This is a genomic window from Allobosea thiooxidans (assembly GCF_900168195.1).
Lineage (GTDB): Bacteria > Pseudomonadota > Alphaproteobacteria > Rhizobiales > Beijerinckiaceae > Allobosea > Allobosea thiooxidans.
In genome coordinates, this window is record NZ_FUYX01000011.1 from 56,222 (window position 1) to 166,812 (window position 110,591).

The 110,591-nt window shown below is 67.8% G+C and carries 110 protein-coding genes, 2 tRNA genes and 1 pseudogene (2 of these 113 running past the window's edge); 64 read left to right on the forward strand and 49 right to left on the reverse strand.

What is annotated here, in order from left to right:
* A protein-coding gene (locus B5Y19_RS18485; RefSeq protein WP_055726289.1) for a DMT family transporter crosses the window boundary here: on the forward strand, positions 1-340 show its end. The gene continues 587 nt to the left of window position 1, outside the view; 340 of the gene's 927 nt are visible here — the last part of the coding sequence; its start codon lies off the left edge, out of view; its stop codon occupies positions 338-340.
* Positions 341-412: 72 nt separating this feature from the next.
* Here B5Y19_RS18485 and B5Y19_RS18490 read toward each other — a convergent pair whose 3' ends face one another.
* Entirely contained in the window at positions 413-907 is a 495-nt protein-coding gene (locus tag B5Y19_RS18490; protein WP_055726290.1) for an outer membrane protein assembly factor BamE, read from the reverse strand.
* Between the two features lie 134 nt (positions 908-1,041).
* On the opposite strand from B5Y19_RS18490, the gene B5Y19_RS18495 reads away from it, so the two are divergent.
* From B5Y19_RS18495 to sugE, 7 genes are all read left to right on the forward strand, one after another.
* A complete protein-coding gene (locus B5Y19_RS18495; protein WP_055726291.1) occupies positions 1,042-1,587 on the forward strand; it encodes a ubiquinol-cytochrome C chaperone family protein in 546 nt (181 codons plus the stop codon).
* A complete protein-coding gene (locus tag B5Y19_RS18500; RefSeq protein ID WP_079591905.1) occupies positions 1,577-2,134 on the forward strand; it encodes a YceD family protein in 558 nt (185 codons plus the stop codon). Before B5Y19_RS18495 ends, B5Y19_RS18500 begins: the two co-directional genes overlap by 11 nt.
* Positions 2,135-2,248: 114 nt before the next feature.
* Complete coding sequence (gene plsX / locus B5Y19_RS18505; RefSeq protein ID WP_079591906.1) at positions 2,249-3,307, forward strand: phosphate acyltransferase PlsX; 1,059 nt, start codon at positions 2,249-2,251, stop codon at positions 3,305-3,307.
* 12 nt (positions 3,308-3,319) lie between these two features.
* On the forward strand, positions 3,320-4,297 hold the full coding sequence (locus B5Y19_RS18510) for a beta-ketoacyl-ACP synthase III (RefSeq protein WP_079591907.1): 978 nt from the start codon (positions 3,320-3,322) through the stop codon (positions 4,295-4,297).
* Positions 4,298-4,484: 187 nt separating this feature from the next.
* A complete protein-coding gene (locus B5Y19_RS18515; protein WP_055726295.1) occupies positions 4,485-4,799 on the forward strand; it encodes an integration host factor subunit alpha in 315 nt (104 codons plus the stop codon).
* Positions 4,796-5,317, forward strand: a complete 522-nt coding sequence (locus B5Y19_RS18520) for a MerR family transcriptional regulator (RefSeq protein WP_411914162.1) — start codon at positions 4,796-4,798, stop codon at positions 5,315-5,317. Before B5Y19_RS18515 ends, B5Y19_RS18520 begins: the two co-directional genes overlap by 4 nt.
* Before the next feature lie 97 nt (positions 5,318-5,414).
* Positions 5,415-5,732: a quaternary ammonium compound efflux SMR transporter SugE gene (gene sugE / locus B5Y19_RS18525; protein WP_055726296.1), complete on the forward strand. Its 318-nt coding sequence runs from the start codon at positions 5,415-5,417 to the stop codon at positions 5,730-5,732.
* A 9-nt stretch (positions 5,733-5,741) separates the two neighbouring features.
* On the opposite strand, the gene B5Y19_RS26170 is transcribed toward sugE, so the two are convergent.
* The 3 genes from B5Y19_RS26170 to B5Y19_RS18535 are packed head-to-tail and all read right to left on the reverse strand — an operon-like array spanning position 5,742 to position 7,404.
* Positions 5,742-5,909 (reverse strand): hypothetical protein, encoded by a 168-nt coding sequence (locus B5Y19_RS26170; protein WP_176168659.1) that lies wholly within the window; start codon positions 5,907-5,909, stop codon positions 5,742-5,744.
* Positions 5,910-5,969: 60 nt separating this feature from the next.
* Complete coding sequence (locus B5Y19_RS18530; RefSeq protein WP_055726297.1) at positions 5,970-6,935, reverse strand: LysR family transcriptional regulator; 966 nt, start codon at positions 6,933-6,935, stop codon at positions 5,970-5,972.
* A gap of 43 nt (positions 6,936-6,978) precedes the next feature.
* Positions 6,979-7,404: a DoxX family protein gene (locus B5Y19_RS18535; RefSeq protein ID WP_079591908.1), complete on the reverse strand. Its 426-nt coding sequence runs from the start codon at positions 7,402-7,404 to the stop codon at positions 6,979-6,981.
* 202 nt (positions 7,405-7,606) lie between these two features.
* Here B5Y19_RS18535 and B5Y19_RS18540 point away from each other — a divergent pair, with 202 nt between their 5' ends.
* Together B5Y19_RS18540 and B5Y19_RS18545 are read left to right on the forward strand one after the other, a co-directional pair.
* Complete coding sequence (locus tag B5Y19_RS18540; protein ID WP_079591909.1) at positions 7,607-8,539, forward strand: ring-cleaving dioxygenase; 933 nt, start codon at positions 7,607-7,609, stop codon at positions 8,537-8,539.
* An 86-nt stretch (positions 8,540-8,625) separates the two neighbouring features.
* Positions 8,626-9,249 carry an alpha/beta hydrolase gene (locus tag B5Y19_RS18545; protein ID WP_055726300.1) on the forward strand — a complete coding sequence of 208 codons (624 nt, stop codon included), beginning with the start codon at positions 8,626-8,628 and terminating at the stop codon, positions 9,247-9,249.
* 331 nt (positions 9,250-9,580) lie between these two features.
* Here the strand turns inward: B5Y19_RS18545 and B5Y19_RS18550 are convergent, their stop codons facing one another.
* The 3 genes from B5Y19_RS18550 to B5Y19_RS18560 form a co-directional block, all read right to left on the reverse strand.
* Positions 9,581-9,811, reverse strand: coding sequence for a hypothetical protein (locus B5Y19_RS18550; protein WP_055726301.1), 231 nt, complete (start codon positions 9,809-9,811; stop codon positions 9,581-9,583).
* Between the two features lie 144 nt (positions 9,812-9,955).
* Positions 9,956-10,138, reverse strand: coding sequence for a hypothetical protein (locus B5Y19_RS25780; RefSeq protein ID WP_139384459.1), 183 nt, complete (start codon positions 10,136-10,138; stop codon positions 9,956-9,958).
* A 750-nt stretch (positions 10,139-10,888) separates the two neighbouring features.
* Positions 10,889-10,966: transfer RNA gene (locus tag B5Y19_RS18560), tRNA-Pro, on the reverse strand.
* Positions 10,967-11,156: 190 nt separating this feature from the next.
* Here B5Y19_RS18560 and B5Y19_RS18565 point away from each other — a divergent pair.
* The gene (locus B5Y19_RS18565) at positions 11,157-11,975 is read left to right on the forward strand and encodes a class I SAM-dependent methyltransferase (RefSeq protein ID WP_055726312.1); all 819 of its coding nucleotides are present in this window, start codon (positions 11,157-11,159) and stop codon (positions 11,973-11,975) included.
* Between the two features lie 6 nt (positions 11,976-11,981).
* On the opposite strand, the gene B5Y19_RS18570 is transcribed toward B5Y19_RS18565, so the two are convergent.
* The gene (locus tag B5Y19_RS18570; protein ID WP_055726313.1) at positions 11,982-13,220 is read right to left on the reverse strand and encodes an O-antigen ligase family protein; all 1,239 of its coding nucleotides are present in this window, start codon (positions 13,218-13,220) and stop codon (positions 11,982-11,984) included.
* Positions 13,217-14,770, reverse strand: a complete 1,554-nt coding sequence (locus B5Y19_RS18575) for an undecaprenyl-phosphate glucose phosphotransferase (RefSeq protein WP_055726314.1) — start codon at positions 14,768-14,770, stop codon at positions 13,217-13,219. Before B5Y19_RS18575 ends, B5Y19_RS18570 begins: the two co-directional genes overlap by 4 nt.
* Before the next feature lie 540 nt (positions 14,771-15,310).
* Between B5Y19_RS18575 and B5Y19_RS18580 the strand changes: the two genes are divergently transcribed.
* Both B5Y19_RS18580 and mdtI read left to right on the forward strand, forming a co-directional pair.
* Positions 15,311-15,664, forward strand: coding sequence for a DMT family transporter (locus B5Y19_RS18580; protein ID WP_079591911.1), 354 nt, complete (start codon positions 15,311-15,313; stop codon positions 15,662-15,664).
* Positions 15,661-15,996: a multidrug/spermidine efflux SMR transporter subunit MdtI gene (gene mdtI, locus B5Y19_RS18585; protein WP_244555638.1), complete on the forward strand. Its 336-nt coding sequence runs from the start codon at positions 15,661-15,663 to the stop codon at positions 15,994-15,996. Before B5Y19_RS18580 ends, mdtI begins: the two co-directional genes overlap by 4 nt.
* Before the next feature lie 4 nt (positions 15,997-16,000).
* Here mdtI and B5Y19_RS18590 read toward each other — a convergent pair whose 3' ends face one another.
* Both B5Y19_RS18590 and B5Y19_RS18595 read right to left on the reverse strand, forming a co-directional pair.
* The gene (locus B5Y19_RS18590) at positions 16,001-17,167 is read right to left on the reverse strand and encodes a glycosyltransferase (protein ID WP_055726316.1); all 1,167 of its coding nucleotides are present in this window, start codon (positions 17,165-17,167) and stop codon (positions 16,001-16,003) included.
* Between the two features lie 19 nt (positions 17,168-17,186).
* The gene (locus B5Y19_RS18595) at positions 17,187-17,747 is read right to left on the reverse strand and encodes a polysaccharide biosynthesis/export family protein (protein WP_055726317.1); all 561 of its coding nucleotides are present in this window, start codon (positions 17,745-17,747) and stop codon (positions 17,187-17,189) included.
* 323 nt (positions 17,748-18,070) lie between these two features.
* Between B5Y19_RS18595 and B5Y19_RS18600 the strand changes: the two genes are divergently transcribed.
* Complete coding sequence (locus tag B5Y19_RS18600; protein WP_055726318.1) at positions 18,071-20,236, forward strand: GumC family protein; 2,166 nt, start codon at positions 18,071-18,073, stop codon at positions 20,234-20,236.
* Between the two features lie 21 nt (positions 20,237-20,257).
* On the opposite strand, the gene B5Y19_RS18605 is transcribed toward B5Y19_RS18600, so the two are convergent.
* Positions 20,258-21,478 carry a GNAT family N-acetyltransferase gene (locus B5Y19_RS18605; protein WP_055726319.1) on the reverse strand — a complete coding sequence of 407 codons (1,221 nt, stop codon included), beginning with the start codon at positions 21,476-21,478 and terminating at the stop codon, positions 20,258-20,260.
* A gap of 129 nt (positions 21,479-21,607) precedes the next feature.
* Here B5Y19_RS18605 and B5Y19_RS18610 point away from each other — a divergent pair, with 129 nt between their 5' ends.
* Positions 21,608-22,660 (forward strand): polysaccharide deacetylase family protein, encoded by a 1,053-nt coding sequence (locus B5Y19_RS18610; RefSeq protein WP_055726320.1) that lies wholly within the window; start codon positions 21,608-21,610, stop codon positions 22,658-22,660.
* 6 nt (positions 22,661-22,666) lie between these two features.
* Here B5Y19_RS18610 and B5Y19_RS18615 read toward each other — a convergent pair whose 3' ends face one another.
* On the reverse strand, positions 22,667-22,876 hold the full coding sequence (locus B5Y19_RS18615) for a DUF2842 domain-containing protein (RefSeq protein ID WP_055726321.1): 210 nt from the start codon (positions 22,874-22,876) through the stop codon (positions 22,667-22,669).
* A 127-nt stretch (positions 22,877-23,003) separates the two neighbouring features.
* Here B5Y19_RS18615 and B5Y19_RS18620 point away from each other — a divergent pair, with 127 nt between their 5' ends.
* Positions 23,004-24,068 (forward strand): COX15/CtaA family protein, encoded by a 1,065-nt coding sequence (locus B5Y19_RS18620; protein ID WP_079591913.1) that lies wholly within the window; start codon positions 23,004-23,006, stop codon positions 24,066-24,068.
* Positions 24,069-24,181: 113 nt separating this feature from the next.
* Here the strand turns inward: B5Y19_RS18620 and B5Y19_RS18625 are convergent, their stop codons facing one another.
* From B5Y19_RS18625 to B5Y19_RS18635, 3 genes are all read right to left on the reverse strand, one after another.
* Positions 24,182-25,459 carry an O-acetylhomoserine aminocarboxypropyltransferase gene (locus B5Y19_RS18625; protein WP_055726323.1) on the reverse strand — a complete coding sequence of 426 codons (1,278 nt, stop codon included), beginning with the start codon at positions 25,457-25,459 and terminating at the stop codon, positions 24,182-24,184.
* Between the two features lie 71 nt (positions 25,460-25,530).
* A complete protein-coding gene (locus tag B5Y19_RS18630) occupies positions 25,531-26,754 on the reverse strand; it encodes an FAD-dependent oxidoreductase (protein ID WP_055726324.1) in 1,224 nt (407 codons plus the stop codon).
* A 90-nt stretch (positions 26,755-26,844) separates the two neighbouring features.
* On the reverse strand, positions 26,845-27,375 hold the full coding sequence (locus B5Y19_RS18635; RefSeq protein WP_055726325.1) for a CoA-binding protein: 531 nt from the start codon (positions 27,373-27,375) through the stop codon (positions 26,845-26,847).
* A gap of 149 nt (positions 27,376-27,524) precedes the next feature.
* On the opposite strand from B5Y19_RS18635, the gene B5Y19_RS18640 reads away from it, so the two are divergent.
* The gene (locus B5Y19_RS18640) at positions 27,525-27,968 is read left to right on the forward strand and encodes a hypothetical protein (RefSeq protein ID WP_055726326.1); all 444 of its coding nucleotides are present in this window, start codon (positions 27,525-27,527) and stop codon (positions 27,966-27,968) included.
* Positions 27,969-28,045: 77 nt separating this feature from the next.
* Here the strand turns inward: B5Y19_RS18640 and B5Y19_RS18645 are convergent, their stop codons facing one another.
* Entirely contained in the window at positions 28,046-28,858 is an 813-nt protein-coding gene (locus tag B5Y19_RS18645) for an enoyl-CoA hydratase (RefSeq protein ID WP_055726327.1), read from the reverse strand.
* Between the two features lie 124 nt (positions 28,859-28,982).
* Between B5Y19_RS18645 and B5Y19_RS18650 the strand changes: the two genes are divergently transcribed.
* The 8 genes from B5Y19_RS18650 to B5Y19_RS18685 all read left to right on the forward strand — a co-directional run bounded on the left by B5Y19_RS18650 (position 28,983) and on the right by B5Y19_RS18685 (position 35,509).
* The gene (locus B5Y19_RS18650; protein ID WP_055726328.1) at positions 28,983-29,411 is read left to right on the forward strand and encodes a PaaI family thioesterase; all 429 of its coding nucleotides are present in this window, start codon (positions 28,983-28,985) and stop codon (positions 29,409-29,411) included.
* A 326-nt stretch (positions 29,412-29,737) separates the two neighbouring features.
* A complete protein-coding gene (gene rplM / locus B5Y19_RS18655) occupies positions 29,738-30,199 on the forward strand; it encodes a 50S ribosomal protein L13 (protein ID WP_055726329.1) in 462 nt (153 codons plus the stop codon).
* 2 nt (positions 30,200-30,201) lie between these two features.
* Complete coding sequence (gene rpsI / locus B5Y19_RS18660; RefSeq protein WP_055726330.1) at positions 30,202-30,681, forward strand: 30S ribosomal protein S9; 480 nt, start codon at positions 30,202-30,204, stop codon at positions 30,679-30,681.
* A 104-nt stretch (positions 30,682-30,785) separates the two neighbouring features.
* The gene (locus B5Y19_RS18665; RefSeq protein WP_055726331.1) at positions 30,786-31,538 is read left to right on the forward strand and encodes an SDR family oxidoreductase; all 753 of its coding nucleotides are present in this window, start codon (positions 30,786-30,788) and stop codon (positions 31,536-31,538) included.
* Positions 31,539-31,728: 190 nt separating this feature from the next.
* On the forward strand, positions 31,729-32,007 hold the full coding sequence (locus tag B5Y19_RS18670; protein ID WP_055726332.1) for a hypothetical protein: 279 nt from the start codon (positions 31,729-31,731) through the stop codon (positions 32,005-32,007).
* 11 nt (positions 32,008-32,018) lie between these two features.
* Complete coding sequence (gene speB, locus B5Y19_RS18675; protein ID WP_055726333.1) at positions 32,019-32,975, forward strand: agmatinase; 957 nt, start codon at positions 32,019-32,021, stop codon at positions 32,973-32,975.
* A gap of 383 nt (positions 32,976-33,358) precedes the next feature.
* The gene (argC, locus tag B5Y19_RS18680) at positions 33,359-34,294 is read left to right on the forward strand and encodes an N-acetyl-gamma-glutamyl-phosphate reductase (protein ID WP_055726334.1); all 936 of its coding nucleotides are present in this window, start codon (positions 33,359-33,361) and stop codon (positions 34,292-34,294) included.
* A gap of 117 nt (positions 34,295-34,411) precedes the next feature.
* Positions 34,412-35,509 carry a helix-turn-helix transcriptional regulator gene (locus tag B5Y19_RS18685; RefSeq protein WP_079591914.1) on the forward strand — a complete coding sequence of 366 codons (1,098 nt, stop codon included), beginning with the start codon at positions 34,412-34,414 and terminating at the stop codon, positions 35,507-35,509.
* A 279-nt stretch (positions 35,510-35,788) separates the two neighbouring features.
* Here the strand turns inward: B5Y19_RS18685 and B5Y19_RS18690 are convergent, their stop codons facing one another.
* Entirely contained in the window at positions 35,789-36,637 is an 849-nt protein-coding gene (locus tag B5Y19_RS18690) for a fumarylacetoacetate hydrolase family protein (RefSeq protein ID WP_055726336.1), read from the reverse strand.
* A gap of 406 nt (positions 36,638-37,043) precedes the next feature.
* Here B5Y19_RS18690 and B5Y19_RS18695 point away from each other — a divergent pair, with 406 nt between their 5' ends.
* On the forward strand, positions 37,044-38,372 hold the full coding sequence (locus B5Y19_RS18695; RefSeq protein ID WP_176168660.1) for an OmpP1/FadL family transporter: 1,329 nt from the start codon (positions 37,044-37,046) through the stop codon (positions 38,370-38,372).
* A gap of 104 nt (positions 38,373-38,476) precedes the next feature.
* Entirely contained in the window at positions 38,477-38,953 is a 477-nt protein-coding gene (aac(6'), locus tag B5Y19_RS18700) for an aminoglycoside 6'-N-acetyltransferase (protein ID WP_055726338.1), read from the forward strand.
* Here the strand turns inward: aac(6') and B5Y19_RS18705 are convergent.
* Both B5Y19_RS18705 and phaC read right to left on the reverse strand, forming a co-directional pair.
* Positions 38,950-39,189, reverse strand: coding sequence for a hypothetical protein (locus tag B5Y19_RS18705; RefSeq protein WP_055726339.1), 240 nt, complete (start codon positions 39,187-39,189; stop codon positions 38,950-38,952). The two genes, aac(6') and B5Y19_RS18705, sit on opposite strands and share 4 nt — an antisense overlap.
* A gap of 121 nt (positions 39,190-39,310) precedes the next feature.
* Positions 39,311-41,134, reverse strand: coding sequence for a class I poly(R)-hydroxyalkanoic acid synthase (gene phaC, locus B5Y19_RS18710; protein ID WP_055726340.1), 1,824 nt, complete (start codon positions 41,132-41,134; stop codon positions 39,311-39,313).
* A 116-nt stretch (positions 41,135-41,250) separates the two neighbouring features.
* On the opposite strand from phaC, the gene B5Y19_RS18715 reads away from it, so the two are divergent.
* Entirely contained in the window at positions 41,251-41,616 is a 366-nt protein-coding gene (locus tag B5Y19_RS18715) for a hypothetical protein (RefSeq protein ID WP_055726341.1), read from the forward strand.
* A gap of 15 nt (positions 41,617-41,631) precedes the next feature.
* On the opposite strand, the gene B5Y19_RS18720 is transcribed toward B5Y19_RS18715, so the two are convergent.
* Complete coding sequence (locus B5Y19_RS18720) at positions 41,632-42,540, reverse strand: LysR family transcriptional regulator (protein WP_055726342.1); 909 nt, start codon at positions 42,538-42,540, stop codon at positions 41,632-41,634.
* 111 nt (positions 42,541-42,651) lie between these two features.
* On the opposite strand from B5Y19_RS18720, the gene B5Y19_RS18725 reads away from it, so the two are divergent.
* The 6 genes from B5Y19_RS18725 to glpX all read left to right on the forward strand — a co-directional run bounded on the left by B5Y19_RS18725 (position 42,652) and on the right by glpX (position 49,323).
* A complete protein-coding gene (locus B5Y19_RS18725; RefSeq protein ID WP_079591915.1) occupies positions 42,652-43,890 on the forward strand; it encodes an MFS transporter in 1,239 nt (412 codons plus the stop codon).
* Between the two features lie 148 nt (positions 43,891-44,038).
* Entirely contained in the window at positions 44,039-45,259 is a 1,221-nt protein-coding gene (locus B5Y19_RS18730) for an LL-diaminopimelate aminotransferase (RefSeq protein WP_055726486.1), read from the forward strand.
* A 186-nt stretch (positions 45,260-45,445) separates the two neighbouring features.
* The gene (locus B5Y19_RS18735) at positions 45,446-45,877 is read left to right on the forward strand and encodes a hypothetical protein (RefSeq protein WP_055726343.1); all 432 of its coding nucleotides are present in this window, start codon (positions 45,446-45,448) and stop codon (positions 45,875-45,877) included.
* Positions 45,878-46,042: 165 nt separating this feature from the next.
* Complete coding sequence (locus tag B5Y19_RS18740) at positions 46,043-46,855, forward strand: class I SAM-dependent methyltransferase (RefSeq protein ID WP_055726344.1); 813 nt, start codon at positions 46,043-46,045, stop codon at positions 46,853-46,855.
* A gap of 75 nt (positions 46,856-46,930) precedes the next feature.
* Positions 46,931-48,277: a homoserine dehydrogenase gene (locus B5Y19_RS18745; RefSeq protein WP_055726345.1), complete on the forward strand. Its 1,347-nt coding sequence runs from the start codon at positions 46,931-46,933 to the stop codon at positions 48,275-48,277.
* A gap of 47 nt (positions 48,278-48,324) precedes the next feature.
* Positions 48,325-49,323, forward strand: coding sequence for a class II fructose-bisphosphatase (gene glpX, locus B5Y19_RS18750; RefSeq protein ID WP_055726346.1), 999 nt, complete (start codon positions 48,325-48,327; stop codon positions 49,321-49,323).
* 181 nt (positions 49,324-49,504) lie between these two features.
* On the opposite strand, the gene B5Y19_RS18755 is transcribed toward glpX, so the two are convergent.
* Complete coding sequence (locus B5Y19_RS18755) at positions 49,505-51,157, reverse strand: FAD-binding dehydrogenase (protein WP_055726347.1); 1,653 nt, start codon at positions 51,155-51,157, stop codon at positions 49,505-49,507.
* Positions 51,158-51,276: 119 nt separating this feature from the next.
* On the opposite strand from B5Y19_RS18755, the gene recJ reads away from it, so the two are divergent.
* Positions 51,277-53,079 (forward strand): single-stranded-DNA-specific exonuclease RecJ, encoded by a 1,803-nt coding sequence (gene recJ, locus B5Y19_RS18760; RefSeq protein WP_139384460.1) that lies wholly within the window; start codon positions 51,277-51,279, stop codon positions 53,077-53,079.
* A 104-nt stretch (positions 53,080-53,183) separates the two neighbouring features.
* A tRNA-Glu gene (locus B5Y19_RS18765) sits at positions 53,184-53,258 on the forward strand.
* A gap of 24 nt (positions 53,259-53,282) precedes the next feature.
* On the opposite strand, the gene B5Y19_RS18770 is transcribed toward B5Y19_RS18765, so the two are convergent.
* Positions 53,283-53,660, reverse strand: coding sequence for a putative quinol monooxygenase (locus B5Y19_RS18770; RefSeq protein ID WP_244555639.1), 378 nt, complete (start codon positions 53,658-53,660; stop codon positions 53,283-53,285).
* A gap of 885 nt (positions 53,661-54,545) precedes the next feature.
* Here B5Y19_RS18770 and B5Y19_RS18780 point away from each other — a divergent pair.
* Positions 54,546-54,803 carry a hypothetical protein gene (locus tag B5Y19_RS18780; RefSeq protein WP_055726453.1) on the forward strand — a complete coding sequence of 86 codons (258 nt, stop codon included), beginning with the start codon at positions 54,546-54,548 and terminating at the stop codon, positions 54,801-54,803.
* Positions 54,804-54,878: 75 nt separating this feature from the next.
* Here the strand turns inward: B5Y19_RS18780 and B5Y19_RS18785 are convergent, their stop codons facing one another.
* Complete coding sequence (locus B5Y19_RS18785) at positions 54,879-55,091, reverse strand: hypothetical protein (protein ID WP_079591916.1); 213 nt, start codon at positions 55,089-55,091, stop codon at positions 54,879-54,881.
* 35 nt (positions 55,092-55,126) lie between these two features.
* Between B5Y19_RS18785 and B5Y19_RS18790 the strand changes: the two genes are divergently transcribed.
* Together B5Y19_RS18790 and B5Y19_RS18795 are read left to right on the forward strand one after the other, a co-directional pair.
* A complete protein-coding gene (locus tag B5Y19_RS18790; RefSeq protein WP_055726455.1) occupies positions 55,127-55,768 on the forward strand; it encodes a class I SAM-dependent methyltransferase in 642 nt (213 codons plus the stop codon).
* Between the two features lie 233 nt (positions 55,769-56,001).
* Positions 56,002-56,217, forward strand: coding sequence for a DUF1059 domain-containing protein (locus B5Y19_RS18795; RefSeq protein ID WP_055726456.1), 216 nt, complete (start codon positions 56,002-56,004; stop codon positions 56,215-56,217).
* An 81-nt stretch (positions 56,218-56,298) separates the two neighbouring features.
* On the opposite strand, the gene B5Y19_RS18800 is transcribed toward B5Y19_RS18795, so the two are convergent.
* The 6 genes and pseudogenes from B5Y19_RS18800 to B5Y19_RS18825 form a co-directional block, all read right to left on the reverse strand.
* Positions 56,299-57,264 (reverse strand): dihydrodipicolinate synthase family protein, encoded by a 966-nt coding sequence (locus B5Y19_RS18800; protein WP_055726457.1) that lies wholly within the window; start codon positions 57,262-57,264, stop codon positions 56,299-56,301.
* 125 nt (positions 57,265-57,389) lie between these two features.
* Positions 57,390-58,100 (reverse strand): GntR family transcriptional regulator, encoded by a 711-nt coding sequence (locus B5Y19_RS18805; protein ID WP_055726458.1) that lies wholly within the window; start codon positions 58,098-58,100, stop codon positions 57,390-57,392.
* A 78-nt stretch (positions 58,101-58,178) separates the two neighbouring features.
* Positions 58,179-58,715, reverse strand: coding sequence for a chromate transporter (locus tag B5Y19_RS18810; protein ID WP_055726459.1), 537 nt, complete (start codon positions 58,713-58,715; stop codon positions 58,179-58,181).
* Positions 58,716-58,725: 10 nt separating this feature from the next.
* On the reverse strand, positions 58,726-59,274 hold the full coding sequence (locus tag B5Y19_RS18815; RefSeq protein WP_079591917.1) for a chromate transporter: 549 nt from the start codon (positions 59,272-59,274) through the stop codon (positions 58,726-58,728).
* 338 nt (positions 59,275-59,612) lie between these two features.
* A pseudogene (locus tag B5Y19_RS18820) lies at positions 59,613-60,413 on the reverse strand (endonuclease/exonuclease/phosphatase family protein); the annotation flags it as partial.
* Between the two features lie 87 nt (positions 60,414-60,500).
* A complete protein-coding gene (locus B5Y19_RS18825; RefSeq protein ID WP_055726494.1) occupies positions 60,501-61,946 on the reverse strand; it encodes a phospholipase D-like domain-containing protein in 1,446 nt (481 codons plus the stop codon).
* Between the two features lie 280 nt (positions 61,947-62,226).
* Here B5Y19_RS18825 and B5Y19_RS18830 point away from each other — a divergent pair, with 280 nt between their 5' ends.
* The 6 genes from B5Y19_RS18830 to B5Y19_RS18855 all read left to right on the forward strand — a co-directional run bounded on the left by B5Y19_RS18830 (position 62,227) and on the right by B5Y19_RS18855 (position 71,674).
* Positions 62,227-63,114, forward strand: a complete 888-nt coding sequence (locus B5Y19_RS18830) for an ImuA family protein (RefSeq protein ID WP_210190120.1) — start codon at positions 62,227-62,229, stop codon at positions 63,112-63,114.
* Positions 63,020-64,564: a Y-family DNA polymerase gene (locus B5Y19_RS18835; RefSeq protein WP_079591919.1), complete on the forward strand. Its 1,545-nt coding sequence runs from the start codon at positions 63,020-63,022 to the stop codon at positions 64,562-64,564. The genes B5Y19_RS18830 and B5Y19_RS18835 overlap by 95 nt, the downstream gene beginning before the upstream one ends.
* Complete coding sequence (locus B5Y19_RS18840) at positions 64,561-67,977, forward strand: error-prone DNA polymerase (RefSeq protein ID WP_079591920.1); 3,417 nt, start codon at positions 64,561-64,563, stop codon at positions 67,975-67,977. The genes B5Y19_RS18835 and B5Y19_RS18840 overlap by 4 nt, the downstream gene beginning before the upstream one ends.
* A gap of 405 nt (positions 67,978-68,382) precedes the next feature.
* Positions 68,383-69,114 (forward strand): phosphoadenylyl-sulfate reductase, encoded by a 732-nt coding sequence (locus B5Y19_RS18845; RefSeq protein ID WP_055726497.1) that lies wholly within the window; start codon positions 68,383-68,385, stop codon positions 69,112-69,114.
* A complete protein-coding gene (cysD, locus tag B5Y19_RS18850; protein WP_055726462.1) occupies positions 69,111-70,013 on the forward strand; it encodes a sulfate adenylyltransferase subunit CysD in 903 nt (300 codons plus the stop codon). Before B5Y19_RS18845 ends, cysD begins: the two co-directional genes overlap by 4 nt.
* Positions 70,013-71,674, forward strand: a complete 1,662-nt coding sequence (locus tag B5Y19_RS18855; RefSeq protein ID WP_055726463.1) for a GTP-binding protein — start codon at positions 70,013-70,015, stop codon at positions 71,672-71,674. Before cysD ends, B5Y19_RS18855 begins: the two co-directional genes overlap by 1 nt.
* Positions 71,675-71,713: 39 nt before the next feature.
* Here B5Y19_RS18855 and B5Y19_RS18860 read toward each other — a convergent pair whose 3' ends face one another.
* From B5Y19_RS18860 to B5Y19_RS18885, 6 genes are all read right to left on the reverse strand, one after another.
* Positions 71,714-72,121 carry a RidA family protein gene (locus B5Y19_RS18860; RefSeq protein WP_055726464.1) on the reverse strand — a complete coding sequence of 136 codons (408 nt, stop codon included), beginning with the start codon at positions 72,119-72,121 and terminating at the stop codon, positions 71,714-71,716.
* Positions 72,122-72,321: 200 nt separating this feature from the next.
* Positions 72,322-73,962, reverse strand: a complete 1,641-nt coding sequence (locus B5Y19_RS18865; RefSeq protein ID WP_055726465.1) for a benzoate-CoA ligase family protein — start codon at positions 73,960-73,962, stop codon at positions 72,322-72,324.
* 66 nt (positions 73,963-74,028) lie between these two features.
* Positions 74,029-75,288, reverse strand: a complete 1,260-nt coding sequence (locus B5Y19_RS18870) for an acyl-CoA dehydrogenase family protein (protein ID WP_055726466.1) — start codon at positions 75,286-75,288, stop codon at positions 74,029-74,031.
* A gap of 1 nt (position 75,289) precedes the next feature.
* Complete coding sequence (locus B5Y19_RS18875) at positions 75,290-76,126, reverse strand: enoyl-CoA hydratase family protein (RefSeq protein WP_055726467.1); 837 nt, start codon at positions 76,124-76,126, stop codon at positions 75,290-75,292.
* A complete protein-coding gene (locus B5Y19_RS18880; protein ID WP_055726498.1) occupies positions 76,126-76,665 on the reverse strand; it encodes a MarR family winged helix-turn-helix transcriptional regulator in 540 nt (179 codons plus the stop codon). The genes B5Y19_RS18875 and B5Y19_RS18880 overlap by 1 nt, the downstream gene beginning before the upstream one ends.
* A gap of 7 nt (positions 76,666-76,672) precedes the next feature.
* Positions 76,673-77,428 (reverse strand): SDR family NAD(P)-dependent oxidoreductase, encoded by a 756-nt coding sequence (locus tag B5Y19_RS18885; RefSeq protein ID WP_055726468.1) that lies wholly within the window; start codon positions 77,426-77,428, stop codon positions 76,673-76,675.
* Between the two features lie 232 nt (positions 77,429-77,660).
* Between B5Y19_RS18885 and B5Y19_RS18890 the strand changes: the two genes are divergently transcribed.
* Positions 77,661-79,985 carry a bifunctional salicylyl-CoA 5-hydroxylase/oxidoreductase gene (locus B5Y19_RS18890; RefSeq protein ID WP_055726469.1) on the forward strand — a complete coding sequence of 775 codons (2,325 nt, stop codon included), beginning with the start codon at positions 77,661-77,663 and terminating at the stop codon, positions 79,983-79,985.
* An 83-nt stretch (positions 79,986-80,068) separates the two neighbouring features.
* On the opposite strand, the gene B5Y19_RS18895 is transcribed toward B5Y19_RS18890, so the two are convergent.
* Positions 80,069-81,325, reverse strand: a complete 1,257-nt coding sequence (locus B5Y19_RS18895; protein WP_176168661.1) for an MFS transporter — start codon at positions 81,323-81,325, stop codon at positions 80,069-80,071.
* Between the two features lie 456 nt (positions 81,326-81,781).
* Between B5Y19_RS18895 and B5Y19_RS18900 the strand changes: the two genes are divergently transcribed.
* Positions 81,782-82,867, forward strand: coding sequence for a tlde1 domain-containing protein (locus B5Y19_RS18900; protein ID WP_079591924.1), 1,086 nt, complete (start codon positions 81,782-81,784; stop codon positions 82,865-82,867).
* Positions 82,868-83,055: 188 nt separating this feature from the next.
* Here B5Y19_RS18900 and B5Y19_RS18905 read toward each other — a convergent pair whose 3' ends face one another.
* Both B5Y19_RS18905 and topA read right to left on the reverse strand, forming a co-directional pair.
* Complete coding sequence (locus tag B5Y19_RS18905) at positions 83,056-83,529, reverse strand: aminoacyl-tRNA deacylase (protein WP_055729324.1); 474 nt, start codon at positions 83,527-83,529, stop codon at positions 83,056-83,058.
* Between the two features lie 253 nt (positions 83,530-83,782).
* Positions 83,783-86,461 (reverse strand): type I DNA topoisomerase, encoded by a 2,679-nt coding sequence (gene topA / locus B5Y19_RS18910; RefSeq protein WP_055729325.1) that lies wholly within the window; start codon positions 86,459-86,461, stop codon positions 83,783-83,785.
* A 209-nt stretch (positions 86,462-86,670) separates the two neighbouring features.
* Here topA and panB point away from each other — a divergent pair, with 209 nt between their 5' ends.
* Positions 86,671-87,489: a 3-methyl-2-oxobutanoate hydroxymethyltransferase gene (panB, locus tag B5Y19_RS18915; RefSeq protein WP_055729326.1), complete on the forward strand. Its 819-nt coding sequence runs from the start codon at positions 86,671-86,673 to the stop codon at positions 87,487-87,489.
* A gap of 192 nt (positions 87,490-87,681) precedes the next feature.
* Here the strand turns inward: panB and B5Y19_RS18920 are convergent, their stop codons facing one another.
* Positions 87,682-88,818: a serine hydrolase domain-containing protein gene (locus B5Y19_RS18920; RefSeq protein WP_244555640.1), complete on the reverse strand. Its 1,137-nt coding sequence runs from the start codon at positions 88,816-88,818 to the stop codon at positions 87,682-87,684.
* Between the two features lie 164 nt (positions 88,819-88,982).
* On the opposite strand from B5Y19_RS18920, the gene B5Y19_RS18925 reads away from it, so the two are divergent.
* From B5Y19_RS18925 to dprA, 6 genes are all read left to right on the forward strand, one after another.
* Positions 88,983-89,438, forward strand: a complete 456-nt coding sequence (locus B5Y19_RS18925) for a MarR family winged helix-turn-helix transcriptional regulator (RefSeq protein WP_055729327.1) — start codon at positions 88,983-88,985, stop codon at positions 89,436-89,438.
* Positions 89,435-90,679, forward strand: coding sequence for a multidrug effflux MFS transporter (locus B5Y19_RS18930; protein ID WP_055729328.1), 1,245 nt, complete (start codon positions 89,435-89,437; stop codon positions 90,677-90,679). Before B5Y19_RS18925 ends, B5Y19_RS18930 begins: the two co-directional genes overlap by 4 nt.
* 66 nt (positions 90,680-90,745) lie before the next feature.
* Positions 90,746-91,690 carry an aspartate carbamoyltransferase catalytic subunit gene (locus B5Y19_RS18935; protein WP_055729329.1) on the forward strand — a complete coding sequence of 315 codons (945 nt, stop codon included), beginning with the start codon at positions 90,746-90,748 and terminating at the stop codon, positions 91,688-91,690.
* 17 nt (positions 91,691-91,707) lie between these two features.
* Positions 91,708-93,009, forward strand: coding sequence for a dihydroorotase (gene pyrC / locus B5Y19_RS18940; RefSeq protein ID WP_055729330.1), 1,302 nt, complete (start codon positions 91,708-91,710; stop codon positions 93,007-93,009).
* A 266-nt stretch (positions 93,010-93,275) separates the two neighbouring features.
* Positions 93,276-93,899 carry a glycerol-3-phosphate 1-O-acyltransferase PlsY gene (plsY, locus tag B5Y19_RS18945; RefSeq protein ID WP_055729331.1) on the forward strand — a complete coding sequence of 208 codons (624 nt, stop codon included), beginning with the start codon at positions 93,276-93,278 and terminating at the stop codon, positions 93,897-93,899.
* A 16-nt stretch (positions 93,900-93,915) separates the two neighbouring features.
* A complete protein-coding gene (gene dprA / locus B5Y19_RS18950; RefSeq protein ID WP_055729364.1) occupies positions 93,916-95,133 on the forward strand; it encodes a DNA-processing protein DprA in 1,218 nt (405 codons plus the stop codon).
* Between the two features lie 16 nt (positions 95,134-95,149).
* Here the strand turns inward: dprA and B5Y19_RS18955 are convergent, their stop codons facing one another.
* Positions 95,150-95,395 carry a hypothetical protein gene (locus B5Y19_RS18955; RefSeq protein WP_055729332.1) on the reverse strand — a complete coding sequence of 82 codons (246 nt, stop codon included), beginning with the start codon at positions 95,393-95,395 and terminating at the stop codon, positions 95,150-95,152.
* Positions 95,396-95,492: 97 nt separating this feature from the next.
* Positions 95,493-96,407 carry an AEC family transporter gene (locus B5Y19_RS18960; protein ID WP_055729333.1) on the reverse strand — a complete coding sequence of 305 codons (915 nt, stop codon included), beginning with the start codon at positions 96,405-96,407 and terminating at the stop codon, positions 95,493-95,495.
* A 234-nt stretch (positions 96,408-96,641) separates the two neighbouring features.
* On the opposite strand from B5Y19_RS18960, the gene B5Y19_RS18965 reads away from it, so the two are divergent.
* Positions 96,642-97,013: a hypothetical protein gene (locus B5Y19_RS18965; protein WP_055729334.1), complete on the forward strand. Its 372-nt coding sequence runs from the start codon at positions 96,642-96,644 to the stop codon at positions 97,011-97,013.
* A gap of 118 nt (positions 97,014-97,131) precedes the next feature.
* Positions 97,132-97,518, forward strand: coding sequence for a hypothetical protein (locus B5Y19_RS18970; RefSeq protein WP_055729335.1), 387 nt, complete (start codon positions 97,132-97,134; stop codon positions 97,516-97,518).
* A gap of 79 nt (positions 97,519-97,597) precedes the next feature.
* Here the strand turns inward: B5Y19_RS18970 and ruvX are convergent, their stop codons facing one another.
* Positions 97,598-98,101: a Holliday junction resolvase RuvX gene (ruvX, locus tag B5Y19_RS18975; protein WP_055729336.1), complete on the reverse strand. Its 504-nt coding sequence runs from the start codon at positions 98,099-98,101 to the stop codon at positions 97,598-97,600.
* Here ruvX and B5Y19_RS18980 point away from each other — a divergent pair.
* Positions 98,100-98,867 (forward strand): GNAT family N-acetyltransferase, encoded by a 768-nt coding sequence (locus B5Y19_RS18980; RefSeq protein WP_055729337.1) that lies wholly within the window; start codon positions 98,100-98,102, stop codon positions 98,865-98,867. The two genes, ruvX and B5Y19_RS18980, sit on opposite strands and share 2 nt — an antisense overlap.
* Positions 98,864-99,796 carry a hydroxyacid dehydrogenase gene (locus B5Y19_RS18985; protein WP_055729338.1) on the forward strand — a complete coding sequence of 311 codons (933 nt, stop codon included), beginning with the start codon at positions 98,864-98,866 and terminating at the stop codon, positions 99,794-99,796. The genes B5Y19_RS18980 and B5Y19_RS18985 overlap by 4 nt, the downstream gene beginning before the upstream one ends.
* Before the next feature lie 112 nt (positions 99,797-99,908).
* Here the strand turns inward: B5Y19_RS18985 and ade are convergent, their stop codons facing one another.
* A complete protein-coding gene (ade, locus tag B5Y19_RS18990) occupies positions 99,909-101,624 on the reverse strand; it encodes an adenine deaminase (protein ID WP_055729339.1) in 1,716 nt (571 codons plus the stop codon).
* Positions 101,625-101,746: 122 nt separating this feature from the next.
* On the opposite strand from ade, the gene B5Y19_RS18995 reads away from it, so the two are divergent.
* The 3 genes from B5Y19_RS18995 to gatA all read left to right on the forward strand — a co-directional run bounded on the left by B5Y19_RS18995 (position 101,747) and on the right by gatA (position 104,557).
* Positions 101,747-102,445: a metal-dependent hydrolase gene (locus B5Y19_RS18995; protein WP_079591925.1), complete on the forward strand. Its 699-nt coding sequence runs from the start codon at positions 101,747-101,749 to the stop codon at positions 102,443-102,445.
* A 169-nt stretch (positions 102,446-102,614) separates the two neighbouring features.
* Complete coding sequence (gatC, locus tag B5Y19_RS19000) at positions 102,615-102,902, forward strand: Asp-tRNA(Asn)/Glu-tRNA(Gln) amidotransferase subunit GatC (RefSeq protein ID WP_055729341.1); 288 nt, start codon at positions 102,615-102,617, stop codon at positions 102,900-102,902.
* A gap of 140 nt (positions 102,903-103,042) precedes the next feature.
* Entirely contained in the window at positions 103,043-104,557 is a 1,515-nt protein-coding gene (gene gatA / locus B5Y19_RS19005; protein WP_055729342.1) for an Asp-tRNA(Asn)/Glu-tRNA(Gln) amidotransferase subunit GatA, read from the forward strand.
* A gap of 161 nt (positions 104,558-104,718) precedes the next feature.
* Here the strand turns inward: gatA and ndk are convergent, their stop codons facing one another.
* Entirely contained in the window at positions 104,719-105,141 is a 423-nt protein-coding gene (gene ndk, locus B5Y19_RS19010) for a nucleoside-diphosphate kinase (RefSeq protein WP_055729343.1), read from the reverse strand.
* 166 nt (positions 105,142-105,307) lie between these two features.
* Between ndk and B5Y19_RS26620 the strand changes: the two genes are divergently transcribed.
* Both B5Y19_RS26620 and B5Y19_RS19015 read left to right on the forward strand, forming a co-directional pair.
* On the forward strand, positions 105,308-105,442 hold the full coding sequence (locus B5Y19_RS26620) for a hypothetical protein (RefSeq protein WP_280174388.1): 135 nt from the start codon (positions 105,308-105,310) through the stop codon (positions 105,440-105,442).
* A gap of 204 nt (positions 105,443-105,646) precedes the next feature.
* A complete protein-coding gene (locus B5Y19_RS19015; RefSeq protein ID WP_055729344.1) occupies positions 105,647-106,030 on the forward strand; it encodes a DUF2147 domain-containing protein in 384 nt (127 codons plus the stop codon).
* A 212-nt stretch (positions 106,031-106,242) separates the two neighbouring features.
* Here the strand turns inward: B5Y19_RS19015 and B5Y19_RS19020 are convergent, their stop codons facing one another.
* The 4 genes from B5Y19_RS19020 to gatB all read right to left on the reverse strand — a co-directional run bounded on the left by B5Y19_RS19020 (position 106,243) and on the right by gatB (position 109,696).
* The gene (locus B5Y19_RS19020; protein ID WP_055729345.1) at positions 106,243-106,950 is read right to left on the reverse strand and encodes a glutathione S-transferase N-terminal domain-containing protein; all 708 of its coding nucleotides are present in this window, start codon (positions 106,948-106,950) and stop codon (positions 106,243-106,245) included.
* A 120-nt stretch (positions 106,951-107,070) separates the two neighbouring features.
* A complete protein-coding gene (locus tag B5Y19_RS19025; protein WP_055729346.1) occupies positions 107,071-107,529 on the reverse strand; it encodes a GNAT family N-acetyltransferase in 459 nt (152 codons plus the stop codon).
* A 62-nt stretch (positions 107,530-107,591) separates the two neighbouring features.
* Positions 107,592-108,098 carry a GNAT family N-acetyltransferase gene (locus tag B5Y19_RS19030; RefSeq protein WP_055729347.1) on the reverse strand — a complete coding sequence of 169 codons (507 nt, stop codon included), beginning with the start codon at positions 108,096-108,098 and terminating at the stop codon, positions 107,592-107,594.
* Positions 108,099-108,214: 116 nt separating this feature from the next.
* Positions 108,215-109,696 (reverse strand): Asp-tRNA(Asn)/Glu-tRNA(Gln) amidotransferase subunit GatB, encoded by a 1,482-nt coding sequence (gene gatB, locus B5Y19_RS19035; RefSeq protein ID WP_055729348.1) that lies wholly within the window; start codon positions 109,694-109,696, stop codon positions 108,215-108,217.
* A gap of 277 nt (positions 109,697-109,973) precedes the next feature.
* Between gatB and B5Y19_RS19040 the strand changes: the two genes are divergently transcribed.
* Positions 109,974-110,591, forward strand: the 5' portion of a protein-coding gene (locus B5Y19_RS19040) for an efflux RND transporter periplasmic adaptor subunit (protein ID WP_055729349.1). The gene runs 537 nt beyond the window's last position; the window shows 618 of its 1,155 coding nt (coding positions 1-618); its start codon is at positions 109,974-109,976; its stop codon lies beyond the right edge, outside the window.

The following is a 110,591-nucleotide window of genomic DNA, read 5'->3' on the forward strand; positions in this document are numbered from 1 at the left end:
AGGCTCGATGCTCACCGGAACCGCGCTCCTGATCCCGGCCGCGCTGGTCGTCGACCGCCCCTGGACGCTTTCTCCCGCTGCGGATTCCCTGCTCGCGCTGCTGGCGCTCGCTGTCTTCTCGACGGCCCTGGCCTTCGCCATCTATTTCCGGCTGATCCGTACCCTCGGTTCGGTCGGCACGACGGCGGTGTCCTATCTGCGGGTGCCGATCGGCGTCGCGATCGGGCTCGTCTTCCTGGGCGAGCGTCTCGGCCCCACGGCCTGGATCGGCCTTGGCCTCGTCCTGCTCGGCGTCATGGCGATGACGCTGCCGGAGAAGTCGGCCGCTTCGCCGCGCTGAAGCGCCGATGCAGCAAAGAAAAGCCCCGTGGCCTTGCAGCCGCGGGGCTTTCGTGTCGAGCGGCGCCCGGCCTCAGCTGCCGAGCGGGTTGAACTTGGTGACGCCGCGGAAGAGGTTGCGCAGGAAGCTCTGCTCCTCGCCACCGGTCGGGGTGGTACGGCTGATGAAGTCGAAGATCACGCCGTCCTGCAGGCCGTAATGGGCGATGCGCTCGACCTTGAAGCTCTTGTTGAAATAGATCACCAGCACCTGCTGGTCGATCACCTGCGGGTCCTGGAACTGGAAGCGCCGGCGCGCCGTTTGGCTGATATAGTAGAAGGTGCGGTTGCCCACGGTCGAGGTCGTCGACGGCGTGCCGAGGATTTGCAGGACGGACTGCACGTCCATGCCGACCTTGATCTGCGCCACCAGCCCCTGGTCCATCACGAAACCACGGGTGAACTCCTCGTTCAGACCGGCGGAGGTCGGCAGCCTGAAGCCGCCCGAGTCGGGGCCGCAGCCGGCCAGCAGCAGGGAAGAAGTCGCGAGGGCCCCGAGCAGGGCCGTGCGGCGGGTGATGAGGCTCATACGGGCACGATCCAAGGCGAGCACGGCCAGGATGACCCAAGCCGCTTGTCAAAAGGGTAGGGGTTGGCGTAACGCCCGAGGATGGCTTTGGCAAGGCGAGGACGCCCGCAACCGCGGCGGGCGCAGGCAAACGCGTGATTTTCGGGTTGTTCGGCAAGCGCGCCAAGCGGCGTGCCACGGTGGATGCGCTGTTTGCACGCGTTGCCGAGGCTTCGCGACGGCCCGCGCTCTATATCGAAGGCGGGATTCCGGACAGCTTCGAGGGCCGTTTCGAATCGCTGACCATCCACGCCCTGCTGGTGCTGCGGCGCCTGCGCGAGTTGCCGCCGCCGGCTTCGGAGCTGGCGCAGGAGCTGGTCGATGCCTGCTTCGCCTATCTCGAGCTCGGATTCCGCAATGGCGGCGTCAGCGATGTCGCTGTGCCCAAGCGCATGAAGAAGATCGGCCAGATGTTCTATGGCCGCGTTCAGGCCTATGAGGCGGCGCTGGTCGCGCCCGGCCTCGAGGCTTTGGAGGAGGCGCTGCGGCGCAACGCCTGTTCGGCGGAGGGTGCCGGATGGCTCGCCGCCTATGTCCGCGAGGCGCAGGCCGCGCTCGCCACCTGCGATCTCGATGCGCTGCTGAGCCGGGAGACGCTGTTTCCGGCCTTTGCCGGTCAGGAGACCAAGCATGACATCTGATCACGCTCCGGCGCTGCCGTTGAGCCAGCCGATCCGCATCGAGGCGATCCGCCAGCGCGGCACCGAGGCCGTCGTCAAGGCGAGCGCCGAGCAACTGGCCCCGATCGCGGCCATGCTGGGGCTCGCCTCGCTGGAGGCGCTGGAGGCTCGCTACACCCTGTCGCGCAACGGGGAGCGAGTGAAACTCGAGGGGCGGATCACCACGAGCCTGCACCAGACATGCGTCGTCACGCTCGATCCCTTCCCGGTGAAGCTCGACGTCCCGGTGAAGCTGGATTTCGCGCCCGAGGACGAGGCCGGGGCGGCTGCGCGCCGCGGCGAGCGCGACGATGCCGAGATCGATATCGAGGTCCTGCTGAACGAGGACGATCCGCCCGAGCCGATCGTCGACGGCGTGATCGACCTGGGCGCGGTCACGCTCGAATTCCTCGCGCTGGCGCTCGACCCCTATCCGCGCAAGCCCGGCGTCAGCTTCGAGGCGCCAGCGGCCGAGGCCGGGGCGGAATCGCCTTTCGCGGCATTGGCGAAGCTGAAACGCGGTGATTGAAGTCTTCACCGGCTCTTGCGCGGCTTGCGACCTCCGTCCAAGTCGCTATTGTCCGGCCGGCCATGAGCCGTCCCGGATCGAAGGTCGGCCATTTCCGGGACATACCAGAACTCCATGACAAGACCGGTTACAATCGCGCTCGATGCGATGGGCGGGGATCACGGCCCCGCCGTCGTCATTCCCGGCGCAGCCCTGATGCTGGAACGTCGCCCGGATGCGCGCTTCGTCGTATTCGGTGACGAGAAACAGGTGCTGCCATTGCTCGACCAGCACCCGAAACTCAAGGCGGTGACGACCTTCCATCACACCGAGGTCTCGGTGAAGATGGACGACAAGCCCAGCCAGGCACTGCGCTACGGCCGTTACAAATCGTCGATGTGGCGCGCGATCGACGCGACCAAGACCGGCGAGGCCGACGTCACCGTCTCGGCCGGCAACACCGGCGCGCTGATGGCGATGTCGAAGTTCTGCCTGAAGTCGATGCCGCAGGTCGACCGCCCGGCGATCGCGGCGCTCTGGCCGACGCTGCGCGGCGAGAGCATCGTGCTCGACGTCGGCGCGACGATCGGTGCCGATGCCCGCCACCTCGTCGATCTCGCGGTGATGGGCGCGGCCATGGCCCGCGTCGTCTTCGATCTCGATCGTCCCACCGTCGGCCTGCTCAATGTCGGCGTCGAGGAGATCAAGGGTGTCGAGGCGGTCAAGGAGGCCGGCCGCATCCTGCGCGAGAGCGACCTGCCGCACCTCTCCTATCACGGCTTCGTCGAGGGCGACGACCTCGGCAAGGGCACGGTCGATGTCGTCGTGACCGAGGGCTTCACCGGCAATATCGCGCTGAAGACCGCGGAAGGCACGGCGCGCCAGATCTCCTCCTATCTTCGCTCTGCGATGAGTCGTTCCTTGATGGCCAAGATCGGGTATCTTTTTGCGCGTGGCGCCTTCGCCGCGCTCAGGGAGAAGCTCGACCCGCGCAAGTCCAATGGCGGCGTCTTTCTCGGGCTGGAAGGCATCGTCATCAAGAGCCACGGTGGCACGGATGCGATCGGCTTCGCCAGCGCCGCTGAACTGGGCTATGAAATGGCGCGGGAAGATCTGATGGCGAAGGTCCGCGAGATGGTCGCCGCAAGCACGCGCCCCGAGCTGCCCGTCGCGCAGCCGGCCGACGCCGAATAGGGAACGGTTTCCTTGTCCATTCTGCGCTCACAAGTCGTCGGTTGCGGCTCCTATCTGCCCGCCCGCATCGTTACCAATGCCGAACTCGCTCAGAAGGTCGACACCAGCGACGAGTGGATCGTCCAGCGCACCGGCATCCGCCAGCGCCACATCGCTGCCGATGATGAGCCGACCTCGATCGTCGGCCTCAAGGCGGCCCAGGCCGCGATCGCCGATGCCGGTATCGACCCCACCGAGATCGACCTGATCATCGTGGCGACGGCCACGCCGGACCACACCTTTCCCGCGACCGCGACGCAGATCCAGGCCGCGCTCGGCATCAATGGCGGCGCCGCCTTCGACGTGCAGGCGGTCTGCTCGGGCTTCGTCTTCGCGCTCGCGACCGCCGACAAGTTCCTGACCACCGGCTCCGCCAGGGCGGCGCTGGTGATCGGCGCCGAGACGTTCTCGCGCATCCTCGACTGGGAGGACCGCGCCACCTGCGTGCTGTTCGGCGACGGCGCCGGCGCCGTGGTGCTCAAGGCCGTTCCGGGGCAGGGGACGCTGGCCGACCGCGGCATCCTGACCACGCATATCCGCTCGGACGGGCGCTACAAGGACAAGCTCTATGTCGACGGCGGCGCGGGCTCGACCAAGACGGTCGGCTTCCTGCGCATGGAGGGCAAGGAGGTCTTCCGCCACGCCGTGAACAATCTCGCCGAGACGGTGCGGTACACCTTCGAGCAGACGGGGCTGTCCGGCGCCGATATCGACTGGTTCGTGCCGCATCAGGCGAACCGGCGCATCATCGACGCCACCGCCGACAAGCTCGGCATCAGCCATGATCGCGTCGTCGTCACCGTCGACCGCCATGGCAACACCTCGGCGGCCTCGATCCCGCTCGCGCTGGCGGAGGCCCATGCCGATGGCCGCATCAAGCGGGGCCAGCTCGTGCTGGTCGAGGCGATGGGCGGCGGCTTCACCTGGGGCTCGGCCTTGATCCGCTGGTGAGCCTGAGGCTAAAAGCCTCGAAAATTGTCACGATTCATCGTCATTTCGGGTTGATTCTGGCTCTGGCCGGCTGATCGGCCGCGCTGGAGGATTGACCCGCGCGACGGGGGCGCCTAGCGTCCGCCGTCCGTAATGGCGAAAGGGAGCGGTTTCCACCGCTGCCTGCAATACGCCTTGGAGGATATGAATGGCGGGGCAAACGGTCACTCGCGCGGACCTGTGCGAGGCTGTCTACCAGAAGATCGGCCTGTCGCGGACGGAATCGTCGAAGCTCGTCGAGGCGGTGCTCGACGAGATCTGTGACGCTGTCGCGCGCGGCGAGAATGTGAAGCTGTCCTCGTTCGGCTCGTTCGTCGTGCGAGACAAAGGCGAGCGAATCGGGCGTAATCCGAAAACGGGTGTTGAGGTGCCGATCGAGCCGCGTCGGGTGATGGTATTCAAGCCCTCGAACGTGATGAAGGCCCGCATCAACGGGCAGAGCGGCGAGGGTGAGACTGAGTGAATCTGGAGTTCCACGCCGGCGATACCGAGGCCGAATTGGACACCAAGAGCCCAGATGCCTTCCGAACCATCAGCGAGGTCGCCGAAGACCTCGACATCCCTCAGCATGTCCTGCGTTTCTGGGAGACGCGCTTCAGCCAGATCAAGCCGCTGAAGCGGGGCGGCGGGCGCCGCTATTATCGTCCTGACGACGTCGCCTTGCTCAAGGGCATCCGGCGCCTGCTCTACGGCGAAGGCTATACGATCAAGGGCCTGCAGCGGATTCTCAAGGAGCAGGGGCCCCGTCACGTCCAGGCCATCGGCCGCGGCGCGCCGATCGGTGCGGCAAATACCGCTTCGCCTTCGCCTGCCATGACGGAGGCCACGGATGGCGAGGCTCAGGAGTGGGTGCAGCCGCGGCCGCAGCCCGTTCCCGAAGGCCTCGACGACATCACCGTGCTGAGCGCCGTGATGTCGGAGCTCGGCGAATGCCGGCGTATCCTGGAGCGGGCCCTGCAGCCCGCGCCGGACGCCGCCTGAACCCATCGTCGTTTTTCCGATGCGCCGCCGCTTACATGGGGCAATCCCTGCCTGCGGCGGTTGAAAGCGGTCCTGTTCTTTGCCGAGGAGGGCCGTGATGGCCTGGCTTTATCTTTTCGTCGCGGGCCTGTTCGAGGTCGGCTGGGCGATCGGCCTGAAATACACCCAGGGTTTCACCCGCCTGCTGCCGACGTTGTTTACTGGCGTCAGCATGGTGATCAGCCTGGGGCTGCTGGGCCTCGCCCTGAAATCCCTGCCGGTAGGCACCGCCTATGCGGTCTGGACCGGCATCGGCACGATCGGGACGGCGATCCTCGGCATCGCCTTGCTGGGCGAGCCCGCGGGCGTGCTCAGGCTGCTCTGCATCGGCATGATCGTCGCCGGCATCGTCGGCCTCAAGCTGGTCTCGCCCTGAGGCGCCGGCTCAGCGGCGCCAGCCTTCCGGCCAATAGCCGCCACGTTCGAGCGCGACGATCAGGATGACGATTGCCAGTGTCACCATGATCGTCATCAGCTTGGCGTTCCAGGGCACGCCCCGGCCGATCAACCAGATCAGGCTCAGGCCGATGATGAGGGGGACGACGATCTCCATCATGCGATCGTAACCTGCGCATCGGCGGCGCGGCAATCGCCCATCGCCCGGACGCTTCGCTCAGGCGTCGTCGCCGGCTTCGGGAGGCGTTTCCGGTGGCGGCGCGCGTCCGATCGGCCGTTCGCCCTCGATCAGCGGCCGCAGCCGCGCGACCTCGCCGGCCAGGAAATCGAGGAAGAGCCGCACGCGCGGCGTGTGCCGCATGTCCGGATGGGTCAGCAGCCAGAGATCGGCGGCGAGGTCCGGATTCGGCCCGGCGAGCCGCGCCAGCCCCGGCCGGGTATCGCCGATGAAACAGGGCAGGAAACCGATGCCGATGCCGGCTTCGACGGCCTCGGCGAGGCCGAGCACCGTGTTGAGCTTGTAGACGACGCGTTCCGGCGCGACATGGCGCGCCAGATAGCGGACGGCGCTCAGCATGGTGAATTGCTCGCCCAGCGAGATCCAGTTGCGCTCCCACAGTAGACTGGGCTCCGGGGAGGCGGCGTCCGGAAAGTCGGCCGCCCGCCCATAGAGCGCCCAGGCGATGCGGGCGGGCTTGCGGCCGACCAGGTTCTCCGGCGGGTTGTCGGTGGCGCGGATCGCGACATCGGCATCGCGCTTGGAGAGATTGGCCGCCCGGTTGCCGATCAGCACGTCGAGGCGGATGCCCGGGTATTGCTGCAGGAACTGCGCGAAGAGCGGTGTCAGCAGGTCGACCAGCAGGGAATCGTTGGTGGCGACGCGCAGCTCGCCGGCCGGCTCGATCTCCTGGCCTGCGAGCCTGCGGGCAAAGGCGGTGATGTCGTCGTCGACGCGGCCCGCGAGTTGAACCATCTCCTCGCCCGCCGGTGTCGCGATATAGCCGCTGCGGTGCCGCTCGAACAGCCGGACGCCGAGCGCCGCCTCGATCTGGCCGAGGCGGCGGAAGACGGTGGAGTGATTGACGCCGAGCGCGGCCGCCGCGGCGGGCAGGGCCTGCTTGTCGGCGATCGCCTTGATCAGGCGGAAATCATCCCAGGCCAAGGGTTTCGCGGCTTGATTCATCCGCGCACTCTCGGCCAGGGCGATCGCTCCTTCAAGCCGCCGATCAGGCGATGGCCGGGCGGCGTTCGCCGGCAAGGCGGGTCGGCTTCAGCGCCAGGGCGCCGTCCCCGATCAGGGCGTGGGCGAAGGCGGCGAGCGCCAGGAAGGCAGGGTATTCCCAGCCGCCATTCGGCGCGTTGAAGACCCAGCCATTCGGCGCATGGACCATGAGCGCGCCGAGCAGCAGCGGCACCAGCGCCAGCGAGACGTAGCGGCCGTAGAAGCCGAGAAGGATGGCGAGCCCGCCGAGGAGCTCCGCCAGGATGATCGGCCAGGCCAGGAAGCCGGGAAGGCCGACCTGGCCGAGGAAGCCGGTGAAGCCGGCGGGCGTGAAGATCACGAGCTTGAGATAGGCATGGGCGATGAACATCAGGCCGAGCGCGACGCGCAGGCCGAGGGCGCCATAGGGGGCAAGACGAGAGTCGATCATGGTGATGTCTCCTGAAACGGGATGGGCTGGTCTCGGGTCGGGATTGTGACGGCATCCGTCTGCAAATCAAATTGTAGATTGGCGTTTGTGTGATTGCGTCAATGCAATCTCGTGCCTCTGGCGTCAGGCAGTGATCGGCCCGATCTTTCGGTCAACGGGGCAGATGCCCACAGCACACCCACAGCACTCGGAGGACGACGCCATGCAGATCAACGGCCTTCACCACGTCACCGCCATTGCCGGCCCGGCCCGCCGCAATCTCGATTTCTACGGGCGCGTGCTCGGCCTGCGCCTGGTCAAGAAGACCGTCAATTTCGACGATCCCGGCACCTACCACCTCTATTTCGGCGATGCCGATGCGGCGCCGGGTTCGATCCTGACCTTCTTCCCCTGGGAGCATGCGGCGCCGGGCCGGCTCGGTGTCGGCGAGACCCAGGAGACGGTGTTCCGTGTCCCCGCCGGCTCGATCGGCTTCTGGACGCATCGTTTCGTCGAGCAGGGCGTGCCGCATGAGCCGCCGTTCAAGCGCTTCGGCGAGACGGTGCTGGGCTTCCGCGATCCGGACGGGATGAGGCTCGCTCTCGTCGGCGTGGCCGGCATCGAGGCCGAACCGGCCTGGGCCGAGGGCGGCATTGCGGCCGAGCATGCCATCCGCGGCTTCCACGGCGTCAGCCTGCTGCTGGCCGATGCGGCGCCGACGGCTGCCATCCTGAGCGACGTCTTCGGTTTCACCGAGATCGGGCGCGAGGATACGCTGATCCGCTACGCGGTCAGGGGTGCGGCGATCGGCGGGGTCATCGACCTGCGTGTCGCCGGCGGCTTCCTGCCGGCGCGTCAGGGCGCGGGCTCGGTGCACCACATCGCCTTCCGGGCGGCCGACGATGCCGCGCAGGAGGAGATGGTGCGCCGCCTCGCCGAGAACCATGGCATCCGCACCACCGAGCAGCGGGACCGGAACTATTTCCGTTCCGTCTACTTCCGCGAGCCCGGCCATGTCCTGTTCGAGATCGCGACGGACGTCCCCGGCTTCGCGGTCGACGAGCCGGCTGCCGAACTCGGCCGTTCGCTCAAGCTGCCGCCCGGCCTGGAGGCGCACCGCAAGCAGATCGAGGCGGTGCTGCCGGTCCTGGCCTAGTCCAGGGCTATGGAGCCCGCGCAGATGCCGCCCTGCCTGCCTTTCGCGGGGGCAGGGCGGTCCCGCTTCATCGAAGGGAGATCACCATGACCGACACGAACGGGGCTAACGATTTCATCCATGTCTTCGAGCCGGGCACCGATCCGGCCCGCCCGCCGCTTCTGCTGCTGCATGGCACGGGAGGCGATGAGCGCGACCTGCTGTCGCTCGGCCGCACCGTCGCGCCGGGTGCGAGCCTGCTCTCGCCGCGCGGCAAGGTTCTGGAAGGTGCGGCGCCGCGCTTCTTCCGGCGGCTGGCCGAAGGCGTGTTCGACGAAGCCGATCTGCGCCGCCGAACGGACGAGCTGGCCGACTTCGTCCTGAAGGCACGGGAGCGTTATGGCCTGCCTGCGCCGATCGCGCTCGGCTTCTCGAACGGTGCCAACATCGCGGCGGCGCTGCTGCTGCAGCGCCCGGAGATTCTGGCCGGTGCGGCCCTGCTGCGGGCGATGAAGCCCTTCGCCAGGGCGCCGCGGGCCGATCTTGCCGGCAAGCCTGTCCTGCTGCTCTCGGGAGCGCTCGATCCGATCATACCTGCTGCCAACGCGGAAGAACTGGCGGGGCAGCTCACGGCGGGCGGAGCCGTGGTGGAGCACCGCGTGCTTCCGGCCGGGCATGGTCTCGGCCAGGCCGATCTCGCTTTGCTGGGCGACTGGCTGGCTCGCATCTGAGGAGGCCGGCGGCGTTTTGCCGCCGGCCTTCCCGCCGGCTTCAGCCGGCGAGCGGGACCAGGATCGCGAGCGCCAGCGCGGTGACCACGAGGGCGCGCAGCAGCACAGCGCCGGGATTCGAGATCGGGATATCCGATGAGCGCGACCAGGCTCGCATGACCGGCTTCCTCCCAACGCGACGTCTATGAATGGTGACGTAACGTCGCTACGCCGGCAAGGCGGTCGCCCTCGGCTGCGGTGGAAAACCGGGCGGGTGCGGCCGTCGAGTGCTCGGCCGTTCTCTGGCCAAGATGCGAATGCGCGTTGCTGGGCGGGTCTTGCCGGCGAGGTGCTAGCGCGCGGCGGCGATGGAACCGATCGGGTCGGCGACCACGACCGGGCGGGCCTTGCCCGCCTGCTCAGCCAGCAAGGCGCGGCTGATGCGCCGGCGATAATCGGCCCAGGAGCCGAGGCTCAGCCCGCAGCCTGCGCATGACACCACGCCGGCATCGTCGAGCTGGCTCGGAACCGAGACGCCCGGCGAGCCGCAATCCTCGCAATGGAACCAATCCTGCCTCAACATGACCTCGCTTCGGCTGTCCGGGCGCGACGCCAAGCGTCGGCCGCGTCCGCATCAAGGACGACGGCAGATGACTGGCCGCTGAACGGATAAGGCAGTCCTGCGACCGGATCCGGTCAATCCGGGGCGCTCCGATCGAAGGCGGCTCTAATCGAAGGGCGGAGACTGGTCCCCGCGCTGGTGCTCCGCCTTCTGGCCCTCGTCGAAGCTGTTCGAGACGACCAGCCGCAACTGCGGTCTCGTCGTGGTGGAGGTTTCTCGTCTGCCGGCTGTCACGCGCCGGATCTGCGCTCGCCGGACGATGAGCGACAGCCGATTCCCACGTTTCATGGTTGTTGTTCTCCGCGCCGCACGTCGATCATGTTCCGGAGCGCCGGAGGCGCGCATCCCCCATTTGAGGGGGGATCGGTTTTCTCATACGGCCCGGCTCGGCGGCCGGCCTGATGCATCCCGCGGACATCGTCGTGAACGGTGTTGCGTCTACGGATCATCAGTCATCCCGCGAGGGGCCGCCGCCGGCTGAACTTGATGACGTTCGCTCGGCTGGCAGCGCTTCGGGCTTTGGCCAGATCGATCAGCGCGACCTCGATAGACTTCCTTAGCTGAGCGTCTTCGGCCGTTTCTCCGGTTACGCAGAAAAACGCGCTCAACAAAAGGACGCTGCACTCGTCATAGTTCGAGATGGTACGCTCTCGCTTGCGCCTCAACGACATGATGGCCCCGCATGGTACAGAGTGTTTCGATTTGGGCCGGCATAGGCATCGCAGGCTTGGGCAGCGCAATTTCGTGGCCAGCCGGCCGACCTCCGCGGTGGGGATGGCGAACGTTACGGCGGCCCCGATGGTCCGGCCGCCGCGAAAGCACGAAGCGGCGCGTCCAAGCGGAGTCTCCTCCGCGAGCGAGATCGGGTGGAGAAGGCTTGCGTCGTGATGCGCTGCGCGAACGTCAGCAGAGCATCTGTCGGGACTTTGTCGGGACTCCTTGTCCCGGTATGGCCGATTCCATCCCGATCGGTGCCGATTTGTTCCTCGGCCCCGGGAAACGGGTGGTTGGCAAGTATTTTGATTTTGCGGGGTTTTATGGTCGGAGCGAGAGGATTCGAACCTCCGACCCCTTGTCCCCCAGACAAGTGCGCTAACCGGGCTGCGCTACGCTCCGACGGCTCGGCTTATAGTGGCGGGGCGGCTCGGATGCAATGCGCTTTGACGCGATGATGAACAACTCTGTGTCCCGGCGGGGCCGGGCCGTCATCATCGGCCCGTTAACGTTTTCTTAGGCATGTGATTGCCTCAGCGGCGGCTTCCCGCCAAGGTCGATGCGGGGAAAGGGGCAGAAGGCGGGAAGGACCATGTCTCTGGCAAATGCCGACACCGCCCAGATGCGGACGACGACACGGGCGGCGGAACCTGCCGCCGGATCCCTGGCGGCCTTCTTTCGCGACCTTGAGCCCGACTGGCATTCGGCCTGGGCCTGGGATCACTACGAGCCGGTCATTCTGCGCCTGGCGCGCCAGCTCGGCCTGCGTCGGCTCTGCGAGATCGGCGGCGGGCGGGATCCGCTGTTCGACGCCGCCGGCGCGCACCGTCATGGGTTCGACTTCGTGGTCAACGATATCGATGCGGACGAACTGGCGCGTGCGCCGAGCGGTCTCAGGACGGCACGCTTCGATATCGCCGGCGATCTCTCCGAGCCCGATGTCGAACGCGGCGGCTATGACATGATGGTGTCGCGCATGGTCTTCGAGCACGTCTCCGATGTCGAGCGGGCCTGGTCCAACATCCATGCGCTGCTGGCGCCGGGCGGTGTCGCCCTGGCCTTCTTCCCGACGCTCTGGGCGCCTGTCTTCGCCCTGAATCACGCCTTGCCGGAAAAGGCGTCGCGCGCGATCGTCCACGCGCTCTTTCCGGCGCGGCGCGAGGGCGGCGACGATCCGAAATTTCCGGCGTTCTACGACTGGTGCCGCGGCAACCCCGGGCAGTTGCGGCCGATGCTCGCCCGCGCGGGCTTCAACGACGTGCATATCCAGCGCTTCTGGGGGCATGGCTATTTCGACCGGATGCCGGGCCTGAAGCAGCTCGACCACAACTTCAACGCGCTGGCGGCGCGGCTCGGCTGGAGCCTGGTGACCACCTACGCCTACGTCGTCGTCCGCAAGGACGGAGCCTGAGCCCGGTCAGGAACGGGGCCGGGACGGAGGCCGTGGCTCGGGCAGGACCGCGAGACCCCAGATCAGCCCGAGCATCAGATAGAGATGGCGCCAATGGTCGGTATCGATCTGGAGCCCCTGCAGGATCGTCACGAACAGCACCGACCAGAGCACGATGACGTGGTGCTGCGTCGCGCTGCGCCGGAAGACGACCCGCCATCCGACATAGCAGGTCGCCGCCATCAGCCCGAGCCAGGCTGCGCCGCCGAGCCAGCCATAGGAGGCGAAGGCGTTGATGTAGACGTTGTGCGGGTCCTCGAAGAAATGCCAGCGGAAGCGCAGGGGGCCTAGCCCGTTGGGGGTGTCGAGCAGCATCGGGATGGAGCGCAGCTGGTTGCCGAAGCGGCCGGTGACGCCCTGGTCGTAGGTTTGAACGAGGCTGGCGCGGGCCTCGAAGACTTCGCGGATGTCATCGAAGGAGAGCGTGACGGCGAGCGCGGCCAGCATCGCGACGAAGGCGACCAGCGTCAGGAAGACGACGCGGGCGCGGCTTGCGGCATTCGGCGCCGTGAGGAAGGTCAGGCCGACCATCAGCAGCGCCGAGGCGACGAGATTGCCCCAGGCGCCGCGCGAGAAGGTGAGGAACAGCGCCAGCAGCGGCACGCTGATGACGACGAGCCCGCGCGCCAGCCCGACCCTGCCGCTGAGCACGTAGTGCAGCATGTAGACGATCGGCAGGACGAGGAACGGCCCGAGCACGTTCGCGTCCTTGAAGGTGCCCGAGGCGCGCCCGTAGAGCGTGAACACGCTGCCGAGCCCGGCGATGTTGAAATAGCCGAGGATGGCGGCGAAGGCGGCGCACCAGGCCGCGAAAAGATAGCCCCTGCGCAGGGTCTCGAGGCGTCCGGCCGCGTCGTCCGCCATGATCGCCGCGAAGAAGATGGCGGTGATCATCAGATAGACGGAGACGGCGGTGAAGCGCACCGAATCCGGCTCGTCCATCCAGGGGATCAGCGAGAAGATGCCGCCGATATTGTAGAGCAGCAGGAGCACGGCCAGGGGCAGCAGCTTCTGCGAGAAACGGATGCCGGTCAGCGCGAAGACGAAAAGCGCCAGCAGGAAGGTGAATTCATAGGGCGAGGGCTCGATCAGCGCGAAGCCGCCGGAGGCGCCCAGCAGCCAGAGCATGCCCCGCTTGACCGCGGCATAGGAGATCGCCAGGCGCGGGGGCGCCGCCTGCGGCGGGTCTGGCGCGAAGACGCTCAATAGGCGTTCTCGTTCTTGGTCAGCAGCGAGAACGGCGTCTTCGCCAGGATGTAGAGGTCGAGCAGCACCGACCAGTTCTCGATGTAGTAGAGATCGTGCTCGACGCGCCGCTGGATCTTCTCGTCCGTATCGGTCTCGCCGCGCCAGCCATTGATCTGCGCCCAGCCGGTGATGCCCGGCTTGACCTTGTGGCGGGCGAAATAGCCGTCGACCACCACCTCATAGGCCCGGTTCGAGGCGGAGGCGTGGATGGCGTGCGGCCGTGGCCCGACGAGGGACAGGTTGCCCTTGAACACGACGTTCAGGAGCTGCGGCAGCTCGTCGATCGAGGTCTTGCGGATGAAGCGGCCGACGCGCGTCACGCGCGGGTCGTCGCGGGTGACCTGCTTGGCGGCGCTGTGATCGGTCATCTCATGGTAGAGCGAGCGGAACTTCAGCACCTCGACGGTTTCGTTGTTGAAGCCGTAGCGCTTCTGGCGGAACAGCACCGGCCCTTTCGAATCGAGCTTCACAGCGATCGCGGTCGCGATCATCAACGGCGAGAGAACGATCAGCGCCAGCGTGCCGACGACCTTGTCGAACACCCATTTGACGACGATGTCCCAGTCGGCGATCGGCCGGTCGAACACGTCGAGCACCGGCACGGTGCCGAAATAGGAATAGGAGCGGGGGCGCAGCCGCAGCTTCGACAGATGCGCCGAGAGGCGGATGTCGATCGGCAGCACCCAGAGCTTGCGCAGCATCGTCAGCAGGCGCGCCTCCGCCGAGATCGGCAGGGTGAAGATCACGAGGTCGAGCTTGGTGCGGCGGGCGAACTCGACGAGATCGTCGATGGTGCCGAGCTTGGGATAGCCGGCGACGAGGTCGGGCGAGCGCTCGTCGTTGCGGTCGTCGAAGACGCCGCAGATGCGCAGGCCCGTGTCCTTCTGGCCTTCCAGCGCCCGGATCAGCGCCTCGCCGGCCTCGCCGCCGCCGACGATGGCCGTGCGCCGCTCAAGGCGCCCCGAGCGCGTCAGATATCGCACGCCCGCCGTGACCATGAAGCGACCGCCGAGCAGCGCGCCGGCGCCGGCGAAATAGAACCCGATCAGCCAGCCGCGCGACACCTGGTCGCTGGTCTTGAGGAAGAAGAACACCGCCAGCGTGACGAGGAAGAGCATCGTCCAGCCGGTGACGAGACGGACGGCGCTGCCGATGACGTTCCGCAACGCGCCGATCGGATAGAGCTGCAGGGCCTGGAAGACGCCGAGCGATCCGAGCGCCAGCGCCGGGATCGCGATTTGGTAGGGCAGGGTGTGCGTCGTCTTGCCGGAGACGTAGAGCCAATAGACGAGGGCTCCGCTTCCGAGCACGGCGAGCGCGTCCAGCAGGCGCGCGACGCCTTCGATCATGACGGGGGAAAGCGTCGGCTTCACCGGGATCGCGGCGATGCGTTCCGCCAGCGGGTGAAAGCGCCGGGTCTGGCCCTTCTCCGACGCGCCGAGCATGCTCGACGCGGCTGCGGCGGCCGCATCCGCCTTCATCATATCGCGGACGTCGAAAGTCCCCATCACACTCATCCTCAACCCGGATCGCCCGGACGGAGCGTGGCGATCCCGGTTGCGGTCTAGCCCAAATTGCTCACGGAACGTTTAACCGGACTGCTCGCTGTTTTTGCAGGGCGGGGCGGCCGAGCGGCGAATCCGGGATCGATCGCCAGCCCCGAACCGAGCCCAAAAACGCGCTCGAAAATCGCTGCAAAAAGCTCCTGCGAGAAAGTCGATTTTGTCTCGGTCGGTCAATGTCTTGGCTAGGGGGCGAGCGGTGCGGGAAAGTGATTGATTCCCGCAAGTCATTGTTATTGCAAGTTATCGCTAGTTGACATTGCCCTTTTCGAAAGGCATATTCCTCGTCGATGGGCGTCTGAGAAGCACATATTGCTCGCGAAGAGCTTTGCGCCGGGAACGTTGTTTCGTTCATGGCGCCGATTGCGGGGGTGTTGACCCTGCGGTTGCTTCTTTCCCGGCCTGTCGATTTATAACTCTAACGATTGCTTGGCTGTCCCTGCGTCGCGCCCGCGACGTCCAGCGCCGGCTTCGCCCGTGTGCAACATGTCTTTTCATTGGTTGGTTCTGCTCGCGGCCGTGGCCGTCGAGATCGTCGCGACGGCCGCGCTGAAGTCGGCCGTCTCCATGTCCTGGCTCGTCGGCTCCCTGCCGCTGGCCCTGATCGGTTTCTCCTTCATCCTGCTCAGCGTGGCGCTGCGCACCATCCCGATGGCGGTCGCCTATGCCGTATGGGAAGGGATCGGCATCGTTGGCATCGCCGTGATCGGCCATCTCCTGTTCGGCGAGCATCTAACGGTCGGCCGTGCGCTCGGCCTGGCCGCGATCCTGACGGGTATTCTGCTGATCGAGCATGGCGTCGGGTCCGAACGGAGGCAGGGTGACGGGAGGCTCGCGTGAATGCGGCGCTCGTCCAGGTCGTTCCGCTTCTGTGGTTGCTGGTGGCGGTCGCGCTCGAGATCGCCGGCACCTATTTGCTCAAGCTCTCCGATGGCATGAGCCGGCGGCTGCACGGCGCCGGGGGCATCCTGCTGGTGATGGGTGCCTTCGCCGCCCTGGCGCAGGCGATCAAGGGCATGGACCTGTCGGTCGCCTATGCGGTCTGGGGCGGTGCCGGGCTTGTCATCACCGCGATCGTCGGCTCGCTGGTCTTCGGCCAGCGCATCCGGCCGGCGGGCTGGCTCGGCATCGTGCTGGTCGTCGCGGGTGTCGCGACGTTGAAGCTGATCTGAGGCCTCACGCGATCCCGCGCGCGGCCATCGCGCTGCGATAGGCGGCGAGCCCGTCCTCGACCATGGCGTCGAGCCGGAAATTCTGCCGGACATGCGCGGCCAGATCGGCAGCCTGTTCCCGGCGTTCGGCCTCGGAGGCGCCGAGCATCGTCCGGATCGCCTCGGCGAGGATCGTGGGATCATTCGCCCGGATCAGGCGATGGCGATGGCGGGGTCCGTAGATCTCGCCGATCCCGCCGACATCGGTGGCGATCAGCGGCTGCGCCGCGGCTGCCGCTTCCAGGATGACATAGGGCAGGGATTCCGCCCGCGAGGGAATGACCATGCTGCGCGTTCGCGCCAGGGCGCGGCGGATCGGGCCCGGCGGCTCGAAGACGCATTGATCGGCGACGCCGCGCTCGCGCGTCATCTGCTGCAGGGTGGCTTCGTCGGGGCCGGAGCCGACGATCAGGATGCGCGGCGTGACCTTGTCGCGCCGGCGCAGCAGCGCCAGCGCGTCGATCAGGGTGTCGACACCCTTCGCGGCACGCAGTTCGCCGAGATAGAGCAGGTCGAATTCCGCGCCGCTGTGGTCCACCGGCTCGAACTCCGCCTCGGAGATGCCGTTCAACACCACCCTGGAGTCGGTGCGCGGCGCGTGGCCGATGCTGGCCTCAAAGCGCCCGGCGATGAAGCGGCTCTCGAACAGGAATATGTCGGTCGCCCGTTCGAGGAGGCGCTCCACGGCCATGTAGACCCCGTGCTCCATCCCGCCCGGCTTGTAGTTGAAGCTGCCGCCATGGGGCGTATAGGCGGTGACGTAGCGGCGGCGCGGCGAGAACAGGGCGGGCAGGCGCCCGTAGACCCCGCCCTTCGAGCCGTGGCAATGGACCACGTCCGGCGCGAGCCGGCGCCGCAGCGAGATCTGCGCGAGTTGTGCCTTGGCATCCGTGGCGTTGGGGTGGCGCGACATCGGCACGCGCGTGACGCCAAGCTCAAGCCGTGCCGACAGCTCCCTGAAGACCTCGTCGGCGCGTGCGCCCCCGGTGCTGGAATCGCAGAAGATGCCGACGGCATGGCCGCGCTCGGTCTGGCCACGCGCCACGTCGAGGACATGGCGGAAGAGGCCGCCCAGCGGCGCCCGGAAGACATGCAGGATGCGCAAGGGGCGTGCGCCGGGAGCGTCCGTCATCGCTGGAGTCCGCCCAGCCTCAGAACCAGCGTTCCTTGATGACGATGGTGTCCCCGGGCTGGACCGGATAGGTGATCGGCACGGTCGCGGTGACGGTCTGGCCTTCGATCTGGCGGGTGACCTCGGCCGAGGAGCGCTGGCCGCGCGGCGTGAAGCCGCCGGCGATGGCGACGGCCGTCTGGACGGTCATGCCGTTCACGAAGGGGAACTGGCCGGAATTGGTGACCTCGCCCAGCACGAAGAAGGGGCGATAGGTGTCGACCTCGACCGAGACCTTGGGCTCGCGCAGGTAACCGCCGCGCAGCTTCGCCTCGATGGCCTGGGCGAGCTGTTGCGTCGTGCGCCCCTGCGCCTCGATCGTGTTGATCAGCGGCATTGCGATCCGGCCCGAACCGTCGACCGCGTAGATGTTCGACAGATTGTCCTGCCCGAAGACGATGATGCGCAGCCGGTCGCCGCTGGCGAGCCTGTAGGGGCCTGCCGGCTCGGTCATCGTGTAGTCCGAAGCCGTGTAGCGGGGAGCGCACGCACCCGTCAGCATGGCGACGGCCAAGATCATAGAGGCGAGGTGTCGACTCATCACTGGCTACCCGTGCGGAATTCGCCCGAGCTTTAGGCGCGATATGGTTAACAAAGGCTTCCGGTGATTATCGATCCTGCGCCGGACGGAGCCGGGGCAGGGAGCTTCGTCGCGTCGAGCTGCTCCCGCCGATGATGGAAAGCGGGCCGGCGCGGCCCTGCGTAGGGCTGTTTCTGCATCGGTTTCGCAGGGTGAGGCGCGTCTTATGGTGAATTTTGGCCGCGCCGGGCGGCCGGCATTTACCGGTCAATAACCTTACTGAGCCTTCAATAGCGCTGCGTCCCTGCCCCGGGGCGCGGGTGTTCTGCGTCCGGAGGTGTGCCATGACGGCTCAAGCTGGGATTGAAGCGCGCGGCGTCGGCGAAAGCCGCGGCGACATGCTCGATCTCTCCGCGCTGTGGGCCGCGATCAAGCGCCGCAGATTCTGGATCGTCGCGCCGACGCTTGCTGCGCTAGCTCTGTCCTTCCTGGCCGTGAACGTCGTCACGCCGCGCTACACCGGCGAGGCGCGGCTGCTGCTGGAAAGTCGCGGCGGCTTCTACACTTTGCCGGGCCAGGCGCAGCCGGACAGCTCCGGCCAGTTTGATTCCGAGGCCGTGCAGAGCCAGGTGCAGATCATCATGTCGCGCGATCTGGCGCGCGAGGCGATCAAGCGCATCGGCCTCGTCGGCAATGCCGAGTTCGATTCCGGCGTGGGCGCGCTCAGCGCCGTCCGCAAGCTTGCCGTGATGATCGGGCTCGGCGGCCATCCGGCCGACCGCTCGCCGGAAGAGCGCGTGCTCGAGAAGTATTATGACCGGCTGCTCGTCTATCCGGTCGGCCGCTCGCGCATCGTCGCCGTCGAATTCACCTCGCAGGACCCGGCGCTGGCCGCCAGGGCGGCGAACGCGATCGCCGAGACCTATCTCGAATTCCAGGAGGCGGCGAAGCAGGAGAATGCGCGCAGCGCCTCGAACTGGCTGTCGACCACCATCGAGCCGCTGCGTAAGCGCGTCGCCGACGCCGAGGCGAAGGTCGAGGATTTCCGCTCGAAGAACGGCCTCTTCGTCGGCCCGAACAACACCAGCATCTCCTCGCAGCAGCTCACCGATCTCTCGGCGCAGCTCTCCGCCGCGCGCAGCCAGCAGGCGGAGGCCCAGGCCAAGGCCGGGCTGATCCGCGATGCGATCAAGCAGGGGCGCACCTTCGAGATCCCGGATGTCGCCAATAACGATCTGGTTCGCCGGCTGATCGAGCAGCGCGTCAATATGCGCGCGCAGATCGCCGCGGAATCGCGCAGCCTCCTGCCCGAGCATCCCCGGATCAAGGAGCTCAATGCCCAGCTCGCCGATCTCGAAGGCCAGCTGCGCGCCGCCGCCGAGCGGACGGTGCGGACGCTGGAGAACGAGGCCAAGATCGCCGGCCAGCGTGTCGAGAGCTTCCAGGCGGCGCTCGACGGCCAGAAGAAGAGCGTCTCCTCGGCCAATGGCAGCGAGGTCCAGCTGCGCGCCCTCGAGCGTGAGGCCCGGACCCTGCGCGAGCAGCTCGAGCAGTTCATGCAGCGCTACCGCGAGGCCGTCGCCCGCGACACGATGAACGCCACCCCGGCCGATGCGCGCATCATCTCGCGTGCCGTCGAGCCGACGGAGCCGTCCTTCCCGAAGAAGGTCCCGGTCATTCTGGTCTCGACGCTGGCGACCTTCCTGATCGCGCTCGCGACCATCGTCACGCGCGAGCTGCTCAACGGCCAGGGCCGCCCGTTGCCCGAGACGCCGCGCGGTCCGCGCTGGGTTTCCGCTGGATCGACGGAGGAGGGTGCCGAGCCGGACCGGCCCGCGCCGGACGAGCCGCGCCGCGAGCGTGTCGCCGGCCTGCTGACCCATACCGGCCGCCTTGGTCAGGTCCGCCTGGACCTCGATCAGCCGGAGCAGACCCTGGCAGAGATCGCCGAGCGCACCGAGGAAGCCGCGCGCGGCATGGCGCCGATGATGCTCGTGCTCGAAGCCGGCGGCGAAGGGGCTGCCGATGCGCGCGACCTCGCCTTGCTCCTGGCACAGCGCTGCCGCTGCATCCTCGTCGACCTGACCGAGGATGACGACCATGGCGAGCCGGGCTTCTCCGAGCTGCTCGCCGGCGAGGCGCTGTTCTCCGACATCATCATGCGCGCACCGGGTTCGCGGCTGCACAGCATCGGCCCCGGCCGCGCCGGCCGCGCCGCTGTGCTGGCGGCGCCGGACCTTGTGGATGTCGCGCTCGATGCGCTCTGCGAGACCTATGACTGGGTGCTGGTCGCCGCCGCCTCGAACGACGAGGGCGCGCTGCTCGCGCCGGTGGCGCGACGCGCCCAGGGCGGGCTGGTGATGAGCGGCCAGGTTGGCAACGGCCATGCGCTGGAAGTCGGTTACCGCCTCAGCGAACTGACCGATGCGCCGATCACGCTCATCCTCGACGCCGAGGGCGGCGTGCCGCCGGTGCAGTCTCGGGCGGCGGAGGAGGCGGTCGAGGCCTGAGCCGCGGCTCCGGTCCTCGCGCTAGTCGTCGACGGGCTCGCGGCGGCGTAGCCAGCCCGAGACCCGGTGGGCCAGCTTCAGTGCCGTGGGCGAGCGCTTGATCCGCCGCTTGAGGGCGCGTCGGGCCTGCGCCGCCCGGGCGAAGAACCGCCCCTTCAGCGTCAGCGGCAGGAAGCTGTCGACCAGATCGTCATGGTCGTCGCAGAAGCTGGTCTTGTAGCGTGCCTCGCCGACGCCGAGATCGAAGACTGCGACGCCTTCCTGGCATTTCCGGTGGATCAGCTCGGCCAGCAGCAGCTCGCCCGGGCTCGTCTTGACGGTCTCGCTGCTCATGTCGAACGAGGTCGCCATGCCGGAGAACCGGTCGCCATGGACGGCACCGATATAGGTCGCGACGGGGGCCCCGCCGAGATCCAGCGAGTAAAGCTCGAGCGGGGAGGCGGCACCACCGGTTCCGGCCGCCCGGCTCAGGAACGCCCGGACGGAGGGCTCGGCGAAGGGATCCGGCAGGCCCATGGCGCGGAACCGCTCGGCCTTCTGTGAAAGGAAGGCCGAGACGACGCGCTCAATCTCCGCCGGGGTCTCTGCCCGGGACAGGCGCGAGGGGCCGAAATCGCCGAAGCGGCTGCGCTTGTTCTTCAGCTTCTTGCGGGCGTGGCTGCTCATCGAGCGCTTGAGCGTGGCGTCCCCGTCGCCGGGTACCAGCGCGAGCTTGTAGGCGCGGCTCGGGCTCGGCCCGGCTGCCAGCAGCGCCGGCGGGTTGGCGACACCGTTCCAGGCCGTCGGCTGATTGACGAAGATCAGCGCGTCGAGCCCGCCGATGGCGGCGCCGATCTCCCGGAACATTCGGGTCGCGAGCGGCGCGTCGAATTTGGCGGCGAAGGCGGGGGCGTAGAGGCCCATGTGATAGTTCGCATGCTTGCCGCCGATGATTTCGGCGAAGCGGATGCCGCTGCGGCGGGTGATGACCAGCGGCAGCAGGGCGCAGGGATTGCCGGCCGCGTCGCGGAGCAGGGCATAGCGGAACACCATCCCGTGCGCGGGGCCCACCGTCTCGACGAAGGCCTTGATCCAGCCATAGGCCTGATAGGGCGTCACCAGCGCCGTCTGCTCGAAGGCGAGCCACGCCTCCTCCAGCCGCGCGATCTCGCTCTCGATCGCGATCGAGGCCCAGGGCGGGCTGCCGGCCCGGCTGGAGACGGCGTTCGGGTAGTGCGGCGCCTCGGCGGCGGTGGCAGGCATGGTTCTCGGCCCTTGAACGGAGCGGGGCATGGCGTCCTTAACCCGTCATTGTGAACGGATCGGTCACGATCGCCCGGCCCGGCGGCGCCATCGCGCGCTAAGGTTAGCGGGCGGTTGCGCGGGACGGTGATGAACGGGCGTCACAAGGCCATCACGGCCGCATTCGGACTCATGGCGGCGACGCGGGCCGATCGCTGGAGTCGCGGCTTCGCGCAGGGCGCGGGCGCGATCCTGACCCTGCACCATGTCCGCCCGGAGGCAAGGCGCGGCTTTGCCCCCAATGCCGGGCTCGACGTCACGCCAACCTTCCTCGATGACGCACTCCGCCTCATTCGTGCCGAGGGCTATGACCTCGTCTCGCTCGACGAGGCGCTGGCGCGGCTTCAGCGCCCGAAGCCCGGCCGCTTCTTCGTCGCGCTGACCTTCGACGACGGCTATCGCGACAATGTCGAGCATGCCTGGCCGGTGCTGGCCAAGCATGAAGCGCCATGGACGCTCTTCGTCACCCCTGGCTTCGCCGAGCGCAGGGCGCGGCTCTGGTGGCTGGAGCTTGAGGAGGCGGTCCGGGCCTTGCCGCGCCTGGACCTGGCCCTGCCGGAGGGCCGCTTCGCCGCCCGCACGGAAACCGATGCCGAGAAGCAGAGCGTCTTCGACAGGCTCTACTGGCGTCTGCGCAAGGGGCCGGAAGCGATTCTGCTATCGGCGATTTCCGATCTGGCGGAACGGGCCGGCATCGACCGCGCCGCGCTGGTCGAGCGGGAGTGTCTGCCCTGGGAAACGCTGCGCGCGTTGTCCGGCGCGCCCGGCGTGACGATCGGTGCCCATACCCTGACGCACCCGATGCTCGCGAAGCACGATGAGGAGACGGCGTGCAACGAGATCGTCGAGAGCAAGGTGCGGCTGGAGGCGGCGCTCGGCATGCCCGTCCGCCACTTCGCCTATCCGGTCGGGGACCCCGCCTCGGCCGGGCCGCGCGAATTCGCGTTGGTGCGGGAGGCGGGCTTTGCCAGCGCCGTGACGACGCGCCCGGGCCATCTCTTCCCGGAGCATGCCGCCAATCTCCACGCCCTGCCGCGGGTCTCGCTCAACGGGCTGCACCAGACCGAGCCGGCGTTGCGGGCGCTGCTGTCCGGATTGCCGTTCTGGCTGCGGAGCCGGGGCGGAAGGCTCGACGTCGCCTGACGGGAATCAGCCCTCGTCCTTGCGCTCCATCCACTTGATCAGCGGCAGCAGCGGCAGGACCCAGGCGAGGCCGAGCGTGATATAGGCGACCGTCTGCACGAGCTTGGGCGCTTCGGTGATCCGGCCCTGCGCCAGCGCCATGGCGACGAGCGCATAGACGCAGACGAAGACGAGGATCAGCACCGTCCCGACCAGCTTGCGGTTGCGTTGTTTCATCAGGCTCTCCGCCGGGCGGGCCCGGCTGCTGCGGCAATGCGGGCGTTGTCGCGCCGTGCTGGCGGGTCTATGTCACCGGCGACCGCGCTTGTGAAGCGCCTGCTTCTGCGACGAAGGCCCTCAGCCCGTGACCCTTGCCCTGAATCAGACTGCCGGCGCTCCCGCCAAGGCCGCCCATGCCGGCATCCGCCGCTGGCTCTGGACGGTGGCGGGCCTCGTCTTTCTGATGATCATCGTCGGCGGCGCGACACGGCTGACGGGCTCGGGCCTCTCGATCACCGAATGGAAGCCGATCACCGGGGCGCTGCCGCCGCTCTCGGCCGAGATCTGGGCCGACGAGTTCGCCAAATACCGGGCGAGTCCGCAATATCAGCTCCTCAACAATGGCATGAGCCTGGGCGAGTTCCAGTTCATCTATTGGTGGGAATGGGGCCATCGCCAGCTCGGCCGCTTCATCGGGCTGGTCTATCTCGCGGGTTCCCTCCTCATCGCCCTGCGGCGCCTGCTGCCGGCGCGCCAGGTCGTCACGCTCTTCGGCATGGGCCTGCTGCTCGGCCTTCAGGGCACGATCGGCTGGATTATGGTCGCCTCCGGCTTGCAGCCTGGCATGGTTGCCGTCGCGCCGGTCAAGCTGACCCTGCACCTCACCTTTGCGGGCCTGTTCTTCGCTTCGGTCGTCGCCTTCGCCACCGCGCTGACGCCGCTGCGCCGCGTCGAGCCGGCGCGGGGCAGGGCGCTGGCCTGGCTTCTGCTGCTGCTGCTCTTCGTGCAGGTCGCGCTCGGCGGCCTCGTCGCGGGTTCGAAGGCCGGGTTCACCTTCAACACCTGGCCGCTGATGGATGGAACCCTCGTCCCGGCCGGCTCGCAGCTCTTCGCCCAGACGCCATTCTGGGAGAACTTCGTCGACAATGTCGCGCTGGTCCAGTTCAACCACCGCCTCGGCGCCTATGTGCTCTTCGCCGTCGCGCTCTGGAATCTGCTGGCGCTGCGCCGTGCCGCGCCGGCATCCGGCAGCGCCAGGCGTGCGACCGCGCTCGCCGGGCTGGTGCTGGCGCAATCGGCCCTGGGCATCGTGACTCTGTTGCTGGTGGTGCCGCTCTGGGCCGGGCTCGCGCATCAGGCGCTCGGCTTCGCCGTGCTGGCGATGGGCGTGGTGCATGTCACCCGCACCGAGCAGGCGGCGCGGGTTTGACGGCGCTCGTGTCATGCTCGCCCTTGTGGCGAGCATCCAGGTCTTGAACGCCACCCGCGATAGAGGAAGACGTGGATGGTCGGGACAAGCCCGACCATGACGGCAAGAGACTGTTACGCCAGCGCCTGGTCGAGATCGGCAATCAGGTCCTCGACATCCTCGAGGCCGATCGAGAGGCGCACGACCTGCGGGCCGGCGCCGGCCTGCGTCTTCTGCTCGTCGCTGAGCTGGCGGTGGGTGGTCGAGGCGGGGTGGATCACCAGCGAGCGCGTATCGCCGATATTGGCGAGATGCGAGAACAGCTTGAGGTTCGAGACCAGCTTGACGCCGGCGTCGTAGCCGCCCTTGAGCCCGAAGGTGAAGACCGCGCCGGCGCCCTTCGGCACATAGCGCTTGGCGAGCTCGTAATACTTGTCGCCCGGCAGGCCGGGATAGCTGACCCACTCCACCGCCGGGTGCTTGGCGAGGTGCTCGGCGACCTTCTGCGTGCTCTCGCAGTGGCGCTGCATGCGCAGCGGCAGCGTCTCGATGCCGGTCAGCAGCATGAAGGCGTTGAAGGGCGAGAGGGCCGGGCCGAGGTCGCGCAGGCCGAGCACGCGCGTCGCGATGGCGAAGGCGAAATTGCCGAAGGTCTCGCCCAGCACCATGCCGTTATATTCCGGCCGCGGCTTGGACAGCATCGGGTAACGCTCGTCGCCGACCCAGTTGAACGAGCCGCCGTCGACGATGAGCCCGCCGATCGAGTTGCCGTGGCCGCCGAGGAACTTGGTGGCCGAATGCACGACGATGTCGGCGCCGTGCTCGAAGGGGCGCAGCAGATAGGGCGTCGCCATCGTGTTGTCGACGATGAGCGGGATGTTGTGCTTCTTGGCGATGGCGCTGATCGCGGCGATGTCGACGATGACGCCGCCCGGATTGGCGACGGATTCGATGAAGATCGCCTTGGTCTTCGGCGTCACCGCCTTGGCGAAGCTCTCGACATCGTCCGGATCGGCCCAGATCACGTTCCAGCCGAAGTTCTTGTAAGAGTGGTTGAACTGGTTGATCGAGCCGCCATAGAGCTTCTTGGCGGCGACGAACTCGTCGCCCGGCTGCAGCAGTGCGTGGAAGCAGAGGAACTCGGCCGCATGGCCGGAGGCGACGGCGAGAGCCGCCGTGCCGCCCTCAAGGGCTGCGACGCGTTCCTCGAGGACCGCGTTCGTCGGGTTGCCGATGCGGGTGTAGATATTGCCGAAGGCCTGCAGCCCGAACAGCGAGGCGGCGTGGTCGACATCGTCGAAGACGAAGCTGGTCGTCTGGTAGATCGGCGTCGCGCGCGCACCCGTCGCCGCATCGGGCGCAGCCCCGGCATGGATGGCGAGCGTGCTGAAACCCGGTGCGCGATCGGACATGGTGTGCTCCCTGACACTTCTGATTTCGAAACCGTTCGTTCGATTTAACGAACGCGGCCCGTAGCGTCAATTCAGCGGCGCGGCGCCAGCTCCGGTCCGATATGTTCGGGCCGGAAGCCCATGCCGACGAGCCGGGCCGGGATGCGGCGCAGCCACGGGAACCATTGCAGCAGCTTGAGCGGCCATGGCGGCGCGACGGGGCCATCGCCGGCCAGGATCGGCGTGATCACCCGGTTCTGGATCGCGACCTGCAGGGCCTGGGTCGTGTTGGTCGGGAAGCGCCGACGCTCCTGGACGGCGGCGAGATCGCTATCGGCCACACGCTTTTCGCGCAGTGGGGCGGCCAGCCGGTTGGCGGCCGCGAGCGCATCCTGGATCGCCAGGTTCACGCCGACCCCGCCGATCGGCGACATCGCATGGGCTGCGTCGCCGATGCAGAGCATCCCCGGCAGCCACCAGCGTTCGAGCCGGTCAACCGCGACCGAGAGCAGCTTGAGATCGTCCCAGCTCGTGATCTCGCCGGCCCGGCCGGTCAGGACCGGCAGCAGCTCGGCCAGGCTCGCCTTGAAGGCGTCGAGCCCGGCCGCCCGGAGCTTTTCCAGCGTGCCCTTCGGAATCACATAGGCGCATTGCCAGTAGTCGCCGCGATTGAGCATCACGGCGAAGCGTCCGCGCGCGACCTGCCCGAAGGTCTGAGCGGCATCGCCGTCGCGCCGCGATAGGCGGAACCACAACACATCCATCGGTGCGCCGATTTCATGGACCGTGAAGCCGCCGGCCCGGCGCAGCTCGGAATCGCGGCCATCGGCGGCGATGACGAGATCGGCCTTGATCGCCGTCTCACCATCGTCCGTCTCGGCGGTGATGCCGGCGACGTGCCCACTTTCGCGGATCAGCCCGGTGGCCTTGGCCCGCATCAGCAGCCGGAAGCGCGGCAGCTCCCGGCCGCGATCGGCCAGAAAATCGAGGAAGTCCCATTGCGGCATGAAGGCGATGTAGGGCGCCGCCACCGGCAGGTGGCTGAAATCCGCGATCGGCACGTCTTCCTCGCCGAAGCGGGCGACGATGTGCCATTCCTTGGTATGCGGCAGCTTCAGGAAGTCATCGAGCAGGCCGAGTTCCTGCATCAGCTGCATCGTCGAGGGATGGATGGTGTCGCCGCGGAAATCGCGCAGGAAGTCGGCGTGCTTCTCGAGCACGGTGACGTCGACGCCGGCGCGCGCGAGCAGGAAGCCCAGCATCATTCCCGCCGGGCCGCCGCCGGCGATGCAGCAGGTGGTGCTGAATTCGCGCATGGCATCCCTTCCGACATAATCCTGCGCGGGGTGGTCCCGGGCTCGCGCCGCCTGTCCGGGATGCGCTGGCGCTTCCGCGGAAGCCGTCAGCTACGTCCCCGGGCGGTTGATCGTCAGCTTCTGGAAGCCCTTGCCGGCGAGCGCCGGCTTCTTGGCGGAAAGGATGCGCGAATTGATGCCCTGCCAGCCGATCTCGCCGGAGAGCCGGCCATACTCGATCTTGGGGCAGCGGTTCATGATGACGGTGAGGCCCTTCGCCTCGGCGCGGGCGGCGGCCTCGTCGTTGCGCACCGAGAGCTGCATCCAGATCACCTTCGGCAGGGGATCGAGCGCCAGCGCCTCGCCGGTGATCGGGCCGGCCGCTTCCGAGTTGCGGAAGATCTCGACCATGTCGATCGGGCCGGGAATGTCCTTGAGCGAGGCATAGACGGTCTTGCCGAGGATCGTCTGGCCGGCGAGGCCCGGATTGACCGGCACCACGTCATAACCCCGATCGAGCAGGTATTTCGTCACGATCCAGCTCGGCCGCGCCTCGTTGGCCGAGGCACCGACCAGCGCGATCCGCTTGGTTTCGCGCAGGATGCGGCGGATCAGCGCGTCGTCGTAGAATTCGTGGCTCAATTTCGGGCACTCGAAGAAAGGTGAAGGATATCAAGGGGCTTCGGCGGCATGTCAATGCGCGCCCAACATAGCACCGCCATGCTTTCGTGCTCTTCTGGGCGTTCGGGGATGGGCCCCGACTTGCCATCTGCGAAGGAGGAGTGCCTACCATGTGCGACTACAGCCTGCACAATGTGATGTCCACTCCGGCCAAGGTCGGCGACGAGCTGGTCTCGACCCGGTTTCCGCAAGCCTGCACCCGCGGCTTCTGCGCCGTCGGCCAGCCGGAGGTGGCCGTCTGCGTGATGCCGGGGACGGAACTGGCCTTCGCGGCTGATATCGAATGCGATCGCGGCCTCGGGCTGCTGCCGAACCGCAAGTACCATGCCCGGGTCGCACGCTTCCGCCAGATCGACCTCGACAAACCCTATGTCCACCATGACGCCCTCGAACTGCCGGATGGGCGGCTCGTGATGGTGACGAGCCTCGCCGAAGGCCAGCGTGCCACGGTGCTGCAGCTGCCGGCCGAGCCGGCGCGCGAGGGACAGGCTGCGCCTGCGATCGCACCCGTACCCGCGACCCCGGTGGCGCATCGTCTTTGGGAAATCGTCTGACGGCGCCGCAGGACGACCCGGCCGCCGGATCCTGCTGACGTCTCGATCGAACGCCACGGGCACCGGGCGGCCGGCCGCTACGACTCCCAGATCGGCGCGCGCTTTTCCATGAACGCGCCGATCCCTTCCTCGGCGTCGCGCGCCAGCATGTTCTCGACCATGACGGCCGAGGCATGGTCATAGGCCGCCTTGAGGCCCATCTCGCGCTGTTCGTAGAAGGCGCGTTTGCCGGTCTTGACGGTCGCAGCGGATTTCGACGCGATGATCGCGGCGAGGCGGCCGGCTTCCGCCAGGGCCTCGCCGGCCGGCACCGCGCGGTTGACCAGCCCCATCCGCACGGCCTCCGCGGCCGGCACCATCTCGCCGAGCAGCAGCATCTCCATCGCATGCTTGGCCGAGAGGTTGCGCGACAGCGCCACCATCGGCGTCGAGCAGAACAGCCCGATATGGACGCCCGGCGTGCAGAAGCGGGCATCGCTGCCGGCGACGGCGAGGTCGCAGCTCGCGACCAGCTGGCAGCCGGCAGCCGTCGCCGTGCCCTCGACCGCGGCGATGACCGGCTGGGGCAGGGCGGTGATCTGCTGCATCATCGCCGAGCAGCGCCCGAGGATATCGGCGAAATAGGCCCGGCCCCGGTCGGGGTCGGCGCGATGGGGCGTCATTTCCTTGAGGTCGTGCCCGGCGCTGAACACCGGCCCGGCGGCGGCGAGAATGACGGCCTTGACCGATCGGTCGGCGGCGATGGCGGTGAAGGCTTCGCTCAAGGCGGCCAGCATCGCTTCGCTCAGCGGGTTGCGCGCCTGGGGGCGGTTGAGCGTCAGCGTCGCGATCCCGGCCTCGTCGCCGCGCAGCAGGAACGGAGCGGCGTCCGGCTTGTGATGCGCGTTCATGCCGATTCCTTATCGTCTGTCCGGCGCCCGGCTTCGCACGGCGCCTTTGCGTTTCGGCCTATTGTCGGGGCCGGCCCGCCATGCTGCAAGGGGAGAAGACCCGCTTCAGCCTTCGGTTTTCCGCATGACGATCCGCATGACCGCCTCCGAGATCGAAGCCTATCTCGACGAGGTCTTCCCGCAGCTTCATCACGGCGGGCGCACCTATTTCATCGAGGAGGTCGGGCCGATGACGGCCCGGATGCGCTGCGACTACCACGAGAAGCATCTGCGCCCCGGCGGCACGATCTCGGGGCCGACGATGATGGCCCTGGCCGATCTTGCCCTCTATGCGGCGATTCTCGCGCAGATCGGCCCGGTCGCGCTCGCGGTGACGACCAACCTCTCCTTCAACTTCCTGCGCAAGCCTGGACAGGCGGCGCTGATCGGCGAGGCGAAGCTGCTCAAGCTGGGCAAGCGGCTCGCCGTCGGCGAGGTCCGCCTGTTCTCGCAAGGGGAGAGCGAGATGGTCTGCCACGCCACCGGGACCTATTCGATTCCGGCCGAGCGGTAAGGGCGGATCATCTGGCGCCATTTTCGGGCGCCGCGCCCTTTCCGTCGCGGTCGGGCTTGTCCCGACCATCCATATGTTCGCTGGTCGAGGGCGGTGATCAAGGCGTGGATGCTCGCCACAAGGGCGAGCATGACGGTGGAGGGCGGATAGAAAATTGCGGTATCATGATACCGCTATCGGCAGAAGATTGAAAAATCTTCGTTTTTCGCGTTTCGGCATCATTCGGCGCGCTTGACAGCCGGCTTCCTTGCTCCTATTGCCACGCCACACCGCCGCCGGAGTCCCGGCGGCTTGTCCTTTTCTTACGCAACCGAAGGGTGCCTGCGATGAAGACCATCTCGCTCAAGCCCGCCGATGTCGAAAAGAAGTGGGTTGTGATCGACGCCTCCGGGCTCGTCGTCGGCCGTCTCGCCTCCGTCGTGGCGATGCGTCTGCGCGGCAAGCACAAGGCCGCCTACACTCCTCACGTCGACTGCGGCGACAATGTCATCGTGATCAACGCCGAGAAGGTCTCCTTCACCGGCCGCAAGCGCGAGCAGAAGAACTACTACCACCACACGGGCTTCCCGGGTGGCATCAAGGAGCGTTCGGCCAAGTTCATCCTGGAAGGCCGCTTCCCTGAGCGCGTCGTCGAGAAGGCCGTCGAGCGCATGCTGCCGCGTGGTCCGCTCTTCCGCCAGATCCTCGGCAATCTGCGCGTCTACAAGGGCTCGGAGCATCCGCACGCGGCCCAGTCGCCGGAGGCGCTCGACGTCGCCGCGCTCAACAGCAAGAACAAGAGGGTCTGACCATGGCCGAGGTTCTTCAGTCGCTCTCCCAGCTTGGCGACGTCGCCAAGCCCGCGCAGCCGGAAGCTCCGGTCCACGTCAAGAAGGTCGATGCCCAGGGCCGCGCCTATGCCACCGGCAAGCGCAAGAACGCCATCGCCCGCGTCTGGATCAAGCCCGGCTCGGGCAAGGTCACCGTCAACGGCCGCGACCAGGAGGTCTATTTCGCCCGCCCGGTGCTGCGTCTCGTTCTGGCGCAGCCGCTGCAGCTCGTCGACCGCATGACCCAGTACGACGTCATCGTCTCGGTCAAGGGCGGCGGCCTCTCCGGCCAGGCCGGCGCGGTGCGCCACGGCATCTCCAAGGCCCTGACCTTCTACGAGCCGGAGCTGCGCAGCCCGCTCAAGAAGGAAGGCTTCCTGACCCGCGACTCGCGTGTCGTCGAGCGTAAGAAGTTCGGCAAGGCCAAGGCCCGCCGCAGCTTCCAGTTCTCGAAGCGCTGATCGTTTCCGGGATTACCGGTATGCGGAAGGGCGGCTCGCAAGAGCCGCCCTTTTCGTATTCTCTGCCTCGTTCCCGGAAGCAGAGAAGCGCATAGGAGCTCGCCATGACCCGCCCCGTCCTCCTCGTCACCGGCGGCAGCCGCGGCATCGGCGCCGCGACCTGCATCATGGCGGCCGGGCGCGGCTACGATGTCGCGGTGAACTATCAGAGCAATGCGAAGGCGGCCGGCGAGGTTGCGAAAGCCTGCGAGGCCGCCGGAGCGAAGGCCGTCGCGCTGCAAGGCGACATGGCGAGCGAGGCCGACATCCTTCGCGTCTTCGCCGAGGCGAAGGCGGCGCTCGGTCCGCTCACCCATGTCGTGAACAATGCCGGCATCACCGGCCGGTCCGGCCGCCTCGTCGAAACGGACGCCGCCATCATTCGGGAATGCATCGACGTGAACGTCACCGGCGCGATCCTGGTGGCGCGGGAAGCGGCCCGCGCGCTCATCGCCAATGCGGCGGCGCCGGCGCGGGCGATCGTCAACATCTCCTCGGTGGCGGCCGAGATCGGCTCGCCCGGCGAATATGTCTGGTACGCGGCCTCGAAGGGCGCGGTCGATTCGCTCACCCTCGGCCTCGCCAAGGAGCTCGCATCCGATGGCATCCGCGTGAATGCGGTCGCTCCCGGCATCACCGAGACGGAGATCCATGCGCTGTCGACCGGGGAGGCCGGTCGCGTCGCGCGCATTGCGCCGCTGATCCCGCTGAAGCGCGCCGCCACCGCCGACGAGATCGCCGAGGCGGCCCTGTTCCTGCTCTCGGATGCTTCGAGTTACACCACCGGCATCATCCTCAAGGTCTCCGGCGGGCGGTAGCCTCCACTCTTCTGCCAACTGCGCAGGCGTCCCGGACGACCGAAGGGAGACCCGGGATCCATGGCTGAACCTCTGTCGGAAGCGCGCTGGTATGGACCCGGATCGACGCGGCTTCGCTGCTTGTCCGGGATGACGGCGCGGCTGGGACAGGACATATAGTCGTCGCCGTCGACAACCTGCCCGGAAGCCCATGCGCATCCTCCTCACCTTGATCGCCTTCGGCATGATCGCCGCGCCGGCCCTGCTGATGCTGGCCCGCGAGGACCTGCCGAGCGGGCGGCGCATCGGCCGGGCGCTCGCCATCTTCCTGGCTCCGGCGGTGGCGCTCGGCTTCATCCACGGCGTGCCGGAGCTCGACGGCCGCGCCCTCAACAACCCGAACGCCTGGACGATGCTGCGGCTCGTTCTGACGGCGCTCGCTCTGATCCTGCCCTGGTGCCTCTATGTCTGGTTCACCGCCCGCCGCTGATTGAGACGACGATGTCCGAAACGACCGACAAGCCGCCGATCGACCACGCCTTCACCGGCGACAGGCACGGGGGCGCCGCCGATCCGACCCATGCCGGCGCGCTCTCCTTCATGCGCCGCCGCTACGGCAAGGATGTCGCGGGCTGCAACCTCGCGATCTGGGGCGTGCCTTTCGATCTCGCCGTTACGAACCGGCCGGGCGCGCGCTTCGGGCCGCAGGCGATCAGGCGGGCCAGCGCGATCTTCGACGGCGATCCGCAATATCCATCAGGCATCGACCCTTTCGCCCGGCTCTCGGCGGTCGATTATGGCGACTGCGCCTTGCCGCGCGGCGACCTGCCGGGCTGCGCCCGGGCGATCGAGGCGGAGGCTTCGGGCATCCTCGCAGCCGGCGCCCATCTCGTCACGCTGGGCGGCGACCATTTCATCACCCTGCCGCTGCTGCGCGCCCATGTCGCCCGCCACGGCAAGCTGGCCCTGATCCAGTTCGACGCCCATCAGGACACCTGGGACGACGGCCCCGGCGGCATCGGCCATGGCAGCTTCGTGCTGGAGGCGGTCCGCGAGGGATTGATCGATGTCGAGCGCTCGATCCAGGTTGGCATCCGCACGGTGGCGCCGCGCGATTGCGGCATCGCCATCCTCGATGCCTACGAAGCGCATGCGCTCGGCGTCGCCGGGACGGCGCAGCGAATCCGCGAGCGCGTGGGGCAGGGGGCCGCCTATCTGACCTTCGACATCGATGCGCTCGATCCGGCCTTCGCGCCGGGTACGGGCACGCCGGTCTCCGGTGGCTTCAGCGCGGATCAGGCGTTGCGTATCCTCTGGGCGCTGCGCGACCTCGACATCCGCGGCATGGACGTCGTCGAGGTCTCGCCGCCCTACGACCATGCCGACATCACGGCGATCGCGGCCTCGACCATCGTGCAGCACCATATCCAGGCGCTGGCGCTGAAGCAGGCCAACTGAATCGGTTTGCGAGGAGGCGCGGCGAAGGGATTCAAATGAATCGTGTTTTCGAGTTTGTACGCCGTCATGCTCGGGCTTGACCCGAGCATCTCATGACACGGAGGCTCCAGTGCCTCCTTCTGCAAGAGATTCTCGGGTCTGCGCTTCGCTCCACCCGAGAATGACGCCTGCTCCAAAGCTTCGATTGACACCCGGCTCAAGCGCGAACATATACGGAGCCATGGTGAAGAGCTTCATCCGACGTCGCCCCTATCAGGCCGCCCCGGCGCGCCCGCGATGACGCTCGGCCGATGACCGAACGCCCGCGACCGCGCCGAGAAGCGCGGTTTTTTTATGCCTGAAGCCCATCCATTGACGTGCCTGCCCAGCGATCGGGGGTCCTGATGAGCCAGAACCTGAAAACCATCTTCATCGACGGCGAAGCCGGCACCACCGGCCTCGGCATCCGCGAGAGGCTGGCCGTCGTGCCGGAGGTTGCGGTCAAGAGCATCGACCCGGGCAAGCGCAAGGATCCGGCCGCCCGCAAGGAGATGATGGCGAGCGTCGATCTCGTCGTGCTCTGCCTGCCGGACGAGGCCGCCAAGGAATCGGTCGCGCTCGCCGACGAGCTCGGCGCGGACGCCCCCAAGATCGTCGATGCCGCCACCGCGCACCGGGTCGCGCCGGGCTGGGTCTATGGCTTCGCCGAGCTCGCCCCCGGCCATGCCGAGAAGATCGCCAAGGCCGACCGCGTCGCCAATCCCGGCTGCTATCCGACCGGGGCCATCGCGTTGCTGCGCCCGCTCGTCGATGCCGGGCTGATGGCGCAGGACCATCCGGTCATGATCAATGCCGTCTCCGGCTATTCCGGCGGCGGCAAGTCGATGATCGAGGACTATGAGACTGGCGTGGCGCCGGCCTTCGAGCTCTATGGCCTGGGCCTGCGCCACAAGCACCTGCCGGAGCTGCAAGCCTATGCCCGGCTGACGCGGCGGCCGATCTTCGTGCCCTCGGTCGGGAATTTCCGACAGGGCATGCTGGTCTCGGTGCCGCTGCATCTCGATACGCTGCCGGGGCGGCCGAGCATCGCCGATCTCCATCATGCGCTGGCCGAGCGCTATGCCGGCTCGAGCTATGTCAGCGTGCACTCGCAGGAGGGCATGGGCGGCAAGATCGAGCCTGAGGCCCTGAACGACACCAACAAGCTCGAGCTGCGCGTCTTCGGCCAGGACGATCTCGGCCAGGCTGTGCTGATCGCCAGGCTCGACAACCTCGGCAAGGGGGCGTCGGGCGCGGCCGTGCAGAATATCCGCCTCATGCTGGGGCTCCCGGAAGGCTGAGGCCGCCAGGCGCTCGCTGGCCGAGAGCCCGAGGCTGCGGGCAGGGGGAACCCCTCCATTTGGAGGAGTTCTTTTTGCTCGCGCCTCATTAAAGTGGTCCCAAAAAAGGGGACCGATGTGCCGGGCAGCGAATTCGAGAATTCATTGATCGACGGCATCTACGAGGCCGCGATCGTGCCGGAGGGATGGGCGCGCGTGCTGCGCGACACCGCCCGCCTCGCAGGCTGCCGCGAGGCCCTGCTTGGAACGGTGCTGGACAACGAGGCCCGGCTGGTGGCCTCGTCGCCGGACTTCGCCGAGGGCTACGAGGAGATCCTTCGCCGTATCCCGTTCGCGGTCAACGAGCGGGCGCAGCGCCTGATCGTGCATGGGCGGCACGGCTTCATCACCGATGCGGACGTCTTCAGCGACGAGGAGCTTGCGAGCGAGCCGCTCTATCAGGACATCCTGATCCCGGCCGGCTACGGCTCCGGCGTCGCCACGGCGATCGCCGCCCCGACCGGCGACATGACCATCGTCCATTGCGAGAGGTCGTTCTCCGAAGGCTCGGTCGATGCCGGCGGCATCGCCGCGCTCGACCGGCTGCGCGCGCATTTCGCCCGCGCCGGTCTGCTCGGCCGCCGCCTGGCGATGGAGCGGGCGCGGGCCGCCTCGCAGGCGCTCGAGATGATGGGGCTGCCTGCCGCCGTCCTCGGCCTGAGGGGAGAGCTGATCGAGGCGAATGCCCTGTTCCAGGATCTGATGCCGGGCGTCTTTCATGACCGGGCGGCCCGTCTTGCCCTGGCGCATGCGCCGGCCGACGAGATGCTCGCCGCGGCGATCGCGGCGCTGGCACGGCCCGATCTTCCCCAGCCGGTGCGTTCCTTGCCGATCCCGTCGCGCGGCGGGGCGCCGATGGTCCTGCATGTTGCGCCCGTCAGCGGGCAGGCGCGCGACGTCTTCTCCTTCGCCAGCGCCATCGTGGTCGCGACGCCGGTGCTGCCTGGCGCGGGGCCCCAAGCCGGCGTGATAGCCGGGTTGTTCGACCTGACTCCGGCCGAGGCGCGGCTGGCCGCGGCGATCGCCTCCGCGCATACGCCGCGCGAGGCCGCGCGGCGGCTCGGCGTGACGGAGGCTACGGCCCGCACCACGCTGAAGCGGATCCTGGCCAAGACCGGTACGCGCCGGCAGGCGGATCTCGTCGGGCTGCTCAAGAGCGCCACGCTGCCGCGGTGACCCGGCCCGCCCCCATTTGGGGGATGCGCGAGACGAGGGACTGGGCGACAGTGGTGCTGCAGGGCGGCCCCATGGCTGTCGGCAGACGCATCTTGCGCCGTCACGGCCGGGTCAAGCGGCCTGACGGCGCCCTTTCCCCTCGCATGCCACCGTCGGCCCGGTTCCGTGCCCAGCTTCGCGCATGCCGCCCGTGCGCATGACCTCAGCCCAAAAGAAAAGACGCCGGCGCAACGCCGGCGTCTTCCGATGTGCAGCCGGGGCGTAGATCGCCCTTTGGGCTCAGCCCTTGTAGGCGACGAAGTTCTGCCGCTGCTCGCCGAGGCCCTCGATGCCGAGCGTCACGACCTCGCCGCCCTTCAGGAAGCGCGGCGGCTTGAAGCCGAGGCCGACGCCCGGAGGCGTGCCGGTGGTGATGACATCGCCCGGATCCAGCCGCATGAACTGGCTGATATAATGAACCAGATAGGCGGCGCCGAAGATCATCGTCTTGGACGAACCGTTCTGGACACGCTCGCCATCGACATCGAGCCACATGGCGAGGTTCTGCACGTCCTTGATCTCGTCGGTGGTCACCAGCCACGGGCCGAGCGGACCGAAGGTCGGGCAGCCCTTGCCCTTGGCCCACTGGCCGCCGCGCTCCTGCTGGAACTCGCGCTCGGAGACGTCGTTGCAGACGCAGAAGCCGGCGATGGCCGCCATCGCGTCCTTTTCCTCGATATAGGAGCCGCCGTCGCCGATCACGATGGCGAGTTCGACTTCCCAGTCGGTCTTCTTCGAGCCCTTCGGGATGATGACGTCGTCATGGGGGCCGACGATGCAGTTCGGCGCCTTGTTGAACAGGATCGGCTCCTTCGGGATCGGCGATCCCGTCTCGGCCGCATGATCGGCGAAGTTCAGGCCGACCGCGATGAAGTTGCGCACGTCGCCGACGCAGGCGCCGATGCGGGGGGAGCCCGAGACGAGCGGCAGCGATTCCGGCGAGAGCGCCTTGAGCTTGGCGAGCGAGGCCGAAGTCAGCGCCTTGCCGGCGAGGTCGGGGATGACGCCGGACAGGTCACGCAACCCGCCCTTGGCATCGAGAAGAGCCGGCTTCTCCTGGCCGGGCGCGCCGTAGCGGAGCAGTTTCAAGGTGTTTCCCCCGTTTCAAACGATCTAAATGGGCCGCGACTCTGACCGGATGCCGGCCGGAAAGACAAGCCCGTCCCGGCGCATGGCGCGCACGCGGCAGGAAGCTGGCCGCTTTGTTGCCGGAATGCAACGGCGCGGACCAAAGCGACATTGCCGGCAAAGCCGCCCGCAACCGGGAAACCCGCAGAAAAGCGGGATAGTTCTCATATAAACCGTATGTTTCTGAACAATCTCTCGGGCCAAACGTCGAAAATCGCTGCTTTCGGCGCGTTTTGCCATGTTGCGGCGGTTTGATGTCGCAAATTCGAGCCATCGAGGCGGGATTGCGGCGGGAAACGGCTCGCGGCATGCTCCGAATCAAGCGAGGTCGGGGGGCCTCAAAGAAGCTTAAACCGGGATGGATTCCATGAAGGGCCTTGTTCATACCGCCGCAGCGGCAACGGTTTCCCTCGCCGCGCTGCTTGCCGCGGGCGCCGCTTCGGCCAGTTCTTTCGCGATCCGCAGCGGCCAGGGCGCCGAAGGCCTCGGCATGGCCTATGCCGGCGCTGCTTCAGGCGGCATCGGGTTGGGCGCGATGGCCTGGAACCCGGCGACCATCACCATGTTCCCGGGCCGGCACAGCAACTGGAACTTCACCTATCTGAACGCCAATGGCGACTACGAGCCGACCTCGGTGACGCGCCTCGGCTCGCCGCGCGGACCGGCGAGCCCGATCCAGAACGGCACCGGCAATATCGGCGGCGACGGCGCCTTCATTCCCGCTTCCGCCAGCGCCTGGCAGCTGACTGACCGGTTCTGGATCGGCATGACCACCGGCGCGCCCTACGGCCTGCGTTCCAAGCCCGAAAACCAGGTTCACGCCGCCCAGATCTATGGGCGTTCGGCCAAGGTGGCGACGATCAACGTCGCGCCGACCATCGGCTACAAGGTCAATGACTGGCTCTCCGTCGGTGCGGCGCTGCAGGTTCAGTGGCTCAAGGCCTCGCTGAAGCAGGCCAACGGCATCGGCCCGGCGGCGACCCCGGTGATCATCGAAGGCGACACGATCGACTTCGGCTACCGTTTCGGCTTCACGCTGACGCCCTTCGAAGGCACCAATATCGGCGTGGCCTACCGTTCGGCGGTGCGCCAGACATTGGACGGCACGCTGCGTGGCGCCCCCGGCGCTCCTCTGGTGCTGCCGGTCAAGGCCAATCTCAACCTGCCCGACTCGGTCGTTTTCGGTCTTTCGCAGGTCATCAACGACCAGTGGCAGGTCCATGCCGGGGTCGAGTGGACCAACTGGAGCCGCTTCCGCAACATCCCGGTCGTCAACGAGCTCAACGGCCGCCCCGCGACCAGCCTGAACTTCCAGTATGACGATGCCTGGTATTTCTCGGGCGGTGTCGAATACAAGTACAGCCGCGACCTGACCCTGCGCGCCGGTATCGGCTACGAGATGTCGGCGGTGAACGACCGCAACCGCACCATCTTCATTTCGGACAATGACCGGCTCTGGCTCAGCGCCGGCGCCAGCTATCAGGTCACGGACCGGATCAAGGTCGATCTCGGCTACACCTATATCGACGTGAAGAAGGCGTCGGTGAACTACAACGGTGCCCATCCGCAGCAGGGCGCGGTGTTCTACACCGCCGAGGCCAAGCCCTATGTCCACATCGCCTCGATCGGCATCACCTATCGCTGGGACGATCCGACCCAGACCCTTCCGGTGCAGCCGGCGGTCCGCAAGTACTGAGCCGGACGGCATACGCGTTTGAAGAGCCGGCCCCTCGGGGCCGGCTTTTTTTGTGCGCCCTTGCCGCATGGGGTAGGGGATGAGGTGGACTGCGGAGAGCCGGGATGACGATCAGCATCGAGCGGGCGGAGCGACGGCATCTCGTGGCCTGGGCGGAGCTGCGTGCCGCGCTCTGGCCCGATCAGGGCGCGGATGCGCATCGCGACGAGCTGGCCGAGGACCTTCTCTCGGCAGATGTGCGCTCCTTCGCCTGCCTGGCCGTGACGGCGGCGGGCGAGGCGGTCGGCTTCGCCGAAGCCGCCTTGCGGAGCGATTACGTCAATGGCTGCGAGACGTCGCCTGTCGTCTTCCTGGAAGGCATCTTCGTGCGGGCGGATCATCGCCGCGGCGGCGTCGCCAGGCACCTGTGCCGCGCCGTCGAGGATTGGGGGCGTTCGCTCGGCTGCAGCGAGTTCGCATCGGACGCCGTGATCGACAACCACGCCAGCCTCGCCTTTCACCGTGCTCTGGGCTTCGTCGAGACCGAGCGCGTGGTCTTCTTCCGCAAGGCCGTCGCGGCCGACGAGACGAAGGCAGGCTAGCGCCACTGGCGCCCATCGACTCCGCCCTGGCAGCCATAGGGTGGCAGCACATTGCCGAAGCTGGCGTGCAGCTTGTCGCAGCCCCATTTGTTGATCGGGCCCGGCATCCGGCTGTTCAGTTCGATGCCCACTTCCTCATAGGGGCTCGCGGTGTTGCTGACATAGCTGTACCAGCGCCAGCCGATCGTCGCAGCGGCAGTGATCGCCACGACCAGGACGACTCTCAGGATTCTCATCGGCTCAGCCTCGCAAAAGGCGGCCGTCTAAAGAGAGTCGCTGCTTTCGGCAAAGCCAGAGGCGCGCGTTTGGGCCGGCAATGCCTCGCCCCTCCGTTGCGGAAGCCCGTCCGGCTTGCCTCTAGACCCTGACCTTCACATAGGTGCCGGGCGCGTCGGCGAGGGCCGGCAGCTTGCCGCCGCCCGGCTCGCGCGCCGCTACCTTCTTCGGCGCCTGCGCCTCCAGCCAGGCGAACCAGTGCGGCCACCACGAGCCCGGATGCTCCTCCGCTTTCGCCAGCCAGTCGGCATAGCGCCCCTTGGCCGACCCGCCCGTCCAGTATTGGTACTTCACCTTGGCCGGAGGATTGACGACGCCGGCGATGTGCCCGGAGCCCGCCACGACATGCTCCACGGGGCCGCCGAAGCATTGCGAGCCGTTGAAGACGGATTGCGCCGGAGCGATGTGGTCCTCGCGCGTGGCGAGGTTGTAGACCGGCATCGTCACCTTGCCGAGGTCGAGCGCCTTGCCGCCGATCTGCATCTCGCCCCTGGCGAGCTTGTTGTCGAGATAGCAGTTGCGCAGGTAGAAGGAGTGGTTTGCCGCCGGCATCCGGGTCGAATCCGAATTCCAATAGAGCAGGTCGAAGGCGGCGGGCGCCTTGCCCTTCAGGTAGTTGTTGACCGCATAGGACCAGATCAGGTCGTTCGGCCGCAGCATGTTGAAGGCGCCGGACATGCGCGAGCCGTCGAGATAGCCGGTCTTGGCCATCTGCTCCTCGATGGCACGGATCTGCTCCTCATCGACGAAGACCGAGAGTTCGCCCGCCTGGGAGAAGTCGACCTGGGTGGTGAAGAAGGTCGCGCTTTCGATCCGCTTGTCGCCGATGGCGGCCATATAGGCCAGCGTCACGCCGAGCAGCGTGCCGCCGACGCAATAGCCGATGGCGGAGACGCGCTTCTCGCCCGTCGCTTCCTCGACCGCATCGAGGGCGGCGAAGATGCCCTCGCGCATATAGCTCTCGAAGTCCTTGGCGGCATGGCGCGCATCCGGGTTCACCCAGGAGATGCAGAAGACGGTGAGGCCCTGTTCGACGCACCAGCGGATGAAGCTCTTTTCCGGGTTGAGGTCGAGGATGTAGAACTTGTTGATCCAGGGCGGCACGATCAGCAGCGGCCGCTTCAGCACCTGCGGCGTCGACGGCGCGTACTGGATCAGCTCCATGATCTCGTTGCGGAAGATGACCTTGCCCGGCGTCGTCGCGATGTTGACGCCGACGGCGAAGGCGCTGGCGTCGGATTGCCGGATCTTGAGCTCGCCGCCGCCGGCCTCGACGTCCTCGGCGAACATTTTCATGCCGCGCACGAGATTCTCGCCGTTCTGCTGCAAGGTCTCGCGCAGCAGCTCGGGATTGGTGGCGACGAAATTGGTCGGCGAGAGCGCTCCGGCGATCTGCTTGATGTAGAAGCGGGCCTTGTCGCGGGTGTGCGGGTCGAGGTCGTCGGCGCCCTCGACCATGGCCTCGGCCCAGCGCGAGCCGATCAGATAGGCCTGCTTGATGAAGTCGAATGTCGGATGGTTGGTCCAGTCCGGGTCCTTGAAACGGTTGTCGCGCTTGTCGGGTTCCGCGACGGGCGCGACCTCCTCGCCACCGGCGCGCTTGAAGGCGGCGCTCCAGAGATTCATGAAGTCGCCGGTGAGCGAGGCCTGCGCCTCGATGATCTTGGCGGGGTCGTTGACCCATTTCTCGGCGACGCGGCCGAGCGTCTTGACCATGTCGCTCGCCTCGTCGGCCTGGCCGGTCTTGGCCTGCCCGCGCTCGAGCGGCTTGAGATAGGCGGCCGTGACCTTGCCGTATTCCTCCACGAGCCGGCCCATGTTCTGCGCGAACTGATCGAAGTCAGGAGTCGCCGGCTCCGCCGGGCCTGCGCTGCCCTTCGTCCTGTCGTCGGCATGGCGACTCATGAAACGTCCTTTCCCCTCTTGTTTTAGGATAGCGCATGGCTTCCCATTTTGGTCCTATTAAGGACGCAGCCGCTGTGCTTTACCAAGCGAATTCCGTTGAACTGCTGGATGACCCCATGCTGATCGAAATGCCCGCGAAAAAGCCGCATCTGACCTTCGCGGTGTTGGCGGCCGTCGGGCTCGTGCTGGCGGGCTGCGCCGGCGATGAAGGCTTCAAGGGCGTGGCCGAGGCGGCCGGCATGGCCACCACGCCGCAGCAATCGAAGGCCTTCGTCCGGGAGACGCGTCCCGCCGAGGTCCAGTACATCCCGGTCGGCTCCAGCGTGACGCGTACCGCTCCGCGCAAGCCGGTCGACGACTACAAGAAGATCGAGTCGGAGCTCGAGGCGAAGCAGAAGGCCAACGAGGCGGCGGGCGAGACGGCCAAGTCGCTCGGCGCCACCCCGCCGCCGGAGCCGGCGAAGGTCCAGCCGCAGAACTGACCGGGCTGCGCGGTCTCACCCCTTGAGCGGCTCGCCCTGACGAAGTCGCTCGATCAGCGCATCGCGAAACAGGGCGATCGGGCGTTCGAGACGGCCCGCCGGCGGGCGGTGCAGCAACCAGGAGCGGACCTGCGGCCTGAAGTCGGGCGTGTCGATCACTTCGATCGCTTCGTGCCACGGGCTTCCGGCGAAGGCTGCGGGAGTGACGATCCCGATGCCGTGTCCGCGCGCCACCAGCGACATGCGCAGATCCGCGCTCAAGGCCTCGACGCCGACCTGGAAGGGAAGGCGGGCGGCCTCGAAGCTGCGGCGCATGAAGGCCCGGAAGCCGCATCCGCTCTCGTTCATGACCCAGGGAAACCGCGAGAGCTCGGCGAGGCTCGGGCGGCTCGGCACGCCCAGCGCCGGGGCTGCGACGAGCAGCACGCGCTGAACCCCGAGTTCCTCCCCGATCAGTTCGTCCGGCGGCGGGACGCCGTCGGGCAGGCAGAGGGCGGCGGCGTCGATCTCGCTGTGCGAGACCTGCTCGATCAGCCGCGGTGACCAGCCCGCTGTGATGCGTAGCGTGAGCTGCGGAAATGCGGCGCGCAGTCGATCGAGCGGGAAGATGAGCGCTTCGTCCGAGAGATAGGGCATGATTCCGAGCCGGAACTCGCCATCGGGGTCGCCCAGCGGCGAGAGGCTCGCCTTGAGATCGGCCAGGGAGCGCAGGATGCGCCGGCCGTGCTCATAGGCCTCCCGCCCCGAAGTCGTCGGCTTCAGCGGCTTCGACTGGCGATCCAGCAATGCCACGCCGAGGCGGTCCTCCAGATTCTGGACGCGCCGCGTCACGCCGGGCTGCGTGAGATTGAGCCGTGCCGAAGCGGCGACGATGGAGCCTGTTTCGACGACGGCGACGAACGCTTCCAGATCAGGTATGTTCATGCTGAATTCGTATAATCATTATAGTGATTATTGAATTGTAGCATATTGAGCCCGGAGAATAAATACGCAGCCCGGCTGGACCGGTTACAGGACCTCGGAGCTGCAACGTCGATGGAACGAACCGTATCGGGCACTGCCTCGGGATCGCTCGCCCTGAAGCGTGCCGACCAGTGCATCACCCCCGGATTGACGCGCGTCTTCGCCGTCTCGGTGGGGCTCATCGTCACCAATGTCTTCGCGCCACAGACCCTGATCGGCGTGATGGCGCCGCCGCTGGGGCTTGGGCAGTCGGTCAGCGGGCTGATCGCCATGGCCACGCTGCTCGGTTATGCCGCCGGGCTGTTCCTGCTGGTGCCGCTCGGCGACATCGTCGAAAATCGCGCGCTCGTGGTGCGGATGCTGTCTTGCGCCGCAATCGCCGCGCTGGCCGCGGCTTTCGCGCCTTCGGCCGCGACGCTGCTCGTCGCCCTGGCCTGCCTCGGCGCGGCTTGCTCGGCGATCCAGGTTCTCGTCCCGATCGCTGCGAGCATGGCCGCACCGGAGCGCCGCGGCGGCGTCATCGGCGACGTGATGAGCGGGCTGATGGTCGGCATCCTGCTGGCCCGGCCCGTGGCGAGCTTTGTCGCCGATCTCTGGGGATGGCGCAGTTATTACGGGCTGAGCGGCGCCGCGATGGCCGCACTCGCCGTGTTTCTCGCGTTGCGCCTGCCAAGGCGGCCGGCACAGGCCAGGACGCGCTATTCCGCCTTGCTCCTGTCGCTCTGGCACCTGCTCCGGAACGAGCCGGTCCTGCGCGTCAGAGCTTTGAGCGCCGGACTCGCCATGGCTGCCTTCAGCCTGTTCTGGACCGCCGTCGCGCTTCGGCTCGCCGGACCGCCTTTCCTGCTCGATCAGCGCGGCATCGCTCTGTTCGCTCTGGCCGGTGCCGGCGGGGCGCTGGTGACCCCGTTCTTCGGCCGCGCTGGCGATCGTGGCTGGACCCGGCCGGCAACGATCGCCTGCCATCTCCTGGTGGCGGTCTCATTCGTCCTTGCCGGCTGGGGTGGCGCGTTCGGAGCCGGCTCGTCTGCGGTCTGGCCGCTGCTTCTGCTCGGGCTCGGGGCCGTGGTGGTCGATATCGGCGTCACCGGCGACCAGACCCTGGGGCGCCGTGCGATCAACCTGTTGCAGCCCGAGGCCCGCGGACGCCTGAACGCTCTGTTCGTCGGGCTCTTCTTCCTTGGAGGGGCGGTGGGATCGGCACTGTCCGGGCTGTTGTGGTCGCTGGGGAGCTGGCCGGCGGTTTGTGGCACGGGCGTCGTGCTGGCGCTGGCCATGTTGCTGGTCGATTGGCGCTGCAGGCGGTTGTGAGGGAGGAGTGCGCCGCACAAGAATCCATAGATTCTTGCGTTTTTGTCTCTGTCCTGACGAAAGATGCGGTGGTAAGCACCTTCTGCGCAAGGAAGTGATCCGCGCAAAATACGTGCAGCCGGTGATCCCGGCCGAGGACCTGTTCGAAATGACCGATTTTCACCGCATCAAGCGCCTGCCGCCCTACGTTTTCGAACAAGTCAACAAGATCAAGGCCGCCGAGCGCGCCAAGGGGGTCGACATCATCGACCTCGGCATGGGCAACCCCGACCTGCCGGCGCCGAAGCACGTCATCGAGAAGCTGGTCGAGACCGCCGGCAAGCCGCGTACCGACCGCTACTCCGCCTCGAAGGGCATCGGCGGTTTGCGCCGCGCCCAGGCGAATTATTACGAGCGCCGCTTCGGCGTGAAGCTGAACCCCGAGACCCAGGTCGTCGCCACGCTGGGCTCGAAGGAGGGCTTCGCCAACATGGCGCAGGCGATCACCGGCCCCGGCGACGTCGTGCTGGTGCCGAATCCGAGCTATCCGATCCATGCGTTCGGCTTCCTCATGGCGGGGGGCGTGATTCGGTCCGTCCCGGCCGAGCCGACGCCGGCGATGTTCCCGGCGCTGGAGCGGGCGATGATGCATTCGGTGCCGAAGCCGATCGCCCTCGTCACCTGCTATCCGGCCAACCCCACGGCCTATGTCGCGACGCTCGATTTCTACCGCGACCTCGTCGCCTTCGCGAAGAAGCACGAGATCATCCTGCTGTCGGACCTCGCCTATGCCGAGGTCTATTTCGACGAGAACAACCCGCCGCCCTCGATGCTGCAGGTGCCGGGCGCGATCGACGTCGCGGTCGAGTTCACCTCGATGTCGAAGACGTTCTCCATGGCCGGCTGGCGCATGGGCTTCGCGGTCGGCAACGAGCGCCTGCTCGCCGCGCTGGCGCGGGTGAAGTCCTATCTCGACTACGGCGCCTACACGCCGATCCAGGTCGCGGCGGCTGCCGCGCTCAACGGCCCGGACGACTGCATCCGCGAGATGCGGGAGATCTATCGCAAGCGCCGTGACGCGCTGGTCGAGAGCTTCGGCAAGGCCGGCTGGGAATTCCCGGCGCCGGAGGCTTCGATGTTCGCCTGGGTCGCGATTCCCGAGAAGTTCCGCCATCTCGGCTCGCTCGAATTCTCGAAGCTCCTGATCGAGAAGGCGGAGGTCGCGGTCGCGCCGGGCATCGGTTTCGGCGAGCATGGCGACGACTATGTCCGTATCGCCATCGTCGAGAACGAGCAGCGCATCCGTCAGGCGGCGCGCAATATCGGCCGTTTCCTGAAGAGCGCCGACGCGACGCTGCACAACGTCATCCAGATGCCGAAGGCGGGGTAGGGCGCTCCGCACTGTTCAGAACAGGTCACCGTCATCCCGGACCGGCGCCGCTCGCGCGTGTCCGGGATGACGGCGTAGCGCTTCTTCTGGACACCGTGTCCCTCAGGCTCTGGACCGCGCCCGCAAAACATGGGAACCCGGAAAGCGCGGACGGATGGCTCCGCATCGCGTCCGAGGCCTGTTTCCATGTCCCGAAAAGGTCGCCTGCTTGGCGTCGCTTTCGCCGTCTTCGCCCTCGTCTGCCTCGTGGCGACCTACGACTATTCCAGGGGGCGCATCCCTGAGACCCGCTCGGCCCTGGTCGAGGAGGTCCTTGCGGTGACGAACGGGCGCGAATGCGCTCGCGATGCGACCGATATCGTCACCCGCTACATTCCCATCGGGACCGACCGGGCCGAGGCCGAGCGTCGGCTCACCGAAGTCAGCATCGATCCGCCCAAGCCCTGGTTCTGGACGCCCGCCGTCGAGAACAGCACGGTCTCCGAAGGCAATTCGATCGAAGCGCTGCACACCATCAAGGCGACGGCTTTCGGCAGCAATCTGCTGCGTGTCTATCTCGGCTTCGAGGATGGCAAGGTGAAGCGCGTCGCCGCCGAAGTCGTCTGCCATTTCGGCTGAGGCTGACGGCGCCAGGAGCTGAATCTCTAGCCAGCGGCGGCCCGCGCCACTGCCGGTCCGCGCACAGACGCTGCGGGGCCGCCGCAAAGTGGGTCATTCGAATGCGGTTTCGCCGCATCGGTTGCTGGGCTATCCTGCCTGCGGGGCGCTGCGACAGGTGCTGCCATGGAAGCGACGGACAAGGTTTTCGCCGGTCCCGTTCCGCAGATCTACGAGCGGCTGCTCGTACCGTTGATCTTTCGTCCCTATGCCGAGGATCTGGCCCCCCGCGTCATGGCCGGGCGGCCCTCGCGCATCCTCGAGCTGGCGGCCGGGACGGGGGCGCTGACGCGCGCGATGGCGGCGCGCCTCGACGGGGCGAGCATCGTCGCGACCGATCTCAACCAGCCGATGCTCGAGCTCGCTGCTGCCCAGCTGGCCGGCGACGACAGGGTTACGTGGCAGCAGGCGGACGCGCTTGATCTGCCCTTCGCGGACGAGAGTTTTGATGCCGCCGCCTGCCAGTTCGGCGTGATGTTCTTTCCTGACAAGCCGAAGAGCCATGCCGAGGTGCGGCGTGTCCTGCGGCCGGGCGGGCGCTATCTGTTCAACACCTGGGACGCCATCGCCCATAACGACTTCGCGGCGGTGCTGCTGGAGGCGCTGTTCGAGGCGTTCCCGGACGATCCTCCCCGCTTCATCGAGCGCACGCCGCATGGCTATCATGACATCGGGACGATCGAGCTCGATGTCATGGCCGGCGGCTTCGCGAGGCCGGCGATCGAACGTGTCGAGCGGGTTGCCCGCGCCGCTTCCGCGCTCGATGTCGCGACGGGATTCTGCCAGGGCACGCCGATCCGCGGCGAGATCGAGGCGCGTGGCGCGCCGGGGCTCATGGCGGTGACCGAGGCGGTGGCGAGGGCGCTGGAGCGTCGCTTCGGCTCCGGCCCGATCGAGGGAGCCATCGCTGCCTTCGTCGTCTCGGCCGAGCGCGACTAGTATCGGTGCCATTTCGCGGGCGTCGGAGCGTCGCTCTCCGTTGACTCGCGCCGCGCCCCATGCGACCCCGCGCGAATGACTAGCGCGCCTCTCTCGAACGCCTCCCAGCCCCTGCGCATCGGACTTGCCGGCCTCGGCACGGTCGGCGCCTCCGTGCTCAAGATCCTGCAACGGCAGGAGAATGCGCTGGCGGCGCGCTGCGGCCGGGCGATCCGGGTCGTCGCCGTCTCGGCCCGCGATCGCAAGCGCGACCGCGGCGTCGATCTTGGCGGCCTGACCTGGTTCGACGATCCGGTCGCGCTGGCGAAATCCGACGATGTCGATTGCGTGGTCGAGCTGATGGGCGGTTCGGACGGCCCGGCCAAGGCGGCGGTCGAGGCCGCGCTCTCGGCCGGCAAGCATGTCGTCACCGCCAACAAGGCCCTGCTCGCGGCGCACGGCGTCGCGCTGGCGGAGCTGGCCGAAAGCAAGGGCGTGGCGCTCGCCTTCGAGGCCTCCTCGGCCGGCGGCATCCCGATCGTGAAGGCCCTGCGCGAGGCGCTGGCCGGTAACAATGTCAGCCGCATCTCCGGCATCCTCAACGGCACCTGCAACTACATCCTGTCGCGGATGGAGGAAGAGGGGCTGACTTTCGAGGCCTGCCTGAAGGACGCGCAACGTCTGGGCTACGCCGAAGCGGACCCGACCTTCGACGTCGAGGGCTTCGACACCGCCCACAAGCTCGCCATCCTGACGAGCCTCGCCTTCGGTACGAGGATCGACGCCGAAGCGATTCATGTCGAAGGCATTTCGGCGATCACGCCGCTCGATCTGAAGATGGCCGACGATCTCGGCTACCGCATCAAGCTGCTTGGCGTCGCCGAGCGCACCAAGACCGGCATCGAGCAGCGCGTGCATCCCACCATGGTGCCGAAATCCTCCGCCATCGCGCAGGTGATGGGTGTCCTCAACGCCGTCAGCGTCGATGCCGACGCCGTGCGCGAGATCACGCTGGTCGGCCCCGGCGCCGGCGGCGACCCGACGGCCTCGGCCGTCGTCGCCGACATCGCCGATGTCGCGCGCGGCACCGCCGGCCTGCCCTTCGGCCTGCCGGTCGCGCGTCTGGAGGAGGCCAAGCGCGCGCCGATGCAGCGCCATGAGGGCGGCTACTATGTCCGTCTCGCAGTCGCAGACCGGCCGGGCGCCGCCGCCGCCATCGCGACCCGCATGGCCGAGGCGGATATCTCGCTCGAGAGCATCGTCCAGCGCCGTTCGCCGGAAGCGGCCCATCGCGACCCGGGCGGCCGCTCCGGCGCGCCTGTTCCTGTGGTATTGATCACCTATGCCACCAGCGAGACCGCGATCCGCGCCGCGCTGGAAAAAGTCACGGCCGACGGTCATGTCGCGGAACCGCCGCAAGTTATCCGCATAGAGCGGGAATAGGCCTCACGGTCGATTCCACCCGCCGCATTGCAAGGGGAAACCATTTCATGTCCGTCGATCTCCGTATCTCCCCCGATCAGATCATCGAACGCTATCTCTCGATGGAGCTCGTGCGCGTCACCGAGCGCGCCGCCGTCTCCGCCGCCCGCCTGCGCGGCCACGGCAACGAAAAGGCGGCCGACCAGGCCGCCGTCGACGCGATGCGCCGCGAGCTGAACCGCCTGCCGATCGATGGCGAGATCGTCATCGGCGAGGGCGAGCGCGACGAGGCGCCGATGCTCTTCATCGGCGAGAAGGTCGGCAACAAGCAGGGGCCGAAGGTTCATATCGCCGTCGACCCGCTCGAGGGCACCACGCTCTGCGCCAAGGACATGCCCGGCTCGATCGCCGTGATGGCGATGGCCGGCGCCGGCAGCCTGCTCTACGCACCCGACGTCTACATGGACAAGATTGCGATCGGCCCGGGCTATCCGCAGGGCGTGATCGATCTCGACGCCTCGCCGGCCGACAACATCAACGCGCTGGCCAAGGCCAAGGGCGTGAAGCCGCACGAGATCTCGACGCTGATCATGGACCGCCCGCGCCATGCCAAGCTGATCGAGGAGGTCCGCAAGACCGGCTGCTCGATCCGCCTGATCACCGATGGCGACGTCGCAGGCGTGATCTTCTGCACCCAGCCGGAGAAGACCGGCATCGACCTCTATCTCGGCATCGGCGGCGCCCCCGAGGGCGTGCTCGCCGCGGCGGCGCTGCGCTGCGTCGGCGGCCAGATGCAGGGCCGCCTCATCCTCGACACCGAGGAGAAGCGCGTGCGCGCGGCCGGCATGGGCGTCAAGGACCCGAACAAGAAATACGACATGTCGGAGATGGCTTCGGGCGACGTCATCGTCTGCGCCACCGGCGTCACCGATGGCGGGCTGCTCTCGGGCGTGAAGTTCGGCAAGGACGTGATCGAGACCGAGACGATCGTCTATCGTTCGGTCACCGGCACGGTGCGCCGCATCTATGGCGAGCACCGCGAGTTCTCGAAGTTCCAGCTCGACTGAGCTGCAACTGTCGTCATTCCGGGGCGGGCCGTAGGCTCGATCCCGGAGTCCCAGCCGTTGAGGCGTCATTCTCGGGCTTGACCCGAGAATCTCAGGCCGGAGGAGGCTCTGGAGCCTCCCCTGTCACGAGATGCTCGGGTCAAGCCCGAGCATGACGCTGGATGCTTCTGACATCCGGCTTCTACCCGACCGCCGCCGCCGCGCGCCCGGCCGCTCGCCCTGAAAAAAGACAACCGCCGAGGAAGGTGCCTTCGAGCGCCCGGTAGCCGTGCAGGCCACCGCCGCCGAAACCGGCCGCTTCGCCGGCCGCATAGAGCCCCGGCACCGGCTTCCCGGCGGCATCGAGCACCCGCGACGACAGGTCGGTCATCAGCCCGCCGAGCGATTTCCGCGTCAGGATGTTGAGCCTGACGGCGATCAGCGGGCCATGGGCGGGGTCGAGGATGCGGTGCGGCTTCGCCGTCCGGATCAGCCGGTCGCCGAGATAGGCGCGCGCGCCGCGTAGCGCCGTCACCTGCATATCCTTGCCGAAGGGGTTGGCGAGCGCCCGGTCGCGGGCCTCGATCTGCCCGCGCAGATGCGCCTCGTCGATCAGGGCGTCGCCGGCGAGCGCGTTCATGCGCGCCACGAGGCTGGCAAGATCGCTCTCGACGATGAAGTCCTCGCCCTTGTCCATGAAGGCCTGCACAGGACCGGGCACGCCGCCTCCGGCGCGTCCGAGCACCTGCCGCCAGCTCTTGCCCGTCAGGTCCGGGTTCTGCTCCGAGCCCGACAGGGCGAATTCCTTGGCGATGATGCTGCGGTTCAGCACGAACCAGGAATAGCCGTAGCCGGTCTCGATGATGTGCTCCAGCGTGGCAAGCGTGTCGAAGCCGGGGAAGAGAGGCTCGGGCAGGCGGTTGCCGCGTGCGTCGAACCAGAGCGAGGAGGGGCCGGGCAGGATGCGGATGCCGTGATGCGGCCAGAGCGGCGCCCAGTTGGCGATGCCCTCGACATAGTGCCACATCCGGTCGCCGTTGATCAGGCGCCCGCCGGCGGCCTGTGCGATGGCGAGCATCGCGCCGTCGACATGGTCGGGCACGCCGGAGAGCAGACGGGTAGGGGGGCGGCCCAGCCGCGACGGCCACTGCGCCCGGACCAGATCGTGATTGCCGCCGATGCCGCCGGAGGTGACGATCACCGCCTGCGCTTTCAGCGTGAAATGCCCGGCGACGGCGCGGCCGCTCTTCTCGCCGCGGGCGACATCGCTCGCTTCCAGCACCTCGCCCTCGACGCCCTCGACCGCGCCGCGGCTTTTCGTGATGGCGGTGACGCGATGGCGAAACCGGAACGACAGCAGCCCCCTGGCCTGTGCTTCCCTCGCCCGTCGCAGGAAGGGTTCCAGCACGCCCGGGCCGGTGCCCCATGTCACATGGAAGCGCGGCACCGAATTGCCATGGCCGGTGGCGAGATGGCCGCCGCGCTCGGCCCAGCCGACGATCGGGAACCAGCGCATGCCCATGCCGTGCAGCCAGGGCCGCTTCTCGCCGGCGGAGAAGTCGAGATAGGCCTCGGCCCAGCGCCGCGGCCATTCGTCTTCCGGCCGGTCGAAGCCGGCCGAGCCGAACCAGTCGTCCCGCGCCAATTCGCGGGAATCGCGGATGCGCAACCGCCGCTGCTCCGGGCTGTCGATGAAGAACAGGCCGCCGAGCGACCAGAAGGCCTGCCCGCCGAGCGATTGCTGCGGCTCCTGGTCGAGCAGCACGACCTTGCGGCCGGCATCCGCGATCTCGCAGGCTGCGACGAGGCCCGAGAGCCCCGCCCCCACGATCGCCACGTCGGTCTCATGCTGCATGATCCGCCCCGGATGCCGTCCTTGCCGGCGGCTTGACGGCAGTATGGCGATCTCCTCCCCACCGGCAAGGCATCGCCGCTGTTGACCTTCGCGGCCGCTTGCGCGACGCCGGACGGATCATGAGTCTGATGTTGCCCCGTGCTTTCCTCGGCGTTACCCGCTCGGTGCTCGGCCGCCCCTGGCGCGACCGGCTCGATATCGCCGGGCTCGGCCGTGCCGAGATGCTCAGCCAGCAGCAGGGCTTGCCCGACATCCTGGCGCGGCTGCTCGCGGCGCGCGGCGTCGAGCCGGCCGAGGCGATGCGCTTCCTCGAGCCGAAGCTGCGCGACCTGTTGCCGGACCCGGCCGTCCTCGCCGACATGCAGCCCGCCGCGGCGCGGCTGGCGCGGGCGGCGATGCAGGGCGAGCGCGTCGCCATCTTCGGCGACTACGACGTCGACGGCGCCTGCTCCTCCGCCTTGCTCGCGGGCTTCCTGTCCCAGGCCGGTGCGCGTCCGCGCATCCATATCCCGGACCGGCTGATCGAGGGCTATGGGCCGAACAGCGAAGCGATCCGCATGCTGGCCGGCGAGGGCGCGACCCTGCTCGTCACGGTCGATTGCGGCACGACCAGCGAGGAGCCGCTGGCGGAGGCGCGCCGGCTCGGCCTCGACGTCGTCGTGCTCGATCACCATCAGGCGCCCGAGCGCCTGCCGGAGGTCGAGGCGCTGGTCAATCCGAACCGGCAGGACGATCTTTCCGGCCTCGGCCATCTCTGCGCTGCCGGCGTGGTCTTCCTGGCCCTGGTCGCCACCAGCCGCGAACTGCGCCGGCAGGGCCATTGGGCGGCACGCGGCGGCGAGCCGGACCTGCTGCTGGCGCTCGATCTCGTCGCGCTGGCGACGGTGGCCGACGTCGTGCCGCTGCGGGGGCTCAACCGCGCCTTCGTGCGCCAGGGGCTGGCGATGATGCGCAGCCGGGCCCGGCCGGGCCTCGCCGCGCTGATGGACGTCTCCGGCCTCGATGGTCCGATCCAGCCCTGGCATCTCGGCTACCTGCTCGGCCCGCGCATCAATGCCGGCGGGCGCATCGGCGATGCCGCGCTCGGCGCCCGCCTGCTGCTGACCGATGACGAAGTCGAGGCGCGCGGCATCGCCGCCGAGCTCAACCGCCTCAACCAGGAGCGCCAGGAGATCGAGCGGCTCGCGGTGCTGGAGGCGGTGTCGCAGGCTGAGCACGAGCTTGCGGGCGCCTCGGAGATGCCGGTCCTGCTCGCGGGCAGTGCCGATTGGCATCCCGGCATCGTCGGGCTCGTCGCGGCGCGGCTGAAGGAGCGTTTCCGCCGCCCGGCCTTCGCGCTCGCGCTGAACGGGGAGGGCGGGGCGACCGGCTCGGGCCGCTCGGTCGCCGGGGTCGATCTCGGGCGCGCGGTCCGTGCCGCCGTCGAGGCCGGGCTCGCCGTCAAGGGCGGCGGCCACGCCATGGCGGCCGGCGTCACGCTGGCGCGCGGACAGGCCGCGCCTTTCCATGCCTTCCTCAGCGACTATCTGGTGCGGGAGGTCGATGCCGCCGACGAGGCTGCGGCCCTGCTGGTCGATGCGGCGCTCAGCGCCGGCGGCGCGAGCCCGCGCCTCATCGCTGAGATCGACAAGGCTGGGCCCTTCGGTTCGGGCAGCCCGGAGCCGGTCTTCGTCTTCCCCGCGCATCGCCTGACGGACGCCATCGAGATCGGCAGCGGCGGCCATGTCCGTATCAAGCTGCGCTCCGGCGACGGCGCCAGCATCGGCGGCATCGCCTTCCGCGCGGCCCAGGAGCCGCTGGGCCAGGCCCTCCTGTCGTCGCGCGGGGAGGCGGTGCATCTGGCGGCGACGCTGGCGCTCAACCGCTGGGGCGGCAACGAGACGGCGGAGCTGCGCATCCTTGATCTCGCCCGTCCGACCTGATCCGACGAGAGATCAGATTTCTTGTGAACGGGTGCTTGCGGAGCGGCAGGCCTGCCACTATACCTCGGCCCGCTTCGGCACGAACCCGCGCGGTTCGGGGCAAAGCGGTCTTCGTCTATCGGTTAGGACACCAGCCTTTCACGCTGGGAAGACGGGTTCGATTCCCGTAGACCGCGCCATCGCTCCTCCAAGTACTTGCAAAGCTAGAATTCTTGCTCTTTCATGAACTTAGAGACGGCGAAGCCGTCCATCAGAGTAACGGCGCAGGGCGCTCTCTGATGGGCATTGATCTGCGGCACGAGACGGCGGAAATGCTCCGTTGCGCAGTGCTGGTCCAAAGCGGCTCTATCCGGCCATGTTTCGATGAAAACGAAATGTCCGGGATCGCTCTGGTTCGTGAATAGCTCGTAGCTGATGCACAAGGGCTCTTGGCGCGTGGCTTGAACCAGTTCGCGATAGAGCGGCGCGACGATGTCGAGGGCCTCGGACTTGATGAAGTCCTGAGCGATGACTTGAGCACCCGATTTCCTTCCGCCTATGGCGCGACATGGGTCGTCGCTTGATCTCACCCTGTTTGCCACCTCGCACTGCCACCGCCCGTCAGCAGCGAAGAGGGCCGTTCTGAAGGCTCAGAAGGAAGCTGAGAAAGCGGCATAGGCCGGACACCAGGCGACTTCAGTACCCGTCGGAATGGCGGGCTTTTCCTTGTCGCAAACCCCGGCAGACTTCGGGGTTTCGCCAGCTCCATCCTAGCCGATCAATCATCGTCATCGTCGTCATCCCGCCAGCGACGACGATAGGAGCGGCGCCTCCATTCCCGCTCGCGCCTGTAACGTTCCCGCTCGCGTTCGTAACGATACCTCCGGTAGCGGTCCCTGCGGTCTTCCCACTCAGGGAGTTCGAATGGTCCGAAGAACTGCGCGTTTGCAGTGTCGACCACCACCGCAACGCTCGTAACGGCCCCGCCAATCAGGGCAGTGAGGAAACCTCGCCGGTTCATTGGTCGCTCCCTTCGGGTTCGCCACGATATCGGCCGGGTGTGGCCTGTCGAAGATGAACGGGTGATGAGTAGCGCGGTTCCGGGTTTCAGGGCGCAAAAGGCCGGTCACGAGCCATAACCCGTCCCTCGCGGTGAAAGGGCAGGAACCTTCCGATGCCCGTTTCTTGCCGTGCGCTGACACGCCGTTGATCGCTGCCCTCCCGATCCTCGGCCCTGTCGCTACGGCTGCGGCAGCTCTGCGGGGTGCTTCCCGCGCTTGTCCTGCCCATGAAGTGCGCCGCTGCCTCACCCTCAACATTACCCCTCACAAGCCCCCTAACGGTGAACGTGGCTGTCGCTGTGAGGCCCGAAGCGGCAAACCGCTCTAGCGCGGTATCTCCCAAGAACGCAGAACACCCTTCGCCACCCTCTTGTATATAGGTATGTTCATTATATGTTCTTCTCATTGCAGTGAGAGGATTTGATCATGTCAGCATTTCTTGGCGCCCCCGGTGCTCGAACGATCTACAATAGCAGTCGGACGCCGCTCCGTTTCTTGGGCACCGTTTTGGTTCTCTGCCTTGCAAGCATGGCGAGTTTGCAGCTGTGGAGCTTTTTGCTCTCCGTTGCTTTTTTTGCCGCGATAGAGGCCGGTCTCCTGGCGGCGAGAAAGCCCGTCAAATACCCGTTCGTGGCAAGTTGCCTCTTAACTGCGCCGTTTCTGCCCGTGATCTGGTTCGCGTGACGAAGATCCCCGGAGAGCTTTCATCCTCCGGGGCTCCAGACATGAAGTCACTTCACTCTTCGTCGCCGCCACCCCCTAGGCCGCCTCGCCAGCGGCCATTGGTACCATCGCCCTGTCAGCCTTGATCTTGTCGTTCAGGATCGCCTCACGGACCTCCGGGTACTCCTCGCCAACCTGCTGTTCTGCCGCCTGCCGGTAAGACCGGTTTACGGTCGCAATCAGGCGCGGCAGGATGTCGTTGCGTTCGGCATCGGCGAGCACTCCGCGGCGGAGCTGAATCTCGCGCAAGTCGCGGCAATGTCTGGATCACGGAGCCATTAGGGATGGACTGGCGAGTCTGGCACGATAAGTACGACAGCGCTGGCTCAAGGATGGCGGAGCGCCTGCGGACCGTTCAGGGGCAGATTGTGACCGCCCTGGACAGCTGCCCACCCGGTCCGCTCCGGGTTATCAGCCTGTGCGCTGGGCAAGGACGCGACTTGCTGGAGGTGCTGGCGGACCATCCGCGTCGCAATGACGTCCGGGCACGGCTTGTTGAGCTGGATGAGCGAAACACAGGGTCCGCCAAACAAGTGGCCCGTGCCAGCGGGCTCCATCAGGTGGAGGTCGTGACTGCTGACGCCTCGCTTGGCGATCAGTACCGGGACATGACGCCAGCGCTTCTGGTGCTGATTTGTGGAGTGTTCGGCAACATCAGTGATGAGGATATCAAGCGCACTATCGACGCCTGCCCCCAGCTATGCGCGACTGGCGGAAGCGTTATCTGGACTCGCAATCGCCGAAAGCCGGACCGTGTGCCGATGATCTGCCGGTGGTTCGCGGCGCTCGGCTTCGATCTGCAATGGCTATCTGACTCCGAGACGGAGCTGGCCGTTGGAGTGCATCGCTTCATGGGAGAGGCTCAGCCCCTCGTCATGGGCCTGCGCATGTTCACGTTCGTCGGATACGACAAGCTCGGTCGTTGAGTGTAGAGGCAGCCCGAGAAACTGCGACCGAAGGATTGGGCGAGTGTCTGCTCCCGCCCCGTAGCTGCCGTTTGCCGTCCGGACCATATTCGTGAGTGGAGGTAGGCACCATGCACCCGGCACCCGGTTGGGTAAGGACGTGACGCCTTTTCGCAGGCCGCGCCGGCAAGGTATAATGGGCCCTGCAGCCCTTGTCGCAGGGCCGCACGATGTCTCCCAGCGGGGAGGACGCCATGGGACGCAAGTTCATAGATTGCCGCGCATTCCCGAGCGAGATGAATTGCTCGGTCGCGATCAGTGCCGACACCGAAAGCGAGCTGCTGGAGGCGGCCGTGCAGCATGCGGTCGCCGTGCACGGGCATCAGGATACGCCCGCGCTCAGGGATCAGATCAAGGGCATCATCAAGGACGGCATGCCCTCCGAGGAAGCGCCGAGCCGCGCCGCCTGACGGCGGCGAGCGCTGCCGCCTCGTGACATTCCTGCGCCCCTGTCGGGTTGCTGGGGCGTGAGGCCGTCAGCCTTGCGCCGCTCAGGCTGCGACGTCGCTCCGGGTAGAGCCGTGCTGCCGGGTCCAGGCGGCATACCAGCTGTCGAACAGCTTGAGCTGCGCCTCGGCATAGCCGCGCTGGCTCTCGGTCAGCATGTCGGTCTCGTTGAAGTGCAGGGCGTATTCATGAGCGCCCTTCAGCACCATCAGATGCTTGAAATAGAGGACGAGGTCGGGGCCTTCGTCGAAGGAGGAGAGGATGGCGAGCGCCTCCTCGAGTTCTTGCGCGCGCCGGCGCGCCTCGGGATCGCCCTTGGCCGCGGCTTCCGACAGCCGGCACAGATGGAGCACTTCCTTCGGCAGCACATTGCCGATGCCGGTGATCGCGCCGGTCGCGCCGCAATTCACATAGCCGTGGAAGACGGCGGTATCGACGCCGATCATCAGCGAGACGTCGTCGTCGCGGCTGGTGATGTTCTCGGCCGCGTAGCGCATGTCGGCCGGCCCGCCGAACTCCTTGAAGCCGACCAGGTTGGGGTGCTCCGCGCGCAGCGCGAAGAACAGGTCGGCCCGCGTCGCGAAGCCGTAATAGGGGCTGTTGTAGATCACGGCCGGCAGGTCGGGAGCGGCGGACAGGATCGCCTTGAAATGCGCCTTCTGGGCGAGGATGACCGAGCCGCGCGACAGCACGCGCGGGATCACCATCAGCCCCTTGGCCCCGACCTTCTGCGCATGGGCCGCAAGCGCGACGGCCGACGCCGTGTTGACCGCCCCGGTGCCGACGATGACCGGGATGCCGGCCTGCGCCAGCCGCTCGACGCCTTCCATGCGCTGGGCGTCGGTGAGCAGCGGCCAGTCCCCCATCGAGCCGCAATAGACCACCGCCGACATGCCGGCTGCGATCAGCTCCTTGGCCTTGCGGACCAGCGCGTCGAAATCCGGGGTTCGATCCGCCTTGCAGGGCGTCATCAGCGCGGGGATCACGCCGGAGAAAATCTTGGCCTTCATCACGCTCTCCCTGCTTGCTCGGCGGGCGGGCGCGCGGCATCGCGAGCCTCTCGCAGCCCCCTTATGCCATGTTGCATATTATTTGTCGACAAGAGAAGTGGCGCAATCGGGAGGGCTTGCGCGGCCTACAGGGCGATCTCCAGCCGTTCGTCGCCGATGGTCAACGTCTGGATCTGCCGGACGATCTGCTCGGCATGGGCGCGCCCCAGACGCTCGGCTTCCGCCGTATCCCGTGCCGCGATCGCGGCGATCATCGCCTCGTGCTCGTCGACGAATTGCTGCGGCAGCCGGTCTTCATAGGATTGATAGTAGAGCCGCAGGAAGCGGCGGCCTTCGTCGAGCAGGCGGCTGAACAGGCTGTTGAAATAGGGGTTGCGGCCGGCTTCCGCGATGGCGGCATGGAAGGCGGCATTGGTCGCGATCATGGCGAGCGCGTCCTGCGCCCTGACCGCGGCGGCGAAGGCGGCCTGCCGGTCGCGGATCGCGTCCAGGTCCTCGGGGCGGCGGTGCTGCGCGGCGAGCTGCGCGGTGACCCGATACATCAGCACGAGCGCGTCGAAGAACGCGGCCATGTTGAGGAAATCGAGGTTCGACACCATGGTCGAGCGGTTGGGCAGCGTAACGATCAGCCCTTCGCCTGCGAGCCGCACCAGCGCCTCACGGATGGGCGTGCGCGACATGCTGAAGCGCTCGGCGAGCTGCACCTCGTCGATCGGGCTGCCCGGCGGCAGTACCAGATCGAGGATCTCGTCCCGCAGCAGGTCGTAGACGACCCTGACGCCCGAGCCGCGTCGACGCTCGGGCGCCGCACTGCTGACCTTCTTCGCCGGTTCCATCCGCTCACCTCTTGTCGACAAGAGGGATAGTGAAGCCTGGCGGTGCGGGCAATCCTGCGCGCCGGCCCGGAGATTCCCTCAGATCAGCGCCAGCATATGCAGCCCGACGAAGCAGCCGGCGCCGCTGGCGATCAGCAGCAGCGGATTGACCGGCGTCAGCATGAGCAGCGCTGTCGAGACGAGCGCGGTGCCGCGCGCGAGCCAGCCTCCGTCGAGCGACTGGATCAGGACATAGCTGGCGGCCAGGATCATGCCGGCGGCGACGGGGCGCAGGCCCTTTTCCAGGGCGCGCAGCAGCCGGGCGCCCTCATAGCGCGACCAGATATGGGCGACGCCGTAGATCAGGAAGGCGGTGGGCCCGAAGATGCCGACAGTCGCCGCCAGCGCCCCCCAGAACCCGGCGATCTGCCAGCCGATCAGCGTCGCCAGGAGCGAGCCCGGCCCGGGCGCCAGCCGCGCGATCGCGAAAGCATCGACGAATTGCGCGGCACTCAGCCAGTGATGCACGTCGACGATCTGGCGGTGCATGTCGGCAATGGCGCTCTGCCCGCCGCCGATCGTCACCAGCGAGAGGGGCAGGAAGACCGCGAGGATGCTGAGCGGCAGGTTGGGCATTGTCCGGCGCTCAGCCTCGATAATAGGTCACGGCGACGCTGAGCGAGCCGGCGCCGAGCACGGTCCAGAGCAGCGGCCATTTCAGGATCGCAACGGCGAAGAAGGTCGCGGCCATGATCGCGAGCGGGAAGACCCGGCGCGGCACGCGCCGTGCCGCGGTCAGCCCCATCGCCAGGGACAGCCCGATCGCGGCCGAGGCCGCGCCGCCAAGTGCGACATGGGTGACGGCGTAGTTGCCGAGCCAGGCGAAGGCGGTGCCGAGCAGCACGATGACGATGGCGGCCGGCACGACGATGCCGAGCCAGCAGGCGATCGCCCCGCCGCGTCCGCCGAGCTTGTAGCCGATCCAGATCGCCATGTTGGTGACGTTGACGCCGGGCAGCGCCTGCGCGATCGAAAGCCCGTTGAGGAAATCCTCCTCGCTCATCAGCCGGCGTCGCTGCACGAATTCCCGCAGCATCCAGCCGCTCAGGCCGCCGCCGAAGCTGGTCAGCCCGATCCGCGCGAAGATCAGGAAAAGTTGCAGCGCGCTCGGGCGCTCGGCCAAGGCATCCGGCATGTGATTCCAAGCCAACCGCAGCTGATGTCGCCAGAAAGCAGGCTTTTCTCCGGCTTGCCAGCGCCGGAACGCATGCGCGCCATGACGCGGGGCGGGAAGGGCCTGGGCGGCGCGGGTCAGGCCCGGCGCAGGGTCCGCTTGACGGCGCGCTTCAGCCGGTCTCCCGCCTTGCGCACGAGCTCGCGGTTGCGCTGTTCGCTGTCGGGCACCGGCTCGGGAATCGGCAGTGGCCAGGCATCGGCATCCCTGGCCGGCGTACCGTTCTGCGCCTGCGGGCTGCGGCCGAGCGGCAGGGATTCCGGATCGAGATTCGGTACGGCAAGTTCCGTCAGCGACGGATCGACGAAAGCCTTGATCGGCAGGTGGTCCGATGCGACGCGCGCCAGCGGCGTGTCGTGGACGGCCACATCGGAGAGGATCTCCGGCCGGTCGGCGATGATCCTGTCCAGCGCCAGCAGGGGCAGCCCCGAGGGAAAGCTCGGCACCGGCATGGGCAGCGCGCCGAAGGCGGGTCCGAGCTCCCTGAGCGCGGAGCGGTCGCCGAGCCGCCATTCGTTGAGATCCCCGAGCAGCAGCGTGGCGCGCTCGTCGCGGCTCCTCATGATCTCGATCAGCATGCGCGCCTGCTGGGAGCGCGAGCGCCGCAGCAGGCCGAGATGCGCCGCCACGATCCGCAGCTCGGCGCCGCTTTCGAGGTCGATGTCGACCACGAGCGCCCCGCGCGGCTCCAGCCCCGGCAGCGAGACCTGGTGGACGTCGCGCACCAGCCCCTGGCGGATCAGCACCACATTGCCGTGCCAGCCATGCGCGGCGGCGTTGGCGCTCTCGACCGGGACCGGCACGAGCCCGGTCTCGTCCTTCAGCCGCGCGAGGTCGAGCAGGCCATGGCGCGCACCGAAGCGCTTGTCGGCCTCCTGCAGCGCGATGATGTCCGGAGCGATCTCGCGGATGACCTGGGCGATGCGGGTGGGGTCGAAGCGGCCGTCGACGCCGACGCATTTATGGACGTTGTACGAGGCGACCAGCGTTCCGCTGCGCTGCTCTCCGGCTGCTGGACGTGCCGGATGGCCGGGCCGATTCTTCCGCTGGCGCAGGGAGGCGATGATGCTGGCAGGCAGGCTCTGGCTCTTCTTCTGCATCGCTCGGCCGGCTTGTGCTCCGCACCCGTTCGGATGCACGGGTCGACGGCATGGGCATCATGGCGCCAGGAATGTGACGGCCATGGTTCAGAGATAGGGTGAACCGAGCCAGATCAGCCTGTCCATTAGACGCATGACATAGGGCCGGGCGCGCAGGCCGGCAAGCGTGACGGGCGTCGCCGTCGCCATCACCGCCTCGATCCGGCGCTCGATCTCGCTGGCGAAGCCATGGTCGAGCACCTCGATATCGATCTCGAAATTGAGCCGGAGCGAGCGCGGATCGAGATTGGACGAGCCGACATAGGCCCAGCAGCCGTCGATGACGAAGAGCTTGGAATGGTCGAACGGCCCGGTCGAGCGCCAGATTCGGCAATAATCCTTGAGCATCTGGTCGAATTGCGCGGTCATGGCCCGGTCGACCAGCACGAGATTGTTGACCGACGGTACGACGATGTCGATGTCCACGCCGCGCCGCGCGGCGGTCACCAGCGCGCTGATCAGCTCCTGGTCCGGCAGGAAATAGGGCGACATGATCCTGACCGAACGGCGCGCCACCGAGAGGGCGCCGATCAGCAGCTTGTGATTGGTCTCGAGATAGGCGTCGGGCCCGGAGGGCACCGCCCGCATCAGAACCGGCATCCGGTGCGTGGCCGGCGGCGTGATCGCCCAGGCCGGTCCGCCCAGGGCCTCTCCGGTGGCGAAGCGCCAATCCTCCGCCGCGACGGCGAAGAGATCGGCGACGACAGGTCCGGTCAGGCGGAAATGCGTGTCATGCGCATAGGCTTCGCCGGCGAATTCGCGGGTGAAGCCCTGGCGGATGTTCATGCCGCCCATGAAGGCGATCGTCCCGTCGACGACGATGATCTTCCGGTGTGTCCGCAGATTGGCATAGGGCAGCCTGAGCCCCACGATGATGTTGCCGTTGAACACGTCGACCGCGACGCCACCCTCGCGCAGATGGCCGGCGATGCTGGGCACCGAATAGCGGGCGCCGACCGCGTCGATGAGCACCCGCACCGCGACACCGCGCCGATGCGCGGCGACCAGCGCATCGGCGATGCGCAGGCCGATCGGGTCGCGGTCGAAGATGTAGCTTTCGAGGATGATGCTGCGCTCGGCTGCTGCGATGGCGGCGAGCATGGCAGCGTAGGCCTCGTCGCCGGTGTGCAGGGTCTCGATGCTGTTGCCGGTGGTCAGCGGGTGGCGGGCGACGCGGTCGCCCAGCGTCTTGAGAGCGAGGAAGCGCTGGCCAAAATGTTCCGCAACCTCCTTGCCGTCGGCATGGAACCCGGTTGTGCCGGCGCCGTGGCCGGGGCGCTGGGCCCGGATGGCGGCGCGCCGGATCAGGTTCACGCCGGCGATGGCGTAGATGAGCGGCCCGACGATCGGCGAGAGGATGATGACGCCGGCCCAGCCGATGGCGCCGCGCACCTCGTCCTTGGTCATCACCGCATGCGCAGCAGCCACCGCCGCCATGACGAGCGAGATCACGGCGAGGATATGCGGCCAATAGGCTGAGAGAATCCCCCACATGACCATGAGGTTAGTCGTTGGGCGCGGCGGCCGCCATGCCTGAGCGCCTCCGATCAAGGTTCAGGCATGGCGCCCGGATCGGCGCCGCTGAGGCGGCTTGTCCGGGGCGGCCGCGCGTTTTCGGTGAGCCGACTTGCTCTGTGCCGCGGTGATCATGGCCATAGCCATCGTTCCAAAGAGGCAGGCAGGCGCGCGGCCCGTCATCCTGCGTCAGGGAAGGGCGCCGCCACCCCAGACTCGACTCGCCATTCATCGCATGGCGTTCTATAAGGAACAAAGAGTGAACAATTTATCCTCCGCCATGCAAAACGTCGCCTCGCCAACCTTGTCCGATCTGCGCCGCAGCCTCGCCGAGGCAGCCTTGCGGACGGGGCCGGCTGCGACAGGGAGGGTCGGCTTCGGTGCAGCGGAGATCGACGCGGCCCTGTCCGGCGGCCTCGAACGGGCGGCGCTGCACGAGATCTACGCTGCCGGCGCCGCCGATGTCGCCGCCGCGACGGGCTTCGCGCTCGGGCTCGCGCTGCGCGCGGTGCAAGGGGAAGCTGCAGGGAGCGAAAGGCCGATCCTCTGGGCGCGGCAGGATTTCGTCGATGCCGAGACTGGCCGGCTGCATGCGCCGGGCTTGAACGAGCTCGGGCTCGATCCTGCCCGGCTGCTGCTGGTGCGGGCGCGTGATGCCGAGGGCGTGCTGCGCGCCGGTGCGGAAGGCGCGCGCTGCCCGGCGCTGGGCGCCGTGCTGATCGAGCCCTGGGGCGAGCCGCGCGCCTTCGACCTCACTGCGAGCCGGCGGCTCTCGCTCGCGGCGGAAGGCTCGGGCGTGCCGGTCCTGCTGCTGCGCGTGGCCGCGGCCGAGGCGCCGAGCGCGGCGCGCACCCGCTGGCAGGTGAGGGCGCTCGCCTCGCGGGCGCTGGAGGCCAACGCCCCGGGCGTCCCGGCTTTTGCCTTGAGATTGCTGCGCCAGCGCGGCGGCGCAGCGGAGCGTGAGTGGCGTGTGGAGTGGGACCGTGACCGACGAACTTTCGCGGAACGCAGCCTTTTCGACCGATCGGACAGATTGGCTTCCCGGACAGACCATGCCGCGCCGCTATCTCGCCCTCTGGTTCCCCTATCTGGCGACGGACAGGTTGCAGCGGACGGGTGCGATTCCGGCCTTCGGCGCGTCGGCTGAGAAGCCCCATGTCCTGGTCGAAACGCAGCACAATGCGCTGCGGCTCGTCGATTGCGATCTGCGGGCCGTTCATCTCGGCCTGACCCGCGGCATGACCCTGGCCGATGCCCGCGCGCGCATTCCCGATCTTGTCGCGCTGGAGGCTGAGCCGCAGGCCGACGGCGAATTCCTCGAAGCGCTCGCCGCCTTCTGCGACCGCTTCACCCCGCTGGTCGCGCTCGACGAGCCGCATGGCCTCGTGCTCGACATCACCGGCTGCGCCCATCTCTTCGGGGGCGAGAAGGGGCTCGGCACGCTAGCCGGGCACTCCATGCAGCGCATCGGCCTCAAGCTCAAGGCCGCCATCGCCGGCACGCCCGATGCCGCCCGTGCCTGCGCCCGCCATGGCGATGGCGGCATCGTCCTGCCGGGACAGGAGGAGGCGCAGCTGCGCGCCTTGCCGATCGCCGCGCTGGATACCGACGCCGAGACCGTGATCGCGCTCTCGCGTGCCGGCCTCAAGACGCTGGCCGATCTCGCGGAGAGACCCTCGGAAACGCTCTCGGCCCGCTTCGGCGAGGCGCTGGCGGTGAAGCTCCTGCGCATCCTCGGACGCGAGGACCGGCGCATCACGCCGCTGCGCCCGCCGCCCGATTGCGTGGTCGAGCGCCATTTCGCCGAGCCTTTCGCCGATACGGCGAGCCTCGAGGCGGTGGTCGTCCGGCTGATCGGGGAGGCCGCCCGCGTGCTGGAGGCGCGGGGTGAAGGCGGACGCGTCTTCGAGATCGGCTTCTTCCGCAGCGACGGCGCGGTCCGTCGCCTTGCCATCGAGACCGGCCGGCCTTCGCGCGATGCCAAGGCGCTGCTCAGGCTCTATCGCGAGCGCATCGAGGCGCTGGCCGATCCGCTCGATCCCGGCTTCGGCTTCGATGCGATCAAGCTCGCCGTGCCGGTCTGTGAGCCGCTGGCGGAGCAGCAGCACAGCCTCGACGGCCGCGCCGTCGAGGAGGAGGCGGTGGCCGCGCTCGTCGACCGGCTCGTCACCCGCTTCGGCCGCGACCGCGTGCTGCGCTTCGCGGCACAGGACACGCATCACCCCGTCCGGGCCGCGAAGGCGCTCTCGGCTGCCGCGCCGCTGCCGGAAGTGGCCTGGCCCGAGCCCGAGCCGGAGGAGCCGCCGGCCCGCCCGCTCCAGCTCTTCGAGCCGCCTCAAGCTGTCGAGGCGATCGCGGAGGTGCCCGACGGCCCGCCGATCCGCTTCCGCTGGCGCCGCCTCATCCATGACGTCGCCCGCGCCGAGGGCCCTGAGCGCATCGCTCCCGAATGGTGGCGTGACGGCTCGGACGAGCCGATGCGCGACTATTATCGCGTCGAGGATGCTGAAGGCCGCCGCTTCTGGCTCTACCGGATCGGTTTCTACGAGGCCGGAAACGACCCGCCGCGCTGGTTCCTGCACGGACTCTTCGCATGAATCAGATTGGGAGCCCCTTTGCCGAACCTGTTGCCGCCACGCATTTTTCCTTCCTGCGCGGCGCCTCCCCGGGGCCGCATATGGTGCTGACCGCGCTGCTGCTCGGCTATTCCGGCATCGGCATCGCCGACCGCAATACGGTGGCGGGCGTCGTGCGGGCCTGGGCGGCGCTGAAGCAATTGCGCGAGGACGGCCTGCCGGCGCCCGACAAGATCAGGGAAGGCGGCAGTCCCGGTGAATATTACTGGGCCGAGAACCTCGAATGCTCCGCCCTGCCTTTCACGCCCGCGCAGATGAAGGCGAAGGCGGAGCGCTTCAAGCTCGCGACCGGCACCCGCCTCGTCTTCGCTGACGGCACACCTGATATCGTCGTCTATCCCGCCAACCGCGCCGGCTGGGGAAGGCTCTGCCGCCTGCTCAGCCATGGCAACCTGAAGGACGGCGTGAAGAAGGGCGAATGCCATCTCGTCCTCGACGACCTCCTCAACGATGCCCGCGACCTGCTGCTGACCCTGATGCCCGAGCGCAGCCTCGATGGCCTGCCTGCTCTGCTCGCCAAGCTGGACGATGCTGCGCCCGGCGCTGTCTGGCTCGCCGCCAGCATGCACCGCCGCGGCGACGATCGCCGCCGCCTCGCGCGGCTCAAGGCGATCGCGGCAGCGACCCGCACGCCTCTGATCGCGACCAATGACGCACTCTACGATTCCATCGCGCAGCGCGACCTGCAGGACGTGCTGACCTGCATCCGCGAGGGCACCACCATCGAGCGAGCCGGGCGCCTGCTCGAATCCAATGCCGAGCGCCATCTCAAGTTGCCGCAGGAAATGGCGCGTTTGTTTCGCGATGCGCCCGAGGCCATCGCCGAGACGCAAGCCCTGTTCTCCCGCATTGAGTTCGATCTTGGCCAGCTCAAATACGAATATCCCGACGAGCCGATCCCGCCCGGCTGGAAGGACCAGGATTGGCTCGTGGAACTGGTCCGCCGCTGCTGCCTGATCCGCTATCCCGATGGCGTGCCGGAGAAGGTCGAGAAGCTCTTGGCGAAGGAACTCGATCTGATCGGGAAGCTCGAATACGCCCGCTATTTCCTGACGATCCGCCAGATCGTCGAATTCGCGAACAGTAGAGGCATCCTCTGCCAGGGCCGCGGCTCGGCCGCCAATTCCGCCGTCTGCTACGTGCTCGGCATCACCGCCGTCGACCCGGCCGAGAACGATGTGCTGTTCGAGCGCTTCATCTCCACCGAGCGCAAGGAGCCGCCCGATATCGACGTCGATTTCGAGCACGAGCGGCGCGAGGAGGTGATCCAGTGGATCTACAAGTTCTATGGCCGTGAGCGTGCCGGCATCGCCGCCACCGTGATCCATTACCGGCCACGCAGCGCCATCCGCGAGGCCGGCAAGGTGCTGGGCCTGACCGAGGACGTCACCGCCCGCATCGCCGATACCAATTGGGGCAGCTGGGGCAGCGAGATCGGCGATGCCCGCATCCGTCAGGCCGGGCTCGATCCGACCAATCCGACGATCCGCCGCGCCGTCGATTTCGCCACCCGGTTATTGGGCTATCCGCGCCATCTCTCGCAGCATGTCGGCGGCTTCGTTTTGTCGCGCGGACGGCTCGATGAGACCGTGCCGATCGGCAACGCCGCGATGGACGATCGCACCTTCATCGAATGGGACCGCGACGATATCGACGAACTCGGGCTGATGAAGGTCGATGTGCTCGCCCTGGGCATGCTGACCTGTATTCGCAAGGCGTTCGATCTGATCGCGGCCAACGGCGGAAAATCCTATCAGCTCGCCGATTTCACGGATGGCGACGAGGCGACCTACGACATGCTCTGCGAGGGCAAATCGCTCGGCGTCTTCCAGGTCGAGAGCCGTGCCCAGATGAACATGCTGCCGCGCCTCAGGCCGCGGAAGTTCTATGACCTCGTCATCCAGGTCGCGATCGTCCGCCCCGGACCGATCCAGGGCAACATGGTCCATCCCTATCTGAAGCGGCGGTCGGGTCTCGAGAAGGTGACCTATCCCTCGCCGTCGCCCGAGCATGGACCGGCGAATGAACTCTACGAGGTGTTGAAGAAGACCTTTGGCGTTCCGCTCTTTCAGGAGCAGGCGATGCGCCTCGCCATGGAAGCCGCCAAGTTCACCGAACCTGAGGCGAACGGCCTGCGCAAGGCGATGGCGACCTTCCGCAATGCCGGCACCATCGGCAATTACGAGGCGATGATGGTCGAACGCATGGTGGAACGCGGCTATGAGCGCGATTTCGCCCAGCGTTGCTTCGAGCAGATCAAGGGCTTTGGCAGCTATGGCTTTCCGGAAAGTCACGCCGCCTCCTTCGCCAAGCTGGTCTACATCTCCTCGTTCCTGAAAAAGCACTATCCGGCGGCTTTCGCCGCCGCGCTGCTGAATTCTCAGCCGATGGGCTTCTATGCGCCTGCCCAGATCGTCCGGGAGGCGGAGGAGAATGGCGGCGTCGAGCCGCGCCCGGCCGATGTCAATTCCAGCTTTTTGGACAACAGCTTGGAAGCTGTTTCGGAATCAAGCTCTTATCATGATCGGCCGCAGCAGCCGAGCAAACGGGACCCCTTCGCACTGCGCCTCGGCTTTCGCCAGATCGACGGCTTCAAGGATGAGTGGGGCCAAGCCATCGCGGAGGAGCGGGAAGTGCACGGCCCCTACCGCGATGTCGAGGAGCTGATGCGCCGGGCCGCTCTGCCCGCCCGCGCCATGCGCCTGCTCGCCGATGCCGATGCCTTCCGCTCGCTCGGGCTGGATCGCCGCGAGGCGCTCTGGGCCGTGCGACGCCTGCCGGATGACGCGGCGTTGCCGCTTTTCCAGGCCGCCAGTGCCCGCGAACTGGGGCAGGAGCGGGCGATGGCGCTGCCCGCCATGCCTCTGGCCGAACACATCGTCGCCGATTACCAAACCGTCCGACTCTCGCTGAAGGGGCACCCGATGCAGCTCTTGCGCCCGCGCTTCCGGCGCGAGGGCGTGCTGAGCTGTGCCGAGACCGAGGCGAGGCCCGATGCCGCTTTCGCCCGTACGGCGGGTGTCGTGCTGGTGCGCCAGCGGCCGGGGAACGGCAAGGCGATCTTCGTCACGCTGGAGGACGAGACCGGCATCACCAATGTCGTGATCTGGGCGCGGCTGTTCGAGCGCTTCCGCCGCGAGGTCATGGGCGCAAGGCTGATGCTGGTCGAGGGCAGGGTGCAGAAGAGCGTCGAGGGCGTCGTCCATCTTATGGCCCAGCGCATCACCGACCGTTCGATCGATCTCCTGTCGCTGTCGGACACGCATCGCGCCGAGGTTCCCATGCCCGTGGACGAGCTGAAGAACCCGCCGCTGCCCCGCCACCGCCACCCGCGCAATGTGCGGATCCTGCCGAAATCGCGGGATTTCCATTGAGGCGGTGAGGGCCGCTTTCATCATCCCCGGTCATCCCAGGCGATCGCAGGGAAACCCGGGATCCATGCCTGAAGCTTCGTCGGGAATGTTCCGGCGATGAATCCCGGATCGACGCCGCTCCGCAGCTTGTCCGGGATGAGATGATGCGGAGGCGAGGGCTAGCCTTCTTGGAAGGCTCCGATGGTGTCCGTCAAAACAAACTTCTCCAGCGGCAGTGAAATAAGAAAAAACACGCTATGGCTCGTGAATTGAGCTTTGGGGTCCGCAGGTATAAGTGATTTGTTCGATTTACCGAACGAATGACGCGACGGCATCATGGCGGAAGGCCCCGGTCGGGATCAGGCGGCAACCGAGGAAGCGGCAGGCGACCGCTCTGCCGAAGCACTCGCGCGCCGCGCCGTTGCCTTGAATGCGGCGTTCGGCGCAGCCGAGGTTCCCGAACGCCTCGCCGGCCTCGTCGCGCAAGCTGCCGGTCCCGTGATCTTCACCACCTCCTTCGGCCTCGAAGACCAGGTGCTGACCCATCTCATCGCGACCGCGAGGCTCCCGGTCAGCATCGTCACGCTCGACACCGGCCGCCTTTTCCCGGAGGTCTATGCGCTCTGGCAGGAGACCGAGGAGCGCTATCGCCTCCTGATCCGCCCCTATTATCCGCGCCATGAGGCGGCCGAGCTGTATGTCCGCCAGAACGGCATCAACGGCTTCTACGCCTCGCGCGATGCGCGCAAATCCTGCTGCGACATCCGCAAGGTCGAACCGCTCGGCCGTGCGCTCGCCGGCGCCGATCTCTGGCTGACGGGCCTGCGCGCCGACCAATCGACCGCCCGCGGCGACGTCAGGCTGGCCGAGGCCGATGTGGGGCGGGGCCTCCTCAAGGCGAGCCCGCTGCTCGACTGGACGCGCGAGCGCACGCTCGCCTTTGCCGAGCAGAACGGCGTGCCGATCAACCCGCTGCACGCGCAGGGCTTCGTCTCGATTGGCTGCCAGCCCTGCACCCGCGCCATCCGCCCCGGCGAGCCGGAACGGGCCGGACGCTGGTGGTGGGAGGACGACGCGGCCAAGGAATGCGGCCTGCATCTCGGCCCGGACGGAAAGCTGGAGCGAAGCAAATCCGTGCCGGAGCAGGTGAACGCATGATCCAGCTGAGCCATTTGCAGAAGCTCGAGGCGGAGGCGATCTTCATCATCCGCGAGGTGGTGGCGACCTGCGACAAACCGGTGCTGCTCTATTCGATCGGCAAGGATTCCGCGGTCTTGCTGCATCTCGCCATGAAGGCGTTCTACCCGGCCAAGCCGCCTTTCCCGCTGCTCCATGTCGATACGACCTGGAAGTTCCGCGACATGATCGCCTTCCGCGACGAGACGGCGGCGCGGCTGGGGCTCGACCTGATCGTCCACATTAACCGGGAGGGCGTCGAGGCCGGCATCAACCCCTTCGCCTCGGGCTCGCGCATCCATACCGACGTGATGAAGACGCAAGGGCTGAAGCAGGCGCTCGACCTCCACAAATTCGACGCCGCTTTCGGCGGCGCCCGTCGCGACGAGGAGAAGAGCCGGGCCAAGGAACGCGTCTTTTCGTTGCGCTCCTCCGAGCATCGCTGGGACCCGAAGAACCAGCGCCCCGAGCCCTGGCAGCTGTTCAACACCCGCAAGCACCGGGGCGAGAGCTTTCGCGTGTTTCCGCTCTCCAACTGGACCGAGCGCGACGTCTGGGACTACATCGCGCTGGAGAACATCCCGGTCGTGCCGCTCTATTTCGCGGCGCCGCGCCCGGTTGTCAGGCGCGACGGCGCCTGGATCATGCGCGACGACGAGCGCATGGAGCTGCGCCCCGGCGAGGCAGTCGAAAGCCGGATGGTCCGTTTCCGTACGCTCGGTTGCTACCCGCTGACCGGGGCGGTGGAGAGCGAGGCGGCGAGCCTCACCGACATCATCGCCGAGATGCGCTCCTCCCGCTCCTCCGAGCGGCAGGGGCGCGTCATCGACCATGACGGCTCGGGCTCGATGGAGCAGAAGAAGCAGGAAGGCTATTTCTGATGGGCTTCGCCGTCGCCAGGGAACTGGTCAAAAGGAACCTGGCCAGGAAGAATCCGAAGGCGAAGCCGGCGAACCTGCTCCCCGCCAACGACACGCCGGCTGCCTCCGAAACCGGCCAGCATTCGCTGCTGCGCTTCATCACCTGCGGCTCGGTCGACGACGGCAAGTCGACTCTGATCGGCCGCATGCTCTACGAGGCCGGTGCGGTCTTCGACGACCAGCTCAGCGCGCTCGACAACGATTCCCGCAAGTTCGGCACGCAGGGCACTGCGCTCGATTTCGCGCTCCTGGTCGACGGTCTTGCTGCCGAGCGCGAGCAGGGCATCACCATCGATGTCGCCTATCGCTATTTCGCCACCGACAGGCGCAGCTTCATCGTCGCCGATACGCCCGGTCACGAGCAATACACCCGCAATATGGCGACCGGCGCCTCGACCGCCGATCTCGCCGTCATCCTGGTCGATGCGCGCAAGGGTCTGTTGCCGCAGACGCGCCGCCATTCCTTCATCGTCTCGCTGGTCGGCGTCCGCCATGTCGTGGTCGCGATCAACAAGATGGACCTCGTCGGCTATGACGAGGCTGTCTTCGAAAAGATCGCTGCCGACTATCGCGCCGCGGTTGAGAGCCTCGGCTTCGCCTCCGTCCGCTTCGTCCCGGTCTCGGCCCGCGACGGCGACAACGTCATGGCCCGTTCGGCCGCCATGCCCTGGTATGACGGGCCGGCATTGCTGCCCCTGCTCGAAAGCGTCGCGCTCGATCGTGAGGCTGCGGGCGAGGAGGGGTTCGTCCTGCCGGTGCAGTGGGTCAACCGACCGGATCTCGATTTTCGCGGCTATGCCGGCGCGCCGGTCTCCGGCCGCGCCCGCATCGGCGATCCGGTGGTGGCGCTGCCCTCCGGCCGCGCCAGCCGCATCGCCCGGTTGATCGGCGCTACCGGCGAGGCGAGCCAGATCGCCGCCGGCCAGTCCGCGACCGTGACGCTGGAGGACGACATCGATATCTCCCGCGGCGACGTCATTGCCGCTGCCGGCACGGTGTTGCCGGTCAGCCGCGGCCTCAGGGCACGACTGCTCTGGACCGGCGAGCGGGCCATGCTGGAGGGTGGGCAGTTCCTGGTGAAGCTCGCGACGCAGAGCGCCGGCGCCACGGTCGAGGCCCTGCATCACAGCATCGATATCGAGGGCTTCCAGCCCTTGCCGGCGCACAGCCTGCGGATGAACGGCATCGGCCTTGTGACGCTGCGCCTCGACAGGCCGCTGGTATCGCTGCCCTATGCGCAAAGCCATGAACTCGGCGGCTTCATCCTGATCGACCGCATCAGCAACGAGACCGTCGCCTTCGGCTTCGTCGAGCCGGGCGAGGGCGCGGCCCGGCAGGCGGTGGGCGAGGGCGGGGCGCTGGCCCGGCTGCGGCGCGACGTCGTCCGCATCGTCGGCCGGCGCGGCACGCCGGATCGCAGGGCATGGCTTGCCGCGTTGAGCTGGCGTGTCCTCAGCACGGCGGGGCTGTTCGCGGCGGCCTTCCTGCTTACGGCGAACGCCCCGGCCTCGCTGGCACTGGCCTTCGGCGACATCCTGCTGCGCCCGGGCTTGCGGGCGCTGCACATGCGGCTTTGGCGCAAGGCGCCGAACGGGGCGTTGCAGGACGGCGCGGGGATTTGACGGTTCGCTTCGCGATCAACCTGCCGGAGATGGAAGGGGTTACGCTCCAACCACCGCCGTCGCCTCGATTTCCAGCAGCGCCTCGGGCTCCACCAGCGCTGTCACCGCGACCACAGCCATCGCCGGGAAATGGCGGCCGAAGACCTCGCGATAGGCCGGCCCTATCTCCTTGAGGCTGGTGCGATAGGTCGCGATATCGGTGACGTACCAGGTCAGTCGCACGATATCCTCGACGCGGCCACCGCCGGCCTCGACCACCGCCCTGATATTGAGGAAGGTCTGGCGCAGCTGGCCGACGAAGCCCTGCGCGAAGACGCCTTGCGCATCCCAGCCGACGAGCCCGCCCGTCACCAGCACGCGGCCTTCCGCCACCATGCCGTTGGCATAGCCGCGCGGCTGCGGCCAGCCCTCGGGCAGGATGGCGCGGGATTGCGGAACGTCTGACATGGGTTTTTGCCTCGATCTTGGCCGTTCGGCTCTGGTTGGTCTGAAGGATGAGTGCGTTGTTCGATCAGGCTGCGCCGTCATTGCGAGCGCAGCGAAGCACTCCAGGAGGACGGGGCCGAAGCGTTCAGCCCAGTCCTCTTGGATTGCTTCGTCGCTCCTCGTAATGACGGCCTCCTGGATTCGGTCCGATTGAAAAGAACCTACACCTCGCGCTGCGCCATTTGGCGCAGCGCGAAGCGTTGCAGCTTGCCGGTCGCCGTCTTCGGCAGGGCGTCGACGAAGGCGATCGCGCGCGGGTATTTGTAGGGCGCGATACCGGCCTTCACATGCTCCTGCAGCGCCTTGGCAAGTGCCGTGTCGCCGGCGACGCCCGCGCGCAGCACGACATAGGCCTTCACGATCTGCCCGCGATCGGGGCAAGGGGCGCCGACGACGCCGCACTCCGCCACCGCTTCATGCGTCAGCAGGCAGGCTTCCACTTCCGGCCCGGCGATATTGTAGCCGGCCGAGACGATCATGTCGTCGGATCGGGCCTGGTACCAGAAATAGCCGTCGGCATCGCGCAGATAGGTGTCGCCGGTGATGTTCCAGCCGTCCAGGACGTATCTGGCCTGCCGCTCGTCGGCGAGATAGCGGCAGCCGGTCGGGCCGCGCACGGCGAGGCGTCCGGCGGCGCCGTCCGCGACTTCGTTCCCGTTTTCGTCGACGATCTTCGCCTCGTAGCCCGGTACCGGCAGCCCGGTCGAGCCCGGCCGGATCGCCTCGCGCGGTGCGCCGATGAAGATGTGCAGCATCTCGGTCGCGCCGATGCCGTCCATCAGCGGAATGCGGGTGCGCGCCTGCCAGGCGTCGAAGGTCGCCTTGGGCAGCGCCTCGCCGGCCGAGACGCAGATGCGCAGCGAGGTGATGTCGCGCCCGTCGAGCTTGTCGAGCATGGCGCGGTAGGCGGTCGGCGCGGTGAAGACGACGCTGACCTTGTGGCGCTCGATGGCGTCGACCAGCTCTGCCGGGCCGGCCTTCTCGGGCAGCACCATCGCCGCCCCGATCCGCATCGGGAAGAGCACGAGCCCGCCCAGCCCGAAGGTGAAGGCGAGCGGCGGCGAACCGGTGAAGCGGTCGTCGGGCGAGGCCTTCAGCACGTGGGCGCCGTAGCAATCGCAGATCGCCAGCATGTCCTGGTGGAAATGCATGGTGCCCTTGGGCTCGCCGGTGGTGCCGGAGGTGAAGGCGATCAGGCAGACATCGTCGCGGGCGGTGTCGGCGGCCTCGAAATGCTCATAGCCCGGCTGCGCCATCAGCATTTCGAGCTCGCTGCCGGCTGCACCGAAAGCGACGATGCGGGCAAGCTCCGGCGCCTGCGCTTTCGCCGCCTCCAGCTCGGCGGTGAGGCGATGGTCGCAGAGCGCCAATGCGACCTTCGCCTTGCGCAGCGGATAGGCGAGTTCGCCCGCCCGCAGCATCGGCATGGTCGCGACCGCGATGCCGCCGGCCTTGATGACGGCGAGATAGGCCGCGACCATCATCGGCGTATTGCCGGCGCGCAGCAGCACGCGGTTGCCGCTGACCATGCCGAGATCGCGGGTCAGCGCATTGGCGATGCGGTTCACCTTCTCGGCAAGGTCCGCATAGCTCCAATGCAGATCGGTCGCGATGACCGCGGTGTGCGTCCCACGGCCCTCCGCGAGATGCCTGCCGAGCAATTCGGAGACGCAGTTCAATCGCTCCGGATAGCTCAGCCCTGCCTCTTGCAGCCTCAGATCGGGCCAGCTTTCGCGCGGCGGCAGGTTGTCCCGCGCGAAGCTGTCCTCATGTCCCGATCTCGCGAACGCGGTTGCTGTCATGGCGTTCCCCTGCTCAGAGGCGGATTCACCGATCAGGTCGGTTCGACCTGATCGGTGAATCCGCCTCTAATCGTTGAAGGGAGAACGCGTTATCCGATCAGGTTGCGCAGCAACCTGACCGGCGCGTGCTCCAGCGGCATGTGTCTTGAGCAGGTCGCGCGCGATCACGACCTTCTGGACCTCCGAGGCGCCCTCGTAGATGCGCAGGGCCCTGATCTCCCGGTACAATTCCTCGACCTTGACGCCCCTGGTGACGCCGAGGCCGCCATGGATCTGCACGGCTCGGTCGATCACGCGCTGGGCGTTCTCCGTCGCGACGAGCTTCGCCAGCGCCGCCTCGCGCGTGACACGGGGCGCGCCGCGATCCTTGGTCCAGGCGGCGCGATAGACGAGCAGGGCGGCGGCATCGACCTCTGCCGCGCTGTCGGCGATCGCCGCCTGCGATAGTTGGAGATCACCCAGCGTGCCGCCGAAGAGCTTGCGGCCATTGGCATGGGCCAGCGTCTCGTGCAGCGCGCGCCTTGCGAAGCCGAGCGCGGCGGCGCCGACCGTCGAGCGGAAGATGTCGAGCGTCGCCATCGCGATCTTGAAGCCGTCGCCCGGCCCGCCGATCCGGTTCTCGAGCGGCACGCGGCAGCCGTCGAAGCGCAAGGTCGCCAGCGGATGCGGCGCGATCACCTCGATGCGCTCGGTGATACTGAGGCCGGGCGTATCGGCCTCGACCAGGAAGGCGGAGAGCCCGCGGGCGCCGGGTGCCTCGCCAGTGCGGGCGAAGACGACGTAATGGTCGGCGATGCCGCCATTCGAGATCCAGCTCTTCTCGCCGTCGATGCGGACATGAGTGTCGCCATCCGGCGACGCGGTCGTCGCCATGGCGGCGACGTCGGAGCCCGCTTCCTTCTCCGAGAGGGCGAAGGCGGCGATGCGGACGCCTTCGCAGACCCCGGGCAGGATCCGCGCCTTCAACGTCTCGGAGCCCGCGATTGTGATCGCGCCGCTGCCGAGCCCCTGCATAGCGAAGGCGAAATCGGTGAGGCCGTCACGGCTGCCGAGTATCTCGCGTGCGAGGCAGAGCGTGCGAACATCGAGCGTCGGGTTCAGGCCCCCATAGGTTTCGGGCACGGCGGCGCGCAAGAAGCCGCCTTCGCCGAGCGCCGCGACGCGCGCGCGGCACGCGGCGTCGACATCCGCATGCGGCAGGCCGGCCAGGGTGGCATCGGCCCAGGTTGTGAGCTCCAGGGCGAAGCGGCGGTGCCGGTCCTCGAAGAACGGCCAGTCCAGCGTGTCGCCGAGGATGTCGAGGCCGAGGCGAGGAGCGCTGCCCATCTCAGTTGCCCTCGAAGACCGGTTTCCGTTTCTCGGCGAAGGCGTGGTAGGCGCGGGAAAAGTCCTCGGTCTGCATGCACAAGGCCTGCGCCACGGCTTCCGCCTCGATCGCGCTCTCGACCGACATCGCCCATTCCATCTCGAGCATGCGCTTGGTCATGGCATTGGCGAAGGTCGGCCCGTCCGCCAGTTCGGTTGCGAGCGTCTGCGCCTCGGCGAGCACGGCCTCGGGCGCGCAGAGGCGATTGAGGAACCCCCAGCGCTCGGCCTCCTCGCCCTTGAGTACGCGGCCGGTATAGAGCAGCTCCGCCGCGCGGCCCTGGCCGATGATGCGCGGCAGCATCGCGCAGGCGCCCATGTCGCAGCCGGCAAGCCCGACGCGGTTGAACAGGAAGGCGATCTTGCTGCCGGCGGTGCCGAGCCGGAGGTCGGAAGCCATGGCGATGATCGCGCCGGCCCCGGCGCAGACGCCGTCGATGGCGGCGACGATCGGCTGCGGGCAGGCGCGCATCGCCTTGACCAGCTCGCCCGTCATCCGGGTGAACTTGAGCAGATCCCTGGTCTCCATCGCGACCAGCGGGCCGATGATCTCGAAGACGTCGCCGCCTGAGGAGAAATTGCCGCCGGCGCCGGTCACGACGATCGCCTTGATCGCCTCCTCCTTCTGCGCGGCGAGGAAGAAATCCGTGAGTTCGCGGTAGCTTGCGAAGGTCAGCGGATTCTTTTTCTCAGGCCGGTTGAGCGTCACCGTCGCGACCTTGCCGGTGACCGAAAGGCTGAAATGCCCGGGCGCGAAGCCGGCCAGCGGCAGGGGCGTGGGATTGGCGGTCTGGCCCATCAGGCGTCTCCCTTGGCCGCCTCGCCGGCGTCCTTCGTCCGGCCGGCGATGGCGCGATGCAGCGAGGTCTTGGTCGTTCCGAGCAGCCGGAAGAGCTGCCCGATCTCAGGCTGGTCGAGCCCGGCGAAGAGCTCGGCGATCCAGGTCTCGTGCCGCTCGGCCATGGCGCGGAAGGCCTTGCGGCCCTGCGCCGTCAAGGTGAGGATCTGGACGCGCCGGTCCTGCGGGGCCGGGCGCTTGTCGACGAGCCCGTCCGCCACGAGCCCGGCGACGACGGCGGTAACGTTGCCGTTCGAGACCATCAGCCGCTGCGAGACCTCGCCGACGGTCATGCCGACCGCGGTCTTGTCGAGCTGGGCCATCAGGTCGAAGCGCGGTAGCGTCGTCTTGAACTCCTCGCGCAGCCGGTTGCGGATCTCGGTCTCGATCAGGGTCGAGCAGGTCAGCAGCCTGAGCCAGAGGCGCAATTCGTCCTTGTGGTCGCCGGGGCGTTCGCTCGCCTTGGTCTCGCGGTCGAGCATCAGGGCGGAGGAGGGCATCTCCATCTCAGAACTCCCCGCCATTGATCAGGAGCGACTGGCCGGTGACGGCATCGCTGCCCGGCCCGCAGAGGTAGAGCACGGCGGCCGCAACCTCCTCCGGCGCGATCAGCCGTCCCTGCGGATTGTCCTTGAGCATCGCCGCCAGCGCATCCTCGCGGCTCTTGCCGGTCTTGGCCGCGACGTTGTCGACGCTGGCGGTCGCCATGTCGGTGTCGGCATAGCCGGGGCAGACGGCGTTGACGGTGACGCCGGAGCGCGCGGTCTCCAGCGCCAGCGATTTCACCAGCCCGACCACGGCATGCTTCGCCGCCGTATAGGCGCTGACATAGGGATAGCCGCGGTGCCCGGCCGTCGAGGCGACGGCGATCAGCCGGCCGCGACGGCGCTCCAGCATCGCGGGCAGGGCGGCATGGAACAGGTTGACGGTGCCGATCAGGTTGATCTCGACCATGCGGCGGAAGCGTTCGCCGTCGCTGCGCATGAACGGGCCGGTCTCGACCGCGCCGGCGTTGGCGACCGCGATGTCGAAGGCATGCCCGCCGGAGAGGCGGCCGAGCGCGGCGGAGACCGAGGCCGCGTCGCGCACGTCGCAGGCGGCGAAATCGGCGGCGGCTCCGGCGGCGACGGCGTCGCGCAGGGTGGTCTCTTCGCGCCCCAGGATGCTGACCCGCGCTCCGGCCAGCGTCAGCGCGGTGGCGATGGCGCGGCCGATGCCGCGTCCTCCTCCCGTCACCAGCGCGCGTTGTCCCTGCAGAGCCATGCCGTTCTCTCCTTCTGGAAATATATTTTAAGTCTCAATCAATTTGCAAGCCGATCGATGTTTGAGTGCGGCCGGTAGGAGCCTATTCATGTCACGAAAAGGTGATGGCATCGGCGGCTTCGGCCATGATTGCCCATATTCTCGCGCGATCACGAAGGCTCTTGAGCGGATAACAATTTCAGGCTTAAAATAATTTCCGGCCGATCCGGCCGACTCCGGGGAGGAGGCGTCGATGCGTATCGCAGTCGTGGGCGGCGGGCCGGCGGGGCTCTATTTCGCGCTGCTGATGAAGCGCGACTGGCCGGAGCTCACGGTCGATGTCTTCGAGCGCAACCAGGCCGACGACACGTTCGGCTTCGGCGTCGTCTTCTCCGACCAGACGCTCGACACTTTCAAGGCGGCGGACGCGCAGAGCTATGCCGCGATCCGCGACAACTTCGCCTATTGGGACGACATCGAGATCCACTTCAAGGACACGGTCCATCGCGTACCCGGCAACGGCTTCTGCGGCTGTTCGCGCCGCTCGCTCCTGATGCTGGTGCAGGCGAGGGCGCGCGAGCTCGGCGTCGGCCTGCATTTCGGCGTCGATATCGCCGAGGCCGAGACGCTGAGGCGCGATTACGACCTCGTCGTCGCCGCCGACGGCATCAATAGCCGCATCCGCGAGAACTGGCGCGAACGCTTCCAGCCGGAAACCGATCTGCGCCCCAACAAATTCGCCTGGATGGGCTCGACCCATCCCTTCGACGCCTTCACCTTCTTCTTCAAGGAGACGGAGCACGGGCTCTTCATCGCCCATTGCTACCAGTACGAGGCCGGGCGCTCGACCTGGGTGCTGGAGACCGACCCCGAGACCTTCGAGAGGGCGGGCCTGGGTGCGATGGACGAGGCGCAGTCGGCCGCCTTCCTCGAAGGCGTCTTCGCCGAGGAGTTGCAAGGCCACCGGCTCATCACCAACCGCTCGCTCTGGCGCAATTTCCCGATGATCCGCTGCCGCAACTGGGTGGTGGAGAATGTCGTGCTGATCGGCGACGCCAAGGCGACAGCGCATTTCTCGATCGGCTCCGGCACCAAGCTCGCGATGGAGGATGCCATCGCGCTGCACAGGGCGATGGGGCAGGCGAAGCTCGATGTCGCCGCGGGCCTCAAGCTGTTCGAGACGCAGCGGCGCGAGGAGGTCGAGAAGACCCAGCACGCGGCCGATGTCTCGCTGGTCTGGTTCGAGGAGCTCAGGCGCTTCTGGGATTTCGAGCCGCTGCGCTTCGCCTTCGGGCTGATGACCCGGTCCAAGGCCATCACCTACGACAATCTGGCGCTGCGTGCTCCGGAGATGGTCGCGGCCGTCGACAGGCTCGTCGCCGATGGTCTCGGGGATCTGGCGAAGCGGCGCAGGGATGGTTCGCCCGTCCCGCCGGCCTTCCAGCCCTTCAAGCTGCGTGGGATGCGGGTGGAGAACCGCATGACGGTCTCGCCGATGTGCCAGTACTCCGCGCAGGACGGTCTGCCGACCGACTGGCACCTGATGCATTACGGCTCGCGCGCCGTCGGCGGGCCGGGGCTGATCTTCACCGAGATGACCTGCGTCGCGCCGGATGCGCGCATCACCCCCGGCTGCACCGGCCTCTGGAACGACGCGCAGGAAGCTGCCTGGAAGCGCATCGTCGACTTCGTCCATGCTCATTCGGCGGCGAAGATCTGCCTCCAGCTCGGCCATGCCGGGCGCAAGGGCGCGACGAAGCTGATGTGGGAGGGGATGGACCGGCCGCTGCGGGACGGCGCCTGGCCGGTCGTCTCGGCCTCGCCCTTGCCCTATTATCCTGAGAGCCAGGTGCCGCGCGAGATGACGCGCATCGACATGGACCGCGTGACGACCGAATTCGTCGCCGCGGCCGAACGCGGCGAGCGCGCCGGCTTCGACATGCTCGAGCTGCATTGCGCCCATGGTTACCTGCTGGCGAGCTTCCTCTCGCCGCTGACCAACAGGCGCACGGACGAATATGGCGGCTCGGTCGAGAACCGGCTGCGCTTTCCGCTCGAGGTCTTCCGGGCGCTGCGCGAGATCTGGCCGTGTGAGAAGCCGATGTCGGTGCGCATCTCGGCGACGGACTGGGCCGAAGGCGGCCTATCGGCGGCGGATTCCGTCGCCATCGCCGAGGCCTTCGCTGTGGAGGGCTGCGACCTCGTCGATGTCTCGACCGGCCAGACCGCGACGGAGTCGCGACCCATCTATGGCCGCATGTTCCAGACGCCGTTCTCGGACCGCATCCGCAACGAGGCCGAGGTCGCGACCATGTGCGTCGGCAACATCACGACGGCCGATCAGGCCAACACCATCGTCGCCGCCGGCCGCGCCGATCTCGTCGCGCTCGGGCGGCCGCATCTGGCGGACCCGTCCTTCGTGCTGCGCGCAGCGGCCTGGTACGGCGTCGATGTCGCCCAGCCGGTGCAGTATCAGCCCGGCAAGGATCAGCTCATGCGTAACACGCCGCGCGAGCGCGAGGAGCTGCAGGAGCTGAAGCTCAAGGCCAAGCCCAGCCGCCACGCCCCGGTGGCCTGATCTCTCGGCTCCTCGGCAGGGCGGCCGCCGCGCCGCTCTCCGTCATTGCGAGCGCAGTGAAGCAATGACGGGGGAACGGTGTGCTACTTCCCGGTCGGCGCGCGCCCCGAGGGCGAGACGTCGGGAATGGTCGGCGCGGTGGCCGGGCGTTCGGCAAAGGGGTTGGCCGAGGGCGGGTTGCGGCGCAGCCGGAAGGCGAGATAGGCGGCCGCGGCGGCCGAGAGCAGGCCGAGATAGGCGAGCAGCCCGTTCGGCCCCACCGCCTGCATGAAGGCGGTCGAGACCAGCGGGCCGATGGCCGAGCCCGTCGCCCAGAGGAACAGCAGTTGCGCCGAGAGTCCGAGCGCCCGCTCGCGGCCGAGCCGGAAATAGGCGTGCGCCACGGCGACCGTGTAGATCGGCATCGCGCCCGCGCCGATCAGCGCGAACAGGCCGAACAGCCAGAACCGGGTATGGGGCACGGCGAACCAGAGCACGGCACCCAGCGCCAGCGAGCAGAGCACCACCGAAAGCGTGGCGCTGAGCATGATGATGCGGCTCTCGACACGGTCCGCCAGCAGGCCGAGCGGCCATTGCAGCACCAGCGCGCCGATCTGGATGCCGGCGGTGAGCAGGATCGCCCAGGCCTGGTCGAGCCCGATCAGGATGCCGTAGGCCGGTGCGACATTGGTGAGCGCTCCGCCCATCAGCCCGACATAGAGGCAGCCGATGACGGAGGCCGGCGCATATTGCCAGATCGTGTTGAGCCGGACCGAGACGACCTCGCCCGATTCCGGCCCCTTGGCCTTCGTCATGCCGACCGGGATCAGCGCGATCGAGAAGGTGGCGCTGGCGATCAGGAAGATGTCGTGCGACTGCAGCGAGACATAGCCGACGCCGATCTGCGAGCCGATCAGCGCGAGGCGGTTCAGGATCTGGTAGAAGCCGAAGATGCGTCCGCGCTGGCCGGCCTTGGCCTGGCCGCTGATCCAGCTCTCGATGCAGATGGCGTGGCCGGCGCCGGCGAAGCCCATGCCCAGCCGCGAGATGCCCCAGAGGTCGAGCGGCGTCATGGCGAAGCTCAGAGTCAGCACGGCTTGCAGCGCCGCGAAGACCGCGAAGGCGCGGATATGTCCGACGCGGCGGATGAAGGCCGGGATGACGAAGCAGCCGGCCAGGAAGCCGACCGAATAGGCGGAGCCGACGAGGCCGATCAGCAGAGGGGCCTTCTGCTCCAGCGCCATCTTCAGCGGCACGACGGTGTTCACGATCGTGGAGGCGATCTGCAGGATCAGCGCGCCGCTGACGATGGCGCCCAATGCCGCGACGGAGCTCGTCCTCGGCTCGGCTGCTTGGCTCACGGCGCTCCCGCCCTCCTGCGCAGCCGCCAGCGAGGCTTGCTGTCCTTGGGAGGGTAATCCCTGAGGCTGCGATCCGTCCGACATATCCGATTCGAGAGCCGATGTGGGAGGGAGGGCCGGCATGTCAGCCTTGTCCGGAAAGATGAGCCAAACCCGGCCCTAGGGCAAAATTGCGCCGTCCCTGCGGCGTGAGCCGGCCATGATGACGCCGCCTTTGCATGGCCTTGCAGGGCCGCGCCGGCCGGAGGCTGCCGCGGCCGTGAACCGATGAAAATTATCGATCCGGTTCACCGGCGATTAACCAACCAGGCGCCTTATCGAGTCAGAACGAAGTTTGGGTTCTCCCGGCATGCTCGGTCATTTCGCGACGCGCGTCGCGCCTCCCTCCCGCGGGGCGCGAAGGGCGAAGCCGTGTCCGCCGCCGGGCGTGGCGTAAGCGTATCGAGAGTGCGGCGTATGACCTATGCGACCTATGTGCGGGAAGGTGGCGTGCCCTATGTGCGGTCGCGCCGCCGTCGTCGGCCGTTCGCCAAGGCCGTCCTGATCCTCGCCGCTTTGAGCGGCGGCGCCCTGTCCGGATTCTGGTTGCTGGGGCAGGGCGCGCCCGGGCCCGACGCGGGCAACGCTCCGGTCGCCGGTGCCCGCAAGGCGCCCGCCAGCCGCGTCGCGTCGCAGGCCGCCCCGGCCTATAGCGGCCTGCTCGACCCGGCGCTGTCCGGGGGGAGGCCGGATTCCTTCAGCCGAAATGCTCCGGTCCGTTCCGCCTTCCAGCCGGCGCCCGCTTCCGTCTCCCCATCCGCCGTCGCGGTCGCCGCTCCCGACGCCGAGCCCGCCTTGCCCCTGCCGCCGCAGCCGCCGGTCACCCTGGCGGAGAAGGGCACGCCGATGCCGGTGCCGCGCCCCACGGACCTGCTGCCCAAGGCGGAGCCGCCGCAGCCGCGGGTGGCGCAGCCGACGGCGCCGCGCCGCAACCGCACCGCCGCGGCATCCGCGCCGACGCCGGAGGACAACCGCAACTTCTTCGAAAAGATCTTCGGCGTGCAGAAGCAGCAGCCCGCCGGCACCGCGCTCGCCTATGCCGCGCCGCAGGACGACGTCATCGACCGCGGCCGCATCAACCGTCTCAGCCCGTCCGCCGGCACCCCGCCCCGCACCGCCGAGGCCGGCACGGCGATCTACGACATCGCCGCGAAGATGGTCTACATGCCGAACGGCGAACGGCTCGAGGCGCATTCCGGCCTCGGCGAGATGATGGACGATGTGCGCTACGCCCATGTCCGAATGAAGGGCGTCACGCCGCCTCACACCTATACGCTGACCGAGCGCGAGGCGTTGTTCCATGGCGTGCGCGCCATTCGCCTCAACCCGGTCGGCGGCAGTGGCGCCATCCATGGGCGCACCGGCCTGCTGGCCCACACCTATCTGCTCGGCCCGCGTGGCGACTCGAACGGTTGCATCTCGTTCAAGGACTATGATCGCTTCCTGCAGGCCTTCCTGCGAGGCGAGGTGAAGCGCATCGTGGTGGTCGCAGGAAACGCCTGACCTCCGGCCTGCGCGCCCGCCGCCAATGCCCCTAAAGCGCTTTTCGCTCAGGCGGGATCGCCGGGGGCGTCATCGCGAGGAGCAAAGCGACGAAGCAATCCAGAGAGACTGGGCTGAACGTTTCACCCAATTCTCCTGGATTGCTTCGCTTCGCTCGCAATGACGATCCAGCCTGATCCGACAGCGATCTAGTAGGACGGGTGGCTGAAGCTTGCGACCCGCGCATCCTTCATCAGGTTGAGGAAGTCGGCACCGCTGACATGCACCAATGTCCGGTGGTCGCCGCCTTCGAAATAGACTTCCTGGGCGTCGCCGAGGCTCTCGTCGAGGATCACGGGCACGTCATAGGCCGATCCGACCGGCGGAACGGCGCCGATGTCGCAATCGGAGAACAGCGAGCCGATCTCGTCCTCGGAGGCGAGGCCGAGCCGCTTCGCCATCACATCCTGCAGACGTGAAAGCTCGATCCGGTGCGTGCTCGGCACGACGGCAAGCACATAGCCGGTCTCGTGATGAACGACGACCGACTTGGCCAGCTTCCTGCCGGGAATATGGGCCGCCTGCGCCGTCTGGCCACTGGTGGCCGTGCGATTATGGGCGACGGTGTCATAGGCGATGCCTCGGCCGTCGATATAGCTCTGGAGCTTCTTGGCGATGGTCATGATAGGCGCCCCTCTCTTGCGTGGTGACGCATCAGAGCGGGTATCCTCCTCCCATCCCGGGTGAAGTCAACGGTGGAGCGGGGCGGCGCTCAAGGGGCTCGCGCGACAGCCTCTGCCGTCATGGTCGGGCCTGTCCCGACCATCCACGTCTTCGCCGGATCAAGCTTGTGTTCGAGACGTGGATGCTCGGCACAAGGTCGAGCATGATGGCGGAGCCCCGTCGTTGCTTCGCTTGTCCCGCGCAGTGATGCGCTCAGCCGCTCGCCGCCTTGGCCTTGCTCTTGGCCGGTGCCTTCTCCGCCTTTTCGCCCGTCGCCTTCTTGGCGGGGGCCTTTTTCGCGGGAGCCTTCTTCGCCGGAGCCTTGGCCTTCGCCGCACCGGCGGCCTTGGCCTTGCCCTTGGCGCCGCCCTTCGCTTCCGCCTTGGCGTTCACCAGCTCGATCGCCTGTTCCAGCGTGATGCTCTCCGGCGCCATCGCCTTCGGCAGCGTCGCGAAGATCTTGCCCCAGGCGACATAGGGGCCGTAGCGCCCGGCCTTGACCTCGAGTGCGCCGCCGTCAGGGTGGTCGCCGAGCGCCCGGCCCGGCGTCGCCGCCGCCCGGCCGCCACGCCCGCCGCCGCTTTCCTTGGCGACGATCAGGTCGATGGCGCGGTTGGCGCCGAGTTCGAGCACGTCGTCGTCCTTGTCGATATTGGCGTAGACCTTGCCGTGCTGGACGTAGGGCCCATAGCGGCCGATGCCGACCAGGATAGGCTCGCCCGACTCGGGATGCTTCGCCACCTCGCGCGGCAGGGAGAGCAGCGCCAGCGCCTTCTCCAGCGTCACGCTTGCCGGGCTCATGCCCTTGGGCAGGCTGGAGCGCTTCGGCTTCTCGCCCTCGCCGAGCTGGATATAGGGGCCGAAGCGGCCATCGCGCAGCGTCACTTCGAGATTGGTCACCGGGTCGGTGCCGAGGATGCGCACGCCCGGCGTGCCCTGGCCGCCCTCGGCGCTAGCCTCGCCCTCGGCCGCAGGGACGGAGAGGGGGCGCGTATAGCGGCACTCGGGATAGTTCGAGCAGCCGACGAAGGCGCCGAACTTGCCGAGCTTCAGCGAGAGCTGGCCGTTGCCGCAATTCGGGCAGACGCGCGGATCTGAGCCGTCGGCCTTCGGCGGGAAGATATAGTCGCCCAGGATGCCGTTCAGGGCCTCCAGGACGTCGCCGACGCGCAAATCCTTGGTCTCGCCGATCGAGGCGGTGAATTCCTCCCAGAACTGGCGCAGCAGCGCCTTCCAGTCGATCTCGGCATTCGAGACGCGGTCGAGATTCTCTTCCAGGTTCGCGGTGAAATCGAACTCGACATAGCGTCCGAAGAAGCTCTCGAGGAACGCCGTCACCAGCATGCCCTTGTCCTCGGGCACGAGGCGCTTCTTCTCGATGCGGACATATTCGCGGTCGCGCAGGGTCGAGAGCGTCGCCGCATAGGTCGAGGGCCGGCCGATGCCGAGCTCTTCCATGCGCTTGACCAGGCTCGCTTCCGAGAATCGCGGCGGCGGCTCGGTGAAGTGCTGGTCGGCGGCAATGGCCCGCTTCTCCAGCTTGTCGCCGGCCTTCATCGCCGGCAGCTTCTTGGAGTCCTCGTCCTCCTCGTCGTCGCGGCTCTCCTGGTAGAGCGTCAGGAAGCCGTCGAAGAGCACGACCTGTCCGGAAGCGCGCAGATCGAGATGGCGGGCACCGACCTTGGCGGCGATGTCGACCGTGGTGCGCTCCATCTCGGCCGATTCCATCTGGCTCGCGATGGTGCGCTTCCAGATCAGCTCGTAGAGCTTCGCCTGCTCGGGCTCGAGATGGCGCGCGACCATCGCCGGCAGCCGGCCGAGATCGGTCGGGCGGATGGCTTCGTGGGCCTCCTGCGCGTTTTTGGCCTTGACCGTGTATTTGCGCGGCGCGTTCGGCACGTATTTCTCGCCGAATTCCTTGCCGATGACGCGGCGAGCGGCGGCGATGGCCGAGCCGTCCATGTCGACGCCGTCGGTTCGCATATAGGTGATCAGGCCGACCGTCTCGCCGCCGATGTCGACGCCTTCATAGAGGCGCTGGGCAAGCTGCATCGTCCGGGCCGGGGCGAGGCCAAGCTTGCGCGAGGCCTCCTGCTGCAGCGTCGAGGTCTGGAAGGGCGGCTGCGGATGGCGCTTGACCGGCTTGGCTTCGACCTCGGCCACGGTGAAGAGGGCGCTTTCCAGCGCCTCCTTGAAGGCCTTGGCCTCAGCTTCGTTGCCGATGTCGAGCCGCGCGATCTTCTTGCCGTCGGCGCCGACGAGCCGCGCCTCGAAGGTCTGGCCGGATTCGGTCGCGAGCGTCGCGACAAGCGACCAGTATTCGCGGGCCCGGAAGGCCTCGATCTCGCGCTCGCGGTCGCAGACCAGGCGCAGCGCCACGGACTGCACGCGGCCGGCCGAGCGGGCGCCGGGGAGCTTGCGCCACAGCACCGGCGAGAGGGTGAAGCCGACGAGATAGTCGAGGGCGCGGCGCGCCAGATAGGCGTCGACCAGCGCCTGGTCGATCGCGCGCGGATTGGCCAGCGCCTTCTGCACGGCGTCCTTGGTGACGGCGTTGAAGGTGACGCGCTCGACCGGGATGCCCTTCAGCACCTTCTTCTGGTTGAGCGCCTCCAGCACATGCCAGGAGATGGCCTCGCCCTCGCGATCCGGGTCGGTGGCGAGGATGAGCTTCTCGGCGCCCTTCACGGCGCGCGCGATCTCGGAGACCTGCTTGGCGCCGCGGCCTTCGATCTCCCATTTCATGGCGAAGTCGTTGTCGGGCTCGACAGAGCCGTCCTTGGCCGGCAGGTCGCGGATATGCCCGAACGAGGCGATGACCTCGTAGTCGGAGCCGAGATATTTGTTGATCGTCTTGGCCTTGGCCGGCGACTCGACGACGAGGAGCTTCATGATTTCTAGGTCTCGATGACAGCCTTGATCAGAGCGTGGAGCCGGCCCGTGACGGGCGGTTCCACGACCGGCGAGGCTCCGGCGTTTCGGAATTGCGCGCGAAAGTGGTTCAGCGGACGGGCCGTGTCAAACGCCGATTGTGCTTTTTGCGTCGCACCGAACCGTTTAGGGCCTTTCGTTGGCTTCGGCCGGGAGATGGGGAGAAGAGCGTGTCGTCGCAAGCACAGATCAGGCGCCTGACGGCGTTGGACATCCGCAACCGCAAGAGCGGCGATCCGATCGTGTCCCTGACCGCCTATACGGCGCCGATGGCGGCGCTGGCGGACCGCCACTGCGATTTTCTGCTCGTCGGGGATTCGCTGGGCATGGTCGTGCATGGCCTCGACAGCACCGTTCCGGTCACGCTGGAGATGATGATCCTGCACGGCCAGGCGGTGATGCGCGGCTCGCAGCGCGCGCTCATCGTCGTCGACATGCCGTTCGGCAGCTATGAGGAGAGCCCGGAACAGGCTTTCCGCAATGCCGCCCGCATCATGCAGGAGACCGGCTGCGGCGCGGTCAAGCTCGAAGGCGGACAGCGCATGGCCCCGACCATTCGCTTCCTGGTCGAGCGCGGCATCCCGGTGATGGCCCATGTCGGGCTGACGCCGCAGGCGGTGAACGTGCTCGGCGGCTTCAAGGCGCAGGGGCGCAACCGCGACGAATGGCCGGCGATCATCGCCGATGCCGGGGCTGTGGCGGAGGCCGGCGCCTTCGCCGTGGTCCTTGAGGCGGTGGCCGAGCCGCTGGCTGCCGAGATCGCCGGCAGGGTCGCGATCCCGGTGATCGGCATTGGCGCCTCGTCGGCCTGCGACGGGCAGGTGCTCGTGCTCGACGACATGCTCGGCCTGACCGGGCGCGTGCCGAAATTCGTCAAGCTCTTCGGCAACCTCGCTGAAGAGGTCGACAAGGCGGTCGCGGGTTACGCGGACGCGGTCCGGTCCCGGGCATTCCCCGGCCCGGAGCACGTCTATGCGGTGAAGGACTAAGCTCGAAACCACGCCGTCATTCCGGGGCTTCGCGCAGCGAAGAGCCCGGAACCCATAACCGTCGATAGAGCAGAAGGAAGCGGGCGGGCCGGTGTCCTATCCGGCAAGCGTTGCGGTTATGGGGTTCCGGACTCAAGCCTTCGGCTTGCCCCGGAATGACGAAGGCGGTTCTCGGGCGAACGCGGCGAGCACTCAGGCCCGCGCCGCGAGCAGCCGATCGATGAAGCCCTCGGTCGAGGCGCCGTTGATCCAGCGCAGCACGGCGACGATGTCCTGCTCCGGCTCGACCCAGACCACGTTGCTGCCGGCCCCCAGCGCCGAGAAGGCGGTCTCGGGAAGGCCCGGCCGTGCCGCCGGCCCGCGCGCCAGCCACCAGAGATAGCCGTAATTGCCGAGCGTGGGGGAGGGCGTCAGCATCCGCTCGACCCAGCCCTGCGAGATGAGCTGCCGGCCGTTCCACTGGCCCTTGCGGCCGATCAGCAGGCCGAAGCGGGCATGGTCGCGCGCGCCGATGAACAGGCCGCCGCCCCAGTGCCCGCCGCCCGGCACCGACTGGACCTCGCGCCCGTCGATCGTGACGAAGGAGGTGCTGTAGCCCTGCCACTGCCAGTCCGGCGAGGCGCCGACCGGATCCATGATGCGCTCGCGCAGCACCTCCGGCAGCGGCCGGCGGAAACGCTGGAGCAGGGCATAGCCCAGCACGTTCACCCGCACGTCGTTGTATTCGTAGAAGGTACCGGGCTGCTTCAATTCGCGGCGCTGGCCCTTGCGGCTGTTGTCGGCGCCGGGTCCGATCTGGCGGTTATGGTCGACCTGGTCGGACTTGCCGAAGATCTCGCCCTGCCATTCGCTCGACTGCTGCAGCAGGTGCCGCCAGGTGATCTGGCTGTTATGCGGTCCGGCGAAGGCGGGGTCGTCCACGCTTTTGCCGACCGGCTCCTCGACATCGCGGATCAGCCCGTCGTCGAAGGCGATGCCGGCGAGCACGGCAAGATAGCTCTTGGCGATCGAGAAGGTCATGTCGGTGCGGGCGGTGTCGCCCCATTCGGCGACGATGCGCCCGCCCTTGAGGACGAGGCCGGCCGGGCCGCCGCGCTCGCGCACCGGCCCGACGATCTCGGTCCAGGGGCCGCGCTCGTTCCACTCGACATTCCCGACATAGCTGCCGTCCGGATAATAGAGGCTGCGCGGCCAGGGGCTCTCATGCTCCTGCGCGAAGGCGACCGCCGCAGCGAGCCTGCCGGCATCGAAGCCCGCCTCGGCGGGGCTCAGCGTCTGCCAGGCGGCGCCATCGGTTGCGGGAACATAGGCTTCGGTCGGGTTGGGCAAGGCGGCACCTCCGGCAGGCAGGGTGTCGAGCTTTCGTCGAAAGCTCCGGCCCGTGCAAGCCGCGCCATGCGCATTTGCGGGCGGAGCGTGGCAGCCATGACCCGCATGCGCATTGAAATAGATGTGTATGCAATTATTGTTTCTGCATCAAAATCTGGAATGCCATGGAACCCACCAGCCCGAAGGACATGATCGGCCGGACGATCGGGCGCGCCGCCCGGCTCTGGCGCCGGGCCGTCGACGTCCGGCTCCAGGCCTACGGTCTGACCGAGGCGACCTGGCTGCCGCTGCTGCACCTGTCGCGCGCCATGGCGCCGATGCGCCAGAAGGACCTGGCGGCGTCGCTCGGCCTCGATGGGTCCACTGTCGTCCGCCTGCTCGACAACCTGCAGGCGGCCGGCCTGGTCGAGCGGCGGGAGGACGAGGGCGATCGCCGGGCCAAGACGATCCATCTGACGCCGGAGGCGGAACGGCTCGTCGCGCAGGTCGAGGCGATCGCGCGGGATGTGCGGCTGGCGACGATCCAGGGCATTCCGGAAGCCGATATCGAACGCGCCGCGGCGGTCCTGGAGCGGATCTGCGACGTGCTTGCGGCTCTCCCCGAAAGCGACATGGCATGACCGCCCAGCTGCCGCCCGATCCGATTCCTGCGGCCCGGGTCCGGCCGGCGCCGCTCTGGCTGCTGGCGATGATCACCTTCAGCGGCACGCTCGCCATGCATGTCTTCGTGCCGGCGCTGCCGCGCGCGGCGCATGATCTCGGCGCGAGCGCCGGCTCGCTGCAGTTGACAATCAGCTGCTACATCCTCGGGCTGGCTTTCGGGCAGCTCTTCTACGGCCCTGTTTCTGATCGCTATGGCCGCCGCCCGGTATTGATGGCCGGGCTCGTCCTCTACACCCTCGCCAGCATTGCCGCGGCGCTGACGCCGGGCATCCAGGCCCTGATCGCGACGCGCCTGCTGCAGGCGCTCGGCGGCTGCGCCGGGATCGTCCTCGGCCGGGCGATCGTGCGCGACGGCTCGGGCATGGCCGATTCGACGCGCCGCCTCGCAACCATGAACCTGATCGTCATCCTCGGCCCCGGGGTCGCGCCGCTGATCGGCACGGCCGTCTCGGAGAGCTTCGGATGGCGCGCGATCTTCTTCGGCCTTGCCGCGATGGGCGTGGCGAACATGCTGCTGACCTGGCGCGTCCTGCCGGAAACGGCGCGGCCGAGCGCCAGCGCCGATTTCGGCGCGGTGCTGCGCGGCTACCGGCGCCTGCTGCGCACGCCGGCCTTTCTCGGCTATGCGGTCGGCGGCAGCCTCGCGACGACGCCGATGTATGCCTTCATCAGCGCCGCGCCTTTCATCTTCACCCGCGATCTGGGGCGGCCGGCGCATGAGGTCGGCACCTATCTCGCGCTGATCGCCGTCGGTATCTGGCTGGGCAATCTCTGTTCCAGTCGCCTGGTGGGCCGCGTGCGGCTCGCCAGCCTCATGACCGGCGGCAGCGCGATCAGCCTGCTCGGCGCCGTGCTTCTCTTCGGCAGCGCGCTTTCCGGCCATCTCGGCCTCGCGCTCACGCTGGGCGGGGCCATGGCCTTCACCTTCGGCGCCGGCATCGCGAGCGCGCCGGCCCTCGCCGAGGCGATGAGCGTCGATCCCCGTCTGGCCGGTTCCGCCTCCGGCTTCTACGGCTTCATCCAGATGGCCATCGGCGCGCTGGCCACCTCGCTGGCCGGCCTGGGCGGCGACCCGGCGCTCGCTTCCGGCGCGGTCCTGACGGTGGCGGCGCTCGGTGCCCAGCTCTGCTTCGCGCTGGCGCTGCGGGCGCGCCGCCGGACCGTCGCGCAGAAACCCGTAGAGGCCGCCGCGGAGTGACATCGTCGCTTCGCTGCGTCCGAGCCTTGCGCCTCGCGCGACTCGGGCCTATGAACCCCGCTTCAAATGACATCGCCAGCACCGCTCTACCCGCACCGTCATCTCCTCGGGATCGAGGGGTTGTCCCATCTGGACATCGAGGCGCTGTTGGACAGGGCCGAGGCCTATGTCGCGCTCTCCCGCCAGGTCGAGAAAAAGGCGGCGACCTTGCGCGGTCGCACCCAGATCAACCTGTTCTTCGAGCCTTCGACCCGGACGCAAGCCTCCTTCGAGCTCGCGGGCAAGCGCCTCGGCGCCGACGTCATGAACATGTCCGTCGCTTCTTCCTCGGTGAAGAAGGGCGAGACGCTGATCGACACCGCCGCGACGCTCAACGCCATGCGGCCGGACATCATCGTCGTGCGCCATCACGCCGCCGGCGCGGTCAACCTGCTCGCCCGCAAGGTCAGCTGTTCGGTGGTCAATGCCGGCGACGGCGCCCATGAGCACCCGACCCAGGCACTGCTCGACGCGCTGACCATCCGCCGCAACAAGGGGCGCATCGCCGGGCTGACCGTCGCGATCTGCGGCGACATCGTGCATTCCCGCGTCGCCCGCTCCAACATCATCCTGCTCAGCGCCCTGGGCGCCAAGGTCAGGCTGATCGCGCCCTCGACGCTGCTGCCGGCCGGCATCGAGCGCATGGGCGTCGAGGTCTACACCGACATGAACAAGGGGCTGGAGGGCGCCGACATCGTGATGATGCTGCGCCTTCAGCTCGAGCGCATGCACGGCGCCTTCGTGCCTTCCTCGAAGGAATATTTCCGCTATTACGGGCTCGATCGCGAGAAGCTGGAGCGCGCCGCGCCCGATGCGCTCGTCATGCATCCGGGCCCGATGAACCGCGGCGTCGAAATCTCCTCCGAGGTCGCGGACGGCGCCCAGTCGCTGATCCGCGAGCAGGTCGAGATGGGCGTGGCCGTCCGCATGGCCGTGCTCGATGCGCTGGCGCAGCACCTCCCGAATATCTGAGCGTGGCAGGACCGGACATGGCTGAGACGCAGGATATCGCGATCGTCAACGCGCGCTTGGTCGATCCAGCGACCGGGCGCGAGGGCAGGGGCTCCGTCCTGCTGCGCGACGGCGCCATCGCCGCCGTCGAACGGGGCGCGGCGCCCGCGACCGGCGAGAATGCGCGCCGCATCGACGCGAAGGGGCTGGTGCTGACGCCTGGCCTCGTCGACCTGCGGGCCTTCCTCGGCGAGCCTGGCGCGGAGTTCCGCGAGACGCTCGGCACCGGCTCGCATGCCGCGGCCGCCGGCGGTGTGACCACCGTGGTCTGCCGGCCGGACACCGACCCGCCGATCGACGATCCCGCGATCATCGACTTCCTCAAGCGCCGCGCCCGCGACAAGGCGATCGTCAACGTGCTGCCCTGCGCCGCGCTGACCAAGGGGCTGCACGGCAAGGAGATCACCGAATTCGGCCTGCTGCTGGAGGCCGGCGCGGTCGCCTTCTGCGACGGCGCGAGGGCCCTGCGCAATCCGCAGGTCATGCGCCGGGCGATGATCTATGCCCGCAACTTCGACGCGCTGATCATGAACCATGTCGAGGACCCGGAGCTGCGTGGCTCCGGCGTGATGAACGAGGGCGAGTTCGCCAGCCGCAAGGGCCTGCCCGGCATCCCGCTCGAGGCCGAAACGGTGATGCTGGAGCGTGACATCCGCCTCGCCCGCGCCACCGGCGCGCGCTACCACGCCGCCATGATCTCCTGCGCGGAATCGGTCGAGCTCGTCCGCCGGGCGAAGCAGGACGGCCTGCGCATCACCTGCGGCGTCTCGATCAACAACCTGACCCTCAACGAGAACGACGTCGGCGAGTACCGGACCTTCTGCAAGGTCTCGCCGCCGCTGCGCCATGAGGATGATCGCCTCGCGCTGGTCGCAGCCCTCGCCGAGGGCGTGATCGACGTCGTGGTCTCGGACCATGACCCGCAGGACGTCGAGACCAAGCGCCAGCCCTTCGCCGAGGCGGCCGACGGCGCGCTCGGCATCGAGACCATGCTCTCGGCCTCGCTGCGCCTGGTGCAGGCCGGCCAGATCGGCCTGCCGCAGCTTCTCGCCGCCTTGTCGGCGCGTCCGGCCGGGTTGCTCGGCCTCGGCTGTGGCCAGCTCGGCATCGGCGCGCCGGCCGATCTCATCCTGCTCGATCCCGAGGCGCCCTATGTCGTCGACAAGCGCAAGCTGAAGTCCCGCGCCAAGAACTCCCCCTTCGACGAGGCGCGTCTGGAAGGCATCGTTCAGACGACCTTCGTCGGCGGCCGTGTCGTCTACGAGGTCGAGCCGGGCTGACCGGCCCATTGGGAAACACCAGCCCTCATCCTGAGGAGCCATTTCGTCAGAAATGGCGTCTCGAAGGATGCTCCAGGCTCTGCGGACATCTGGAGCATCCTTCGAGACGCCGCTCACGCGGCTCCTCAGGACGAGGGCTCGCGGGCTCTGCGAGTGGCTTTCAGCGGCGTCTGGGTGCCAAGGAGGCTTGTCCGGGCTGACGGCGCGCTTTCTATTCACGGATACAAATTCTATTGTGCTGACCGCCGAGGGGGCGAGGGGGCTGAATGGCTGAGACGTTGAACTGGAGCCTTTCCGGCTCCGCCGCGCTGGTCGCTCTCGTCGTCGGCTATCTCTTCGGCTCGATTCCCTTCGGCATCATCCTGACCAAGCTCGCAGGCGGGCCCGATCTGCGCAGCATCGGCTCGGGCAATATCGGCGCCACCAACGTCCTGCGCACGGGCAACAAGAAGCTCGCCGCCGCCACGCTCGTCGGCGACATGCTGAAGGGCACGGCTGCGGTCCTCGTCGGCGCGCGCCTGCCCGGTGGGGCGGAAGCGGCGCTGGTCGCAGGCATCGGCGCCTTCCTCGGGCATCTCTTCCCGGTCTGGCTGCGTTTCAAGGGCGGCAAGGGCGTCGCGACCTTTCTCGGCGTGCTCATCGGGGTGAAGGGTTCGATCGCGTTGATCTTCGCCGCGATCTGGCTGAGCATCGCCTATCTCTCGCGCTATTCCTCGCTGTCGGCACTGGTCGCCAGTCTGTTGACGCCGCTCTTGCTCTGGTTCTGGGCCGGCATGCCGAAGGCGGCCGTCGTCATGGGCATCCTGACGGTGCTGCTCTGGATCATGCACCGGACCAATATCGTCCGGCTCCTCCAGGGGAGTGAAGGCAAGATCGGCCAGAAGGGCTGATACCGGGATGGCTGGGATCGTCCTCTCCGATCGCCAGCGTCTCGATTGGTTGAGGCTGATCCGCAGCGAGAGCATCGGCCCGCTGAGTTTCCGCTCGCTGACGAACCGCTTCGGCGGGACCGCCGCGGCGCTGGAGGCGCTGCCGGATCTCGCACGCCGCGCCGGGCGCAGCCTCCGCGTCTGTACGGCCTCCGAGGCCGAGCGGGAGATGGAGCAGTTGCAGCGCATAGGTGGCCGTCTTCTCGCGCTTGGCGAGCCCGATTATCCGCTGCCGCTGCAGGCGATCGATTCGGCCCCGCCGCTCATTGCCGTCCTGGGGCAGGCGGAGGTCCTGCGCCGGTCCTGCGTTGCGCTGGTCGGCTCGCGCAACGCCTCGGCCGCCGGCATGAAGCTGACGGCGCGTCTCGCGCGGGAGCTCGGAGAAGCCGGTTTCGTCGTCGTCTCGGGGCTGGCGCGCGGCATCGACACCGCGGCGCATGAGGCCAGCCTGGAGACCGGCACGGTCGCCGTGCTCGCCGGCGGGCTCGACCAGGTCTATCCGCCGCAGAATCTGCCGCTGGCGCGCCGCATCGCCGAGCACGGCGCGGTCGTCAGCGAGATGCCGCTCGGCTGGGTCGCGCGGGCTCGCGACTTCCCGCGCCGCAACCGCCTCGTCTCCGGTCTCTCGCTCGGCACGGTGGTGGTCGAGGCGGCGCGCCGTTCCGGCTCCCTGATCACGGCGCGCTTCGCCAATGAGCAGGGCCGCCAGGTCTTCGCCGTACCGGGATCGCCGCTCGACCCCCGCGCCGAGGGCGGCAATCACCTGATCCGGGAAGGGGCGATTCTCTGCGCCGCGGCAGCCCATGTCGTCGAGGCGCTGGCGCCCTTGCGCGAGCGCGAACCCGGGCAGCCGGTGCAGATGCGCCTGTTGCGCGAGCAGCCGTGCGATGCGGCCGGCGAGGCGCTATGGGATGAATGGGACCTGCCGGGACTGGCGCCGGCTGCTGCGGGCTTCGCCCGTGACGACGAAGGCGGGCCGGAGGATGACGCACCGGCGGCTGGACCTCGGCCGGAGGGGACGGATTTGGCCGGGCTCGTGCTCGGCCTGCTGGGGGCCGCACCGGTCGCGTTGGACGATCTTGTGCGCGCCAGTGGCCGGGCGGCACGCGACGTGAACCGTGTTCTCGTCGAGCTGGAACTGGAAGGGGCGGTCCTGCGCCATCCGGGCGGGGCCCTGTCGCGCAGCCGCCTGTGAAGCACGGACCCGGCGCTCAGAGGGGCTCGGCCTTCCGCGCCAGCCGCTCGATCGCGGCGGAGGCCTCCATCCGGGCCATTTCGAGGAAGTAGGCGAGTGCGCCGAGCTCCGCCTCGCGCGCCATGGTCCGCATCTCGGCCGTCATGCTCTCGACGAAGCAGGCGACCTCCAATGTGGAGGCCGCCCGCCCGGGCTGCATGTCCGGCGCGCCGGCGTCGGGTTCGGGCTCGCGAAGGGCCGGGTTCCGGTTCTCGGGATTCATCGCGGTTCGATTCCCTCGTGGCGTCGTTAGGGTTGTGTCTCCTTAACGTGATGCAATTATAAATTGCATAGCGCGAGCGAATTCAAGCGGAAGAGAATCAGGTCAGGAGGAAGACCGCCGCCGGCAGCGTCGCCAGCGCGAGCAGCGTCTGCAGCGTGGTGATCTCGGCCATCAGCGGCGCGTCGCCGCCGAGGTCGCGGGCCAGGAAATAGGCGGCGGTCGCGGTGGGGACGGAGCCGGCGATGACCGTCATGGTCAGGGCGGGGCCGGTGACGCCGAACCAGCCGGCATAGAGCCAGGCCGCCAGCGGCATCGCGACCAGCTTGAGCTCGACGGCCACCCAATGGGCGAGCCGCGGCCGCGCCAGCCGATCGAGGTCGAGCGCCGAGCCGACGACCAGCAGGCCGATGCCGAGCGAGGCCCGCCCGAGCACATCGAGATAGCTGGTGAAGGCCGTGGGCAGCAGCCCCTGCGCCTGGTTGAGCAGCAAGCCTGCGGCGGAAGACCAGATGAAGGGATTGTACAGGATCGAGCGGACGGTGGTGCCGACGCTCATCGGCTTGCCGTTGGCGAAGCGCGCCAGCACGAGCACGCAGGTCACGTTGAGCAGGGGGATCATCGAGGCGACGGCGATCGCCATCAGCGTCGTGCCGGTGCGCCCCTGCAGCCCGGCGGCGAGCGCGAGCGCGACGAAGGTGTTCCAGCGCACCGAACCCTGGAAGATCGAGGTGAAGGCCGGGCCGGCGATGCCGCCGCGGGCGAGCAGCGGGCGCAGCAGCAGCAGCAGGGCGGCAATGCTGAGGATCGCCATGACGAGGCTCATTCCCATCGCGGCGACCGGCACGCTGCGCAGATCCGCCGTCGCCAGCGTGTGGATCACCACGGCGGGAAACAGCACCTGATAGGTCAGGCGCTCGACCCCGATCCAATGGGCCGGGGTCACGATGTTGCGGACCTTCAGGAGCCAGCCCGTCGCGATGACGAGGAAGACGGCGATCAGACTGTCGAGCATGCTGGCCGGGGGAAGAGGCGGTGCCTGGGGAACAACGGGCGGGAACGCCCGTTGATAAAATGAGTGCTGAAGCGGCCTGTCCCTGTCATGCCGCGCCCGCAGCGGCAAGGGCCTTGGCGAAACGCCGCTCTGTCCCTGCCGCAATGCTGCCGCGATTGGTTCAGGCCTCATTCAACCGGATTATCCGATCCTGTCTTCAAGGTTTGGGGCGATCTCGCGAAAGGAGATGCCGTCATGATGTCACTGAGGAAGAAATCCGTCGTCTTTCTGGCCGCGGCCGGCATCGCGGCCGGCAGCTTCACCGTTCCGGCGCTGGCCGGCGGGCCAGTCAGCGTCGATGCCAAGCGGCTCGACAAGGCTCAGGTCGACTATACCGGCTATCGTTATCGCTATTCGCGCGGTGCGCGCGGCGCTGCGATTGCCGGAGCCGTCGGCCTCGGCATCCTGGGTGCGGCGATTGTGGCCAATAACCGCGCTTACGCGGCGCCGAGCTACTATTACGACGACTACTACGCCCCGCCGCCGGCGCCGGTCTATGCCTATCCGCGGCGCTACTACGCGCCCTACGGCTATTACGGGCCTTACGACTTCCGCGATTATCGCTGAGGTCGTAGCAGGGCCGCCACGCAGGGCCCGCGCCTCGGCGCGGGCCGGCATGTGAACGAAGTCTTTTGAGTTTCGGCGCCAGACAGGGCGTCGTTTTGCTGATGGGGGAACCAATCTGATGAAATCGCTTCGGCGTTCGCTGGTGGCAGGGCTCGGCCTCGCGCTGGCGGGCTGGGCTGCCGTCCAGCCGGCTGCCGCTCAATACTATGGCGGCTCGGGCTACGGCGGCTATGACCGCCGTGATCGCTATGAGCGCCGCGACACCTATGAGCGCCGTGGCAATGACCGCCAGGACTGGGGCCGGCGCGGCTATGACGACCGGCGTGGCTACGATGACCGCCGCGGCGGTTATGATGATCGCCGCGGCGGTTACGGCCGGCGCGCGCCGGATCCGATGGCCGGGATGGATCTCGACGAGCGCAAGCGCGCGATCAAGAACGAGCGCGAGGCGCAGAAGAAGGCGTTCAAGCAGCAGCAGTTTCAGCGCAGCCTGCAGCTTCGCTGAGGCGGGGCAGCCGCGGCGAACCCGGCCCACCGTTCAGGGGGCACCTTTCGGAACCCGCTCCGCCTTTGGCGGGGCGGGTTCAGTCGTTCATGCCGTCCTCGTCGGTTTCGGTGAAGGCGAGCCGGCCGAGGCGGTCGAGCGCCCCCTGCAGGATGTAGGCGGCTGCCATCTTGTCGACCACGGCGGCGCGCTTGGCGCGGGAGGCGTCGGCATCGAGCAATGTGCGCGTCACGGCGAGCGTCGACATGCGCTCGTCCCAGAACACGATCGGCAGGTCGGTGAGGGGCGCGAGATTGCGCACGAAGGCGCGGGTGGATTGCACCCGCGGCCCTTCCGTCCCGTCCATGTTGAGCGGCAGGCCGATCACCAGCCCCGCGACCTGATGCTTCGCCGCGATCTTGAGCAGGGCGGCGGCGTCGAGGCCGAACTTGACGCGCTGGATCGTCTCGAGCGGTGTCGCGATCTGCCGCTCGAGGTCGGAGAGCGCCAGCCCGATGGTCTTGGTGCCGAGGTCTAGCCCGAGCAGCCGGGCATGGGCCGGCAGGTCAAGGAAGGTTTCGAGCGGGACGATCGCGCTGGTCATGCCCAGCCGGTATCACGCGCGCGGCCCGGTTGCGAGCGCGGCTTTCCGGTTCGCCGGTCCTGCGTCGGGCGAATGCCGGCTTCGCGGGCACCGCGGCGCCCATGCCATCGCGCATCGGCCGGGATCGGGCTATATCGGCGCGCTCGAAGCGGCGCCGCCGCTCCAGAAGGGGATCTTTGCCGTGCCGGTGCGCATCTCGCTGCAGGTTCCAGACAAGGCCTTGCTCGGCGCCTACGAGGCCGCGTTGCGCGGCGGCTGGTCGCCGAACACCACGCGCAACGTCGCGCCCCAGCAGCTTGCCGCCATCGCCGCCGATCCCGACGCCTTCCTCGCCGAGATCCGAGGCGGCCCTGGCCGGATCCGCCTGCCCGATGGCCGCGAAGTCGATCGCATCCCCGGGCCGACGCGCTGGATCTTCGCCGAAGACCGGCCGGAACGCCCCTTCGTCGGCTCGATCAACCTGCGTTGGCAGGAGGATGCCGAGGGCCGTCCGATCCTGGCCCTGCCCGAGCATGTGCTCGGCCATATCGGCTATACCGTCCTGCCGGCCTTCGCCGGCCATGGCTACGCCACCGCGGCGCTTGCGGCGATGCTGGGCGTGGCCCGCGACGCTGGGCTGCCCGAGATCACCATCACCTGTGACGTGAGCAACCACGCTTCGCGCCGCATCATCGAGAAGAATGGCGGACGCCTGGTCGAGACCTTCGTCGCGCCGCTCTACGGCCCCGACCCACGCCTGCGCTTCATCGTCAGCACCGCCCCATGACCGACATCGTCATCACCGAGTTCATCGACGAGGCCGCGATCGCCGGTCTGAGGGCACGCTATACGGTCCACTATGATCCCGAGCTCTATGCCCACCCGGACGAAATGGCTCGGCTCTTCGCCGATGTCCCCGCGGTGATCGTCCGCAACCAGACGCAGGTGCGCGGCAAGGTGCTGGAGGCGGCCAAGGCCTTGAAGGTGATCGGCCGCCTCGGTGTCGGCCTCGACAATCTCGACATGGAGACCTGCGCGGCCCGGGGCATCCGCGTCTTCCCCGCGACGGGCGCCAACAGCCTCTCCGTCGTCGAATACGTCATCGGCACGACGATGACCCTGCTGCGTGGCGCCTATTTCGCCAATGCCGCGATGCTCGCCGGCGAATTCCCCAAGACGCGGCTGATCGGCCGCGAGGTCGCCGGCAAGCTGATGGGCCTCGTCGGCTTCGGCGCCATTGCCCGCGACGTCGCCCGCCATGCCCGCGCGATCGGCATGGAAGTCGCCGCCTACCATCCGCGCCTGCCCGCCGATGACCCGGCCTGGAGCGGCGTGCGCCGGCTGGAACTCGAGGAGTTGCTGGCGCAAGCCGACGTCGTCAGCCTGCATGTGCCGCTGACCTCGGAAACCCGCGGCATGATCGACGCCAGGGCCTTCGCCCGGATGAAGCCGGACGCCATCCTGATCAATACCGCGCGCGGCGGCATCGCCGACGATGCGGCGCTGGTCGCGGCGCTCAAGGCCGGCAAGCTCGGCGGCGCCGCGATCGACGTCTACGAGCAGGAGCCGCTGGGCAAGGACGCGGCCAAGGTGTTCACTGGCGCGCCCAACCTGATCCTGACCCCGCATATCGCCGGCAACACGGTGGAGTCGAACGCCCGCGTCTCGGGCCTCGTCGCCGAGAAGGTCATGGCGGCGCTGGAGGAGCGGATCTAGCGATCGCGCGAGCGTCATTCTCGGGCGAAGCGCAGCTTCGATCGGCGAATCTCAGGACGAGAAGGCGCTGGTTTCCGAGATGCTCGGGGCAAGCCCGAGCATGACGGCGATGTCACACGAAATCGAACCGATCGACATCGACCAGCCCCTTGTCGGTGATCTTGAGATGCGGGATCACCGGCAGCGTCAGGAAGGCGACCTGCAGGAAAGGTTCCGCCAGCACGACGCCCAGCGCCTTCGCCGCGGCGCGCAGCTTTTCGAGATCGTGCCGCACCGCCTCGAAGGGCTGCTCGCTCATCAGCCCCGCGACCGGCAGCGCCAGCTCAGCCGTCACCTTGCCGCCATCGGCCACGGCGAAGCCGCCGCCGGTCTCGATCAGCCGGTTCGCTGCCGCCGCCATCGAGGCATCGTCCACGCCGACCACGCAGAGATTGTGGCTGTCATGGCCGACCGAGGAGGCGATGGCGCCCCGCTTCATGCCGAAGCCATGGACGAAGCCGGTGGCGATGCCGCCATTCCTGCCATGCCGCTCGATGACGGTGACCTTGATCGCGTCCTGCGCGAGATCGGGCAGGGCCTCGCCATCGCGCGAGGGCAGGGGCATCGACAGCCGCTCGGTGATGATCCGCCCCGGCACGACGCCGATCACCGGCGTCTCGCCGTCGCGGGCCGTCGCATGGAAATCGTCGGGCGCCAGCCTACGGTTCTTGACGCTGCCGAGCCCGACCGGCGCAATGCTCGCCCGGTCCGCGAACAGCGCTTCCTCGACCAGTCGGCCCCCTGCGACGACCTGCTTCACCGAACAGGCGGCAAGGTCCTCGACCAGCACGATGTCGGCGCGTTTGCCAGGGCCGATGAAGCCGCGGTCGAACAGGCCGAAATTCCGCGCCGCCGAGAGCGAGGCGACGCGGTAGGTCGCGAGCACATCCGCGCCGTTCGCGATGGCGGTGCGGATCATGTAGTCGAGATGGCCTTCCTCGGCGATGTCGAGCGGGTTGCGGTCATCGGTGCAGAAGGCCAGGAAGGGCGAGGCGTCGCGCGAGATCAGCGGGACCAGCGCATGCAGGTCCTTCGAGACCGAGCCCTCGCGGATCAGGATCGCCATGCCCTTGGCGAGCTTTTCGCGGGCTTCGTCGGCGGTGGTCGTCTCATGGTCGGTGCGGATGCCGGCGGCGAGATAAGCGTTGAGGTCCATGCCGCGCACCAGCGGTGCGTGCCCGTCGATATGGCGGTGCGAGAAGGCCTCGAGCTTGGCGAGGCAGGCCGGGTCTCGGTGGATCACGCCCGGAAAATTCATGAATTCGGCGAGTCCGATCACCTTGGGATGATTCATCATCGGCGTCAGGTCGCCGGCTTCCAGCGCGGCCCCCGCCGTCTCAAGATGCGTCGCGGGCACGCAGCTCGACAGGTTGACGCGCAGATCCATCCGCATCGCCTCGGCGCAGGCGAGGAAATAGCGGATGCCCTCGCTGCCCAGCACATTGGCGATCTCGTGCGGGTCGCAGATCGCGGTGGTGACACCGTGCGGCAGCACGCAGCGCTCGAATTCGAGCGGCGTCACCAGCGAGGATTCGATGTGCAGATGCGTGTCGATGAAGCCGGGCACGGCGATGAGGCCCTTCGCGTCGATGACCCGCTTGCCTTCGTAGTTGCCATAGGTCCCGACGATGGTGTCGCCGCAGATCGCGATATCGCTCTCCACCAGCGCGCCGGTGACGAGGTCGAGGAGCCTTGCCCCCTTGATCACGAGATCGGCCGGCTCGTCGCCATGCCCCTGGGCGATCCGGCGGGCGAGTTCTTGACTGGAGACCTTGGCAGCGTCGGTCATTGGATGGTTCCGGTGGTTCGACATGGCGCCAACCTGCCTCTCTCCGCATGCATTGTCGACTTGGTCGGCGCCTCGGATCGGCCTAGATAGGAGCCGGCATTTCGAAAGCCCGGAGCCTTCGCATGAAACTCACCTGGTACGGCCATTCCGCCTTCCGCGTCGACATCGACGGTGCCGCCATCCTGATCGACCCGTTCTTCACCGGGAACCCGGCCTTCGAGGGCGATGTCGCGGCGGTCAGCAAGGGCATCAGCCATATCGTCGTGACCCATGGCCATGGCGACCATGTCGGCGACACGCTCGACATCGCCGAGAAGACCGGCGCGACCGTGATCACCAATTACGACCTCGCCATGCACCTCGCGGCGCAGGGGCTGAAAAGCTTCCAGCCGATGAACACCGGCGGCACGGTCGATCTCGGCCCCTTCAGCGTCACGCTCACACGCGCCGACCATTCGGCCGGCATGGGCGAGGGCGGCGTCAACGTCCCCGTCGGCAGCGCCAATGGCGCGATCATCAAGGCCAGGGGCGAGAAGACGCTCTGGCATATGGGCGACACCGACATCTTCTCCGACATGGCCCTGCTCAGCGAGATCCATGGCGTCGAGGCCTGCATCTGCCCGATCGGCGACCGCTTCACCATGGGCGGCAAGATCGCGGCGCTCGCCATGACCCGCTTCGTCAAGCCGAAGGTGGCGATTCCGAGCCATTACGGCACCTTCCCGATCATCGACCAGAATGCCGACCGCTTCGTCGCCGGGCTGAAGGGCAGCGGCATCGAGGTCGTGGTGCCGAAGAAGGGCGAGCCTTTCGCGATCTGAGGGCTCTGGCACTTCAGGCAAGACCGCGGGAACCCTCTCCTTGCAGGAAAGGGGTTCCTCGCGCCCTGGTCTGGTAAATTACGGGCTTCTGTTGCGGGCGCTTGCTCCTCCGCTTATAGCCCTGACAACGATTGGCGCCGCTGCGCCGCCATTTTCTCAGGAGTCCGCCATGTCGGTCGATCTCGCCACCGTCAAACGCGTCGCGCATCTCGCGCGCATCGCCGTGCCGGAGGCCGATCTGCCCAAGCTGCAAGGCGAGCTCAATGCGATCCTCGGCTTCGTCGAGCAGCTCGACGAGGTGAATGTCGAGGGCGTCGAGCCGATGACCTCGGTGACGCCGATGGCGATCAAGCAGCGCGAGGACGTCGTCACGGACGGCGAGATCGCGGACAAGATCGTCGCCAACGCCCCGGCTTCCGAGGACGATTACTTCATGGTGCCCAAAGTCATCGAGTAGCGTGCGTCATCGTTCCCCGTCATTGCGAGCGAAGCGAAGCAATCCAGGGGGACGTCGAGCGCTACGCTCCTGGATTGCTTCGTCGCTGCGCTTCTCGCAATGACGGTACCGCCGGCCCAAATTCCATTCGGATATCGACCGTGACCGATCTCACCCGCCTGACGCTGACCGAGGCCCGCGACGGCCTCAAGGCCAAGACCTTCTCCGCCACGGAGCTGACGAAGGCCCATATCGCCGCCGTCGAGAAGGCGCGCGCCCTCAACGCCTATGTGCTGGAAACGCCCGAGCATGCCCTGAAGCAGGCGGCCGCTTCCGACGAGAAGCTGGCCAAGGGCGAGGGGCGTCCGCTCGAAGGCCTGCCGCTCGGCATCAAGGACCTCTTCGCCACCGAAGGCGTGCGCACCACCGCCTGCTCGAAGATCCTCGGCAATTTCGTGCCGGCCTATGAATCGACCGTGACGAGCCAGCTCTGGCGCGACGGCGCGGTGATGCTCGGCAAGCTCAACAACGACGAATTCGCGATGGGCTCGTCGAACGAGACCTCGGCTTTCGGCAATGTCGTGAACCCGTGGCGCCGGAAGGGCTCCAACGTGGGTGCAGGGCAGGGCGGCGCCGTCGAGGGCAATCATCTGGTGCCGGGCGGCTCTTCCGGCGGTTCGGCTTCCGCCGTCGCCGCCGATCTCTGCCTTGCCGCGACTGCGACCGATACCGGCGGCTCGATCCGCCAGCCGGCCGCCTTCACCGGCACGGTCGGCATCAAGCCGACCTATGGCCGCTGCTCGCGCTGGGGCACGGTGGCCTTCGCCTCCTCGCTCGACCAGGCCGGGCCGATCGCCAAGACCGTGCGTGACGCGGCGGTGATGCTGCGCTCCATGGCCGGCCACGATCCCAAGGACACCACCTCGGTCGACATGGCCGTGCCGGATTACGAGGCTGCCGTCGGCCGCTCCGTGAAGGGCATGAAGATCGGCATTCCCCGGGAATACCGGCTCGACGGGCTGAACCCCGAGATCGACGCGCTCTGGCAGCAGGGCATCGCCTGGCTCAAGGCGGCCGGCGCCGAGATCGTCGAGATCTCGCTGCCGCACACCAAATACGCCCTGCCGGCCTATTACATCGTCGCTCCGGCGGAAGCCTCGTCCAACCTCGCCCGCTATGACGGCGTTCGCTACGGCCTGCGCGAGCAGGGCAAGGACATCGTCGAGATGTACGAGAAGACCCGCGCCGCCGGCTTCGGCGCCGAGGTCAAGCGCCGCGTGATGATCGGCACCTATGTGCTCTCGGCCGGCTATTACGACGCCTATTACCTGCGCGCCCAGAAGGTCCGCACGCTGATCAAGCGCGATTTCGAGACGGTCTATGCGCAGGGCATCGACGCGGTGCTGACGCCTGCGACGCCGTCCGCGGCCTTCGGCATCGGCGAGAAGGGCTCGGCCGACCCGGTCGAGATGTATCTGAACGACATCTTCACGGTGACGGTGAACATGGCCGGCCTGCCGGGCATCGCCGTTCCGGCCGGTCTGGACAGCCAGGGCCTGCCGCTCGGCCTGCAGCTGATCGGCCGCCCCTTCGACGAGGAGACGCTGTTCTCGCTCGGCCAGGTCATCGAGCAGGCGGCGGGCCGCTTCCCGGTGACGGAGAAGTGGTGGGGCTGAGGGCGCGTCGGCGCGCTCGCCGCGCCGGCATGGTCCGGCGCCCGATCGCGGCGTCGCCATGAGCTGGAATCGGTCCGGCCGCGACCCGCTCCCGGCAGGTGCTATCCAATAAAAAGGGGCGGTCCGCTAAGCGGACCGCCCCTTTTTTCACGCGGCTGGGATCAGCCGACGATCTCGTTGCCCGAGAAGAACTGGGCGATCTCGATGGCGGCGGTCTCCGGCGCGTCCGAACCGTGCACCGTGTTCTCGCCGACCGACAGGGCGAAGAGCTTGCGGATGGTGCCCTCGGCGGCGTTCGCCGGGTTGGTGGCGCCCATCACGTCGCGATACTTGGCGATGGCGTCCTCGCCCTCGAGCACCTGCACGACCACCGGGCCGGAGGTCATGAACTCGACGAGCTCGCCGAAGAACGGACGGGCCGAGTGGACGGCGTAGAAGGTCTCGGCCTGGGCCTTGGTCATCTGGATGCGCTTCTGCGCGACGATGCGCAGGCCGGCCTTCTCGATGACCGCGTTGACCGCGCCGGTGAGATTGCGCTTCGTCGCGTCGGGCTTGAGAATGGAGAAGGTACGCTGGACAGCCATCGAAAGATCCTTGGAAGGGGTATGGATAAGGGAAATCCGGCGCGCTTATAACCGCGGCCTTCGCCCCCCACAAGGCTCGCCGCGAGCCCGCTTCCGCTTCGAACGGACGAGCCGGCTCAGCGTTTTCATGCTATGGTCGCGGCGCTCGAGATGAGGGAGGCGGTCCATGCGCGCTGTCGCGATGGTGTTCCTGAGTTATCTCACGATGCTTTGCCGGTTGCTGGATGTGACGACCGGATCGATCACCAAGGACCGTCGTGGCAACCTGCCCCCGCCCTCGGGCGGCATCGCGTCCTTCTGAACCACGCTCCTCGACGTGCGAGGCGCGTCGCGACACGGGAAACCCGTGCCGCCACGGTCAGCTGCGCCCTGGCAGCGGGCGCCTTCGTCGCCACGACATGGCTTCGCCAGCGACCGGTCTTCCGGCTTGAGCCGCGCCGGAATGTCGATATAGTTCATATATGAACCATGCAGGCATAGCTGGTCGGACAGGGAGGACCGGGTGATGAGGGAGCACGGATCGAAGCGTGTGGCTCTGGCGGCTCTGGGCATGCTCGCTGGCATCGGGGCCGCGACGGCGCAGGAGGTCACCGGCGTCTGGCAGCGGGACACGGGCGCCTCGCGGGTGCGCTTCAGCAAATGCGGCGAAGCGCTCTGCGGCACGATCTCCTGGCTCAAAGAGCAGAGCGGGCCGGCCAAGGTAGGCCAGCGGATCTTCTACGACATGAAGCCGAACGGCGCGAACACGTGGAGCGGCAGCGCCTTCAATCCGGAGGACGGCAAAACCTATGCCGGCACGATGACGCTTTCGGGCGGCACGCTGACGACGGCCGGTTGCGTCATGGGCGGGCTGATCTGTCGCTCGGTCAAATGGACTCGGATGGACTGAGCCGCGGACCGCGAGCCTTGTTGCAGCCACGAGAAGCGACGCTTCCCGTCATGCTCGCCCTTGTGGCGAGCATCCACGTCTCGAACGCAGCCTTCGACCGCCGCAGGCGTGGATGGTCGGGACAAGGCCGACCATGACGCGTTCGGCGGAGAGCATCCCGCACTGGCCCCGCCAAGGCGGGGCGCCCGCGACGACGGGGCGGGGAGGGCCCCTCAGCGCGCCTTCTGGCCGAAGAGAACCGCCTTCTCCTCGGGCGTGCTGATGCCAGCGGGGTTGCGCAGCTCCTCGGCGACCTTCAGCCCGCGCTGTACGGCCGGGCGTGCCTGCATCGTCTCCAGCCAGCGCGCGACGTTCGGGAACTGGCGGATGTCCTGGCCCTGCCGCTCCCAGCCGCGGGCCCAGCCGATGCAGGCCATATCGGCGATCGAATACTCGCCGCAGATGTAGTCGCGACCCTCGAGGCGCCTGTTCAGTACGCCGTAGAGGCGATTGGCCTCGTTGGTGTAGCGCTCGATGGCATAGGGCACCTTCTCGGGCGCGTAGATGCGGAAATGATGGGTCTGGCCGAGCATCGGCCCGAAGCCGCCCATCTGCCAGAACAGCCATTCGTCCACGGCGACACGGCCGCGCTCGTCGGCGGGATAGAACTTGCCGGTCTTGCGGCCGAGATATTGCAGGATGGCGCCCGATTCGAAGACGGAGATCGGCTGGCCGTCCGGCCCGTCCGGATCGATGATCGCGGGCATGCGGTTGTTCGGCGAGATGGCGAGGAATTCCGGCTTGAACTGGTCGCCCTTGCCGATGTTCACCGGCACGATGGTATAGGGCAGCCCGCATTCCTCGAGCATGATGGTGATCTTCCAGCCGTTCGGCGTCGGCCAGTAATAGAGGTCGATCGGCTTGGCGGGCGCTTGCGGCATCTGTCGATTCCTTCCTGGCATTGGGCCTCGGCGCGAAACGTAGGGAACGCACCGAAGGGCCGGAAGGGGGGCAAGCCCGCCTTCAGCGCGACCGCGCCATGCCGTGGCGGCGCGGCGCGCTCAGGGCGAAAGCGCCTTCTTGAAGCCCTCATGGCTCTGGCTGAAGCCGAGCCTGGTGTAGAAGCGATGGGCGTCCGGTCGGGCCTTGTTCGAGGTCAGCTCGACGAGGCCCACCCCCTTGGCGGCGGCGAAGGCGAGCGCGTGGCGCATCATGATCGCACCGATGCCGCGGCCCCGGCATTCGGGCGCGACATGGACGCTCTCGATCTTCGCGCGGACGCGCCCGCGCTCGGCAAGGCCCGGCAGCAACGAGATCTGATAGGTGCCGACGACCGAGCCGTCGCGCTCGGCGACGAACAGGCTGGTGTGGTTCCCGGCGCGGATGCGCGCGAAGGCGTCGCGATAGGCCGGGTGCTGCGCTTCGGCCGCGATCTCCTCCGGCGTGCGTGTCTGGGTCGGTGCGCCGTGGAGGATCAGCGCTGCGATGCGCGCAACGTCCTCCGCCACGGCCTCGCGCATGAGGGTGTCCCCCGTCTCTATCGGCTCTCGCTTCATCATGCTCCCTTCGGCCGTGTCGGCCTTTACTCGGCGAACAGGCGCTTGGCCATGAGCAGCGTGTTCGGCGTGTCGTCGCGGCCGTCGAACCGCACCTGTCGCTGCAGGAAGAAGCCCATGCGCTCGTAGAAGGCGATCGCGGGCTCGTTCTGGCTCTCGACCTCGAGGCGCGCCACGGGCGCCTTCGGGAAGCAGGCGAGGGCGATCTGCAGCAGGGTTCGGCCGATGCCGACGCCCTGCCAGGCCGGCAGGACGTAAAGCCGCGTCAGCATCGCCGCGCCGTCGCGTTCCTGCCGGGCCGAGGCCGTGGCGACGATCTCCTCGTCGATCAGGGCGACGAGGAAGACGCCTTCCTCCCGGCCGAGCTGGCTGTGCAGGCTCTCGGGCGAATGCCAGGCATTGGTCATCTCGGCGACGCGACGCCAGCCATAGATGCCGTCATAGGTGGCGTGCCAGGTCTCGACCAGCAGCGCCCGCACGGCCGGCACGTCGGCGGCCTCGGCGTCGCGGATGACGAGACCTGCCGGGGTCATCGCCTATCCCTCGGACCGATGAAACGACGCCGTCATCCCGGATCTCCGCAAAACCTATCCTTGGGCCGATCGGAGATCGGACCGGAGGGCTGCGTCCAGGATGACGACATGGTCGATCACTCGATCCCCAGCTTCCTCTTCAGGATCTCGTTGAGCGCCTGCGGGTTGGCCTTGCCGCCCGAGGCCTTCATCGCCTGGCCGACGAACCAGCCCAGCATGGTCGGCTTGGCCTTGACCTGCTCGACCTTGTCGGGATTGGCCGCGATGATCTCGTCGACCGCCTTCTCGATGGCGCCGGTGTCGGTGACCTGCTTCATGCCGCGGGCCTCGACGATCTGGCGCGGGTCGCCGCCTTCCGTCCAGAGGATCTCGAACAGGTCCTTGGCGATCTTGCCGGAGATCACGTTCTCGCCGATCAGGTCGACGAGGCCGCCGAGCTGGGCCGCCGAGACCGGCGAGGCCGCGATGTCCTTGCCTTCCTTGTTGAGGCGGCCGAACAGCTCGTTGATCACCCAGTTGGCCGCGGCCTTGCCGTCGCGGCCCTTGGCTACGGCCTCGAAGTAATCCGCCTGGTCGCGTTCGGCGACGAGGACGGAGGCGTCGTAGGGCGAGAGCCCGTATTCGGCGATGAAGCGGGCCTTCTTGGCGTCCGGTAGCTCGGGCAGGGCGCCCTTCAGGCTCTCGACGAAGGCGTCGTCGAATTCGAGCGGCAGCAGGTCCGGATCGGGGAAGTAGCGATAGTCGTGCGCCTCCTCCTTGGAGCGCATCGAGCGCGTCTCGCCCTTGCCGGGATCGTAGAGGCGGGTCTCCTGGTCGATGGTGCCGCCATCCTCGATGATGCCGATCTGGCGGCGCGCCTCGGCCTCGACCGCCTGGCCGATGAAGCGGATCGAGTTGACGTTCTTGATCTCGCAGCGCGTGCCGAAGGGATCGCCGGGCTTGCGCACCGAGACGTTCACGTCGGCGCGCAGGTTGCCCTTCTCCATGTCGCCGTCGCAGGTGCCGAGATAGCGCAGGATGGTGCGCAGCTTGGAGACATAGGCCTTCGCCTCCTCGGCCGAGCGCAGGTCCGGCTTGGAGACGATCTCCATCAGCGCCACGCCCGAGCGGTTCAGGTCGACGAAGCTCATCGTCGGGTGCTGGTCATGGATCGACTTGCCGGCGTCCTGCTCGAGATGCAGCCGCTCGATGCCGACCGTGATCTGCTCGGTCGGCGACAGATCGACCACGATCTCGCCTTCGCCGACGATCGGGCTCTTGTACTGACTGATCTGGTAACCCTGGGGCAGATCGGGGTAGAAGTAGTTCTTGCGGTCGAAGACCGAACGCTTGTTGATCTGCGCGCTGAGGCCCAGGCCCGTGCGCACCGCCTGGCGGACGCATTCGGCGTTGATCACCGGCAGCATGCCGGGCATCGCCGCGTCGACGAGGCTGACATGTTCGTTCGGCTCGGCTCCGAAACCGGTCGAGGCGCCGGAGAACAGCTTGGCGTTGGAGGTGACCTGGGCATGGATCTCCATGCCGATCACCACTTCCCAGTCGCCGGTCGCGCCCTTGATCAGCTTCTTCGGGTCGGAGGGGCGGGCATGCGCGTTCATTTAGGGTCTTCCGGCTGGGGATGTTGGCCTACGCGTTACGATGTCGGCGAGCGTGCGGCAAGCGCCCGTTGCGCCGGCAGGTCCAGGGGGACAGGCGGCATTATTGTGCGATGCCGTTGCGCTCCTGCAACCAGATGACGGGAATATGTCATATTCCGCGCCGGATCGCGATTTTTGACGAGTGATGGATCTTGACATTCGTCAGTCCTCACCCCTTTTTGCGCCAAAGGCCGAAGACCGCCCGCGGTCGCGTCGGCTCGCTACCTGGAGTTTCACCATGTCACGCCGCCGTTTCATCGGTCTGGTGCTCACCATCGCCGCAGCTTCGACCGCCCTTTCCAGCGTCGATGTCCTTGCGCAGGGGGCTCCGCCCGCTCCCCCGGTCCAGGTCGCCGCGCCGCTCGCCAAGCGCATCACCAACTGGGACGAGTACACCGGCCGCTTCGAGGCAAGCGAACAGGTCGACGTTCGCGCCCGCGTCTCCGGCTTCATCGACAGCGTGCACTTCAGCGACGGCTCGCTCGTCCAGAAGGGCGACCTGCTCTTTACCATCGATCAGCGGCCTTACAAACTGGCTGTCGAGGTCGCGCGCGCCGAGGTCGTCCGCGCCAAGGCACAGGTCGAGCTGGCGCAGAACGAGGTTGAGCGCGCTGAGGGGCTGACCCAGAATCGCACGATCACGGCGCGCGACGTCGACCAGCGCCGGGCCAACCTGAACAGCGCGGTCGGAGCGCTCCAGGGCGCCGAGGCCAATCTGAGGAACGCCGAGCTCAACCTCGAATGGACGGAGGTGCGGGCGCCGCTCTCCGGCCGCATCTCGAACCGCCGCATCGACCCCGGCAACCTGGTCGCAGGGGGGCAGTCGGGCGCGACCCTGCTGACCACCATCGTCGCG

Bases quoted from the DNA above. Each gene is read 5' to 3' on its own strand.
- ndk (WP_055729343.1), bottom strand. From the start codon at position 105,141: ATGGCTGTCCAGCGTACCTTCTCCATTCTCAAGCCCGACGCGACGAAG.
- B5Y19_RS26170 (WP_176168659.1), bottom strand. From the start codon at position 5,909: ATGGAGATCGTCGTCCCCCTCATCATCGGCCTGAGCCTGATCTGGTTG.
- B5Y19_RS18630 (WP_055726324.1), bottom strand. From the start codon at position 26,754: ATGCGCGAATTCAGCACCACCTGCTGCATCGCCGGCGGCGGCCCGGCG.
- B5Y19_RS18575 (WP_055726314.1), bottom strand. From the start codon at position 14,770: ATGGGGACTTTCGACGTCCGCGATATGATGAAGGCGGATGCGGCCGCC.
- B5Y19_RS18890 (WP_055726469.1), top strand. From the start codon at position 77,661: ATGCGTATCGCAGTCGTGGGCGGCGGGCCGGCGGGGCTCTATTTCGCG.
- B5Y19_RS18930 (WP_055729328.1), top strand. From the start codon at position 89,435: ATGACCGCCCAGCTGCCGCCCGATCCGATTCCTGCGGCCCGGGTCCGG.
- B5Y19_RS18645 (WP_055726327.1), bottom strand. From the start codon at position 28,858: ATGAACGCGCATCACAAGCCGGACGCCGCTCCGTTCCTGCTGCGCGGC.
- B5Y19_RS18500 (WP_079591905.1), top strand. From the start codon at position 1,577: ATGACATCTGATCACGCTCCGGCGCTGCCGTTGAGCCAGCCGATCCGC.
- B5Y19_RS18565 (WP_055726312.1), top strand. From the start codon at position 11,157: ATGTCTCTGGCAAATGCCGACACCGCCCAGATGCGGACGACGACACGG.
- B5Y19_RS18810 (WP_055726459.1), bottom strand. From the start codon at position 58,715: ATGCCCAACCTGCCGCTCAGCATCCTCGCGGTCTTCCTGCCCCTCTCG.
- B5Y19_RS18795 (WP_055726456.1), top strand. From the start codon at position 56,002: ATGGGACGCAAGTTCATAGATTGCCGCGCATTCCCGAGCGAGATGAAT.
- plsX (WP_079591906.1), top strand. From the start codon at position 2,249: ATGACAAGACCGGTTACAATCGCGCTCGATGCGATGGGCGGGGATCAC.
- B5Y19_RS25780 (WP_139384459.1), bottom strand. From the start codon at position 10,138: ATGAAACGTGGGAATCGGCTGTCGCTCATCGTCCGGCGAGCGCAGATC.
- gatC (WP_055729341.1), top strand. From the start codon at position 102,615: ATGTCGGTCGATCTCGCCACCGTCAAACGCGTCGCGCATCTCGCGCGC.
- glpX (WP_055726346.1), top strand. From the start codon at position 48,325: ATGTCCGTCGATCTCCGTATCTCCCCCGATCAGATCATCGAACGCTAT.
- B5Y19_RS18600 (WP_055726318.1), top strand. From the start codon at position 18,071: ATGACGGCTCAAGCTGGGATTGAAGCGCGCGGCGTCGGCGAAAGCCGC.
- B5Y19_RS18720 (WP_055726342.1), bottom strand. From the start codon at position 42,540: ATGAACATACCTGATCTGGAAGCGTTCGTCGCCGTCGTCGAAACAGGC.
- phaC (WP_055726340.1), bottom strand. From the start codon at position 41,134: ATGAGTCGCCATGCCGACGACAGGACGAAGGGCAGCGCAGGCCCGGCG.
- B5Y19_RS18735 (WP_055726343.1), top strand. From the start codon at position 45,446: ATGTCCCGAAAAGGTCGCCTGCTTGGCGTCGCTTTCGCCGTCTTCGCC.
- B5Y19_RS18860 (WP_055726464.1), bottom strand. From the start codon at position 72,121: ATGTCAGACGTTCCGCAATCCCGCGCCATCCTGCCCGAGGGCTGGCCG.
- B5Y19_RS18800 (WP_055726457.1), bottom strand. From the start codon at position 57,264: ATGAAGGCCAAGATTTTCTCCGGCGTGATCCCCGCGCTGATGACGCCC.
- B5Y19_RS18985 (WP_055729338.1), top strand. From the start codon at position 98,864: ATGACCGACATCGTCATCACCGAGTTCATCGACGAGGCCGCGATCGCC.
- B5Y19_RS18580 (WP_079591911.1), top strand. From the start codon at position 15,311: ATGTCTTTTCATTGGTTGGTTCTGCTCGCGGCCGTGGCCGTCGAGATC.
- B5Y19_RS18535 (WP_079591908.1), bottom strand. From the start codon at position 7,404: ATGATCGACTCTCGTCTTGCCCCCTATGGCGCCCTCGGCCTGCGCGTC.
- B5Y19_RS18885 (WP_055726468.1), bottom strand. From the start codon at position 77,428: ATGGCTCTGCAGGGACAACGCGCGCTGGTGACGGGAGGAGGACGCGGC.
- B5Y19_RS18490 (WP_055726290.1), bottom strand. From the start codon at position 907: ATGAGCCTCATCACCCGCCGCACGGCCCTGCTCGGGGCCCTCGCGACT.
- ade (WP_055729339.1), bottom strand. From the start codon at position 101,624: ATGACCGACGCTGCCAAGGTCTCCAGTCAAGAACTCGCCCGCCGGATC.
- argC (WP_055726334.1), top strand. From the start codon at position 33,359: ATGAGCCAGAACCTGAAAACCATCTTCATCGACGGCGAAGCCGGCACC.
- B5Y19_RS18780 (WP_055726453.1), top strand. From the start codon at position 54,546: ATGTCAGCATTTCTTGGCGCCCCCGGTGCTCGAACGATCTACAATAGC.
- B5Y19_RS18640 (WP_055726326.1), top strand. From the start codon at position 27,525: ATGTGCGACTACAGCCTGCACAATGTGATGTCCACTCCGGCCAAGGTC.
- pyrC (WP_055729330.1), top strand. From the start codon at position 91,708: ATGGCTGAGACGCAGGATATCGCGATCGTCAACGCGCGCTTGGTCGAT.
- B5Y19_RS18745 (WP_055726345.1), top strand. From the start codon at position 46,931: ATGACTAGCGCGCCTCTCTCGAACGCCTCCCAGCCCCTGCGCATCGGA.
- B5Y19_RS18805 (WP_055726458.1), bottom strand. From the start codon at position 58,100: ATGGAACCGGCGAAGAAGGTCAGCAGTGCGGCGCCCGAGCGTCGACGC.
- B5Y19_RS18755 (WP_055726347.1), bottom strand. From the start codon at position 51,157: ATGCAGCATGAGACCGACGTGGCGATCGTGGGGGCGGGGCTCTCGGGC.
- B5Y19_RS18995 (WP_079591925.1), top strand. From the start codon at position 101,747: ATGAAACTCACCTGGTACGGCCATTCCGCCTTCCGCGTCGACATCGAC.
- B5Y19_RS18515 (WP_055726295.1), top strand. From the start codon at position 4,485: ATGGCGGGGCAAACGGTCACTCGCGCGGACCTGTGCGAGGCTGTCTAC.
- B5Y19_RS18550 (WP_055726301.1), bottom strand. From the start codon at position 9,811: ATGTTGAGGCAGGATTGGTTCCATTGCGAGGATTGCGGCTCGCCGGGC.
- B5Y19_RS19030 (WP_055729347.1), bottom strand. From the start codon at position 108,098: ATGACCCCGGCAGGTCTCGTCATCCGCGACGCCGAGGCCGCCGACGTG.
- B5Y19_RS18530 (WP_055726297.1), bottom strand. From the start codon at position 6,935: ATGAATCAAGCCGCGAAACCCTTGGCCTGGGATGATTTCCGCCTGATC.
- B5Y19_RS18935 (WP_055729329.1), top strand. From the start codon at position 90,746: ATGACATCGCCAGCACCGCTCTACCCGCACCGTCATCTCCTCGGGATC.
- sugE (WP_055726296.1), top strand. From the start codon at position 5,415: ATGGCCTGGCTTTATCTTTTCGTCGCGGGCCTGTTCGAGGTCGGCTGG.
- topA (WP_055729325.1), bottom strand. From the start codon at position 86,461: ATGAAGCTCCTCGTCGTCGAGTCGCCGGCCAAGGCCAAGACGATCAAC.
- recJ (WP_139384460.1), top strand. From the start codon at position 51,277: ATGAGTCTGATGTTGCCCCGTGCTTTCCTCGGCGTTACCCGCTCGGTG.
- plsY (WP_055729331.1), top strand. From the start codon at position 93,276: ATGGCTGAGACGTTGAACTGGAGCCTTTCCGGCTCCGCCGCGCTGGTC.
- B5Y19_RS18705 (WP_055726339.1), bottom strand. From the start codon at position 39,189: ATGAGAATCCTGAGAGTCGTCCTGGTCGTGGCGATCACTGCCGCTGCG.
- B5Y19_RS18740 (WP_055726344.1), top strand. From the start codon at position 46,043: ATGGAAGCGACGGACAAGGTTTTCGCCGGTCCCGTTCCGCAGATCTAC.
- B5Y19_RS18790 (WP_055726455.1), top strand. From the start codon at position 55,127: ATGGACTGGCGAGTCTGGCACGATAAGTACGACAGCGCTGGCTCAAGG.
- B5Y19_RS18715 (WP_055726341.1), top strand. From the start codon at position 41,251: ATGCTGATCGAAATGCCCGCGAAAAAGCCGCATCTGACCTTCGCGGTG.
- B5Y19_RS18590 (WP_055726316.1), bottom strand. From the start codon at position 17,167: ATGACGGACGCTCCCGGCGCACGCCCCTTGCGCATCCTGCATGTCTTC.
- speB (WP_055726333.1), top strand. From the start codon at position 32,019: ATGTCCGAAACGACCGACAAGCCGCCGATCGACCACGCCTTCACCGGC.
- B5Y19_RS18905 (WP_055729324.1), bottom strand. From the start codon at position 83,529: ATGACCATCGCCAAGAAGCTCCAGAGCTATATCGACGGCCGAGGCATC.
- B5Y19_RS18960 (WP_055729333.1), bottom strand. From the start codon at position 96,407: ATGCTCGACAGTCTGATCGCCGTCTTCCTCGTCATCGCGACGGGCTGG.
- B5Y19_RS18900 (WP_079591924.1), top strand. From the start codon at position 81,782: ATGACCTATGCGACCTATGTGCGGGAAGGTGGCGTGCCCTATGTGCGG.
- B5Y19_RS18545 (WP_055726300.1), top strand. From the start codon at position 8,626: ATGACCGACACGAACGGGGCTAACGATTTCATCCATGTCTTCGAGCCG.
- cysD (WP_055726462.1), top strand. From the start codon at position 69,111: ATGATCCAGCTGAGCCATTTGCAGAAGCTCGAGGCGGAGGCGATCTTC.
- B5Y19_RS18610 (WP_055726320.1), top strand. From the start codon at position 21,608: ATGAACGGGCGTCACAAGGCCATCACGGCCGCATTCGGACTCATGGCG.
- B5Y19_RS26620 (WP_280174388.1), top strand. From the start codon at position 105,308: ATGCGCGCTGTCGCGATGGTGTTCCTGAGTTATCTCACGATGCTTTGC.
- B5Y19_RS18965 (WP_055729334.1), top strand. From the start codon at position 96,642: ATGATGTCACTGAGGAAGAAATCCGTCGTCTTTCTGGCCGCGGCCGGC.
- B5Y19_RS18955 (WP_055729332.1), bottom strand. From the start codon at position 95,395: ATGAATCCCGAGAACCGGAACCCGGCCCTTCGCGAGCCCGAACCCGAC.
- B5Y19_RS18815 (WP_079591917.1), bottom strand. From the start codon at position 59,274: ATGCCGGATGCCTTGGCCGAGCGCCCGAGCGCGCTGCAACTTTTCCTG.
- B5Y19_RS18970 (WP_055729335.1), top strand. From the start codon at position 97,132: ATGAAATCGCTTCGGCGTTCGCTGGTGGCAGGGCTCGGCCTCGCGCTG.
- B5Y19_RS18835 (WP_079591919.1), top strand. From the start codon at position 63,020: ATGCCGCGCCGCTATCTCGCCCTCTGGTTCCCCTATCTGGCGACGGAC.
- B5Y19_RS19020 (WP_055729345.1), bottom strand. From the start codon at position 106,950: ATGCCGCAAGCGCCCGCCAAGCCGATCGACCTCTATTACTGGCCGACG.
- B5Y19_RS18725 (WP_079591915.1), top strand. From the start codon at position 42,652: ATGGAACGAACCGTATCGGGCACTGCCTCGGGATCGCTCGCCCTGAAG.
- B5Y19_RS18650 (WP_055726328.1), top strand. From the start codon at position 28,983: ATGACGATCCGCATGACCGCCTCCGAGATCGAAGCCTATCTCGACGAG.
- B5Y19_RS18665 (WP_055726331.1), top strand. From the start codon at position 30,786: ATGACCCGCCCCGTCCTCCTCGTCACCGGCGGCAGCCGCGGCATCGGC.
- B5Y19_RS18825 (WP_055726494.1), bottom strand. From the start codon at position 61,946: ATGTGGGGGATTCTCTCAGCCTATTGGCCGCATATCCTCGCCGTGATC.
- B5Y19_RS18925 (WP_055729327.1), top strand. From the start codon at position 88,983: ATGGAACCCACCAGCCCGAAGGACATGATCGGCCGGACGATCGGGCGC.
- B5Y19_RS19015 (WP_055729344.1), top strand. From the start codon at position 105,647: ATGAGGGAGCACGGATCGAAGCGTGTGGCTCTGGCGGCTCTGGGCATG.
- B5Y19_RS18670 (WP_055726332.1), top strand. From the start codon at position 31,729: ATGCGCATCCTCCTCACCTTGATCGCCTTCGGCATGATCGCCGCGCCG.
- B5Y19_RS18595 (WP_055726317.1), bottom strand. From the start codon at position 17,747: ATGAGTCGACACCTCGCCTCTATGATCTTGGCCGTCGCCATGCTGACG.
- rpsI (WP_055726330.1), top strand. From the start codon at position 30,202: ATGGCCGAGGTTCTTCAGTCGCTCTCCCAGCTTGGCGACGTCGCCAAG.
- B5Y19_RS18695 (WP_176168660.1), top strand. From the start codon at position 37,044: ATGAAGGGCCTTGTTCATACCGCCGCAGCGGCAACGGTTTCCCTCGCC.
- B5Y19_RS18615 (WP_055726321.1), bottom strand. From the start codon at position 22,876: ATGAAACAACGCAACCGCAAGCTGGTCGGGACGGTGCTGATCCTCGTC.
- B5Y19_RS18540 (WP_079591909.1), top strand. From the start codon at position 7,607: ATGCAGATCAACGGCCTTCACCACGTCACCGCCATTGCCGGCCCGGCC.
- B5Y19_RS18880 (WP_055726498.1), bottom strand. From the start codon at position 76,665: ATGCCCTCCTCCGCCCTGATGCTCGACCGCGAGACCAAGGCGAGCGAA.
- B5Y19_RS18625 (WP_055726323.1), bottom strand. From the start codon at position 25,459: ATGTCCGATCGCGCACCGGGTTTCAGCACGCTCGCCATCCATGCCGGG.
- B5Y19_RS18855 (WP_055726463.1), top strand. From the start codon at position 70,013: ATGGGCTTCGCCGTCGCCAGGGAACTGGTCAAAAGGAACCTGGCCAGG.
- B5Y19_RS18870 (WP_055726466.1), bottom strand. From the start codon at position 75,288: ATGGGCAGCGCTCCTCGCCTCGGCCTCGACATCCTCGGCGACACGCTG.
- gatB (WP_055729348.1), bottom strand. From the start codon at position 109,696: ATGAACGCGCATGCCCGCCCCTCCGACCCGAAGAAGCTGATCAAGGGC.
- B5Y19_RS18980 (WP_055729337.1), top strand. From the start codon at position 98,100: ATGCCCAGCCGGTATCACGCGCGCGGCCCGGTTGCGAGCGCGGCTTTC.
- B5Y19_RS18605 (WP_055726319.1), bottom strand. From the start codon at position 21,478: ATGCCTGCCACCGCCGCCGAGGCGCCGCACTACCCGAACGCCGTCTCC.
- B5Y19_RS18875 (WP_055726467.1), bottom strand. From the start codon at position 76,126: ATGGGCCAGACCGCCAATCCCACGCCCCTGCCGCTGGCCGGCTTCGCG.
- rplM (WP_055726329.1), top strand. From the start codon at position 29,738: ATGAAGACCATCTCGCTCAAGCCCGCCGATGTCGAAAAGAAGTGGGTT.
- B5Y19_RS18865 (WP_055726465.1), bottom strand. From the start codon at position 73,962: ATGACAGCAACCGCGTTCGCGAGATCGGGACATGAGGACAGCTTCGCG.
- B5Y19_RS18730 (WP_055726486.1), top strand. From the start codon at position 44,039: ATGACCGATTTTCACCGCATCAAGCGCCTGCCGCCCTACGTTTTCGAA.
- ruvX (WP_055729336.1), bottom strand. From the start codon at position 98,101: ATGACCAGCGCGATCGTCCCGCTCGAAACCTTCCTTGACCTGCCGGCC.
- B5Y19_RS19025 (WP_055729346.1), bottom strand. From the start codon at position 107,529: ATGCGCGAGGCCGTGGCGGAGGACGTTGCGCGCATCGCAGCGCTGATC.
- B5Y19_RS18840 (WP_079591920.1), top strand. From the start codon at position 64,561: ATGAATCAGATTGGGAGCCCCTTTGCCGAACCTGTTGCCGCCACGCAT.